Source organism: Aeromonas sp. OTU364, assembly GCF_038440395.1.
GTDB lineage: Bacteria > Pseudomonadota > Gammaproteobacteria > Enterobacterales > Aeromonadaceae > Aeromonas.
In genome coordinates, this window is record NZ_JASATR010000009.1 from 56,029 (window position 1) to 146,775 (window position 90,747).

Genomic DNA, 90,747 nt, shown 5'->3' on the forward strand with positions numbered 1-90,747 from the left:
TCTTGATGGCCGACGCCTCGCCGCCACGGTGCAGGTTGGAGCGAAACTCCCCCGGCTGGGCCTGACGACGCATGGCCGCCACCACTTTGCCACCCACCACCACGCAGCGAATGTCGGCGCCGTTGGCCTCGCGGATGTACTCCTGCACCAGGATGTTGTTGTTGGTCTGGATGAAGGCCTCGATCACGCTCTCGGCCGCCTTCTGGGTCTCGCACAGCACCACGCCTATCCCCTGAGTCCCCTCCAGCAGCTTCACCACCAGGGGCGCCCCGCCGACCATGGTGATGAGGTCGGGCACGTCGTGGGTGCTGTGGGCATAGCCGGTGATGGGCAGGCCTATGCCGTGACGGGAGAGCAGCTGCATGGCGCGCAGCTTGTCCCGGGAGCGGCTGATGGCCACCGAGCTGTTGAGGGCCATGGTATTCATCATCTCGAACTGGCGCAGCACGGCAGTGCCATAGAAGGTGATGCTGGCACCGATGCGCGGGATCACGGCGTCATAGCTCTCCAGTTCCCGTCCTTCGTAGTGGATGGAGGGGCTGTGGGAGGCGATGTTCATGTAGCAGCGCAGGGTGTCGAGCACCTCGACCTGATGCCCGCGCGCCTGCGCCACCTCGACCAGACGGCGGGTGGAGTAGTTGTTGGGCTCGCGGGATAAAATGGCAATATTCATGGAAATGACAGACCTGATAATCGGACTGGAGAGTATAAGGTGCCATGAACGACTGGCAACGCCAATCCTTTCCCCTCACCATTCGGCGTTCTGCAAGAACCGCAGAACCAGATTCAATGCGGACCACGCAGCCCCTGCTGCAGGCTCAGCAGCAGCGCCACCTCCTGCAACCGGCGTGCAGTGGTCCCGGCCCAGCCGCCCACCGGCACAGGAGCCAGCAGGGTTTGGGCTATGCAGTCGCGATAGAGGGGCCCCTCATGTTGCCAGCCCCGCATCCCGTCGGCGTCGTGATGGTGCAGCCACTCCAGATTGCCGCTGCGAAGCAGCTCGATGCGCCGTCCATCCCTGAGATGCAGGCATAGCCCCTTCTTCTCCACCCCGGGACCGGCGTACTTGTCGAGCCAGAGGGTCAGAGGCACACCTGCCGCCTCGCCGCGCAGACAGGCGCGCCCCTCGGCGGTCTCCAGATCCCCGCGCCGGATGGGCTGGCCAAGCCGATCGCAGACCCCGTCCGCGACCAGATGCAGGCTGTCATCCCCGCCGAGGGCCACCAGCAGCTCGCGGATCATCGCCAGCAGATGGGTGCCGATGTCGAGGATCACCCCGTCAGGGTGACGCAGGACCCGCCGATCCGGCTCGCCGGTGGCGAAGTTGAGGGCATAGGGATGTCCCTGCTCGTCGAGGCCGCAGGGCTCCAGCAGGAAGCCCTCCACCGAGGCCACATCGGCCAGGGTGACGGACGAAATGGGGCCAGTCTGCCCGGCTTGCGGCCGCCAGTCATCCCCCAGCCCGCCACTCAGCAGCCGCTGGACGGCGTTGCGGGCCATCCAGTGATCCAGCGCCAGCACCCGGGCGGCGACCTCGGGATCCGCCAGCAGGGCCTGCAGTCGGGCCTGTTGGGCCAGGGTCGCCACCACGGGCTTCTCCACCAGGATCAAGGGGATGGGGCTTGCCAGCGCCTGCTCCAGCACCGGCAGATGCAGCAATGAGGGGGTGGCGATGACCAGCCGATCGAGGGGCTGCGCCAGCAGCGCCTCAAGGGTTGGCAACGAGGTCACCCCCGGCAGGCTGCGGGCGGGGTCGAATCCCCAGATCGCCATCTCTGGCGCCAGGGCCCGCAATGCCGGCAGATAGGCGGTCTCCACCACGGCCCCCAGGCCGACAAATCCAATCTTCATAACGACTTCATCCCCACTGGGCCATAGACCCGTGAATGGGCCAACCGGGTGGCCAGGCCAGGTCACGCCAGCTGGCACAAGCAAGGTGACACGCCCAGAGCAGGCATCACCTTCATATCAATAAAAAGGGGAAGCAGATTCAATGGAGGGGGCCGGCCCCGTTTTGCTCCAGTCGCCAGCGCAGCAATGCCCGATCAAAATCTACCCTTGTCTGAGTGATATATCGCTCCGACCGTTGCAAAAAGCACGCGAGATGATCTCGATGGATCTGCGCCCGCTTCACCACGAACCGTGCCGGCTCGTGGGAGGTGCCGTCCCGCCGCTTGCGTTCACGCCACTCCACCCTGAAGTTCAGCCCGTCACGCAGGGCAACCATTTCCGACGAGTCATAGAAACGATCGCGCTCATGAAAGAAACCGGCCAACGCAGAGGCCGACACGTCCAGCGCCCGGCAGAAGACCTTGAAGTCGATAAACCCCTCGTCATCCGCCTCGGCCAGACAGCGGGCAATCAACACCTCATCCGGCCATATCTCGCCATCTCTTGCCTTGTCCATTTTCCCTCCTAGCCACTTGCACTATGGCATTCCACCTGATCAATGCAGGTTCGGCCCCAGCCAGCGCTCGGCCTCCACCAGCGTCATGCCCTTGCGCTGGGCATAGTCTTCCACCTGATCGGGCTGGATCTGCGCCACCGCGAAGTACTTGCTCTCGGGGTGGGAGAAGTACCAGCCGGACACCGCCGCCCCCGGCCACATGGCGTAGGACTCGGTGAGCTTCATGCCGATGGCCTGCTCCACACCCAGCAACTCCCAGATGCTCCCCTTCTCGGTGTGCTCCGGACAGGCCGGGTAGCCGGGCGCCGGGCGTATGCCGCGATAGTTCTCGCGGATCAGCTCCTCGTTGCTGAGGGCCTCGTCCGGGTCATAGCCCCAGTGCACTTTGCGCACCTGCTCGTGCAGGTACTCGGCAAAGGCCTCGGCGAGACGGTCGCACACCGCCTGGATCAGGATGGCGTTGTAGTCGTCGTGATCCGCCTTGTAGGTTTGCGCTATGGCCTCCTCGCCGATACCGCCGGTCACCGCGAAGGCGCCGATCCAGTCGGGCTTGCCACTCTCCTTGGGGGCCACATAGTCCGCCAGACAGTAGTTGGGGAAGCCCTGCTTCTCGCTCTGCTGGCGCAAATGGTGCAGCACTTTTTTCACTTCGCTGCGCGACTCGTCGGTATAGACCTCTATGCTGTCCCCCACGGCGTTGGCGGGGAACAGGCCTATGATGCCGGCGCAGCGCACGCTCTGATCCTTTTCCAGCCGATCCAGCATGGCGTTGGCATCGGCAAACAGCTTGGTTGCCTCTTCGCCGATGATCTCGTCTTCCAGGATGCGCGGATACTTGCCCGCCAGCTCCCAGCTCAGGAAGAAGGGCGTCCAGTCGATGTAGGGGCGCAGCACCGAGACGGGCACGTTCTCGAAGGTCTGCACGCCCGGCTCCCGGGGGGCTGGGGGCTCATAGCCGACCCAGTCCAGCTGATGGCGGTTGGCGCGGGCATGGGCCAGGGAGACCGGCTTGGAGCGTGGCTGCTTGCGGGCATGCTGATCCCGCGCTATCTCGTACTCCTTGTCGATGCGGGCGACGAAGGCGGGCTTGAGCTCGGGGTTCAGCAGGCTCTGGGCCACCCCGACGGCGCGGGAGGCGTTCGACACATAGACCACGGGTTCGGAGTAGTTCTGCTCTATCTTCACCGCGGTGTGGGCCTTGGAGGTGGTGGCGCCGCCGATCAAGAGCGGCAGCTTGAAACCCTGGCGCTCCATCTCTTTCGCCACGTGCACCATCTCGTCCAGGGACGGGGTGATGAGGCCGGACAGGCCTATGATGTCCGCTCCCACTTCCCGCGCCGTCTTGAGAATGGTCTCGCAGGAGACCATGACCCCGAGGTCGACGATCTCGTAGTTGTTGCACTGCAGCACCACACCGACGATGTTCTTGCCGATGTCGTGCACGTCCCCCTTGACGGTGGCCATCACGATTTTGCCGTTGCTGGAGCCGCCTGACTTCTCCGCCTCTATGTAGGGCTGCAGGTAGGCGACCGCCCGCTTCATCACCCGCGCCGACTTCACCACCTGGGGCAGGAACATCTTGCCGGCGCCGAACAGATCACCCACCACGTTCATGCCGTCCATCAGCGGCCCCTCGATCACGTGCAGCGGCTTCTCGGCCCCGGCCCGCGCCTCCTCGGTGTCCTCCTCGATGAAGTCGGTGATGCCCTTGACCAGGGCATGCTCCAGCCGCTTGCCCACCGGCCAGCTGCGCCACTCCTGATCCCGCGGATCCTCGGCCTGGGCGCCGGCGCCGCGATACTTCTCGGCGATGGCGAGCAGATCCTCGGTGGCGCTGTCATTGAGGTTGAGCACCACGGCCTCGACCTTCGCCTTCAGCTCCGCCGGAATGTCTTCGTAGATGGCGAGCTGACCGGCGTTGACTATCCCCATGTCCATGCCGTTCTGGATGGCGTGGTAGAGGAAGACGGCGTGAATGGCTTCCCGCACCGGCTCGTTGCCACGGAAGGAGAAGGAGACGTTGGAGACGCCGCCGGAGATCATGGCGTGGGGCAGATGGGTCTTGATGTCCTTCACCGCCTCGATGAAGTCCACCGCGTAGTTGTTGTGCTCGTCGATGCCGGTCGCCACCGCGAAGATGTTGGGGTCGAAGATGATGTCTTCCGGCGGGAAGCCGACCCGATCCACCAGGATCCGGTAGGCCCGCTGGCAGATCTCGAACTTGCGGGCACGGGTATCGGCCTGGCCCACCTCGTCGAACGCCATCACGATGACGGCGGCGCCGTAGCGACGCAGCAACTTGGCCTGCTCGATGAACTTGGCCTCCCCCTCCTTCATGGAGATGGAGTTGACCACAGGCTTGCCCTGCACGCACTTGAGGCCGGCCTCCAGCACCTCCCACTTGGAGGAGTCGATCATCACGGGCACCCGGGCGATGTCCGGCTCGCCGGCGATGAGGTTCAAGAAGCGCACCATGGCCGCCTCGGCGTCCAGCATCCCCTCGTCCATGTTGATGTCGATGATCTGGGCGCCGCTCTCCACCTGCTGCTTGGCCACGTCCAGGGCCTCGTCGTAGAGCCCCTCCTTGATGAGGCGCTTGAACTTGGCCGAGCCGGTGACGTTGGTGCGCTCCCCCACGTTCACGAACATGGACTCGGGGGTGATGATGAGGGGCTCGAGGCCGGACAGCCGGCAGGCCACCGGCAGCTCGGGCAGGGCGCGGGGCTTGATGCCCGCCACGGCGTCCGCCATGGCGCGAATATGGGTCGGGGTGGTGCCGCAGCAGCCCCCCACCAGGTTGAGAAAGCCGCTTTGGGCCCACTCGCGGATATGCTCCGCCATCTCGCCCGCGTCCAGATCGTACTCGCCAAAGGCATTGGGCAGACCGGCGTTGGGGTGGGCGCTGACGCAGGATTCGCTGATGCGGGACAACTCCTCCACGTACTGGCGCAGCTCGTCCGGGCCGAGCGCACAGTTGAGGCCGAAGGAGACGGGTTTGACATGGCGAAGCGAATGGTAGAAGGCTTCCGTGGTCTGGCCCGAGAGGGTGCGGCCTGAGGCATCCGTGATGGTGCCGGAGATCATCACCGGCAGGCTGTAGCCCAGCTCATCGAACACCAGATCCACCGCGAAGGCGGCGGCCTTGGCGTTCAGGGTGTCGAAGATGGTCTCGATCAGGATGAGGTCGGCGCCCCCCTCGATGAGGGCGTGGGTCGATTCTGTGTAGGCGGCCACCAGCTCGTCATAGGTGACGTTGCGCTTGCCGGGGTCGTTCACGTCCGGCGAGATGGAGGCGGTGCGGTTGGTGGGGCCCAGGACCCCTGCCACAAAGCGCGGCTTGTGGGGCTCTTTCGCCGTCCATTCGTCCGCCACGGCACGGGCCAGACGGGCCGCCTCCCGGTTGATCTCGGCGGAGAAGGCTTCCATCTCGTAATCGGCCATGGCGATGCGAGTGGCGTTGAAGGTGTTGGTCTCGAGGATGTCGGCCCCGGCGGCACAGTATTGATCGTGGATCTCGCGGATCACCGCCGGCCGGGTCAGCACCAGCAGATCGTTGTTGCCCTTGATGTCGGTATGCCAGTCGGCGAAGCGCTCGCCGCGATAATCCGCTTCACCGAGCCTGTACCCCTGGATCATGGTGCCCATGGCACCGTCGATGATCAGGATCCGCTCCTTGAGACAGGCTTCCAGTTTCTTCGTTATGTCCGACTTCTTGCTCGACTCTATGCTCGACACCGCTTCTACCCCTTACATCCATGCAACTGCGTGAGCTCCATCCTAGCAGCAAAAAAATCAAATGGAAATCTAGCCGTCTATCTGTCCGAAATCTCGAGTATATACTCACAAATGGGTAATGAGTAAGATGTGGCCCGAGAGTACCCTATGCCCGTCCTCAACGGGGATACGTGCTTGCTGTTTACTAAAGAGAAAAATAACTATGAGCGTCTACTACACACTCTGTTTCTTGGCAGCGTTGGCGATCTTCATCGCCTTTGCCAACCAGTATGTCGTGAAGATCCAGACCACCATCGCCATCACCGCAGGATCCATGCTGATCTCCGCCCTGATGGTGCTGTTTGGTAAGTTGGGTTGGTTCAATCTGGAACCTCTGGCCGTCGAGACCATGGAAAGCATCGACTTCCAGAACTTCCTGCTGAAGGGGATCCTCGGATTCCTGCTGTTTGCCGGCGGTCTCGGCATCAATCTGAAGGCATTGCGCAGCCAGAAGTGGGAGATCACCATTCTCTCCATCGCGGCGACCCTGCTCTCCACCTTCCTCATCGGCTACGGCTTCTGGTTCATCGCCAGGCTGCTGGGCTGGGAACTGCCACTGGTCTACTGCATGCTGTTCGGTGCCCTGATCTCCCCCACCGACCCCATTGCCGTGCTCGCCATCGTCAAGAAGATGAAGGCGCCGCCCCAGATCGCCATCCAGATCGAGGGGGAGTCCCTGTTCAACGACGGGGTCGGCCTGGTGATCTTCGCCACCGTGTTTGCCGTGGCCTTTGGCGGCGTCGAGCCCACCTTCGGCAGCGTGGCCGGCCTATTCCTGCATGAGGCCCTGGGCGGCATCCTGTTCGGCGCCGTGCTGGGCCTCATCGCCCACGTGATGATCAGCGCCACGGACGACGGCTCCCTGGAGCTGCTGCTGACCCTGTGCATCCCGACCGCGGGCTTCGCCTTTGCCAACATGATCGGCGTCTCCGGCGCCCTGGCCATGGTGGTCACCGGCATCATGATAGGCAACTGGACCCGCCACTCCGGCTTCTCCGAGCAGAGCCGCCACCACCTGGATCACTTCTGGGAGTTGATGGATCAGTTCCTCAACGCCCTGCTGTTCCTGCTGATCGGCCTGGCCCTGGTGCTGCTGGATCTCGCCTGGCAAGACTGGATCCTGCTGGTCATCGCGGTGCCGCTCTGCCTCGCCGCCCGCTTCATCAGCGTCTCCCTGCCCTATGTGGCCTTCCGCAAGTTCCGCAGCTACAACCGCTTCTCGGTGCGCATCCTCACCTGGGGTGGCCTGCGCGGCGGTCTGGCCATGGCCATGGCACTGGCGCTGCCCTCGGGGGTCATGGTGCTGCCGGAGCACGGCGTCGATCTGCGGGAAGTGATCCTGGTGATGACCTACTCGGTGGTGATGTTCTCCATCGTGGTGCAGGGCATGACCATCACCCCCATGATCACCGCCGCCAAGAAGGCCAGCGGCGACTACTGAGTCAGTCGCAGGCCGTGACTGGCAAAGGCAGAAGGGCTCCCTCGGGAGCCCTTCTCGTTGGCGGCGCGGCAGTGAAAAATACGCCACCGTCGTAACATCGCACAATTAGTGTTTGCTTTTTATTCATTTCGAGGAGAGAATGCGCGCCGGCTAGTTAATCAGCCCTGTTTATGTTCGCAATGCTTCAACGTTAGATGAATCCTGCCAGTACCCACATAACCTTCCTCTGATTTACTCGCCTTGAGAACCGTCAGGCTGTCTGCCTGCGTTGCCCGGCTCTCACGGTGCAGACCCGATCTGCCCACCCAATTTGAACTATGCATCCGCATATTCCTTGATAGTGCAGACGCCCTTATGGGGCTGGGTATTCCTGCGCGGATCTGACCGCGCCCATTGACCTACATTTGCAAATACAAGGAGCAATTATTTAATTTATATAGAGAAATACCATGATGAAAACCGTACAGACACACAAACCCCTGCGTCGCAGCAAACCCATCAACCTGCCCGTGCAAGAGCATGACTATGATGCGTTTCTGATCCAGTTCAGCACCCGCTCCAGCGGTGGCTTCGCCATCTCCTGTGATGGCATCCCTGGCGAGTTCTCCATCGAAGAGCTCAACTGATCCTGCCCACCGGCAGCAACAGATGCAGACAGGCCGCAGCTCACGGCGGCCCCCTTGTCTCCCTCGCCTTCAGCCTTGTGATCCCCGCTTCTGATTGACGGCCCCGCCATCCCTCAGACAGTGCAGGCCTGGGTATCGGCCGCTTCCAGCAACAGACACTCGTCGGCATCCTCGCTCAGCCTGACCAGACGGCTGCGCACCAGACCCAGCTTGCCCAGCAGCGCCACGGATCGCTCGTTGCCCGGAGTGACGATGGCGATGACCCGCTCGATGCCGAGCCGCTCCCGCCCATCCTTGAGCGCCGCCCGCGCCGCCTCTATGCCGTAGCCCTGACCACGAAAGGCGGGCAGGAAGGCGTAGCCGATGTCTTCACAGGGCAGGGTGTCGCGCTTGATGAGCCCGCAGATGCCGATCCTGGCCTCGTCTTCCCGTCGCATCACCAGATAGAGACCGTGCCCGTGTTGGGCATAGCTGACCGCCGGCCCCTGCTGGATGTAGTTTTCGGCGTCGTCCAGGGTGCGGATCCCGCGATCGCCGATGTAGCGATGGAAATCGGGGTCGTTGAGCAGTTCGAGAATGAAGGGGGCGTCGGTCAGGTTGAGCTCGCGCAGGGCGAGGCGCTCGGAGAGGATCATGGCAAGGGCTCGTGTGATGGGAACAACAGCCATCAAGACTGCCCCCACAGCCGGCGCTTGGCAAGATCCCCGGCCAAAAGGAGGCCGTCATGGAGCGCAACCCGGCCGACCACAGCCCCCGGCAGCCGACATTTAGTCCCTGCCACATGAGTCGCGCGGCGGTTCCGGCTATACTGCCCGCCCTATCCCACAGAACAACAAGCAGGACCCCCCCATGACGGACACCACAGAATTTTTTGACGAACAGACGCTGCTGGAGATGGTTGAAAACCAGCTCGCCGACGGCCATCCCCTGCAGGTGAAAGCCACCCTGATGCGGCTGGTGATGAAGGGCACCCCGCGGGACGAGGCGCTGCAATACATCGCCTGCGCCCTGGGTGCCGAGCTGATGGCCATGGAGGCGGATCAGAGCCCCTTCAACCTGACCCGCTACGCCGAGTTTCTCGACAGCCTGCCCGAGATGCCCTGGGCCGAGTGAGATCCCCGCGTTAGGCAAGGCGGACGACCAGCCATTATCATTACTGCCACCACCAATGACGGGAGTAGGCAGATATGCGCTGGCAAGATCGCCGTGAGAGCAGCAACGTGGAAGACAGGCGCCAGGAAGGCGGTGGCAGCGGGGGCGGCGGCCTACCTCTCGGTGGCAAGGGGCGCCTCATCCTGATCGTGGTGGTGATGATCGCCGGTTACTACGGCGTGGATCTCAGCCCATTGCTCGACGAACCGGCCCGGCAGAGCCAGGCACCGCGCCAGAATGTGTCCCAGCCGGCCAGCGATCCCCTGGCCAGATTCACCTCTGTGATGCTCGCCTCCACCGAAGACACCTGGGGCGAGATCTTCTCCCGAAGCGGCAGCCAGTACCGGCCCCCCAGGCTGGTGCTCTATCGCGGCGCCACCCAGACCGGCTGCGGCCAGGGCCAGTCCGTCATGGGCCCCTTCTACTGCCCCGCAGACAGCACAGTCTACATCGATCTCTCCTTCTATCAGGACATGCGCGACAAGCTGGGGGCCGATGGCGACTTCGCCCAAGGCTATGTGGTCGCCCACGAGGTGGGTCACCACGTGCAGCACCTGCTCGGCATCTCGACCAAGGTGCGCCAGCAACAGCAAGGGCTGAGCCAGGCCGCCCAGAACAAGCTGTCGGTCAAACTCGAGCTGCAGGCCGACTGCTTCGCCGGAGTCTGGGGTCACCATATGGAGCGGGAGCAGGTGCTGGAGCACGGGGATCTGGAGGAGGCCCTCAACGCCGCCCAGGCCATAGGTGACGACCGCCTGCAGCAGCGGGGTCAGGGCCGGGTGGTGCCCGACAGCTTCACCCACGGCAGCTCGGCCCAGCGCCTCGCCTGGTTCAAGCGGGGCTTTGACAGCGGCAAGCCCGCCAGCTGCGACACCTTCGCCGCCCGCTGAGCCGGGCCAGACGACAAGGCCCGGTACCCAGGGGTCCGGCCTTGTCGCATCCGGCAGACGGGAGATGGGCCTGCCGTTCTGCCGGGGCACCTGCCCTCAGGGGGTCTCATCCGGCAGCAGATCGGTAAAGACGAAGCCGTCCCGCACCACTGTCTCCCCCACCCGGATCGCCAGGGGCCGCAGGAACATGGGGCCATCAAAGGCCAGGGTGTGGAACTCGCCGTTCTCGCCGCACGGATCCACCCCGGCGGGCAGCGCCGCCAGCAGCGCCTCGTCGAACTCGTGCCCCCCTAGGCTCATATCCAGTTTTTTCGGATCGAGCGTGCTGATCCTGGCCCTCAAGCCGGCGGCCATCATCTCCTGCGCCAGCTCGTCGGTCTTGCTGCCCCAGAGCGGGAACAGCGCCGCGATGCCCGTGCCCGCCAGCTGTTTCTCTCTATAGGCGCGCACATCCTCGAGGAAGAGATCCCCGAATGCCATGTGGCGGATCCCCATGGCCAGCACCTCGGCGATGAAGCCGGTCATGATCCGGCCATAGTCCTCGTTGCTGCAGGGCCAGGGCAGATCGATGCAGTGCAGTGGCAGCCCCACGCACGCGGCCTGCTCCGTCAGCAACTGCTTGCGCACCCCGTGCATGGCCACCCGCTCGAACGCCTGATTCAGGGTGGTGAAGAGCCCCACCACCTCGATCGCCGGATCCTGGCGCAAGCGATGCAGGGCCCAGGCGCTGTCTTTTCCGCTGCTCCAGGAGAGCAGTACCTTTTTCGTCGTCATGACCTCTCCAATCCCTTGCCGCAAGGTGCTGCAAGACAGTGTTGCGAATTGTGCGATTTACTTCCTGGGATACAAAAGCATACCCTCGTGGGTGAGCGTATCCCCGCAGAGCATGGGGGAGAATAACTAAAAAAACGATGGGAAACATAAGGATATGACTACAGTCAGCACACATCATGACCACAATCGCCCCCTCAACCGACAGGATTACAAGACCTTGAGCCTGGCGGCGCTGGGTGGCGCCCTCGAATTCTACGACTTCATCATCTTCGTCTTCTTCGCCGTGGTGATAGGCGAGCTCTTCTTCCCGGCCGACATTCCCGAGTGGCTGCGCCAGTTCCAGACCTTCGGCATCTTCGCCGCCGGTTACCTGGCCCGCCCGCTGGGGGGCATCATCATGGCCCACTTCGGCGATCTCATCGGTCGCAAGCGGATGTTCACCCTCAGCATCATACTGATGGCACTGCCGACCCTGCTGATCGGCCTGCTGCCCACCTATGCCACCCTCGGCATTGCCGCCCCGTTGTTGCTGCTGCTGCTGCGGATCCTGCAAGGGGCCGCCATCGGGGGCGAAGTCCCGGGAGCCTGGGTCTTCGTGGCCGAACACGTGCCCGCCCGCCGGGTCGGCGTCGCCTGCGGCACCCTCACGGCCGGGCTGACCGCCGGCATACTGCTCGGCTCCCTGGTGGCCACCGCCATCAACCGCGGCATGAGCCCGGTGGAGGTGAGCGAGTGGGGCTGGCGTCTGGCCTTCGTGCTCGGCGGTGTGTTCGGCATAGTCGCCATGTACCTGCGCCGCTGGCTGCACGAGACCCCGGTCTTCGCCGAGATGCAGGCCAACAAGGCCCTGGCCGAGGAGCTGCCCCTCAAGACGGTGCTCCGTGAACACAAGGGCAGCGTCATCGTCTCCATGCTGCTGACCTGGCTGCTCTCCGCCGGCATAGTGGTGGTGATCCTGATGACCCCGACCTACCTGCAGAAGGTCCACGGCATCAGCCCCGCCGATGCCCTGACCGCCAACTCCCTGGCCATAGTGGCCCTCACCCTGGGCTGCATCTTCTACGGCCGCCTGATAGACAGCCTCGGCAGCGGCCCCACCTTCGTCCTGGGCTCATTGCTGCTGGCCGGTGCCACCTATGCCTTCTACCACGGCCTGGCGGCAGGCATGGAGCAGCTGGTGCCGCTCTACATGCTGGCGGGCTTCGCGGTGGGGATAGTCGGCGCCGTGCCCTATGTCATGGTCAACGCCTTCCCGCCCGTGGTGCGCTTCTCCGGGCTGTCGTTCTCCTACAACGTGGCCTACGCCATCTTCGGCGGGCTCACTCCCATGCTGGTCACCCTCTGGATGAAGAACGACGTGCTGGCTCCTTCCCACTATGTGGTCAGCCTGGCCGGTCTCGGCCTTGTGCTGGGTCTCTGGCTCTGGCTGCAACAGCGCACTCGGCGTCAGGCAACGCCACAAACCGCCTGACAACTGCGGGCCCCGGACTGTCGGGGCCCCTTCGTTCCGGCTATATTCAGCCTGGCTGCCGTAGAGTAGCCCCCCCTTAGGCCAGACCCCCGTCTGGCCCTGTTGTTTTCCAACCACCCCGAGGTGCAAGATGTTTTTCCAGGTCGTATTCATCGCCTTGCTCGCGCTGCTGCCCATGGTCAATCCCCCCACCACGGCGACCCTGCTGCTGGGATTGAGCAAGGGCATGTCCCGTGAGCACGTACGCCGCCAGATCAACCTGGCCGCCATCTATCTGTTCGCCACCCTCTGCGTCAGCTTCTTCATCGGCTCCTCCATCCTGGATCTGTTCGGGATCTCCATTCCCGGCCTGCGGCTGGCCGGTGGCCTCATCATCGCCTTCATCGGTTTTCGCATGCTGTTCCCCGCCCCCAGCCAGGCCGCCGGGGTCGACATCAACCAGAGCATCGCCTTCGTGCCGCTCACCATGCCCAGCATGTGCGGGCCGGGCACCATGGCCCTGGTGATCAGCGGCGCCGCCCAGATTGCCGAGCTGCCCGACGAGTACAACCGTTTCGTCATCTATGCCGCCATGGTGACCGCCTTCGCCCTGATGAGCCTGCTCAGCTGGGGGGTGCTCAAGCTGGCGGATCCGGTCTGCAAGATCCTCGGTGCCACCGGCATAGACGCCATGACCCGGATCATGGGCTTCCTGCTGGTGTGCATGGGCATGCAGTTCTGCATCAACGGCATCAAGGAGGTGGCGCAGGATCCCGTGTTCCACGGTGCGCCCGCGGTGCAGACGGCCCCGGCGCAGTCACACGCCGCCCTCGAACACCTGCCCGCCGCGCGCCAGCCCTGACTGAAAACGCTGTCATCTCGCTCGGGAATCGTCGCCGAACTTGCGCCTGATCATGTTGCCTGCCCACGGACGGTGTAGTGTGTTTTTTATACAGGCAAGGTTCAGAGGGTCGCTGCTAACGTGACCCGTGCAGACCCAATCACTTGAGGAGACATGCAAATGGAAAAGATGCTGACCGAGATTGGAAGCTACAGCCTGTTCCACGAATATCTGAACGTGGTCGGGGCCGTCAGCCCCGCCCTGACCCGGATCAAGAGCGGGTGGGAATACAAGCGAAGCGATCGGCTGGTCGCCCAGATCAGGATAGATCCACAAGGTCACGCGCGATTCTATATCGACGCCCGTGCCATATCGGCCAACTGAGCCCATCAACCCCCTTCACCCGCCCCGGTCCACTGACCGGGGTTTTTATTGGTGCGCCCCGACAAAAACAAAACCCCGGCTGCGGGCCGGGGTTTGCTTGGGTCTGGTGATGCCGCTGCGCGGCCAAGGCAACCTAGGTGGTGCCACCCACGGTGAGCTGATCCAGCTTGAGAGTGGGCTGACCGACGCCGACCGGCACGCTCTGCCCCTCCTTGCCACAGACCCCGACCCCGCGATCCAGCGCGAGATCGCTGCCCACCATGGAGACCTGACTCATGGCCTCGGGGCCGTTGCCGATGAGCGTGGCACCCTTGATGGGGGCGGTGATCCTGCCATCCTCGATGAGGTAGGCCTCGGAGGCGGAGAAGACGAACTTGCCGGAGGTGATATCCACCTGGCCGCCACCGAAGTTGGGGGCATAGATCCCCTTCTTCACCGAGGCGATGATCTCCGCCGGATCGTGCTGACCCGCCAGCATGTAGGTGTTGGTCATGCGCGGCATCGGCAGGGCGGCGTAGGATTCGCGGCGACCGTTGCCGGTGAGTGGCACCCCCATCAGGCGGGCGTTCTGCTTGTCCTGCAGGTAGCCCTTGAGGATGCCGTTCTCGATCAGCACGTTGTAGCCCCCCGGCGTCCCCTCGTCGTCGATGGAGACGGAGCCGCGCCGACCCACCAGGGTGCCGTCATCGACTATGGTGCAGTGCTTGGAGGCGACCTGCTCGCCGATGCGACCGGCGAAGGCAGACGATCCCTTGCGGTTGAAGTCCCCCTCCAGCCCATGGCCCACCGCCTCGTGCAGCAGCACGCCGGGCCAGCCAGCACCCAGCACCACCGGCATGGTGCCGGCCGGCGCGTCTATGGCCTCCAGGTTCACCAGGGCCTGGCGCACCGCCTCGCGCACATAGCCAAACGCCCGGCTCTCCAGCCCGTCCAGCTCCAGGAAGTAATCGTAACCGAAGCGGCCACCGCCGCCGGCACTGCCGCGCTCCCGGCGATCCCCCTTCTCGGCGATGACGGTCACCGAGAGGCGCACCAGGGGGCGCACGTCGGCGGCCAGGGTGCCATCGGTGGCGGCCACCAGTATCTCTTCATAGACGCCGCTGATGGAGGCCATCACCTGATTGATGGCGGGATCCAGGCTTCTGGCGAACTTGTCCATCTGCTCGAGCAGGGCGATCTTCTGCTGCTTGTCGAGGGTCTGCAGCGGATCCATGGCGGGATAGAGCAGGTTCGCTTCGGTTCTGGCCCAGGCTTTCACCTTGCCCTGGGCACCGGCGGCGGCGATGCCGCGGGCGGCGGTCACCGACTGTTGCAGCGCCAGCAGGCTCAGCTCGTCCGAGTAGGCGAAGCCGGTCTTCTCGCCGCTGACGGCGCGCACACCCACCCCCTGATCGATGTTGTAGCTGCCATCCTTGACGATGCCGTCCTCCAGCATCCAGGACTCGTGCCAGCTACGCTGGAAATAGAGGTCGCCGAACTCCACCTGATGACTCATCAGGCTGCCGAGCAGCTGCTGCAGCCGCCCTTCGTCGAGATCGTTCGGGGCCAACAGGGAGGCACTAACCTGGCTCAATAGACTCAATCTTCTTCTCCACTCTCGTAACGAGATGTTTTAAATCGTCTTGCCGACGGGTTGGCAACAAGCCGCACCATCACAACAAACGGGCATGGGTCAGCACTGGCATGGTGCGTTTCAATTCGTCGACCAGCCCGGGCTCCATCTTCACCAGCACGGTGGCTGTGCCCGAATCCTGGCAGGCCAGCACCCGGCCCCAGGGATCGATCACCATGCTGTGGCCCCAGGTCTGGCGCCCCGTCTCGTGGGTGCCCCCCTGATTGGCGGCCACCACATAGCACTGGTTCTCGATGGCACGGGCCCGCAGCAGCGGCTCCCAGTGCGCCTCTCCGGTCACGGCGGTGAAGGCGGCAGGCACCAGCAGCACCCGGGCGCCAGCCCGGGCCAGCCGGCGGTAGAGCTCGGGGAAGCGCAAATCATAACAGATAGAGAGGCCGAGGGGACCAAAGGGAGAGTCCACCAGCACGCACTCCTGGCCCGGGCTGAAGGTCTCGGACTCCCGGTAGCGGCCGTGGTTGTCCGCAACGTCCACGTCGAACAGGTGGATCTTGTGGTAGTGGCCCTTGAGCTCGCCGCCGGGATCGAACACCAGGGAGCTGGTGTGGATATGGTCGGAACCGGCGATGGTGGTGGGCATGGCCCCGGCCACCAGCCAGATCCCGTACTCCCGCGCCCAGTCGGCCAGCTGGGTCTGGATGGGCCCCTCACCCAGGGCCTCTGCCCCGTCCAGATAGCCCTGGCGCTCGCCGAACAGGGCGAAGTTTTCCGGCAGCAGCACCAGCAGGGGGCGCTCCCTCGGCAACGCCGCCAGCTCGGCGGCAATCTGCTCCCGGTTATCCTGCCAGTGACGGCCCGAGATCAACTGTATGGCGGCTAGCCACATGACGCGCTCCTTGTGATTGGGCAAGCCGCCGGACTCTGCATCCTCGGCTTGCGGGGGCATCCCAGCACTATGCGGGGTTCGGGCCCGGGACGAAAGGATTTTGGCACCGGATGCCGCTCCTCAGCGTCGGGCTGGTTCGCCGGGCTTGGGGGTCAGCAGGAAGGGGGTGACCTCCTCGGCGGGCAGATTCGGCGCCACCGCATCCACCGCCTGTTTCTGCTGCTGGTTGAGCTTGATGCGGGCGCGATCCCGGCCGGCCTCGATCAGCTTGGGATCATCCAGCGGGCCCGAGACCCGGAAGTCGATGCGGGTCACCACATCCACCACGGGCTCCAGCAGCTTGGAGAGGGCCAGCACATAGAGCCCGGTGATCGGGGTCAGGGAGAAGGCCGCCACCACCGGCAGGGTGCCGCCCAGGTTCGGGGAGAAGCTCAGATCGTAATCGAGATGCCAGCGCACCAGATCGGCGATGCCCTCGCCACGCAGGTTGCCCGCCGCCCCCTTCATGTAGAAGTCGTTGTTCTCCACCACCCCCTGCTTGATCCTGGCGGAGGCGGACATGGACTCGAAGTAGAAGCCCTTGTCGAACACGTCGCGAAAATCGAGGCGCAGCTTGCGCATCAGGGAGTCGAGGCTCAGCAGAGAGAGCAGGCGTGCCCCCTTGTCGTTGACCTCCCGCAGGGTGCCCCCCTCCAGCTGGTAATCGGCACTGCCTGCCAGGGTCGGCAGATCCAGTCGGTAGGGCACGTCACGCCAGTTCAGATCCAGCGCCAGCTTGCCCGGCGCGTCGCCTATGGGCGAGGTGAAGCCGAGTCGCTTGAGCAGCAGCTCGCTGTTCTGGGTGCTGAGGTGGGCACGGGCCCGGGTCTGCATCTGGCCGGGCCGCGCCAGCCACTCGGCGCTCCCGCTCAGGGTGCTGCCGGCGAGCCGCATCTCCAACCCCTTGAGATCGAGCCGATTGGCCCCGGGCACCAGTTCCCCTTTGAGCTCCCCGAGCGGCAGGGCACCGAAGCGGCAATCCACGCAACTGAAGGTGAGCCAGGGAATGGCATCCATGATGGCCTTGTCCTGCCTCGCATCGGGCTCGGGGCTGAGGTCGGATCCCTTGCCTGACCAGTGAATACGGGCGAACTTGGCGTCGATAGGCTGCCTGTCCGTCACGGGAATGCGCACCACCCCCATCACCTCTGGGCTGTCGATCATCACCTCGGTGGCCAGGTTCACCGGCCCAACGGTGAAGTGCACCGCCTTGAGGTTGGCGCTGCCGATGTCGGCCCGGGCGAGCAGGCCATCGACCCACCACTCCTGAGGCAGGAAGGCGGGGCCGACCACCGCATTGCCGCTGCTCCCCGTCTCCTTGCCCGGCAACCAGCGCGTGAGCCGTGCCAGCCAGCCGGCCACGTCGGCCCGGGGCTGATTGATGGCGAGCAGCATGGGCTTGTCTTGCAGCACCCTGGCCCCGGGCTGGCCGACGTTGACCCGCACCCGGCTGAGGTAGGCAGCCCCCTCGCCGTACACCAGCCGGCTCTGCATATCCACATCGGCCCCCAGCACGGCGCGAATGTCGGCGCTGCCGTCGCGGCCCCGTGCCGTGACCTTGAGGGGGAGCCGGCTTCCTGGCGCCTTGGCGAGTGGCACCGGCAGATCCAGCCCCATCCCCTGCAGGTTGGAGTCCAGCGCCAGCTGGAAGCTGAAGGCCTTGTTCTCGGGCAGGGTCAGCCCCAGGGTCCCCGTCCAGTTGCTGCGCCCCTTGAGCATCTCGAGGGCGGGAATGTCCTGGCGCTGGCGGCTGCTGTCCCAGAGGCCCTTGAACTTGAGATCCGCCTGATAGCCGTGGGGCAGCTGCTTGCCCCGGTAATCCAGGGTCAGCGGCTGGTTCCAGAGGCTGGCCTTGAGGTTGCTGAAGTGCGTGTGCTCGTTGTCATATTCGAGTCGTCCCTGCACCTTCTCCAGGGGCAGATCCAGGGCGGCGATCCTGACGCTGTTGTCATGGAAGTTCGCCTCTCCGCTGGCCTTGACCTCGCCCTTGCCATCCAGGGGGATGTCCAGCTTGACCGTGCCCTCCATGGGGCCGCGGATCTCGACCTCCCGCAGCGCCTGACCCACGGAGCCCGCGAGGGGAGACTCCTGCAGGTAACCGCTGATGGCCTGCCCCTCCCCCTGGACCTTGGCATCCACATAGAGGTGCGCGCCGGGGGAGAGATCCGGGATCCAGGCATGCACGGCGTCGGATCTGGCCTTGCCGAGCCGGGTGGCGCTGCTGCGCATATCCAGACCCGCGTTCTGGAACAACAGATCGATCTGCAGGTCGGTGAGTGGCTGCCAACCGGGGAAGAACTCGTAGGTGGCCCGCTCCAGCGGCACGGCGACCTGGAAGACCCCCTGGCCCTTGTCGTAGGGGAAGTCACGGAACTCGCCATACCAGAGCAGATCGGCCCCCTTGGCCTTGCCCCCCTTGATGGCGCCGCTCAGGTAGTCCACCAAGCCGTCGCTCATCACGGCCAGCGGATAGTAGCGATCCGCATGGGCCGCATTCTTCACGTCGATGCGGCCGGTCAGGGCGAGGAAGGGGTGTTCGAACAGATCGAGGCGGAAACGGCTGGCGAGGCTCAAGTCCTCGTTATCCAGCGCTATGTCCTGGCCGTAGAGCACCCAGCCTTGGGTCTCCCGCCACCAGTCGAGGCGCGCCGAGAGGCTGCCGACCGGGATCGGCACCTTGAAGTGTCGGGCGGGATCCACCTTGCCCTTGCCCAGGGTCAGGCGGGCACTGCCTCCGGCCGGGGTCAGCCAGAAGTCGCCGTCCAGTTTCTGCAGCCCGGGCACGTCGTGCCAGGCTCTGGTCTCGAAGCCCCTGAGCTGGCCGCTCAGGGAGAGCCCCTGCCAGTCGCCATCGGCCTGCAGCACCAGCTCCTGCACCTTGCCCTTGGGCTGGGTGTGCTTGAGGGTCTTGGTCAGCTCGGGATAGAGGCCCGAGACCAGCTGGCTCAGGTTGGCCATCTGGTTGAGATCGATGGCAGGCACATAGCCCTGGATGCGGGAGCCGACCCGCTCTAGCTGCAACCGGCTCTGCAGCCAGGTCGCCCCGTCGAGCTTGAAGGTCACGTCATGGCTGGCGAGCTGCCACTCCTCACCGTCGCGCCGCAGCTGGATCTTGCCCCCCTGCAGATCGAGCCGGTGCGGCTCCCCCTTGACCTCGTCCTTCCAGATCAGGTGGTTGTTACCAAAGGCCAGCAGGGAGTTGCCGAGCCTCCCCCCCTCGAACTCGCTCCACAGCTGGAAGTCGAGCTGGCCGGTCACCCTGGGTTCGCCGGCATGGATCCGCGCCAGCATGGGGCTGATGTCCAGCTCGCTGGCCCCCAGGTAGAGCTGGCCCTTGAGCCTGTCGAGGCGCACTTGTGGGGCATCCACGTCGATGATGAGATCGATGGCGCTCTCGCCCACCCCGTTGATGAGGTAGGCCTTGCCCACCCCTTGATGGCGCTTGCCGCGATTCTGCCAGCGCAGTTGGGCGATGTTGAGGGCGCGCACCTCTCCGAGCGCCGTGGTCACGCTCAGGCGGCTGTCATGAATGTCGAAGGTGGAGAGCTGGGTCAGCAGGAAGCGCAGCAGGGCCCGCTGCTGATCCGGGCTCTTCTCCCCGGTCGGGGCAGCCGGCTGCGCCAGATCCAGCGCCATGTCGCCGTCGCTCAGCAGCAGCTGGCCGAACACCGGCTTCCAGTCGTTGAGGGAGCGCCAGAAGTCGAGGTGGGCCCACACCTTGCCAAGGCGCAGGGAGAAACGCCCCGAATCGGGGGCGATGGCGAGCCCTTGCAGCTCGAGAGCCGGGCCGCGCTGGGTCCAGCTCAACCCGACATGCTCGACGCTCACCTCCAGCTGGCTGTCGCCGAGCAGGGTGGCGATCAGCGCCTGCCTGTGCTGGTTGAGCAGGGGGCCGCCAAGGCGTACCACGCTGACCAGGATGGCCAGCAGCACGAAGAAGACCCCGAGGGCTAACCAGCCCCGACTCAGCCAGCGGTAGATCAATTACATCATCACCACATCGAATTGTTCCTGCCCACAGAGCGGCTCCGTCACCACCCTGACCTGCTTGCCGATGAAGACCTCCAGCTCGGCCAGACTGTGGGACTCCTCCCCCCGCAGGTAATCGGCCACCGAGGGGGCCGCATAGACGGTGAACTGATCCGCATCGTAGGCGCGGTTGACCCGGATGATCTCCCGCAGGATCTCGAAGCAGACCGACTCCACCGTCTTGACCCGGCCACGCCCCTTGCACTCGGGGCACTCGGAGCAGAGCACGTGCTCCAGGCTCTCCCGGGTGCGCTTGCGGGTCATCTCCACCAGCCCGAGCTGGGAGAAGCCGTTGACGTTGGTCTTGGCCCTGTCTTTGGCCAGCGCTAGCTCCAGGCTGTGGAGCACCCGGCGGCGGTGATCCTCGGACTGCATGTCGATGAAGTCGATGATGATGATGCCGCCCAGGTTGCGCAGCCGCAGGTGGCGGGCGATGGCGGCGGTGGCCTCGACGTTGGTGTTGAAGATGGTCTCTTCCAGGTTGCGATGGCCGACGAAGGCACCTGTGTTGATGTCCACCGTGGTCATGGCTTCGGTCTGGTCGATGATGAGGTAGCCGCCGGATTTCAGCTCCACCTTGCGCTCCAGGGCGCGCTGGATCTCGTTCTCCACGTCGTAGAGATCGAAGATGGGCGACTCGCCGGAGTAGTACTCCAGCTTGTTCGCGAGCTCGGGCACATACTCCCCGGTGAAATGCGAAAGCAGCTCGAAGCTCTGGCGCGAGTCGACGCGGATCTTGTCGAGCTCGGCACCGACGAAGTCGCGCACCACCCGGAAGGCCAGGCTGGGATCCTCGTAGAGGATCTTGCAGGGCGGGTACTTCTGCTTGCGCTCCAGAATCTTGCGCCACAGGCGTTTGAGGAAGGCGGCATCCTGCTCCAGCTCCTGCTCCCCCACCCCTTCGGCGGCGGTGCGGATGATGTAGCCACCCAGCTCGTCCACATAGCCCGCCACCGTGCGCTTGAGGCGCTCGCGCTCCGCTTCGGACTCGATGCGCTGGGAGACGCCCACGTGGGCACTGCCCGGCATGAAGACCAGGTAGCGGGACGGCAGGGTGATGTCGGTGGTGAGACGGGCACCCTTAGTGCCCAGGGGATCTTTCACCACCTGCACCATGATGTCCTGGCCCTGGCGCACCAGCTCGGCGATGTTGCCCGCCTGGAACTGCTCCTTCTCCTTGATCGCCACGCACTCGGTGTGGGGCACTATGTCGGAGGCGTGCAGGAAGGCGGCCTTGTCCATGCCGATGTCGACGAAGGCGGCCTGCATGCCGGGCAGCACCCGGCTGATCTTGCCCTTGTAGATGTTGCCCACTATGCCGCGCTTGGCCTGACGTTCTACATGCACTTCCTGCAGCAGCCCGTTCTCGACCAGGGCGACCCGGGTCTCTGAGGGGGTGACGTTCACCAGCAGTTCTACTGACATAAGTTACCTTGCCTTTCTAGTTTTGAATTCTGGCACGACGAACAACGGGTAACTCAGCAGCGAACTGCTGACGAGGGGATTACCGAGTCTGCTCGAGGTGCTGCTTGATCAACAGATCCGTCTCCAGCAGGGGCAGGCCGACCACGGCGCTGTAGCTCCCCTCGATGCGGCTGACGAACTTGCCGGCTATTCCCTGGATGGCATAGGCACCGGCCTTGTCGCAGGGTTCACCCGTGCGCCAGTAGGCCTCTATCTCGGCCTCGTCCAGCTTGCGGAATGCCACATTGGTGGTGACCAGCCGCACGTCGCAACGCTCCGGAGTAGCCAGGGCCACCGCCGTCATCACCTGGTGGACCTTGCCGGAGAGCGCCTCCAGCATGTCCTTGGCATCGAGCAGGTCGGAGGGTTTCTCCAGCACCCTGTCTCCCAGCACCACTATGGTGTCGGCCCCCAGCACAGGCAATGGGGTCGGGGCCGCGGCCACACCGGCCATCGCCTTGTCACGGGCGAGCCGGCAGACGTAATCCTGGGGCTTTTCGCCCGCCTCCCGCTGCTCGGGCACATCCAGCCTGAGCACCTCGAAACGGTAGCCCAGCTGGGTCAGCAGTTCGTGCCGGCGGGGAGAGCCCGAGGCGAGATAGAGTTGCAGTTCGTTGTGCTTGTTCATATTCACTCAATGAGATGAGACGCAGTTACAATCCGTTGTTTTTGCTCATGTTCACTTGATATTGAAGCGACGGCGTACCTTGCGCAAGACCATAAAAATCCAGGGCCATATTAACATCGTTGTCAACGTCGACCAAAAATAGGCCAGGTTGAGGCTGGCCCGGCTGAACAGGTGCTCGGCCCAGAACACGGTGATCTTGCCCACCAGGGAGAGCAGACCGATGATCAGCGCCTGCTGCCAGAGGGAGAAGTTGCGGATCTTCTGGAACTGGAAGGCCGCCAGATAGGTGGTGATGGCCATGGCCATGGCCCGCACGCCGAGGGTGCTGCCGAGCAGCACGTCCAGCAGCAGGCCCGCCACCCAGGCGGTGCCGACGTTGGTGCGGTGCGGCAACGCCAGCGCCCAGTAGATGAGCACCATGGCGAGCCAGTCCGGCCGGAAGGGTTCGAATTGAAAGGGAAGCGGCAGGATCGAGAGACACAGGGCCAGCAGGATCGAGATCCAGATCCAGATCCTGCCGCTGGCGGGTTGCAGCATCAGCGCGTCGCCTCCGCCGCCGAGGTGGCCGTCGCCGCAGAGGGTGCCGCCACCGGCGCCATGGCCTCGTCGTCATGCACTTCCGGCTTCTTGTCGGTCCACAGCAGCAGCAGGTAACGCAGCCTGTCCAGCGCCACCAGGGGCTTGGCCTCGATCTGGGCGAAGGGCTTGCCCTCCACGTAATCGGATCGGGTCACGGTCGCCACCGGATAGCCTTCCGGGAAGCGGCCGCCGAGGCCAGAGGTAACCAGCAGATCGCCGACCTGGACGTCGGTGTTGCGCGGCAGGTTGCGCAGCTCCAGCTTGTCCAGCTCGCCGCTGCCGGAGGCGATGGCGCGCAGATCGTTGCGCAGCACCCGCACCGGAATGCCGTGGCTGGAGTCGGTGATGAGCAGGACGCGGCTGGTGGTGGAGCCCACGTGGAGCACCTGGCCGACCACCCCCTGATCGTTGATCACCGGCTGGCCGTTGTAGACACCGTCCAGCGCCCCCTTGTTGATCAGCACCTGATGGCTGAAGGGGTCGGAATCCACCGACAGCAGCTCGGCCACCATCTTGCGGGACTCCTTGTGCACAGGCGACCCCAGCAGCTCGCGCAGACGCTGGTTCTCGTGCTCCAGCTGATCCAGCTTGAGCAGGCGGGAGCGCAGGGTGAACAGCTGCTGCTCCTGCTGCTTGGTCTGCTCTATCAGGCTGGATCGGGTCTGCACCTGGGTCGACATGGTGTCGAGCAGGGTGCCTGGCGCGTTGGCGATGTATTGCAGCGGGCTGACGAGGGAACTCAGATAGACGCGGACGTGCGTGAACACACCGAAGCGGGAATCCGCGACGATGGCAGCGACAGAGATGATGACGGCGAGAAACAACCGTAACTGAAGCGAAGGGCCTCTACCAAAGATGGGTTTCATGAGTCGTCAAAAAAGAGCCGGCGCTCGGCCGGCTTTGGGTCTTATTCGTAGTGGAACAGATCGCCACCGTGCATATCGATCAGTTCCAGCGCCTTGCCACCGCCACGGGCGACACAGGTGAGGGGATCTTCAGCCACGACGACCGGGATGCCGGTCTCTTCCATCAGCAGACGGTCGATATCTTTGAGCAGGGCGCCACCACCGGTCAGCACCATGCCGCGCTCGGAGATGTCGGACGCCAGCTCGGGCGGGGACTGCTCCAGCGCCACCATCACGGCGGAGACGATGCCGGACAGCGGCTCTTGCAGCGCCTCCAGGATCTCGTTGGAGTTCAGGGTGAAGCTGCGCGGTACCCCTTCGGCCAGGTTGCGACCACGGACTTCGATCTCGCGCACCTCTTCGCCCGGGTAGGCGGAGCCGATCTCGTGCTTGATGCGCTCGGCGGTGGCTTCCCCGATCAGGCTGCCGTAGTTGCGGCGCACGTAGCTGATGATGGCTTCATCAAACTTGTCGCCACCGATACGTACGGACTGGGAGTAGACCACACCGTTCAGGGAGATGATGGCCACTTCTGTGGTACCACCACCGATGTCCACCACCATGGAACCTGTCGCTTCGGAGACCGGCAGGCCGGCACCGATGGCGGCGGCCATGGGTTCGTCGATCAGGTAGACCTCGCGGGCACCGGCGCCCAGCGCGGATTCCTTGATGGCACGGCGCTCGACCTGGGTGGAGCCGCACGGCACGCACACCAGCACACGGGGGCTGGGGCGGAAATAGTTGTTGTCGTGAACCTGCTTGATGAAGTGCTGCAGCATCTTCTCGGTCACGTAGAAGTCGGCGATCACGCCGTCCTTCATCGGACGAATGGCGGAGATGTTACCCGGGGTACGACCCAGCATCTGCTTGGCGGCATGACCGACGGCAGCGACCGATTTGGCGTTCCCGCGCTCTTGGCGAATGGCGACAACTGAGGGTTCGTTAAGGACGATCCCTTGATCTTTTACGTAGATCAGGGTGTTGGCAGTTCCCAAATCGATCGACAGATCGTTGGAAAAGACGCCTCTGAGCTTTTTGAACATGGCTACGGGAAATCCTAAGAATTTGGAGGTGCAGAAAACCGGCTAACTTTACCAATGCCCACCCCAATGGGCAAGCGCTCAAACTGTCGCCAGTCAATCAAGCGCGACAAAAATGCGAGTCATCACTCACCCGCTCAGGCCGACAAACACTACGAAACAAGGAGATAAGACGCAGGCCCATCCCAAAGCGCCCCTCTCCCTGTCCCCATATCATTTTCAGGGCATCACTTCGCGGCGATAAATAATGCGATCGTTGCCCCGATCCCGACCAAAGATCGCCATCCCCATCAGGTGATCCGAGGTCGCGGGATCCGCCAACCAGGTCGGTGCCAGGGGTTGCAGCGGCTGTTTCTCCAGCACGATCTGATAGGGAATGCGCACTGCTTGATTGGGTGGCGCGAAGTGGAACCGGGTCTCGCCGCCATCAAAACCTGTCTGAGTGCCGCCCGGTGCCACATTGCCGAGGCCAAGACGAATACGGGTGCCGTCTTTTAGGATCAGATCCCCCGTCGCGGCGTCATAGCGTTGATCCGCGTCGGTGAAGACGATGCCGCCACCCGCCAGGGATATCTGACTACAGACATCTTGCTGGTTGGTGCGCCACAGCCCCCCTTCGAAATATTGAACCTGAAGCGGCAGCGCCAGCGGTGCGCTGGCCGCCCCCTGGCGGGTGCTGGCCAGCAGACGGCCATAGTAGGCGCTCATGGTATCGCCCGCGCCCTTCGGAATGGAGAGCTGCCTGGCGGTGCAGTTCACCCCGTTCTGGCAGATGCCGGTCACGGCGGGGTTCATGTTTCGATCGGCAAGGACGCTGGTCTCGGGAGTCTCGCCGTCCACTACCCTGAGCCCCAGTCGCAGGAGCGGCAAGGGCTCTTCCGGTGCGGTCAGGCTCGGAGCCAGCTCACGCAGCCGCATAAACCGGCTCTGGCCGGTAACCTTGCCGGTACCTTCGGACCAGCTGGCGGCCAGCGGCACCAGCCGGTTGGAGCGATCCACCCCGTCTTGGTTGTTGGCGGCCACCAGAGAGAGGGTGCCCCTGGCAAAGGCTCCATCGTAGTTCTTCGTGACGTCCCCCTGTTTGTTGCGCGCAACCACTATCGCATCCACGCCAAACGGCTGACTCATATAGCTGAAGCCACTGCAAGCAGGGGTGACGGTGCCACTCGTCATATTGAAGTCCCAGGGCACGAAGCGCCCTACCGGCACGCTGGCAGCGGGCGGTATGGTGTAGTTGAAATAACCTGCCACCGGCGGGGTCGCCGTCATGCTGAACAACCCGACCTCGTTGACCGATTGGCTGACGGTGTTGAGGTTGCTGCTGCCCTTCTGGTTGGAGTGGTCGTAGCGGGACGTGCCGACCACCGCCTCGACCCCGGGTTTGGGCGCCACCAGAGTGCTGCCCAGCGCAATATTGGCCAAGGCGAAGTTGGGAGTCGCCTGATTACCGCTGCACAGGTCTTTGTCATCGTCGGACTGCCAGGCCACGGCCTGGATATTCAGTGAGAAGGTCTCCCCGGTTTTCTTGAATACCGGGCAGTTGGCGGCGTAGTCAGCGTTGGTCGCATTGGCGCCGCGCATACACTCTCCCTGTGGTGCCTTGATGCAGAGCCCGACCGGGCGGCTGACGAAGGTATCCGAGCCCGTCATCACCAGGCCTGCAGTGTCGCCACTGCCATCGTGGCGGGCATTGAGCCGCATCTGGCCCGCATCCGGGTAACTCACATCCTTCAGCGTGGTTTCGCCCAGCTCATTGAAATAGAGATCCATGGCAGTGGGAGTCCCCGCCGTGGTGGCTATGGCCGTCTTATCAATCCTTATCTGGCTGCCAAAGAGATTGGTGGCAGGCACGTTGTAATCACTCCAGAACGTGATTCTTTTAGTCTGCTTCTGAAAACTCGGCACGCACAGCTGGCTCGTGTTGTCCTTCCTGACCGCCGTCATCACCACTTGCTGGGGTTTGTTGGCCAGGGTATCCAGCACATCGAACACAAAGCCGCTGTCGGCAAAGCTCAAGGTACAGGCGGCGGCGCTCAGGGCACCACTACCCGCCTGGCAAAGCGTCGTGCTAAGTGGCTTGGTGGACGGCGTCGAGCCGCTCACCCCCACCGTCATGGCGCTCGCCAGATTGTTGCGTAGCTGCAATGTGGTGGTGCCACCGCTGAAATTCACCGTGGCGGTGTTGCCGCTGTAGCTCACCTGATTGCCTGCTACCCAGCCGTTGCTGCCGCTCTTGAGGGGCGTCAAGGTGGCACTCACCGGCTCCGTGAACAGCTGGCTGCAACTGGCGTTGGCGCAGGCCCTTATGGTCAGGGTCTCCGGGTTGCAGGTCAGGGCCTGACCGGAGTGATCGAACTCGAAGTGATCGATCTGGGTGCCCACCGGGCTGGAGTTGAGGGCGCAGATCCGGACGTTGTCGATCTGGTGGGCGTTGGTTGCATCCCCGGTCGAGCCGGTCAGCGACAACAGCAGATTCTCGGGAATGGCCGCCTGGCCGCTCTGGGTGGCGGCATTGAAGCTGTCGATCAGGGTGCTGTAGCCCCCCCCCGTGTTGCGCTCCACCTTGACCATGGACTGGCCGCCGATGCGCGAGTCTATGGTCAGTCGATAACGGTGAGGGCGATTGCTGTCCGAGCCGCTGTCCACGGTCGGGGAGAGGCAGTTTCCGCCGGTATTCTCGGCGCCGTTGTTGCAGGTTCCCTTGAGGTAGTTGTAGCCGCTGGTACCCGAACCCGAGCCACGCACCACCACGGACTGCTGGCGCCGCCCCTTGTTGGTCGCCCCGCCTTCACCCGAGAAGTTGCCGTACTCATCTATGCCCACCCCGAGCCAGCCACCGGCAAAGCCGTTGACCCCTGGCTTGAAACCATACCCGAGGGGCCCGCCGAAGGCGCCCGGTTGGGGGGTCACCCTGGCATCCGAGAGCACCACCGCCATGCCGTCCGCCCCGTTGCCGCTGTGGGCATACTGGTCGAATTCTATGGTCACCAGGTTGTTGGCTGCGGGGAAGAGCCGCTGATAGGTGGCCGAGGTGGATTGCCGGGTGCTGGCCTGGGTCATGCCGAGCCGGCCATTGACGATGGCGGGGGTAAAGTTGCCGCTGCTGCGGGCCACCACCCAGTTGTTGCTGAGGGTGCTGGCGGAGAAGTCGTCGCTGAAGCAGGCGAGTGGCACGGGAGGGGCCTTGTCATTGATCGCCGTGGAGCCAGTCATGAACAGGGATCGGCTGGTTGTCCTGCCGTTGATGATGCTGGAGCCATTCATGTTCAGAGTCTTATCCGAATACACCAATCCATTGATAAGACTATTCCCATTCAAATTGATATCTGCATAGCCAAACAGCAGCACTGACCCCAGGTTGTCCGGATTGAGGCGTCCATCGTTCAAAGCGGCTTGCTCATTTACAAAAATGCGCACGGCGCCCTGTGTTTCGATCACCCCTCCCTGGTTGATAGTCAAGCTGCCAATCCAGTAATCCCCGGCAGGCAGAATGACCTTGGCCCCTCCTCCTATGGCAAGGCTCTCAATCCGATATTCATTACGGGCAGAGGAGAATGTCAGGGTACAGGTGCTGTAGAGACTGATCGCACCGAACTGATATTGGCTGGTGCTGCCCATGGTCAACTGTTGCCCCGCATTACAGTACCCTAGGCTACCATCGCCGCCGGAACTGCTCAGGAAGCTGTTATCACCCGACGTAGACATCCCTCGGATGGAGCGGTCGCTGATGGAGCAGAGCCGGCGCGAACCATTGGCGTTGTCACAACCATCCAATGGCATGCCGGAACCCTGGTTCGAGTCGCAGAAGTTCAATGCAGCACCTGCAGTGCCCGTTATTTTCGCCTGGTTGTTCTGGGTCAGCTTGGCAGCATCCTGACCAGTACAGACCGCGTTGTTATTGCCGCGGTGACCCTGAACCACTGCAGGGAAATAGGTGTCAGTGTCGACGGCTTCGAACCCACATGCCATGCCAGACAGCATTGTTAAGACCAGCAACCAGAGTCTCACGGCATCACTCCATCAAAGGCTTCCGCCACCAGGGTGCGGCTGACGGCAAAGCCCGGGTTGGCGCCCGCTGCCTCTGTGCCACAGGTGCCCAGGCTGGTGAGCCGGTAGGTGGTGCTGGTCTCTCCCCCCTGGCTGGCCTGGATCTCATTGCAGCTCACCGAGACCCGGCACCCGCTCAGGCCGGGATCCTTGTCGAATGCCCGGGACGCCGCCACCCTGGTGCAGGCGGCGGGCAACTCGGCGCCACTGCGATTGGGAAACAGCTGATAGAGGGCGATTTCCAGCCCGCTCTGGGCCGCCATCAGGGCACGCACCCCGCGCACCTCCACCGTGTTCTTCTCGCCGCTGTCCACCAGGAAGCGGCCCATGGCCGCCGCCAGCAGGGCCATGATGACGATGACGAAGAGGGCGACCATGATGGCGCTGCCGCGCTGGGGCGCCAGCCTGCGGGGGGGCCTAGGGAACATTGAGCGTCTCCAGCTTGTGGTTGAAGAGGACGCGCTCGCCGCGCTGCTCAAGCTCCATCCGCAGTCCTACCTCGCTCTGGCTGAAGGCGGCAGGCTCACGGTAGAAGTAATAGGACGCAGGGCGAATATGCTCGGCCATCAGGGCCGGCGTGCTCCCGTGAAAGTCAGTGCCTATGGCGGCGCTGGCCCGGGTCAGGGCGGCATTCGTCACGCAGTAACGCACCTGCTGACGGGCAAAATAGATGCGCTGCCCCGGCGACTCCTTGGCGAAGGTGTCATCCATCGTCAGCGGCAAGGCCCCCGAGACCGGACTCCCCACCGAGGTGACCCTGGCCACGCAGTTGCCATGGAGGCACCCCTGCTCCAGGTTGAGAGCCGGATCGGCAAGGGGGTAGACGATGGCCTCGTCCTCTTCCCGGGGCTGCACCTCGGGCTCCACTATGGTGAGCCCGCCGCTGGCCGCGGAGCCCAGATAACGGCTGGCGGTGGCGATGGGCCAGAAGCGCAGGCAGGCCCCCTGATCCAGAGGAGTGCCCGCCTCATCCTCGATACGCACCGAGCCCGGCACCGCATCGCGCAGCTCGCGGTTGAGCCGCTCCAGGGCGAAGCGGGCATCGCTCATCAGCTGCTCCCGGCGGCTGACATCCCCGTAAATCTGGGTGCCGATGCCGATAAACTGGCTGGTAAAGGTGGCCATGACCCCGAGCAGCAAGATCACCATCACCAGTTCCACCAGGGTGAAGCCCCGTGCCCGCCCGGGTCGGACGCGGTAACGGGCTGTGGTAACAGATGCGTCATCGGACGCGGCATAACGGGAATGCGGCTTGCCCATCAGTAGTTCCCCCGGTAGAGGGTGAAAGCCAGCTCGCTCTGGTCCGGCAGCCGCACTGTCAGGGCGACGCGCTTGCCGATGGATTCGGCCCCCAGGCCCGGGCTCCCGAACAGGGTGTCCGGGGTGACGGCGATCCTGACCTGATAGTGGCGATACTCCTGGTCGCTGACCCCCTCGGCGTCCGTCTGGGTAAACTGGTTGGCGTCCACCCAGCTGCCAGCGGTATCGAAATCATCCACGTCGTTGAACTCGTAGGGGCGCGTCTCGCCCCCATCCGGGCCGTAATCGGCGGCCGGGGTGCAGGCGGGATAGGTCACCGCAGGGGTGCCGACGGTCTCAGCGCAGCGAAAACGGCCGCCATTGTGATCCGAGTGTTCATCGAAGGATTTTTGCAGCACCTCGCCGAGGATCCGCTGAGCCAGTTGGGCGCCCCGCACCTGCTGCACCGGATCCACCCCCTGGGGCGCCTGATTGATGAGAAGCCCCAGGATGCCGGTCAGGGCGATGGCCAGCAGCACAATGCCGACCACGAACTCGATCAGGGTGAAGCCGCGACGGGCCTTAGGGGATCGCATGGATATAACCTTCCGGCTCGATGCGCAGCCGGGCGCTCTCCTGCCCGCTGCTCACCACCAGGTTGCAACCATTGACGCAGGTGGACGGTGAGAGCGGACGGCCGCTGCGCTTGTCGAAAGAAAAGCTGCCTTGCGGCAGAGAGATGTCGCCGGAAGCCGTGACGACGCGCCCCCGGCTCCGCTCGTCCGCATTCCAGTTCGAGATGGGCCTGGCCACGCAACTGCCCGTCTGGGTCAGGTGAGCGAAGCGACTCTGCTCCAGCACCAGCTGGGTGCAGCGCGCCTCCCCTTCATGCATGTTCATGGTCTGCACCAGCCGCAGCCGGGTCACCAGCTCGTCACGCAGGGTATGGGTTTCAAAGCCGCCTTTGCCCAGCCACTTGGGCACGGCAAAGGCGGCCAGAATCCCGAGCAACAGGATCACGATCACCAGTTCAATCAGGGTAAAACCTTCGTCCCGTTCAGTCATGATGAGCAACCCTTGAAAGAAATAGAGAGAGGACAGCCTCTCTCTATCTTGTTCATTTATAAGATTTACTTACAAGCAGTGACTGCTGCGGTTGGCTGAGAGCCAGAAGTAATAGCTTGTGTATAGGTGACATAACAGTCGGTGGCAGTACTGGCGGAAACACCAGCCGGGAAGATCTTGATGCTGCTAGATGCAGGAGTACCGAAACTCCAATCATTAGTGCTCAGTTGCAATACTTTCTCCAGATCATCCTTGGTCGCCTTGGGATACCCAAAGGCAATACCGACATTGACACCATTACCGATATCCAGCGTATCGGAAGCTGTAGTGTCTTTACCTGCGATAACAGCCTTGCTGTAAACCATGGCACCGGCAGAATTCAGCGAGCCCTCAACCCCTTTCAGGGTGGAAGTACGCGCATCATCCTGCAGATTCAGGAACTTGGGCGCGGCGGTGACCGCCAGAATGCCCAGGATGATGATCACGATCACCAGTTCGATCAGGGTAAAACCCGCCTGCTTTTTCATTACGTTTTCCTCTGTTTATCAATTGATATTGGTAGTCACCTGGCCGGAGGCCGGGCGGTAACTGAAACTCATGTAGGCATCGGTGCTCCCTTGCGGGTCCTGATAGCGCCCATCACTTCCCTTGCTCAGGCTGTTGACCAGATAGTAACGGCAGACCGAATCCAGTCCATTGTTGCTCACCGTGGCATAGAACTTCAGGTCATTGCCGCTACCGCGCACCTCGTCAAAGTTGGCAGTAGCCTTGGGAGGATTCTGCAACAAGCCCTCCCAAATATTGAGACAGCGGGCCGCCGTCAGATTGGCCGGATCCACATCGGGAGCGCCGCTCGCCGCCGTGTCCATGGGATAACCGGGGGAGAGCTCGCCGTTGCTGACCTGGCTGTCGGTCGGCGTGGTCAGATAGAAACGGGAACCGTCGTACAGCACGGTGTTGAGGCTGTCCTGCTTGGCGCGCCCCTCGGCTTCCCACTGGGCCCGTACCAGGGAGACCCCGGTGGCGAAACCGCCGGACACCCCTTCCACGCTGGCCTTCTTCGCCTCGTCGGTCACGTCGAGAAAACGGGGCAAGGCGGTGACGGCCAGGATCCCCAGAATCACGATGACGATCACCAGCTCGATCAGGGAAAAACCGGCCATCTGACCCGGTCCCTGGCCGGCGCTCACTCTCTTTGCTGCCATGCTGCCTCCGTAATGGTCCGCATTATTTCATGCAGATAGAAAAAAATCATGTTGCTGAAGCACTTGAGAGATCGACTCAAGGCCTCGCCAGTACCCGGCCATCGCTGAAACGGTAGAACAGCCAGTGCCCTTCCCAACCAAACTCGCAGCCGTCCCCATGCGGGCTGGCGAGCGCCTGCCAGGAGGGCAACCCCGGATCCTCGGGGCCAATCAGCGTCAGCCAGAGCTGGCGGCAGTTGGCGGAGGGTGACTGCAGCGGCAGCACCGCCAGCGGCCAGCCCCGCCCATCGAACTGCCAGGCCACCCCTTCTGCATGCAGCACGGCGGGGCGTCGCTCATCGAGCCAGCGCCCGTGCAGTCGCTGGGCCCGCTCGGCAAATTGCTCCCCCAGCAGGCTCAGGCTGACCGCCAGCGCCTCCTCCCTGTGGTTGCGATAGCTCAGGGCCAGAGTGGCAAGGATGACCAGCAGCAGGACGCAGGCGATCAACCGCCTGTAACCCCCCAACCAGCGCTCATCCTGCTCGGACTGTCTGCTCATGCCTCTCCCGCATCTTGTCTACCACAAACAGCATGCATCACTGGCCCCACACCGCTCTCATCATGTCCCACCATCAGGAGGAGTGAAGATGCTGAACCACATCACTGGCCGCGAACCGCTCGCATCATGTCCCACCATCAGGGGAGTGAAGATGCCGCGGCCTATCATTGACCCCGCACTGCTCGCATCATGTCCCACATGGGCGTAAAGATACCCAGCGCCAGCACCAGCACCATGACGGCCACTATGCCGATGAGGATCGGCTCGATGCGGGCGGTGAGGCTCTTGAGGTCATAATCCACCTCCCGCTCGTAATACTCGGCCGCCTCGTGCAGCAGCTCGTCCACCTGGCCCGTCTCTTCCCCCACCGCGATCATCTGCATCACCAGGGGGGTGAACAGGCCGCTGGCCCCTGCGGTGCGCAGCAGGCTCTCGCCCCGCTCTATGCCCGCCCGCATGTCGCGGATCTGCCCCGCCATATAGGCGTTGTCCACCGCATCGGCCACCAGGGTCAGCGCCGTGTTGAGCGGCACCCCGGCCTTGAGCATCATGGAGAAGCTGCGGGCAAAGCGGGCCAGCAGGGAGCGCTCTATGATGGTGCCGACGATGGGCAGTTTGAGCTGCCAGCGGTGCCAGGTCAGCTTGCCCCGGGGACTGGCGACCCAGCGGCGCCAGCCAAACACCATGCCCGCCAGGATGGCCAGCAGCAGCCACCAGTAGTGGACGAAGAAGTGGGAGGTGGCGAGCAAAATGCGGGTCGCGAGCGGCAGCTCCACCCCGAACTTGGCGAACATGCCGGCAAACACCGGGATCACCATGATGTTGAGGATCACCATGGCGATGCCGATGGCGATCATCACGAAGCTGGGGTAGCGCATGGCGGTCTTGATCCGCTTGCGGGTCTCCAGCTCCAGATCGAAATAGTTGGCGAGCTGCAGGAAGGCCTCCTCCAGCTGGCCGGTGTTCTCGCCGACGTGGATGATGGCGACGAACAGGCTGTTGAACACCTTGGGATGGGCCTGCATCGAGCTCGACAGCGGTCGCCCATTGCCGAGATCCTCCCCCAGGGCATGGAGTGCCCGCTTGAGGGGTTTGCCGTGGGCGCTCTCCTCCAGCCCGGCGATGGCGCGCAGTATAGGGATCCCCGCCCGGGTCAGGGCATACATCTGGCGGCTGAACACCACCAGCTCCTCCAGCTTGACGCTCCCCTCCAGCAGCAGCGACCAGTCGATGCCGGCCGCCTTGGCCTTGCCCGCCTTCAGCTCGGTGGGCATCACGCCGCGGCGCATCAGCTGCTCGGCGGCGGCCAGCTCGCTGGCGGCCTCCACCACGCCGCTGACGGCCTGGCCCTGACTGTCGCGCCCCTTGTAGTTGAAGCTGCCCATGGCTTAGCCCAGATCCTCGGCCAGCCTGAGCACCTCGTCCACCGAGGTGATCCCCTCCCGGGCATAGTCGAGCGCCGTCAGGGCCAGGGGCCGGTAGTGCTCGTGCTCGCGCGCCGCCCGGGCAAAGCCCTCCGCATCGTTGCGACGCAGGGCATCCATCATGGGTTGATCCAGCTCCAGCAGCTCGTAAACCCCGATCCGGCCCGAATAACCGGTGAAGTTGCAGCTCTGGCAGCCACGCCCCTTGCGGTAGACGTGCTGGCCGGGTGCCTCGCCGGAGAGCATGGTGAGCCAGGTGGCCTGCCCCTGATCCGGCGCCGTCTCGCAGGCGCAGTGTTCACACAGCCGGCGCACCAGGCGCTGGGCCACCACGGCGCGCAGGGCGCTCGCCACCAGATAGCCGGGCGCCCCCATGTCGATCAGGCGCAACGCACTGGTCACCGCATCGTTGGTGTGCAGCGTGGTCAGCACCAGGTGGCCCGTGATGGCGCCGCGCAAGCCTATCTCCACCGTCTCGTTGTCCCGCATCTCCCCCACCAGCAGGATGTCGGGATCCTGACGCAGGGTGGAGCGCAGCACCTGGGAGAAGGTGAGCCCTATCTTGGGGTTGACCTGCACCTGGTTGACCCGGGGCAGCCGGTATTCCACCGGATCCTCCACCGTGATGATCTTGTGGCTGGCCTGGTTGAGCTCGGAGAGGGCGCCGTAGAGCGTCGTGGTCTTGCCGCTGCCGGTGGGGCCCGTCACCAGTATCATGCCGTGGGGCCGTTTGAGCTGGCGCCGGAAGCGGCTCAGGATGGCCGGCGGCATGCCGGTCTCCGCCAGGGACAGTATGCCGGAGGATTGATCCAGCAGTCGCATCACCACGGACTCCCCGTACTGCACCGGCATGGTGGACATACGCACATCCACGTCCCGGCCGCGCACCTTCATGGCGAAACGGCCATCCTGGGGCAGCCGCTTCTCGGAGATGTCGAGCCCGGCCACCAGCTTGAGGCGCAGCACCAGCGCCTGGGCGATGCGCACCTCGCTCAGTATGTTTTCGTGCAGCACGCCGTCGATGCGCTGGCGAATGCGCAGCACCTTCTCGTCCGGCTCTATGTGAATGTCCGAGGCCCCCACCTGCACCGCGTCCTCGAACAGGGAGCGCAGCAGCTTGGCCACGGTCGCCTCCCCCTCGTCACCGGCCCCGAGATTGCTGGATCCCAGCTCGAAACCGGCATCCTGATACTCTTCGTGCAGCTGTTCGGCGAAGCTCTCTATCTCCCGGGTGCGGCGATAGAGGCGGTCGAAATACTCCAGCAGCTGGCCTTCCCGCGCCACCGCCAACACCAGCTCCCGCGGGCTGAGCAGGGCCGCGATGGCATCCAGGGCGCTCAGGTCGGCGGGATCCGACATGGCCACGGTCACCTTGTCGTCGCTGAGGTTGACCGCCAGCGCACGGTAACGGCGGGCCTGCACCTCGGGCAACAGGGTCACGGCCGAGGCGTCTATGGTGAGGTTGTTGAGATCGAAGAAGGGCACGTCCAGCTGGCGGGCGAGGAACTGCAGCAGCTGCACCTCGCTGATGAAGCCGAGATCGATGAGGGTGGTCCCCAGCTTGCGCCCGGTCTGACGCTGCTGCTGCAGGGCGAGCTGCAACTGATCATCCGAGATGATCTGCTCCTGTACCAGCAGGTCGCCGAGGCGCATTTTCAGTCTGGGTTGTGCCATTGCTACTCCGATTTCCTGATTCTGATTACGCCGATGACAGTGATGAACCGCCACCGCGTCCGATTACGCGCCCCTCATCCCGGGAGCCTGACTCGACCCCGGTCGACTCCCTCTCCCCCTGGGAGAGGGTCAGGGTGAGGGCGTCAGCTGGGCAATCCGCTGTTCCAGCCAGCGGGTCGATGCCTCGCCCAGATCCCCGTGCAGCTGGGCATTACCATAGGCATCCAGCGCCCGCTGGCGGTGGCCCTGACCATCCTCGGCCACCCCCAGCCCCAGCCACCAGCGCCCCTGATCCGGCTGCTGGCGCAACAACTTGACGTAGAGCTCGGACGCCTGGGCTGGCTGGCCCAGCTCCTGGGCGAGTCCCGCCCAGGTGGCGTAGTAGTCCAGATTGGCGGCCAGGTCCGGCTGATAGCCGGTGAGCCAGTCCAGCGCCTTCTGGCGATCGCCGCCGCTGATGGCCACCCGGGCCAGCAGCAGCCGCAGATCGGCCTGCGCCGGATCCAGTCTCAGCCCCTCCTCCAGCACCTGGGCGGCCTCGGTCAGCCGTCCCTCGCCGTAGAGCAGGCCAGCGAGCTGTTCGCGCGCCCCCTGATTGTGCGGATCATGGAGCAGCACCTGGTAATAGTTGTCCTGAGCCTCCCGCATCTCGCCCTTGGCCATGGCGGTGGTCGCCTTGCGCTCGGCCAGGGCCGCCAGCTCGGGCTCGGAGAGATCCACCGTCTCTATCTTCAGCACGCCGGGTTTGCGGGGCGGGGCGGCCACCTCCTGGGGGGCAGCCTCCTGCTCTGCGGCCAGCTCGGCATAGAGATCCGGCTGCAACTCTTCGTCGCTCGGCGTGACCTCATCCTCCGGCGGCGTCTCGGCCAGGGCCTGTGACGCCGGGGCCTCGTCGGCGACCTCCCCGCTCGCCGAGGATCCCGGCTCCGGGTCGGCGGCGTCGCTTGCCCTCGCCACTATGGAGCCATCCACCCCCACCACCCCGGAGGCGGCGGCCCCACTGGGCTCGGGAGACGCGACGGCCACCTCGGTGGCAGAAGAGGCAGGCAGCGACGGCTCGCTCACCGGGGCGAGCCGGGTCGTCAACTGAACCGTCGGCTGCGCCGTGCGCTGGCTCTGCTGCCAGTAGATCCAGGTGCGCCAGCCGAGGATGGCCAGCGCCAGGGTGCACAGCAGGGTCAGCACCAGCATCCACCACCCCTGCTGACGCGCCGGCGCCACATAGACGGCGGCGCCATCGGATCCTGACTGGCGCTGCTCCAGATCTTTGAGCATCTGATTGATCACGCTCATGACCAGACTCCATAGGCCAGGGCTGCGCCCAGCAGCAGCAACAGGGGCCACCAGCGCACGAATGAGCCACCTCGGGCGTCATCGGTATCGCGAATGGCGAGGCGCACCAGGGCGCTGTCGATCCGGCGCGTCCCGCGGCCGTAGGCCAGCATCAGGCACTTCTGGGCCAGCACGTTGATGAGCCGCGGAATGCCGCGGGATGCCCGCCACAGCAGGCGCAGGGCCAGGCCGCCAAACAGGGTCGCCCCGCGATAGCCAGAGACGTGCAGCCTGTGCTCCAGATAGGCCCGGGTTTCATCGCACCGCAGGGGGCGCAGGCAGTAGGAGAAGCCGATGCGCTGGCGCAACTGGCGCAGGTGGGGCCTGGCCAGCCGGACATCCAGCTCGGGTTGGCCGAACAGCACGATTTGCAGCAGCTTGCTGGACTCCGTCTCCAGGTTGCCGAACAGGCGGATGGCCTCCAGGGTCTCGTCCGGCAGCGCCTGCGCCTCGTCGATCAGCACCACCACTCGGCTCCCCTGCTGGTGCAGGGCGATGAGGTGGCGATGGATGCGATCCGTGAGATCCAGCTCGCTCTCCCCCTGCACCGCCAGTCCCAGCTCCAGGGCCAGGGCGGTGCGCAGCTCCCCCGGGCTGAGGTGGGGATTGGGCAGCCAGGCCAGGCGTACCGGGCACGCCTCGGAGCCGAGCTCGCTCAGCAGCTTGCGGCAGAGCAGTGTCTTGCCGGTGCCCACCTCGCCGGTCACCTTGATGAAGCCCTCTCCCTGTGCCAGCGCCCAGTTCAGCACCTGCATGGCCTCCTCGTGGGGAGGCAGGCCGTAGTAGAAGCCGGTGTTCGGGGTCAGGCCGAAGGGCGCCTCCTGCAAGCCGAAGTGACTCAGGTACATGAGGACGCCCCCCCCAGGCAGAGCTCAAAGGCTCGCGGCAGGGAAACACCGGGAATAGACCAATTCAGCATCATGGCTTAGCCCTTGGGCGGATACCATTTGTCGAGCAGCTCGGAGGAGCGTTGCAACTCCTTCTGCCAGGTGTCTTTTTCCACCACTGTCGGCTTGAGCAGGATCACCAGCTCGACCTTCTTGGTGCTCTCCCGGCGGTTGGTAAAGGCTTCGCCGACCCAGGGAATGTCCCCCAGCAGCGGCACCTTGCTTACGATCTCCTGCTTGTCGGTCTTCATCAGGCCGCCGATGACGATGATGTCGCCGTTGTTGGCCTGCACCACGGTATCCGATTCGCGAATGGCGCTCTTGGCGAGCGGCAGTACCAGGGGTTCCGCCGTGCCGACGTTGATGGTCTTGCTCTGCTCCTCGGTGTCGATGACGGAGGGGTGGATGTGCAGCAGCACCTTGCCCTGCTCATCGATCTGCGGGGTCACGTCCAGGGCGATGCCGGAGAAGAAGGGGGTCAGCTCCACGTTCGGCGTGACGATGGGCGCCGAGTTGCCAGAGGTGGTGGTGGTGGTCGAGGCGTTGGTGACGAAGTATTCGTCCGTCCCCACCTTGATCACCGCCTTCTGGTTGTTGGTGGCGGTGACGCGCGGGCTCGAGAGGGTGTTCACGTCCCCCTGGGTCTTGAGCAGGCTGACCGCCACGTTGAAGTTGCCATCGGAGATGGTGAAACCGGCGCCGCCCCCCAGGGCCCTGAAGATCTGGTTCGGGGTCGAGGCGATGGGGCTGTCGAGCAGGGAGCCGCCCCCCGTGATGCCCTTGTTGCCGTCCCAGCTGGCGGAGAGACCGCTCCAGTCCACCCCCTGCTCGTAGCCCTCGTTGAGGGAGACCTCCAGGATCCGCGCCTCCAGCACCACCTGGCGCTTGAGGTGTTCGCCGGACTGATCCAGGAACTCGCGCACCGCTTTCAGCTCCTTCGGATAGGCACGCACGGTGACCAGGCCAGCCTGGGGACTGGTGATGACGGCCCGCCCCTCGCCAGTGCCGATCAGGGTCTGCAGGGCGTCCCGCAGATCGGTCCAGTAGTCGTTGTTGCTGTCCGTCTCGATCCGGGTGCCGTTGCTGTTGTTGCTGTTGCCGTTGTCCCCGTTGGAGGAGCCGAGGTTGTTGTTGCCGTTGTTATTGTTGCCGCTGCTGTCGAAGTTGTTGTTGCCGTTATTGTTGTTGTCGTTGGCCGTCACCCCGCCGGTGCTGACCGAGGTGCGGGAGAGGCCGCGGCGGGCCATCATCAGGTAGTTGACCGGGATGGTCTCGGTGCGCAGACCCGCCGGATAGACGTGAAACACGTTGCCCTTGCGCTGCACGTCGAAGCCGTACATGTCGCCGACCGTGGCCAGCGCCTCCTGCAGGGTCACGTCTTTCAATTCCACCGAGATGGCACCGGCCACCCCGGGATGGACGGCCACGCTGTAGCGGGAGCCCTTGAACAGGGAACCGAAGAACTCCACCGCATCGACGTCATGGGCCGCGATGCGCAGCCGTTTCTCCGGAACCGCCAGGGGTTGCTGGGGACGATTGAGCTGCAGCAGTTCGCTCTGCACCGAGGGAGGCAAAGTGGTCAGCGGCGCGGTCGGGGTCTGCTCCTTCATGGCCTGCTTGAGGGCGTCTTTGGCCTGCACCGGTTCGGGGTGCTGATAGCTGGTACAAGCCGCCACCGCCAATGCGAGGGGAAGCAGACAGAAATGGTGTTTTTTCATGTTATTGGTGCACCTGACTCGCAATGAAACTCGACAAACCTGGCCCGCGGCATCCCGCGCGGAACCGACTTCACATCCGGATCTTGCTGCCAAACAGGGTCAGTGTCTGACGCTTGCCCGCCTTCTCCAGTACCACGGCATCGGCGCTGATGCCCACCAGCAGGAAACCGTCGATCCGCTGGCCCACCCGATAGCTCTGACCATCGAGCACCGCCAGCGCCGGTCCGTTGCCCAGGATGACGCTCTGCAACCTGGGCAGACCGGCCCCCTTGCTCGGGCTCGCCGCCGCGCCGCTACCGGCCAGAGGGGCGGTCGGATCCTGCAACACCTCCGCCTGGGCCAGCGGGCCCAGCAGGCAGCACAACAATGTCAGCCACTTAGCCACGAATGAACTCCTTGCTGGTGCTCAGGGTGTAGATCTCCATCTCCACCGCCGCCTTGGGATGCTCGACCACCCTGTAGTCGAACCCTTTCCAGTAGAAGTGGCGGGGCAGTGCCTCCAGCGCCTTCAGGTACTGGTAGACATCGAAATAGCCCCCCTCCAGCTGGAGCCGGATCCCGTGCTTGAACAGGTTGGCCTTCTGCTCGCCGGCCATCAGCGGCTCGGGCTTGAGGGAGGTGAGCGCCAGCATATGCAGGTTGGCGGAGCGAGACAACAGGGCTTCCAGCACGGCCGGCATCTCGTGGGCCGGGATCAGATCCACCGTCTGGGCCTTGAGCTCGGCGTCCAGCCGACCGAGGGACGCCTCCACGCCGGCCAGCTGCTGGCGCACCTGGGCGTTGGGATCCCGCCCCAGCCGGGCCTGCTTGCCCTGATTCTCCAGGGTCAGGATCTCCAGATCCCGCTGCGCCGCCGTCAGCGCCTGCCGCTCCTGGCTCAACCGGGTGTCGGCGGCATCCAGCCAGCCGTAGATCCCGGCTGCCCCCAGCAAGATGATGCCCGTCAGCAGGATCAAGACCCGCTCCCGCAGGCTGAGGGCGGCCACACTCTGTGCCCAGGCCCGCCACTGTGCCGTCATCTCCATCATGGGGTCTCCCGTGCTATGCCGCTGAGCTGGAAGGCCAGCTGGCCTGCCTTGTCCCGGCTCAGGGTCAGCTCGCCAAACTGCTTGCCCGCCAGGGACGGGGTCTGCTTGAAGCGGTTCACCCAGGCGGGTACATCCTGACTGCGCTCGGCCACCCCGGAGAGGTTGATGCGCCCGTCACTTATCTCGATCCGTTGCAGGGAGAGGCGGGCATCCCGCAGACGGGCCAGATCCGCCATCACGCCAGCGTAGCCCTGGGATTTTTGCAGGGAAAGGCTGCCGAGCTGGCGAATCAGCGCCTGCTTGGCAGCCAGCTCCTCGCGCTTGTCGACCAGCTGCTGTTGCAGCTGACCGTCCGCCTGATGGCGCGCCAGGGCGGCATCGAGCCTTGTTGCCTCGCCGCGCTGCACATCGAGCAGCGCACGCACCTGGGCCAGCTCGCGGTCGACCCCCCGCTGTTGCCAGCCATAGAAAAAGGTGGCCGCAACCAGCAGCAGCAGGCAGCCGCCCCAGACCAGGGCCATCTGATTGAGGCTGGCCCACAGGCGCCTCGGCCTGAATTCGGCGCCATAGAGGTTGATATGGTGTTTCATCCTTCGCTCCTGCCAAGGGCCGCACCATAGGCACAGAGGTATTCAACTCCGGCCAGTACCGCCTTGTTGGCCATGGCGGACACTGGGAAGCCGAACGCCTGCTCCAGGTGGCGCACCAGGGTGCCGATGAAGGGGGAGCCGATGGCGAGCTGCATCTGGCCCGGCTCCGGCAGCTTGAGCTGGCCCGCCAGGTAGTCGAGGGAGCGCTGGATCTCCAGCGCCAGCCCGTCGAGCATCCCCTGATCGGGCTCATGGGCCCCGGTGAGGCTGACAAACCCGCGCAGCGGGCGCGAGAAGCAGAGACCGCCCCGATAAAAGACCAGCAGTTGCAACTCCTGCCCCCTGGGCTGCCAGAGCAGCATGCGCACCGTCTGATCCGCCTCGTAGAGGGCCGTCATGGCCAGCTCGTCGCTGACGATGGCCTCCAGGGTCGCCACGCCGTTGACCGCGTCCGCCAGTTGCTGCACCCGGCTCTTGGGAACGCAGATCACGTTGATCCTTGGTCGACCCGCAGGAGGGGTCGGCAGATCCACATAGTCCATGGCGAGCTGCAACACGGGTTCGTTGACGAAATCCTTGATGGCCCAGGGCAGGGCCCCCGCCATCTCGGCGTCGGGCACGGCGGGCTTGTCGATCTGGATCTGCTGATAAAGGCTGGCGGCCAGGGCCACCCGCACCTTAGACTTGGCCAGGCCATGCTGGGCAAACAGCTCCCCCATGGCCTTGGGCCAGTCGTGGGGACCATGGATGGCGCGGCTGGTAAAGATGGGGACGGGTTCCACACAAGCCAGCAGGATGCGATCGCTGGCCAGCAGGAGTCCCACCTGATGGCTGGGGGGCGAACGTCGGAAAAGTGACTTCATCTAGACCTGGACCTGGCTGCATGAAACGGACTAAACCTTAACATAAACAGGCTATTAGCCTCCATATTTATGACAAACGATGCATTGACCGCCACCCTGGCGTCCTCCGGGGATGCCATCCTGGCCCCCGCTCAGGTCCCCTCGCCCCTGCACCCCGTTCACCACCCCCTGCTGGATGCTCAGGGCGTGCGGCTCTGGTGCAAGCGGGATGATCTGATCCACCCGACCCTCTCCGGCAACAAGTGGCGCAAGCTCAAGTACCATCTGCAACAGGCGCAGGTGCAGGGCAAGACCCACCTGCTGTCGTTTGGGGGAGCCTACTCCAATCACATCCATGCCCTGGCGGCGGCCGGACTCAGGTCCGGGCTGCGCACCACGGGCATCATACGCGGTGAAGCCGACACCGTCAGCAACGCAACCCTGAGTGCGGCCAGAGGCTGGGGCATGGATCTCGTTTTCGTCGACCGCCAGAGCTATCGGCGGCGCCAGGATCCGGACTGGCTGGCCCAGTTCGAGGCACCGGACACCCTGATAGTGCCGGAAGGGGGCAGCAGCCCGCTCGCCATCCCGGGGGTGGCCGAGCTGGTGGCCGAGGTGCCCTTCTCGCCGGATCTCTGGGTGCTGCCCTGCGCCAGCGGCGGCACCCTGGCGGGGCTCATCGCGGGCAAGCGGGAAAGGGAGCAGATCCTCGCCATCGCCGTGCTCAAGGGGGGCGCCTTCCTCCACGATGAGGTGTGCCGGCTCAACCCGGCGGCGGCCACGACCGGCAACTGGCGGATAGCCCTGGATCACCACGACGGCGGTTACGCCAAATTCAGCCCGGCCCTGTGGCAATGGGTGCAGGCCTTCAGCGCCCACACGGGCCTGCCGCTTGAGCCCATCTACAGTGGCAAGGCGATGTGGGGACTGTTTCGGGAGCTGGCCGCGGGCCGGATCCCCCGCGGCAGCCAGGTGGTCTTCATCCACACCGGCGGCCTGCAGGGGCTGGCGGGACTCAGAGAGCAGGGCAGGCTGTAAGCCAGGGCCATTCCCTCGCCCTTGGGGCGGGCTCCGTCATATGGGCATCACCAGCCGCTCTGGTTCGGCGAACCAGGGCCCCTGGCCCGCGTGCACCCCGAGGTGGCGCAGCATCTTCCACTCGTCGCCGCTCTCCACCCCCACCGCGATCACCCGGGTCTGGGTATTGGCACAGCCCCCCACCAGGCTGCGCACCGCCATCTGGTTGACCTGACGCAGGTGGATCTCCCGCACCAGGCTGGGGTGCAGCTTGAGGAAGTGGATCTCGAACTCCTTGATGTACTGGGTGCTCACCACATCCTGACCGGCGTGATCTATGGCCAGTCGGCACCCCAGCATGCGCAGTGCCCGCAGCGGCCGCTTGAGCGCCTCGTAGTGACGGGTCACCTGGGATTCGGACAGTTGCAGGATCAGCCCCTCGTTGATGCTGCGCGGCAGCTGGAACAGCTCGAAGAAGAGCTCCCGCTGGAACTCCCGGTTGAGCAGGTTCTGGGCGCTGAGGGAGAGGCTGACGGGGCAGCTCGACTCCGGTCGCTGGCGCAGCAGGCGCAGGGTCTGGGTGACCACCAGCCGGTCCAGGGGCAGCAGCAGGCCGGCCTTCTCCGCCATGGGCATGAAGACCCCCGCCTGCAGTTCCCGCCCCTGCTCGTCATGGAGGCGGATCAACAGCTCCTGTTGCAGCACCACCTGATCCCGCTCCTGCTGCACCGGCTGCAGATAGAAGGAGATCCCCTGCTCCTCGATGCGGCGGTTGATCAGGGTGCGCCAGCGCACCGTCCCCTTGTTGCTCGCCTCCTCGTCCAGAGACTTCTCGTAGAGGAACCAGCCGCTGTGGCCCTGCAGGCGCGCGCTCTTGAGGGCCAGCTCGGCCTCTTCCTGCACCTTGAGCAGGGAGTCCTCTGCCTGGTAGCAGACGGCTCCGAGGTAAACGGCCGTGTCCAGATTGACCGACTCGGGCCAGTGCAGCCGCTGCAGGCTCTTGAGCAGCTGGCTGGCGCCGTCCACCATCTCGCTCTCGGACATGTTGGGCAACAGCACGGCAAAAACCTGGCCGGCGTAGCGGGCCTGCAGGGCACCGCTGTGCTTGCGCACGAAGGCACCGATGGAGGCGCTCGCCTCCATCAGCAGATCCTGGCTCGGGCGTCCGCTCAGCTCGGGATCCAGCTCCTCCAGGCCGGCCAGCTCGATCAGCAGGACACCGCCGCTGATCACGCTCGCCTCCATGATGGCGTTTTCCAGCCGGTTGTCGAAGAAGAGGCGGTTGCCTATGCCGGTCGTCTTGTCGACGAAGGCGTTGCTGCGGATGAAGTTGTCGAACCGGCTGCGCTCCTTGCGGGCATCGGCCAGCTCGGCCAACAGATGGGTGAGGGCCTGGCTGGCGGAGAGGGGCCATTCGTCGGCGGGATCATGGGCCAGCTTGGTGAGCTTGCCATCCAGGATCAGCTGGGCCCGCTCCGCCAGCAGCTCGGCACCGCGCAACTGCTGGCGCAACCAGCGGATGGAGTACCAGAGGCCGAACACCACGATGAAGACCCCGAGGGAGATGCCGAACATGGCCTGCATGGAGTACTCGAACTCCTTGAAGGGCCTGTCCAGCTTGAACTCGGCCTGCATGCCGGCCTGATTGGGAATGGCCTTGCTATAGGGGATCAGCAGACTCTCGTCCGTCTGCTGCTGCACATCGCGAAACCAGTAGACCCGCTGGCTATCCTGGCGGATCTCCAGCTCGACCACGTGGGAGGCCCGCAGCAGGGAGGGCAGCCAGCGGGCAAGGGCCTGCTGATCGTCGGTCACCCCCAGTTGCTTGTCGATGATCTCCACCAGGGAGTCGACCCGGTTTTGCTGCAGCTCCATCCCCATCTGGCGGAAACTGAAGACCCCGCCGAGCATCACCACGGCCATGGCCGCGATCACGCACAGCGTAATAAAGGAGACGAGTTGAGTGGTCAGTTTCATGTGCCTTTCCGTAGCCGACAGCATCCATAAGGCCTCATGGTATCAGCCTTGGCCAAACCCCGCCTATGGTTGCAGATCCCGCTTCTGCAAATAAGCGTCAGGGCCGCTCATGGCTGGGGGTGACCGCTGGTGAAGGAAGAGACTCGGGGGGAGAAGAAAATCGGGTAGCCGGCTGGGCAGCGGACAGAAAAATGGTCCCACTGCGGGGACCAAAAGAAACACTCATATCAAAACTAACACTCTGTGCTACTGACAAAAATAGATACAGGAGTATTGAACACACGGTGAGTCAAACCGCACCGCTACTCTAGCCATTTCAGATAAGCTGGACAATTGTCATTTATGACAGGTCAGCGATTGAATCTTCACCACTCGTTTTGTCATATTGTTGTTTATCAATGCATTATGAATGTTGTTCCAAGTGTGACCGATACGACTCAAATCGATGCAGCTAATGCTATGATGTTGCCATCCATTTGTATCCCATGCACCCATCAGGCAGGTACCCCTTGCGACGAGCGTCTCCCTTCTGGATCAGTCTGCTGCTGCTCTGCCTGCCCGTGCTGGCGAGCCTGCCCCTCAGCCAGCTGCTGGGCAATCCCCTGGCCCACCATCTGTTGCAGGAGAAGAAGGCGCAGATAGAGGCCGCGCTGGCGGAGCGCCACGATGAGCTGGACCAGAGCATTCGCGCCCAACTGTCCAGCTTCGCCTTCGATTGCGGCCCCGCAGACATGGCCCTGTTGCGGGATCCCCGTTTCTACAGCCGCCACATCCGGCTGCAGGGCCTCATCCTCGCCTCCGGCGGCGGCTGTTCCAGTCTGGGGGAGGATCTTCCCCTCGCCACCGTCTCGCTGCCCCCCTACCCCGAACCGGAGCAGTTTGGCCTCGCGGCCACCCAGGCCCGCTTCAACACAGAGCAGGAGCTGGTCGCCTATTTCAGGCAGGGCGGCAATATCACCTACTGGGTGCTGAACAACAGCTGGAGCCACGATCTGCTGCAATCTCCCTGCCCGGGCTGTTTCTATTTCGAGTTTGGCCAGCAACACCCTGACGGCATCACGCAGCCATTTTCCCGTGGGGACAGCGCCATCAAGAAGGACAAGAGCAGCCAGAGCCTGAGTTTCTTTACGCCAGACACCCACATCCGGCAGATCCTGTGGGCGGGCAAGGCGCTGGAGGAGTATGCGAAGCGGCAGGCCCGCCACTATGGCCTCCTGTATGGCGGCGCACTGGGACTCCTGCTGGTTGCCGCCTACTGGGTGCTGCGCAACTACCGCCGCTCCCTCAAGGGACTGCTGCAGGCAGCCCTGGTGCGGCGCGAGTTCGTCCCCTTCTATCAGCCCATAGTGGACAGCCGCAGCAAGAAGGTGGTCGGTTTCGAGGCACTGCTGCGCTGGCAGCGGGGTCGGGAGCTGGTGCCCCCAGGCACCTTCATCGACTATGCGGAGGAGCAGGGGCTGATCCTGCCCATGACGGAGCAACTGCTGGAGCGGGTCATCGCGGATCTGCCCTGGCTGGAGCCGACCCAGTGGGTCAGCGTCAACATAGTGGCCGCCCACCTGGAGCAACCCCATCTGCGGCCACTGTTGCAGCGCCACGACTGGCCCTCACCGGCCAGGCTCACCTTCGAGCTGACCGAGCGCAAGCCGATCACCGATATCAAGGCGGCCATGGGGGAGATAGCACTGCTGCAGGAGAAGGGGTATCACTTCAAGCTGGATGACTTCGGCACAGGTTATGGCGGCTTCGCCTACCTGCAACGCCTCGGCATCCGCCAGATCAAGATCGACAAGATGTTCGTCGACACCATAGGCACGGACGACCTCAAGCGCAGCGTGCTGGACGCCACCATCGCCTTTGGCCACGAATCAGGCATGGAGATGATCGCCGAGGGGGTCGAGACCCAGGAACAGGTCGACTACCTGCACCGCCATGGTGTCCACCTGATCCAGGGTTATGTCTATGCCAGACCCATGGCTCTGACCAAGCTGAAGATCTGGCTGCTGGCATGGCGGCAGAGCCAGCCCGGCGGGCAATGAGAAAGAAACCTCAGGTTCCCGCCCGGGGATCCTCATCTTTTGCAACAAAATGATCCTCCTCTGACGGGACAACTCCCTTTATCATGAACTGGCGCGCCACCCCGGTGGCGCGACCTGCTGTCTCCCTACCCGTCGGCCACGGCCGCCCCGAGATGAGAACCACTGCCTATGAAGTCATTTATCCGGCAAGAGATTGCCCTGCCCGTCGGCCTGCTGACCCTGCTCTTCTTCAAGACCCTGGGCAGCGACCTGCTGACAGAAGCAACCCCCCTTGCGGTCTACCTGCCGGTGTCACTGGCCCTGCTCGCCATCGTCACCTGGGCCATCTTCTCCGTCGTGCGTCACTCCGACGCCCTGGCCATCAAGCTGGGCGAACCGTTCGGCACCCTGATCCTGACCCTGTCGGTCATCTCCCTGGAAGTGGTGATGATCTCCTCCGTGATGCTGACTGGCGAGCCCAACCCCACCATGGCCCGCGACACCATGTTCGCCGTGGTGATGCTGGTGAGCACCGGGCTGGTTGGCTTCACCCTGCTGTTTGGCGGCTGGCGCTATCACACCCAGAACTTCAATCTGGACGGGGTCAAATCCTATCTGGTGGCCATCATTCCCCTGGCCCTGCTCTGCCTGGTGTTGCCGAACTTCACTCAGGGCGGCACCCTGGGCGGGCTCTCCAAGGCCATGTCATGGATGCTGATCATCATTTCCATCCTGCTCTATGGCGTCTTCCTGCTGATCCAGACCCGCAGCCACAGCCACTTCTTCGTCGACAGCGACCACGAGGATCACGAGGAACACCACGGCCCGCTGCAGAGCAACGTCTATCACACCCTGCTGCTGCTCGCCTACCTGGTGGTGGTGATCCTGCTGGCCAAGACCCTGGCCATCCCCATCAACTACGGGGTCCATGTGATGGAGGCCCCGGCGGCCCTGGGCGGCTTCATCGTGGCCTGTATAGTGCTGGCCCCCGAGGCGGTCGGCGCCATCAAGGCCGCCTTCAACAACCAGTTGCAGCGCGCCATGAACCTCTACTTCGGATCCGTGCTGGCCACCATAGCCCTGACGGTGCCCTCTGTGCTCTTCATCGGCGCCCTGATGGGTCAGGAAGTGCGCCTCGGCCTCTCCCCTGCCGACATGGTGCTGCTCATCACCACTCTCATGGTGTGCAAGGTGACCTTCAGCAGCGGCCGCACCAATGTGCTCCATGGCGCCACCCACCTGGTGCTGTTTGTCGTTTATCTGTTCCTGATGTTTGAACACGAGTAACTGGCGCCAGCACTCACCCCGGTGCTGTTCGTCGTTTATCTGTCCCTGATGTTTGAACACGAGTAGCCGGCGCCAGCACTCACCCCGGTGCTGTTCGTCGTTTATCTGTTCCTGATGTTCGAACACGAGTAGCCGGCGCCAGCACTCACTCCGGTGCTGTTTGTCGTTTATCTGCTCCTGATGTTTGAACACGAATAACCCCGTACCACCAGCAACGAAAAGACCGCCCATTGGGCGGTCTTTTGTTATGGGCGGATAACCGCTTAGAGGCTGGGCAGCACCCCGGCCGGGATCAGATCGTTGTAGCTGGCGGCGCCCAGCAGGGCGGCGGCGGCCTCGATGTCCGGCGAGAAGTACCTGTCCTTGTCGTAGAAGCTGACCTCTTCACGCAGCCGTCCCTTGGCCAGCTCGATGAGCTCGGTGCTGCGCAGGGGCGCGCGGAAGTCCAGACCCTGGGCGGCGGCGAGCAGCTCGACCGCCAGTATGCCGCGGGTGTTCTCCGCCATGTCCGCCAGACGGCGACCGGCGAAGGTGGCCATGGAGACGTGGTCCTCCTGGTTGGCGGAGGTGGGCAGGCTGTCCACCGAGGCCGGGTGCGCCAGGGTCTTGTTCTCGGAGGCCAGTGCCGCCGAGGTGACCTGGGCGATCATGAAGCCGGAGTTGACGCCCCCATTGTTGACCAGGAAGGCGGGCAGGCCGGACATGCGGGAATCGATCAGCAGCGCCATGCGCCGCTCGGACAGCGACCCGATTTCGGCGATGGCCAGGGCCAGGTTGTCGGCGGCGAAGGCCACCGGCTCTGCGTGGAAGTTGCCGCCGGAGAGGATCTCCTCATCCTCGGCGAACACCAGGGGGTTGTCGGAGACCGCATTGGCCTCGCACACCAGCACCTCGGCGGCGTGGCGGATCTGGGCCAGACAGGCCCCCATCACCTGGGGCTGGCAGCGCAACGAGTAGGGATCCTGCACCTTCTCGCAGTTGTGGTGGGACATGCCGATCTCGCTGCCGTCCACCAGCAGGTGGCGATAGCAGGCGGCGGCGTCGATCTGGCCGCGCTGGCCGCGCACCTCATGGATGCGGGCATCGAACGGACGGCGGCTGCCGAGGGCCGCCTCCACGCTCATGGCGCCTATAGTGATGGCGCCGGCGAACAGATCCTCGGCATGGAACAGCCCCTCCAGCGCGAACGCCGTGCTCGCCTGGGTGCCGTTGAGCAGGGCCAGCCCCTCCTTGGGTGCCAGGGCGATGGGCTCCAGGCCCGCAATCTTGAGTGCAGTAGCGGCGTCGATCAGCTCGCCCTTGTGGCGGGCCTTGCCTTCGCCTATCAGCAGGCAGCTCATATGGGCCAGGGGCGCCAGATCGCCGGAGGCGCCGACGGAGCCCTTCTTCGGCACCACCGGATAGACTTCGGTGTTGATGAGGCGCATCAGGGCCTCGAGCACCGTCAGCCGAATGCCTGAAAACCCCCGGGCGAGCGAGTTGACCTTGAGCACCATCATCAGCCGCACGGTGGCGTCATCCATGTACTCGCCGATGCCGGCGGCATGGGAGAGCACGATGGAGCGTTGCAGCTCGTCCAGCTGCTCCACCGGGATCCGGGTGTTGGCCAGCAGGCCAAAGCCGGTGTTGATGCCGTAGACCACGCGGTTTTGCTCTATCACCTTGGTGACCACGGCCGCAGAGGCGTGGATCCCCGCCAGGGCGGCCGGATCCAGGCTGACATGCACAGGCTCGCGGCTGACACGGCGCAGGGTGGCGAGGCAGAGCTTGCCCGGTTGCAGATTGAGTTCGAACATCTTATTTCCCCCCTTTGCCGGTCGCGTCGATCATCGGCAGATCCAGTTTCGCCTCGTGGGCACAGTTGATGGCAATCTCGTAGCCGGCGTCGGCGTGACGCATCACCCCGGTGGCCGGGTCATTGCGCAGCACGCGGCCGACCCGCTTGGCGGCGTCATCGGTGCCGTCACAGACGATCACCACGCCGGAGTGCTGGGAGAAGCCCATGCCGACCCCACCACCGTGGTGCAGGGAGACCCAGGTCGCACCGCCGGCGGTGTTGAGCAGGGCGTTGAGCAGCGGCCAGTCGGAGACGGCGTCGGAGCCGTCCATCATGGATTCGGTCTCGCGGTTCGGGCTCGCCACCGAGCCGGAGTCCAGGTGGTCGCGGCCGATGACGACCGGCGCCTTCAGCTCGCCGTTCTTCACCATCTCGTTGAAGGCGAGGCCCAGGCGCACTCTATCCTTGACCCCGACCCAGCAGATCCGCGCCGGCAGGCCCTGGAAGGCGATGCGCTCGCGGGCCATGTCGAGCCAGTTGTGCAGGTGGGGATCGTCCGGGATCAGCTCCTTCACCTTCTGGTCGGTCTTGTAGATGTCTTCCGGATCACCGGACAGGGCCACCCAGCGGAAGGGGCCAATGCCCTCGCAGAACAGCGGGCGAATGTAGGCCGGGACGAAGCCGGGGAAGTCGAAGGCGTTTTTCACCCCCTCCTCCAGCGCCATCTGGCGGATGTTATTCCCATAATCGAGCGTGGCGGCGCCACGGGATTGCAGGGTCAGCATGGCTTCCACCTGGCGGGCCATGGAGTGACGAGCCGCCTGGTTCACCTCCTGGGGCGCGGATTTTTGCAGCTCGCGCCACTGGGCGACGCTCCACCCTTGCGGCAAGTAGCCATGGATCGGGTCGTGGGCCGAGGTCTGGTCGGTCACCACATCGGGGGTGATGCCGCGGGCCACCAGCTCGGCGAAGACGTCGGCGGCGTTGCCGAGCAGGCCGACGGAGACGGCGGTGCCGCTCTGCTTGGCCTCCTCGACCATGGCCAGCGCCTCATCCAGGCTATGAGCCTTCTTGTCGACGTAGCGGGTCTTCAAGCGAAAATCGATGCGGGTCTCGTCGCACTCCACGGCGATCATGGAGAAGCCGGCCATGGTGGCGGCCAGGGGCTGAGCGCCGCCCATGCCACCCAGACCGCCAGTCAGGATCCAGCGCCCCTTCGGTTCGCCGTTGAAGTGCTGGTTCGCCACCGCGAAGAAGGTCTCGTAGGTGCCCTGCACTATCCCCTGGGTGCCGATGTAGATCCAGGAGCCGGCGGTCATCTGGCCGTACATCATCAAACCCTTCTTATCGAGTTCGTTGAAGTGCTCCCAGTTGGCCCAGTGGGGCACCAGGTTGGAGTTGGCGATCAGCACCCGGGGCGCGTCCTTGTGGGTCTGGAACACCCCGACCGGCTTGCCGGATTGCACCAGCAGGGTCTGGTCGTCCTCGAGGCGAGTCAGCACCTCGACGATCTTGTCGTAGCAGGCCCAGTTGCGGGCGGCGCGGCCGATGCCGCCATAGACCACCAGGGACTGGGGATGCTCGGCCACTTCCGGATCCAGGTTGTTCATCAGCATCCGCAGCGGCGCCTCGGTCAGCCAGCTCTTGGCGGTCAACTCGGTGCCGTGGGGGGCGCGGATGACCCGGTTCGGGTCGTGACGGGGATCCTGGTGTTGCACAGACATAGACACTCCTTGTTTATCAATGCAGCCGCCATGCGGGGGCACAGTGCCCCCTGGCGAGTCGGCCGGCTACTTGGTTAGTTGATGGACCAGCCGGGCGGCCACGCGGGCGCTGCGGTTGTCCAGATCCAGACTCGGGTTGTACTCGGCCAGATCGGCGAGCCTCAGCTTGCCGCTGGCCCGGATATGGGCGATCAGGGGTTCGATGACCGCCAGCTCCACGCCGCGGGCGGCGGGAGCACTCACTCCCGGCATCACCGCCGCCGGCAGCACGTCGAGATCGATGGTGAGGTAGAGGTGGTCGCAACGGGCGATAAAGGCATCCAGCCCGTTCAGAAGCTCGGGCAGTGCGGCCTGGGTCATGGCCTCGTCCAGCACATGCCAGACTCCCAGCGCCTCGGCGCGGGCAAAGAGCGCCGCCGTGTTGGCGGTCTCTGCCACCCCGAGGCAGGCGTAATGAAACGTTGTTCCCTGGGCGGCGCACTGCTCGGCAATCTGGAAGAAGGGGGTGCCGGAGCTTGCCTGCTCCAGCTTCATGCGCAGATCGAAGTGGGCATCGAAGTTGATGATGCCGACCCGGCCCTTGCCACCCAGATGGCGATTGAGGCCACTCCAGCTGCCAAACGCCACCTCGTGGCCGCCCCCCAGCACCAGGGGGAAGTGACCCAGATCCAGCGCACGGGCGACCCGCTCCGCCAGCCGGTCGTGGGCGGCATCGAGATCGCCGTCTTCGCAGGCCAGATCGCCGCCGTCATGGACGGGGGCGCTCAGATGCCAGGCGGTGTTGGCCAGCAGCTTGCGCACCGCCAGCGGGGCCGCGGCGGCGCCGACCCGCCCCTTGTTGCGGCGCACACCCTCGTCACAGGCAAAACCGAGCAGCACCACGCCGGGCTCGCTGTCGGCTTGCCAGGGTTGCACCTTGTCGTGCCAGCGCAGGGCCAGTTCACCATCTTCCGGATCCTGGCGCCCCTGCCAGAGCGACATGTCGGCCATGTTGAACTTATCCATGGAGCGTCTCCTCTCCGTTGAGCACCCGGCTGACCAGCTGATCGACCCCGATCAGGTAGCTGATCTCGGAGGGGTGGGCGCAATTCCAGATCAGAAAATCGGCCTGCATGCCTACTCTCAGCTGTCCCAGACGCTCCTGCTCCCCGAGCGCCCTGGCGGCGTGGCGGGTCACCCCGGCCATGGCCTCCACCGGCGTCAGGCCGAACAGGGTGCAGGCCATGTTCATGGCCATGCGCAGGGAGACGATGGGGGCCGTGCCCGGGTTGATGTCGGAGGAGACCGCCATGGGCACGCCCGCCTTGCGCAGGGCGGCGACCGGCGGCAGCTTGGTCTCCTTCAGGAAATAGAAGGCGGTAGGCAGCAAGGTGGCGACCACGCCACGGTGGGCCAGCGCCTGGATCCCGTCCTGATCCAGATACTCCAGGTGATCCACCGAGAGGGCGCCGAAGTTGGCGGCGAGGGTGCTGCCCCCCAGGTTGGAGAGCTGCTCCATGTGCCCCTTCACCGCGAGATTGTATTGATCCGCCGCCAGATAGACCTGCTCGGTCTGGGCCAGGGAGAAGCCGATGTGCTCGCAGAAGACGTCCACCGCATCCGCCAGACCCGCCTCGGCCGCCGCCGGGATGATCTCCTGGCAGATGGTCTCGACCCAGGAGTCGGGATCGTCGCGGTATTCCGGCGGCACCGCATGGGCCGCCAGCAGGGTGGTCTTGACCCGGATGGGCAGCGCCTCCCCCAGCCGGCGGGCGACCCGCAGCATCTTGAGCTCGTCCGCCAGGGTGAGGCCGTAGCCTGACTTGATCTCTACCGTGGTGACCCCTTCCCGGATCAGGGACTTGATCCTCGGCACCGCCAGCTCATAGAGCTGATCCTCGCTGGCGGCCCGGGTGGCCCGCACGGTGGAGAGGATGCCACCCCCCTTGCGGGCGATGTCGCTGTAGGGCACGCCCTGCTGGCGCAGCTCGAACTCCTCGGCCCGGCTGCCGGCAAAGATGAGGTGGGTGTGACAGTCGATGAGGCCAGGGGTCACCAGCCTGCCCTTCATGTCACGCCAGTGGGCGGGATGGGGCCCCTTGAGATCCTGCATGGGGACCAGGGCGTGGATCCTGCCTTCATGCACGCCGAGGGCATGGGGTTCCAGCAGACCGTAGTCCGCCAGATCGGAGCGCAGGGTGGCGGGTGTCACGTTGAGCCAGACCCGCTCGCAGTTCAACAGTTCCTTGTTCATACCGACCTCTAAATGTATATACAATAATTTATAGCCGATCTCTGACGAGAAAGAAAGGATCAAGTTCACATCTTGATAACAGCGGTTTCATTAGAGTTTAAGCACAAAAAAGCCCACCAAGGGGTGGGCTTTCAAAACAAGATATGTATATACAATTAAGTCAGTCGGGTCTTGGAGCTCAGCTTGTAGCGGGAGCCTGGCGAGAGCAGGCGGGCATAGGAGACCAGAAAGCCATCCGACCAGGTGCGGCGATGCAGCAGCAGGCAGGGGGTATCGACCCTCACCTGCAGCAAGCCCGCTTCGCCTGCGCTCGGCAGCACCGCCTCCACCACGTGCTCCATCTCGGAGAGGGGGCAGACTTCCATCAGGTAGCTGTTCGGCGTCTGCTTCGTGAAGTCCTGCTCGCCATAGCCAGGCAGGCGCTCGGCATCGACGAAACGCTCCTCCAGCTGCAGCGGCTCCCCATCGGCCTGATGGACGATGAGGCTGTGGAAGGTGGGCGCCCCGACCCGCAAACCCAGTCGCACCGCCACCTTCTCGTCGGCGGCCTGGCGCTGCAGACGGATAACCCGGGCGCTGTACTGGCTGCCCCGCTCGGCTATCTCGTCGGCGATGTTGCGAATGGCCAGCAGCGGCGACTCGGCACGCCTGTCCGCCACGAAGCTGCCGGATCCCGCGGTGCGATTGAGCCAGCCCTCGGCCACCAGTTCACGCAGCGCCTTGTTGACCGTCATCCGGCTCACGGCAAACTGCTCGCACAGGGCGGCCTCGGTCGGGATCCTGTCGCCCGCCTGATAGTGGCGCTCGCGGATCCCGTCCAGGATGTGCTGTTTGATCTGCAGATAGAGGGCGGGTGCCACCAATGGGTTCCTCAGCGACGACGGTGAGGCGGACGCATGTCCGGCCAGGCGCGGTAGACGTCCGGGATCTGGTCAGGGCCGCTGATGCAGAGATCGAGATCGTGCAGCAGACCGTCCTTGATGCCGTAGATCCAGCCGTGCACCGCCAGCTCCTGCCCCTTGCGCCAGGCATTCTGGATGATGGTGGTGTGGCAGACGTTGGCGACCTGTTCGGCCACGTTCAGCTCGCACAGGTAGTCGAAGCGCTCGTGCTCATCCTCGATGGCTTCGAGCTCTTCGCCGTACTTGAAATAGACATCCTTGATGTTGCGCAGCCAGTTGTCGATGAGGCCCAGCTCCTGGTTCTGCATCGCCGCCTTGACGCCGCCGCAGCCGTAGTGGCCGCAGACGATGATGTGCTTCACCTTGAGCACCTCCACCGCGTATTGCAGCACGGAGAGGCAGTTGAAATCGGTGTGTACCACCAGGTTGGCGACGTTGCGGTGGACGAAGACATCCCCCGGCAGCAGCCCCATCAGCTGGTTGGCGGGAACCCGGCTGTCGGAGCAGCCGATCCAGAGGTACTCGGGGGCCTGCTGGGCGGAGAGGGTAGCGAAGAAATTGGGATCTTCGGCCTTGATCCGTTCCGCCCACTCGCGGTTATTGGTAAACAGGTCGTTCAACAGTTTCACTTCTGCTCTCCCTAACTGTGGCAGTGGCGGCAACATACCATACACAAGGGTAACCAAGGCAAGGCCGACCAGATCCCGGTGAAACAAAAACAGGGCCATCAGGCCCTGTTTTCCACAAGAGAATGCCCTCAGGCATCCATGGCGTCTTTCAGCTTCTTGAGTGCGTTCTTCTCAGCTGACTCAGCTGACGCAGGCTCGGTGAATGCCCTCAGGCGGCCATCGCATCCTTCAGCTTCTTGAGCGCGTTCTTCTCAAGCTGACGCACACGCTCGGCGGACACACCGTAGTTGTCTGCCAGCTCCTGCAAGGTGGTCTTGCTCTCCTCATCCAGCCAGCGGGCGCGGATGATGTGCTGGCTGCGCTCGTCCAGAGTGGCCATGGCCGCGCTCAGGCGACGGGTGGCGTGGCTGTCCCAGTTGTCGTTCTCTATGGTGGCGGCCAGATCGGAAGACTTGTCTTCCAGATAATGGACGGGGGCGAAGCCGCCTTCATCCTCATCGTCACCGACCAGATCGAAGGCCTGATCGTAGTTGCTCATGCGCGCTTCCATCTCGGTGACGTCGGCGGCAGAGACCCCGAGATCCGCGGCAACGGCCTGCACCTCTTCGTGGTTCAGCCAGCCCAGACGCTTCTTGGACTTGCGCAGGTTGAAGAACAGCTTGCGCTGGGCCTTGGTGGTGGCCACCTTGACCATGCGCCAGTTGCGCAGCACATATTCGTGGATCTCGGCCTTGATCCAGTGCACGGCGAAGGAGACCAGACGCACGCCCACGCTCGGGTCGAAGCGCTTGACGGCTTTCATCAGGCCGATATTGCCTTCCTGCACCAGATCGGCCTGAGGCAGGCCATAGCCGGAGTAGCTCTTGGCCACGTGAACGACAAAACGCAGATGCGACATGACCAGCTGACGGGCAGCCTCGAGATCGCCACCCTGCTGCAAACGCATCGCCAGTTCACGCTCTTCCTCCGCGCTCAGCACGGGGATCGAGTTGACGGCCTGGATATAGCCTTCCAGACTACCTTGCGGAATCAGAGCCATAGTGCGTTGCAATGAAGTTCCCATGTTCTACCTCTTACTTTTCAATCGAATCAGTCTAACACCCTGAGAGGGTCTGTCTACTGACCGGGGGTCATTCTGCGGCCCATATCAAACATCAGTCAAACATCGGCCCCGGCATGAACCCGGCCTATCTTAGGCTGACGGGATGAATCATAAATGAACGGTCAAAAAAAAGGGGTCACAATGAAGGACCCCTGAAAAGTAGCATGCTAAGTCCATTGTTGCGGAGCTCGCAACCTTCACATGCTTGCCAAGTCAGACGAGCAAGGCAGAGGGGCCACACCCGTATACATTCTGTTGCACTAGATAGACTGTTTATAAATCAAAAGGTTCACAGGATCCAAATATGATCCTTGGCGCAGGCATCATTCAGATTACTCTGAGAAAGTGACCCGTGCCAGAAACGGGCCACTCTTTTACTTGATCCAGTTCGCAAAATCCAGCGCTTTAAAATGCTGATAAATTAATCAGGATGGTTCTATGTCACGAATGTGTCTGTGCACCGAGAACCAGGACGCAATCAGCCCCAGCAGCGCGCCGAGCAGTATCAGGTTGAAGCCGTCGAACGCCCCCATCCCCACCAGCCGGAAGTTGCTGTTGTAAAGCCCTGCCAGCTCCTTCACCACTCCCTCGCTCCAGATCACCATCACCTCGGTCAGCCACCAGGCCAGCATGCCGCCGATCACCCCGAACCAGATGCCGGTATAGAGGAAGGGACGGTGGATGAAGGCATCGGTCGCCCCCACCAGCTTGAGCACTTCGATCTCGGATCTCTGGTTGAGGATATTGAGCCTGAGGGTGTTGCCGACGATCAGCAGCACGGCGGAGAGCAGCAGTACCGCTATGCCGGTGATGGTGTGACGCAGCAGGTTCATGATCCCCTGCAGTCGGGTCAGCCACTGCAGATCCAGCTTGCCCTGCTCGATGCCGGGCTCGTTCTCCAGCTTGGCGAGCAGCTCGGCGGCCCCTTCCGGGTTCTGCCAGCGCGGATCCGGGATCACGCTCAACACAGGCGGCAGCGGGTTGCTGTCGAGGTAATCCAGGGCATCGCCGAAACCGGAGATCTCGCGGAACTCCTTGAGCGCCTCGTCCCGGTTCATATAAGTGACGGACTCCACCTCGGGATAGAGCAGGATCCGCTGCTTCATGTCGAGGATGCTCTGCTCCGGCAGATCCTTGCGCAGATAGAGGGAGATCTGGGAGCTGGTCTGCCAGCTCCCTTCCACCACCTCGGCGTTTTTCAGCAGCACGTGGAAGCAGGAGGGTAGCGCCAGACTGACCCCGAGCACCGCCAGCGTCATCAGGGAGGCGAGTGGATTGCGCCACAGCTCCCCCAGGCTGGCAAAGGCCTGACGCACGTGGTCCACACCGTACATCATCAGACGGCGAAGCGGCGGCTGTTTATGACGAACGATGGCCATCAGCTCTCCTCCTGCTCTTGGGAATACATGCGCCCTGCCTTCAGGGTCAGGGTGCGATAGCGCATCCGGGCGATCAGCCCCAGATCGTGAGTGGCAATCAGCACCGAGACCCCGAAGCGGTTGAACTCCTCGAACAGTCGCATGATGTCCATGGAGAGCTGGGGATCCAGGTTGCCGGTCGGCTCATCCGCCAGCAGCAGGGGCGGCTTGTTGACGATGGCCCGGGCGATGCCGACCCGCTGCTGTTCACCACCGGAGAGCATGCGCGGCTGGTAGCGCTCCTTGCCGAGCAGGCCGACCTTGTCCAGCGCCGCCGCCACCCGCTTGTTGATGTCGGCATGGCTGTAGCCATCGATCACCAGGGGCAGGGCCACGTTGTCGAACACGGTTCTGTCCATCAGCAGCCGGTGATCCTGAAAGATCATCCCGATCTGGCGGCGCACATAGGGGATCTGGTTGCGCTGGATATGGCTGACGTCATCGCCATGGAAGAAGACGCGACCATCGGTCGGCCGCTCCATCACGCTGATGAGCTTGAGGAGGGTACTCTTGCCCGCCCCCGAGTGGCCGGTCAGGAAGGCCATCTCCCCCTTGCGCAGGTGGAAGCTGACTTTCTGCAGCGCCTGATGGCCACCGCTGTATACCTTGCTGACCTTGTCAAAACGAATCATAACGGTTCCCTGACAGTGACAAACCCCGACCGGGATCGAGGTGGATCATACCCTGATAGTGACAAGCCCCGACCGGAGTCGGGGCTGGGACACTGCTCATCGCGGCTGAGCTGGCGCATCGCGGCCAGACTCATTCATCGCGACTGAACAACGCCTCGATAAAGTCGTTGGCGACGAAGGGACGCAGATCGTCGATCCCCTCGCCCACCCCGATGTAGCGGATCGGGATCTGGAACTTGTCGGCCACCGCGAAGATGACGCCGCCCTTGGCGGTCCCATCCAGCTTGGTGAGGGTGATGCCGGTCAGGCCCACTGCCTCGCTGAACAGCTTGGCCTGGCTCAGGGCGTTCTGGCCGGTGCCCGCATCCAGGGTCAGCATGATCTCGTGGGGTGCCTCTTCATCCAGCTTCTTCATCACCCGCACCACCTTCTTGAGCTCTTCCATCAGGTTGCTCTTGTTCTGCAGGCGACCGGCGGTATCGGCGATCAGCACATCGGCGCCACGGGAGCGGGCAGCTTCGATGGCGTCATAGATGACGGAGGCGGAGTCGGCACCGGTATGCTGGGCAATAACCGGAATGTTGTTGCGCTGACCCCACACCTGCAGTTGCTCGACCGCGGCGGCACGGAAGGTATCCCCCGCCGCCAGCATGACGCTCTTGCCCTCGGCCTGGAACTGCTTGGCCAGCTTGCCGATGGTGGTGGTCTTGCCGACGCCGTTCACGCCGACCATCAGGATCACATAGGGCTTCTTGCCGGTGTCGATCACCAGCGGCTGCTCGACCTTCGCCAGCATCTCGCCCATGTCCTGCTTGAGCAGGCCATAGAGCGCCTCGGCATCCTTGAGCTGCTTGCGATCCGCGTGCTGCACCAGGCCTTCGATGATGCGGCTGGTGGTATCCACGCCGAGATCGGCGGTCAGCAGCTGGGTCTCCAGCTCCTCGAACAGCTCGTCATCGATCTTCTTGCCACGGAACAGGCCGAAGAAACCGGAGCCGATATTCTCCCTGGTACGCACCAGGCTGCGCTTGAGGCGGGCAAAGAAGCCCTCCCGCTGCGGCTTCTCCTGGGTGTCGTCGTCCACCTTGGCGGCCAGCGGCAGGGCAGCCAGTGCGGCGGCTTCAGCTTCCATCTCGGCTACCAGACGCAGATCTTCCGCTCGCTGGGCCTCTTTGGCGATACGGGCCTCTTCCGCAGCCTGAGCTTCATCGGCGATACGAGCCTCTTCCGCGGCACGGGCTTCGGCAGCAATACGGGCCTCTTCCGCAGTCTGAGCCTCGGCGGCAATACGCGCCTCTTCCGTGGCGCGGGCTTCTGCAGCCATACGGGCCTCTTCCGCAGCCTGAGCTTCAGCGGCGATACGAGCCTCTTCCGCGGCACGGCCTTCGGCAGCGATACGGGCTTCTTCGGCGGCCTGCGCCTCGGCGGCAACACGGGCAGCTTCGGCAGCCTGCGCCTCGGCGGTAACACGGGCAGCTTCGGCAGCTTGCGCCTCAGCAGCAACACGGGCGGCTTCCGCAGCTTGCGCCTCGACGGCAACACGGGCGGCTTCCGCAGCTTGTGCTTCAGCGGCAATGCGTGCAGCTTCGGCGGCTTCCGCAGCTTGTGCCTCGGCGGCAACGCGAGCGGCTTCCGCAGCCTGCGCCTCGGCGGCAACACGGGCAGCTTCGGCGGCTTGCGCCTCGGCGGCAACGCGGGCAGCGTCGGCGGCCTCTGCCTCGGCGGTGATCAGCGCCTCATTGACGATGACGGGCTCGAGTTCGGAGGCAGGTTCCTCCACCACCAGGGGGCCTTCATCAGGGGTCGCCAGGGGCGCCTCGTGCAATACAGCAGGGGCCTCGGTCAGGGAAACATCAGCGACGGGAGCGGGGGCAACGGTGGCCTCGGACTCGGCGACAGCCGGGGTGGCGTCAGGGGCCTGTGATTGGACGGCCTCAGCCTCTTCTTTCTTGCGGCCGAAACCCAGCCAGGAAAACAAACCTTTTGCCATCTAAAAATACTCACATCAAAGGCTGACTGCTAAGATAGCCGTCCCTCGGCGGGTCGGCATAAAAATGAACCGCCTTATACTACCACTTTATTTTCTGACGACGAAACGCGATGCCCAGAGTGAAATCCAGCCGTAACAGCCCGAGCAAGAGCCCAGCCCCCCAGGGGCGAGCGGGCGTGGTAAGAATCATCAGCGGCCAGTGGAAGGGCCGAAAACTGCCGGTCAGGGATGTGGACGGACTCAGACCCACCACGGATCGCGTCAAGGAGACCATCTTCAACTGGCTGGCTCCCCATGTCCGCGGTGCCCGCTGCCTCGATCTGTTTGCCGGCAGCGGCGGCCTGGGGCTGGAGGCGCTGTCGCGCTACGCCGAGCAGGTGACCCTGGTCGAGATGGACAAGGGCGCCGCCGATCAGCTCAAGAAAAACCTGCTCACCCTGGGTTCAAGCCAGGGACAGGTGATCCAGGCCGATGCGGTAAGCTGGCTGCAAGGCCCGGCCACCCCCTTCGATCTGGTGTTCCTGGATCCGCCGTTTCGCCGTGAACTGCTGCCCCAGGTGTGCGAGTTGCTGGAGCAGCGTGGCTGGCTGGCACCGGACGCCCTCATCTATCTTGAACGGGAAAAGGAGATGAGCGATCTCCCCCTGCCTGCCAGCTGGCAACAGCTCAAGGACAAACAAGCGGGTCAGGTCTGCTACCAGCTCTATCTGCGGGACAGCAAGGATGACGCTGCGGTTTAAATGCCGGGTAGGTGCGGGAGCTGGGCGCTATGCCCCTCCCCGTCAACTTGGGCAACGACTCAAGGACAAGCAGGCCGGTCGGGTCTGCTATCAACTCTATGTACGGGAGATAAGCGATGAAGCGGGTGTTTAATCTATTGGCGATGGGCGTGCTGTTGTTCTTCTGGCTCGGCGTGGTGCTCGCCCTGCTGGGCACACTGCCGGGCAAACTGAACGGTTTTCTGCCGGTCTGCGGCGTCATAGTGATACTGATGCACTGGGTGCAGGCCAGCATGATCAAGGCCGCCTGCAAGCCCTACTTTGCCATCACCCGCCTCGAGTTCACCCAGGTGCTGATCTTCGGGGTGTTCGGCATGATGGAGATCCGCGCCAAGCTGCAGGCCATCATAGACGCCAGGCAGAGGGGAGAGAACCCGCCCCGGGCCGATTGACCCGGGACCGCCAGAGTGAATCTGAAGGAGTGACATGTCACTCCTTCACTTTTTTCCCCAGGCTGATGCCGAGCTTGATGGAGAGCACGGCGAGCAGCAGCAGCATGGCGATCAGGGAGAAGAAGTTGCTGCCAAGCTCGGGGTACTGCACCTTGAGCAGGGCCGTGTGCCCGAACGCCCCGATGAAGAAGCAGAGCAGGATGCAGCTGGGGGTATTGCCGACTATGGGCTCGTGGCGATAGTGCTGATAGAGCTGGTAGGCCGCCAGCAGCAGGGCGATCAGGGGGAAGAAGGAGAAGGGCACGACCGACTCGGTCAACACCGACAGGAAGGCATCACCGCAGATGCCGATGAGCAGGGCCAGCAACAGGGGCTTCTTCGGGATCGCGTTCGATTCATGCATGGGACTGTCCATCCTTGACTTAAGAGAGAGATTCGCGGCGCTTGCGGTTCTGCACCTCGGCGCCCATGGCGATCATCCGTAGCTGGCTGATGGTGCGCTCCGACAGGGCCCGGCACTCTTCGGGGGTCATGTCGAGGGCATCGGCACCGGCGCTGAAGACGATGGTGACCATGGCTTCGGCCTGGATGTAGGCCTCTTCCCGTGGCGCCTGCGTGGTCGCCTCCAGATAATCGGTCAGCTCGGCGATGAAGTGCTGGATCTCGCGGGCCACCGCCTGACGGAAGGCCGCCGAGGTGCCGGAACGCTCGCGCAGCAGCAGCCGGAAGATGTTCGGGTTGTTTTCGACGAATTCCATGAAGGTCTGCACCGAGGTGCTGATGACGCTGCCGCCACCGGCGATGCGCTGGCGCGCCTGGCGCATCAACTGGCGCAGGGTCAGGCCGCCCTCGTCCACCAGGGTCAGTCCCAGCTCTTCCATGTCGCGAAAATGGCGGTAGAAGGAGGTCGGCGCTATGCCCGCCTCCCTGGCCACTTCCCGCAGACTGAGGTTGGAGAAGCTGCGGTTGGCACAGAGTTGACTGAACGCCGCCTCGATCAGCGTACGCCGGGTCTTTTCTTTTTGTTGCGCGCGAATACCCACGAAAACAGTCACCTTGAGATTAGCGAGGCCAGATGATAACCCGAAGGCGGGGCCTGGATCAGGTTTGTCTCCGACTTTTTTACCATTGACCCGCATTCCGGCTCAATGGAGAATAGTGGACAGCTGTTCGCTGAATGGAGCCGAGTGAAATGGACCGCCCCCCGATCATCATGACCAACACCCTGCTGTTCGCCCTCTCCGGGCTGACGGCACTGATTGCGGTACCCTGGTACGGCCTGACCCACGGCTATGACCTCTGGCAGTGGGGCTGCTTCCTGCTGCTGTTCTGCTACTGCGGCATCTCCATCACCGCCGGTTATCACCGACTCTGGTCCCACAAGGCCTACAAGGCACACCCCGCCCTGCAATGGATCTTCGCCCTAGGCGGTGCCCTCGCCCTGCAGAACTCGGCCCTGCACTGGTCGTCCGATCACCGCCGCCACCACCGCCACGTGGATGACAATCAGAAGGATCCCTACAGCGCGGGCCGCGGCTTCTGGTACTCCCACATCGGCTGGATGCTGCGGGAATACCAGCGCGAGATCTACCACGACTACAGCAATGTGCGGGATCTGCAGAACAATGCCATCGTCGCCTTCCAGCACAGGCACTATCTGGCATTGACCCTGGCCACCAACATCGGCATCCCGCTGCTGCTCGGTCTGATCCATGGGGATCTGCTCGGCATGCTGCTGCTCGCCGGGGTGCTGCGCATGGTGATGACCCATCACACCACCTTCTTCATCAACTCCCTTGCCCATATCTGGGGCAGCCAGCCCTTCACCGATCGCAACAGCGCCCGGGACAACGGCATCCTGGCCTTCTTCACCTTCGGCGAGGGGTATCACAACTTCCACCACCTGTTCGAGAACGACTACCGCAACGGCATCCGCTGGTGGCAGTTCGATCCCACCAAGTGGCTGATCCGCACCGCCGCCTGGTGCGGGCTGGCCCGGGATCTCAGATCCTGTCCTGAGGAGCGGATCGAGCAGGCCAGGCTGGAGATGCAGCTCAAGCGAGCCCAGGCCAGACTGCACAAGCAGGATGACAGGGAGCTGTGGCAGGCGCTGCTGCAGGAGGAGTACGACAAGCTGAGCCTGCAGATCCAGCACTACTACGCCAGCCGCAAGCAGTTGCTGGAGCAGCGCAAGCGCAAGGCGCTGGCGCGCTACGACAGGCTCAAGCTGCAGCTGGAGTATCGCAACCTGCGGGATGGCTTCCTCGTTGCCAAGCGCAACTGGAGTCGCCTGCTGGCCGGTATCGCCTGAGAGACCGATCGCCAACCCCACTGCCCAAGACCGCCCGCTGGCGGTCTTTTCATGGGTGCCTGGCGATCCCCTGGCATAAAAAATGGGGCGACATTCGCATGTCACCCCCTCGCAAATAGCATGTTCCATATTGGGATCCGGCAATAACGGTGCTGATGCGCGTCACGGGTTTCCGCTCCCGATCCGCACTGCCGGCCAGAACACGCTGACCGACCCACTCCCTTGCTGCCTTCACCCACACGGCAGACCAGCCGCCGTGTTTGTCCTTGCAACCGAAATACTACGCAGTTAAATAAAATAAAAAACCGTTATATGCGGCCCCGTATGCAAGCCAGGGTGCTGTATCAGGCTGCGCCTGTCGACATAAAGTGATTAAAAACAATACGATAAAATCTCAATCCGGCTTTGGATGGCAAACGTTATCCTCTAAGGCGCACAAGGCTTTGCGAGATCTCGCACAAGCCGTGCTCCACTCACAGCCAGGGGCGCAGCGGCAGCCAGTCGCTCAGTCGCGCCAGCAGACGCCGCAGCGTCGAGGGCGCAACCACAGGATAGACCGCCGCCCGTTGCCAGCCGCAGAGCCAGTGCCGCAGCTCGGCACAGAGCGCCGGACAGCTCAGATGCAGCATCAGCTCGGTGTTGAGCATCAGGGAGCGGGGATCCAGATTGAAGCTGCCGAGCAGCGCCTCCTCCTCCCCCATCAGGATAAGCTTGGCGTGCAGGCTGTGCGCCTCATCCGACAGTTCGGCCAGCACTATGCCCTGCCGCTCCAGCCAGGGGCGGTGGCGCAGATAGGCGCCATACACCAGGGGCACATCTGTGCTGGCCAGGGAGTTGGTCAGGATCTCGATACCGACCCCCGCCTGGCGCTGCCGCTTGAGATGGCGGCGCAGGCTTCGGGTCAGGATCAGGTAAGGACTCACCAACCGCAGCGCCCCCCGGTTGCCCGCCAGCTTGCGTCCCAGCCGGGGCGCAGTGGTCGGTCGGGAGATAAGCCCCTTGCCGGGCCTGTCAAACCAGCACTCTCCGACCCCAGAATGCCAACGCAGGGGGAGAGGTGTTTCATCAAACAGGCTGGCGGGCAGATCGTAGACCATGGCCACTGCCGGGTCGGTCAGGGTCAGCAGGAAGTCGCTCACCGCGCGGATCTCGGCGGGCAGCAGGGGGCGCCGCAGCAGACGCCGGATGGGGTGGCTCCAGCGGCTGCGCCAGAACAGTTCGAAGCCCTGCTCGGCCTGGCGGCAGAGGGGGCCCCGGCAGATCAGATCCAGATCGACGAAGTGAGGGGGCGCACCCAGCCCGAAGTAAGGATCGCCGATGTTGCGACCCCCGATCACCGCCTCGTGGCCATCCACCAGCAGCAGCTTGTTGTGCATGCGGTGGTTGATGCGGCGAAAGCTGAGCAGGCCTTCCAGCAGCAGGGTCAGAGGACGCCAGCCCCTGAGCCAGAAGGGGTTGAACAGCCGTACCTCGATGCCGGGCTCTGCCGCCACCACCTCCAGGAATCGGTTGTCGCCGGCATAGAGATCGTCGATGAGCAGCTGGACCCGGACCCCGCGCCGCGCCGCATGGAGCAATTCGGACAGCAGCAGCTTGCCGCTGCTGTCCTCCTCCCAGCTGTAATACTGGGCCTGGATCCGGCTGCGGGCGCCGCGGATCAGCTGGCAGCGGGCCTTGAGGGCGGCACCGGGATCGTCGAGCAGGGCAAAGTCGGCGGGGATCAAGGTCATCTCCTTGTCATGAGACGGTGGCATAACCCAGACAACAGCCCCGATTGCGACGTGTCAAGGAGCCGATGATGGAAGTGCGCGACCACCCCTGTCTCAGCCAGAGACCCCAGGCCAGTCCGCCGGCCCCCACTCCCGCCAGACTGCTGACCCCCTGGTATCAGCAGCACAGGGATCAGGGCTGGGAAGCCTTCCCCTTTACCCCAGAGGATGGCCTGCCCGACCGGCACTGAGCACTCAGGGCTGCGCCGCCTCCATGGCCTCTGTCTTGCCCTCAAGCTGGGGCAGGCTGAAGCGGTAGGCCACGTAGTATTTGTAGATGGTGCCGACGTAGTTGATGGGGCCCTGGCCGACCTCGTTGGCCACCAGCTGCTCCACGTTGCCAAACCAGACGTTCGGATCCAGCCCCCTCTCCCTGGCCTTGGCCTGCAGCGCCTGCACCCGGTTCGGGCCCGCGTTGTAGGCCGCCAGGGCGAACAGGTGACGATTGACCCTGTCCATCCCGGGATCGTTGAAGTAGGTATCGAGAATGAGCCGCATGTAACGGCAGGCCGCCTCCACACTGCCCTCCAGGCTGGTGAGCCTGGCGCCGCGGATCCCCACCTCGCCCCCCGTGCTCGGCAGCAGTTGCATGATGCCGACGGCCCCGCGGTTGGAGCGGACATTGGGATTGAGTCCCGACTCCTTGTAGGCCAGCGCCGCCAGCATCAGCCAGTCGAGATCATATTTCTCGGCCTGGGTTTCCAGTACCTTGCGGATGGTCGACAGCCGCCCCAGGGGATCCGGCGCCAGTATGTTGCTCATCTTGTCACTCTGGGCCAGCAGGCGACGCAGTGTCATGTCGCTGTAGAGGGTGCGTTTGCTCGACTCGGAGATATAGGCGTTCACCGCCTTGAGCAGCTCGGGGCTGTTGTTGCGCAGTGCCCAGGCGCTGCGCCCCTTGTCCCGCAGCGGGATCAGCTTGTGGGCCTTGAGGCCCCCTATCATGTCGAGCCAGATCCGCCCCTTGAAGCTGTCGGTGACGGTCAGCGGTATGATGCCGGCCGCCACCATCTCCAGCAGATCCCCGTCCTGCAGGTACTCGGGCACTGTCTCTATGTAGACAGGGGGCAGCCCCAGCTCGCGGAACAGCCAGTTGAGCTGGTGCAGGCTCTCGTAATAGCTGGAGCTGGCCCGCACCCAGATCCGCCGGCCGGAGAGCTGGGTGATGCGGTTGAAACCCGTCAGCTCCCGCTGGCTCACCACCCACTCCTCGATGGGCGAGATGAGCGGCTGGGAGAAGGTAACCTGCTCGCGCCGGGTCGGCGTCACCGTCAGGTTGGCCGCCACCAGATCCCCCCGCCCCTCGGCGAGATAGTCCAGCAGCTTGTCCTGACGCACCGGGATATAGATGATCTTGAGCTTGAGCTTCTCCTTGGGGAGATAGGTCTGGTTAAGCCAGCGCTCGAAGCCTTGCAGCTGATTGACCAGGATGCCGTACTGGGCCCCCTTGTCGAAGAAGAAGAAGCCCCGTTCGTAGACCACCAGGGCCCTGAGCTCCTTCTGTTGCAGTATGTGTTCGAGATCCCCTGGTTGGGGCAGGAGCTTGGGCTTGACGTCCGCGGCACGCGAAGGGGCATCGCCAGGCGGGGAACCGGGATCCGCCGCCAGCAGGGGGAGAGAACAGAGGACCAGCAGGGCCCAAATCCATCGCATCATGAGGTAGCCACCTTCTGTTGGTCGACTCGCGCCTTGAGATTCTCGGCAGGACAAGGCCCGACACACGGGACTCATGACGGGGTGCCATCACTGCATCATGGCACTCTCCTGCCACGGAGCCACAGGTGCCGGACTGGCACGGGATAGTCCGCAGGATAACTCACTATACAACGGGTATGGCCGCCGGAGGGGCAATACGGCAGGCAAGCCTGCCGTCTCATCGGGGGCTCAGATAGAGCGGGCACGCATCTCGAAAATCAGCTTCTCGGCGGTGCAGGTGAATTGCAGGCGGGCCTTCAGGATCACGCCGTCGGCGCCCTGGGTCAGTTCGCTGTCGATCACGGCCTCGGCAGTCACCTGCTTGGCCAGCGCCTCATAGGCTGCGAGCTTGGCGCGAGCGTCGGCTTCTGCCGCAGCCTCGATCACCAGCTCCATCACATCGTCCCCTTCACCTATGATGGTGCCGATCTCGGCGAAACAGCCGCAGCTGTCGCAGGTTTCATTCAATTCCACTTTTTCGTCTACAGACATACTTCCACTCCTACTCATTTCGGATGTACTTCATCGTCACGCAAGGCTTTACGAAAATCCCTGATGGCGGTGCCCAGATCCTCACCGGCGCCGGCCAGGCGTTTGCTGCCAAACACCACGACGACGACCACCAGCAGGATCAACAGATGCCAGATATGAATTCCACCAAGTCCCATAGGGCGACTCCTGACAGATAGATACCCGTTGTTTGTATCAAAAGAAGGCGCAACGATTGTTGGGCAAAATCAAGGCAGGCGCAAGTTGGCAGGAAAATCGTCAAAAAACATAAAAAGATACGGCGACCCTTTGCCGCCGTATGAGTCGGTGCTACTTGTCCCCTCAACCGCTACATCCTGTACCAGTCGCCATGAAGGCGAGAGACAGGTCGAGCATAGGGTCGCCAAGATATGAAAACAAATGGTATAAATTCATCTAAGAATTGAAGAGGATTCATATCATGTTGCTGGAACAGCTCGGGCGCATAGATCTTAATTTGTTGATTATCCTGCAAGTCTTGCTGGAAGAGCGCAATGGCAGCCGGGCCGCCCGCCGTCTGCATCTGAGCCAGTCTGCCGTCAGCAAGGCCCTGGGTCGCCTACGGGAAACCTTCGACGATCCCCTGTTCGTCCGCTCCGCCTACGGGCTGGATCCCACCCCGCGCGCCCTCGATCTGCAGCAGCAGTTGCAACCCATACTGCTCTCCCTGGACAACCTGATCCAGCCCCCCGCCTTCGATCCCGCCAGCACAGAGCGGGAGTTCGTCATCGCCAGCATGGACAGCGCCTTCACCCTGTTCGCGCCGCTCTACCTGAGCGAGCTCAAGCGCCAGGCACCGGGGATCCGGCTGCGTTACGAGGAGTGGACAGAGCACAGCCTGACCGAGATGAGCCAGGGTCAGGTGGACATCGCCTTCACGGTGCGGGAGAACTGCATCAACTCGGATTTCAGGCTGGATACCCTGCCCAACGCCATCTGCCAGCGACTGCTCGCCATCGATGACCTCACCTGCCTGGTGCAGCGGGATCACCCGGCCCTGCGCGAACCCGAGTGGGATCTCCCCCGCTACCTGGCCTATCCCCATGTGCAGACCTATTGCGAGGGACGGGATCGCTGGATGCTGGATCACAAGCTGGCGGAGCAGGATCTCTACCGCCGTATCGAGGCGACCGTGCCCTCCTTCGAGGCGGCGCTGCGCATGGGCATGCACTCGGACATGATAGTGACCCTGTCACGGCTCTATGCCCGCCACGCCACCCAGGTCTATCCGCTGGTGCCGCTGCCGCTGCCCATCGCCCTGGACAGCATCTCCCACCTGCTCATCTGGCATCAGCGCCACGAGGAGGATCCGGGCCACCGCTGGCTGCGGGAGACCCTGCTCACCCTCATCATGGGCAAGCTGGAGACCCCAGGCGACCCGTCCCGCCAGGACGAGGCGCTGGCCGTCATGGACGCACAATAAGAAAGGGGCTGCCTGGCAGCCCCTTTCTTCTTACCCCTGGCCCGTCACCGCCAGATAGTGGTGCACCCCATCCAGCAGCATCTGCACCGAGATCATCACCAGCAGCATGCCCATCAGCCGCTCCACGGCGGTGAGTCCTCGCTCACCCAGCAGCTTGTTGAACAGCTCGTAGAACATCAGGATCACGGCGCTGGCGCCCCAGGCCATCAGCAGGGCCAGGGACCAGTCCGCCATCCGGGTCGGCTCCTGGTTCGCCAAAAGCAGCAGGGAGGCCAGTATGGAGGGGCCCGCTATCATGGGGATGGCCATGGGCACCAGGAAGGGCTCCTCCCCCGCCGCCAGCCCGGTCACGCCGCCGGGACTCGGGAAGATCATCTTGATGGCGATGAGGAACAAGATGATGCCCCCGGCGATGCTGACCGCCTCCTGGCGCAGGTTCAGGAAGCTCAGGATCTGCTGACCGGCAAACAGGAAGCCCAGCATGATGGCCAGGGAGAACAGCAGCTCGCGGATCATCACCTTGCGCCGCCGCTTGGGATCGACATGGCGCAGGATGGAGAGGAAGACCGGCAGGTTGCCCAGCGGATCCATGATCAGAAACAACATGACGGCAGCGGAGAAAGTATCCATACAGATTCCGGGCGTTGCCCAGGCCAAGCCTTTAACAGAGGAGGGAGAGGGCGAAATATAACAAAGGAGGCGGGATTCGGCGAGCGCCCTGGCGCGCTCGCCGCGGGATCAGCCGTGGTTGCAGATCTTGTCGGCCCGGGTCTGGAAGCCCTGCTCGGACTCGATGAACTTGCCGCGTCTGGCCAGCAAGTCGATCAGCTCCTCTGCATCCATCTCGCTCGCGCTGCAGGTATGGAAGCGGGCGTCGGCGCCAAAGCGCGCCTCAATCGCCTCCCTGAGGCTGGCCCGGGTAAAATGGCCCCCCTCTTCCAGCATCATCTCCATCACTTCGTGACCGTGTATCGACTGGGACATCTCAAGCCTCTTTAATCATCATGTCAGATGTCCATTAGAGCCTGAACCCAGGTCCCCGATCTTGATATAAGCCAACAAAACGCCTTTTTTAGCTCCCCCGGGCTGGCCGTGAGCCTCGCTTTGTCGATAATGTGGCAACCTGATCGGGGGATGGCTACACTAGCGCCCCCTTTGCCATCGCAGACAGAAAATAAGGACATTGGCGTCATGCTGTTCCATGGATTGGTCTTCAAGCCCTGGCGGATCTGGACCCGCCGCCCGCTCTGGTTGAAGACACTGCTCGGCATGCTGACCGGGATAGGTCTGGGGCTCTGCTTCAGCGAGCAGGCACTGCTGCTCAAGCCCATCGGCGTCCTGTTCGTGAACACCATACAGATGCTGATGGTGCCCCTCATCTTCTGCTCCGTCATCGCCGGCCTCACCGCCCTGCTCAAGGGCAAGACCCTGGACAGGATCGGCAGCAAGGCCATAGGTCTCTACCTCTGCTCCACCGCCGTCGCCATCTGCATCGGCCTGGTGATGGGCTGGCTGCTGGAGCCCGGCATGGGCGCCAACATGGGGCCCTACGAACGGACCGGGGTGATGGTGCAGCCGACCCTGGCCAGCGTGCTGAGCCATCTGGTGCCCCACAACCCGGTACAGGCCATGGTGGATGGCAAGATACTGCAGGTGATCGTCTTTGCGGTGGCCCTCGCCCTGGCCCTCAACGCCACCGGCCGGCGCGGCCGCCCCGCCATCCTGTTCTTCACCTCCCTGGCGGAGGGGATGTTCAAGCTGACCCAGATGGTGATGGCGCTGGCCCCCTATGGCGTCTGCGCCCTGATGGCCTGGATGACGGGCAAATACGGGGTGAGCCTGTTGCTCCCCCTGCTCAAGGTGATAGGCGCCGTCTACCTCGGCTGCCTGCTGCACGTGCTCGGGGTCTACAGCAGCCTGCTGATCCTGCTGGCCCGCCTCAATCCGCTGCACTACTTCAAGAGCATCGTCGACGCCCAGGCGGTGGCCTTCACCAGCAGCTCAAGCAGCAGCACCCTGCCCATCAGCCTGGCCTGCGCCGAGCGCAGGCTGGGGGTCTCCCCCGCCATCACCGCCAAGGTGCTGCCCATAGGCGCCACCATCAACATGGATGGCACCGCCCTCTATCAGGGGGTGACGGCGCTGTTCGTGGCCCAGGCATTCGGGGTGGATCTGCACGTGGTGGATTACCTGACCATCATCAGCATCGCCACCCTGGCCAGCATAGGCACGGCCGGAACGCCGGGCACCGGGCTGATGCTGCTGACCCTGACCCTGACCGCAGTGGGATTGCCGCTGGAAGGGGTGGCGCTCATCGCCGGAATAGACAGGATCCTCGACATGGCCCGTACCACGGTCAACGTCTCCGGCGACATCCTGGTGTCAGTGCTGATCGCCCGCAGCGAGAAGGAGCTGGATCTGGCGATCTATCACGATGCCAGTGCGGGTGAGGACATCGACTTCACCCTGCGCTGAGGGGCGGGAGAAGGGGGAGATCTCAGTGATCCTGGGGATCGTGATGGCAGCGCCAGCAGATATCGAAGTTGGCGCCGTTCTCCTCTCCGCACTGGCCGCACAGCCAGCCATTGCCCTGGCGCTGCTGGTAGCGCTCTATGATCCGGCCTGCCCGCTGACGATCCTGCTCGCTCACCATCAGGGTGACCTGCAGCAGATCCACGGACAACTCCCCCAGCGCCCCCGAGAGCCCCTCCCCGCTTAGCCGCACCCGCACCCCTTCGACTTCCAGTGCCCCTTTCAAGGCATGCGCCTCCAGCGAATGAGAGGCTCGATACAAATTAATCCACTGCTCCATAAATCCTCACCTCGCAACCCCTTGTCGATGCCCCGACGGCGCCAGCCACCGGACCATCACTCTCTATGGCCGCTTGCCGCTCACAGCAGGTTGTCGATGCCGTAAGCCGGGCCGTTGGCCACCAGAAAATCGATAAACACCCGCAACTTGCGCGGCATCAGCCGCCGCTCGGGAAACAACAGATAGATGGGCACCTTGGGCTGCTGCCAGTCCGGCAGCAGGGCCACCAGAGAGCCGTCGGCCAGCTCATCATGGCACAACATGGCGGGCAGGGAGGCGAGCCCCAGCCCGGCCTTCGCCGCCTCTCTGGCACAGGTGATGTTGTTGACCTGGAAGCGGGACGGCGGATCCACCAGCACCTCCCGGCCATCCCGTTCGAAACACCAGTGGGAGGCGAGAAAACCGCTGCTCACCGCGACCCGTTCATGGCGCACCAGATCCTCGGGCCGGGTGATGGCCGGGCTGCGCGCCAGATAATCCGGGCTGGCGCAGAGCAGGCGCCCCGTGCTCCACAGGCGCCGTGCCGCCAGGTTGGAGTCGCTCATGTCGCCGATCCGCACTATGGCATCCAGCCCCTCGCTGATGGGATCCACTATGCGGTTGGTCAGCTCCAGATCCACCCGCAGCCCCGGATAGGCTTGCAGAAAGTGGGCCGCCAGCCGGCCCACCACCAGCTGTCCCGTCTCGATGGGGACCGCCAGCTTGAGGGTGCCTGTCACCTCCTGCTGGCTGGCACTCAGCATCAGCTCGGCCTGGGCCAGCTCCTCCACCGCCTTGCTGCAGCGCAGGTAATACTGCTCCCCGGCTTCGGTCAGGGTGAGCTGGCGGGTGGAGCGATAGAGCAGCCGCACGCCGAGGTGCTGCTCCAGCTCGGCGATGCGGCGGCTCACCGTCGCCTTGGTCATGCCCAGCTCCTGGGCGGCGGCGGTGAAGGAGCCCTTGTCGACGATGCGCACCAGAATCAAGGCTGCGTTCAGGTCCATTGTCTCACCAGTGAAACTGTATATCTCATGAATGGATACTAATCGAAACAGTTACACGATGTTAGCCTGCCCGCCACAGTTCAGGAAAAACCCATATCATGAGTCAACACAAGAAGATCCCCCTGCTGGCAGCCCTGCTGCTGGCCCTGTTCGGCCTGCTGTTTGCCGCCTACTGGTATCTGCACGGCCGCCATTTCGAGAGCACCGACAACGCCTATCTGCAGAGCGAGGTGACCGGCATCGGCTCCAAGCTGCCTGGCTACATCAGCGAGGTGCTGGTGACCGACAACCAGGAGGTCAAGGCCGGCCAGCTCATCGCCAGACTGGACGACAGGGAGTACAGAACCCGGGTGCTCGAGGCCGAGGCCGATCTGCACCTCAATCAGGCGACCGCGGAGAACCTGGCCGCCACCCGTACCCAGCAGTTGAGCCTGATCCGTCAGGCCGAGGCCAGGGTCGCCTCGGCCAATGCCGAGCAGGTGAGGGCCCAGCAGCAGGTGCGCCGGGTCAGCCAGCTCAATCAGCGCAACTACAGCTCCCAGGACAGCCTGGACGAGGTGCGCGCCGGTCTGCAGGTCAATCAGGCCCAGGAGCAGGAGGCCAGAGCCGCCCTGCAGGCCGCTCGCGAGCGCCTGCTGGTGCTGGACGCCGAAGCCAAGCAGAACCAGGCCAGACTGGCACTGAGTGAAGCCCAGCTCGAACAGGCCAGGCTGGAACTCGGCTACACCGAGCTGCGGGCCCCGGCGGACGGCATCATAGGCAAGCGCAGCCTGCGGGAAGGGCTCTATGTGCAGTCCGGCATGCAGGTGGCCAGCCTGGTGCCGCTGCAACAGGTGTGGGTCGAGGCGAACTTCAAGGAGACCCAGTTGCAGCACATGCAACCGGGTCAGCGCGTGGAGGTGATCCTGGATGCCTATCCGGATCAGCCGGTCGAGGGGATCATCGACAGCCTGGCCCCCGCCACCGGCGCCAAGTTCGCCCTGCTGCCACCGGAGAACGCCACCGGCAACTTCACCAAGATAGTGCAGCGGGTGCCGGTCAAGATCCGCATCCCAGAGCCGGGCGCACTGGCGGGCAAGCTTCGTCCTGGTCTCTCCAGCGAGGTGATAGTGGACACCCGCACCCCTGATCCCGTGGTCGCCGCCAACTGATGGAACCCATTCCACGTCGCAACTGGATCGCGGTCATGGGGGGCCTCATCGGCGCCTTCATGGCCATACTCGACATCCAGATCACCAACGCCTCCCTGAAGGACATTCAGGGCGCCCTCTCGGCCACCCTGAGCGAGAGCTCCTGGATCTCCACCTCCTACCTGGTGGCGGAGATGATCGCCATCCCCCTGAGCGGCTGGCTGAGCCGGGGGCTGAGCGTGCGCCGCTACCTGCTGTGGACCACGGGAGCCTTCATCGTCGCCTCCGTGCTCTGCTCGTTCAGCTGGAACCTCACCAGCATGATCGTCTTCCGGGCGCTGCAGGGCTTCACCGGCGGGGCGCTGATCCCCATGGCCTTCTCCCTCATTGTCAGCCTGCTGCCGCTGCACAAGCGGGCCACCGGCATGGCGCTGTTCGGCCTGTGCGCCACCTTCGCCCCCGCCATAGGCCCGACGCTGGGGGGCTGGCTGACGGAGCAGCTCTCCTGGCACTACATCTTCTACCTGAACGTGCCCCCCGGCCTGCTGGTGATGGCCATGCTGGCCCACGGACTGGACAGGAAGCCGGTGGACTGGGAGGTGATCAAGCGGGTGGATCTCATCGGCATAGTCACCATGGCGATGGGGCTGGGTCTGCTGGAGGTGGTGCTGGAGGAGGGCAATCGGGAAGACTGGTTCGGCTCCAGCTTCATAGTGCGGCTCACCGTCATCTCGGTGGTGGCCCTGGTGTTCTTCGTCATCAGCCAGCTGCTGCGCCGCCATCCCCTGGTCAATCTGCGGCTGCTGCACAGCCCGCGCTTCGCCCTGGCCTGCTTCGCCTACCTGGTGCTCGGCATGGCGTTGATGGGCTCCATCTATGTGCTGCCGCTCTATATGGCGCAGATCCACAACTACAACGCCCTGGAGATAGGGGAAGTGCTGATGTGGATGGGCCTGCCACAGCTGCTGGTGCTGCCCCTGGTACCCAGGCTGGTCACCCGGATAGATCCGCGCTACCTGGTGAGCTTCGGCTTCCTGGTGTTCGCCATCAGCTGCTTCATGAACGTCAACATGAGCGCCGACTACGCCGGCCCCCAGCTGATCCAGTCGCTGATAGTGCGGGCCCTGGGCCAGCCCTTCATCATGGTGCCCCTCTCCCTGGTGGCGACCGCCAGTCTGACCCCGGAGGAGATCCCCTCCTCCTCCACCCTGCTCAACGTGCTGCGCAACCTCGGGGGAGCCTTCGGCATCGCAATCATAGCCACCCTGATCGACAACGACACCCGCATCCACGCCAGCCAGATAGGCAGCACCCTGGCCGCCACCAGCATAGCGGGGCAGGCCTACCTGCTGCAGCTGGCCCAGACCATGATGGCCCAGGGCTCGGATCCCGCACTCGCCCAGCAGCAGGCCAGAGCCATGCTGTCCAATACCATCAACCGGGAGGCCGCCATCATGGCCTACAACCAGGTGTTCTACGTGATGGGCATCTTCCTGCTCATCGCCAGCGCCCTGATGCTGCTGCTCAGGCAGCCGGCCCCCAGGGCCGCGGATGCCGAACCGCTGGAGGCGTGACACCGGCATGACAAAACGGGCCCCATGGCCCGTTTTTTTGTATGGGAGTGCGTGCCCCGTTCCCCCTCTGCACAGGGCCCCGAGGCGCTCAGCCTGCCAGGGAGGCGGCGATCAGGAACTGGGCGGCGAAGTAGCTGCTCATGATCCAGGCCGTGGCATGGGGGAAGGGGCGGCGGAAGCGGTCCAGCGCCAGCATGCTGTCGGAGAAGAGGAACATCAGCGCCCCCACCAGGGCCGCAGCAGAACCGGCGGTAAGAGAGGCGTGCCAGGCGCCGGCGGCAACCCAGGCCATGCCGATGATCACCAGCATGTAGCAGAAGACGGGGATCTTCATCTCCCCGAGCTTGCCCCACAGCAGGCCGAACACCATGCCAGCCACCAGCAACAGCAGCAGGCCATCCACCAGCTTGAGCACAAGGGGGCCCTGGGCGAAGCCGACTATGTAGCAGAGGTGCGCGACAAAAAATGCCGCCAGTCCCTGGATGAAGCGATCCCGTGGCAGCATCAGCAGCACGTCACCGGCCAGCGACAGGCAGAGGCCGAGCAGGATCCAGGCGTGGGAACCGTTGTGGTCATCGCTCTGGTAGCCAAAGGCCAGGGCGATGATGAACAGCATGGTCAGGGGTTTGCTGATGTAGAACTGACGGGAGTCTGAGCCATAAGCCGCGCGGATGTGCCACCAGCCAGATGCGATGATCAAGAAACTCAATAACATGCCCTGCTCCTCACCGATTGCTCGCGGTCACACGGCAACCTCTTTAGTGCCCGCAAGAGTAGCAAATTCCCCCGCCCAGTGGCAGGGGGGTGAAGCAGATGGCACCCTACACCTAAAGTCTAATTGCCCCCTGCTCGCGGCTCGGGCATAAGAGACAGCTCTGGAAGATCACCATGGAAGACGCAATGACCAACTACCTGCCCGCCATCGACATCATGATGTGCCACCTGGGGATCAGCTTCGAACAAGCCTGTGAACAGCTTGGTCTGAGCCCGCAGGAACAACAGACCCTGGATCAGCTGCAAAAGCAGAAGCAGACCCAGTCAAACTAGCCTGCCCGGTATTGAAAACGGCGCCATCGAGGCGCCGTTTTTATTGGTGGTGTCTATGAGCGGGTGGCCCGTCGCCGTTGCAGCCAGATCACCAGCGCAAACAGCAGGAAGCCCGGGATCCACATCAGCTCCTTGTGCCAGCGCTCGGTAGGCGCCTTGACGGAGAGGATCTCCTGATCAAACTCCATGCCGGCCGCGGCCGCCGGACTGCCGAAGGTGACGTTGTCGATCAGGGTCTTGCCATCCTGCTCGTACAGGGTCAGCCCCAGGCCGGCCAATCGCTCTTCGCCATCGGCACCGGCCGGTACCGCCAGCAGCACAGTGGATTGACGCAGCTTGCCCACCGCATCCTCCCCCTGGATCCGCAGTCGCAGTGTGCTCTCCGCTTCCACCTCGCCCAGGGTCTGGGCCAGCAGGGCGGGAGGCGTCTCACGATAGGGATCATGCACCATGTCCATCCAGAAACCGGGACGGAACAGGGTGAAGGCCACCAGCAGCAGCAGCACGTTCTCGTACCAGCGACTCTTCACCAGGAACCAGCCCTGGGTGGCGGCGGCGAAGATCAGCATGGCGACCGTGGCCACCACGAAGATCAGCACCCCGTGGGCGAAGTCCACGTCGATCAGCAGCAGATCCGTGTTGAAGATGAACAGGAACGGCAGCGCCGCGGTGCGCAGGCTGTAGTAGAAGGCGGTGATCCCGGTCTTGATGGGATCCCCCTTGGAGACGGCAGCCGCCGCGAACGAGGCCAGCCCCACCGGCGGGGTCACGTCCGCCATGATACCGAAGTAGAACACGAACAGGTGCACGGCGATGAGCGGCACTATGAGGCCGTTCTGCTGCCCCAGCGTCACCACCACAGGGGCCAGCAGGCTGGAGACCACTATGTAGTTCGCTGTGGTGGGCAGCCCCATGCCGAGAATAAGGCTCAGCAGGGCGGTGAGGATCAGCATCAGCAGCAGGTTGCCCATGGAGAGCATCTCCACCAGATCCGCCAGCACCAGGCCGACCCCGGTCTGGGAGACGGCACCGACTATGATCCCCGCCGTGGCGGTGGCGATGCCGATGCCGATCATGTTGCGGGCACCGGCCACCAGGCCCTCCTTCAAGTCCACCAGACCATCGCGGGCCGAGCCGTAGTCATGCTTGCCGTCGGTACGCAGCCAGTTGAGCAGCGGCCGCTGGGTCAGCAGGATGATCACCAGCATGACGGTACCCCAGAAGGCCGACAGCCCAGGGGAGAGGCGCTCCACCATCAGGCACCACACCAGCACCACCACAGGCAGCAGGAAGTGCAGGCCGGAGAGCAGCACGGCGCGGGTGTTCGGCAGCTCGGTGAGGGGCTGATCCGGATCCTCGGCGGGCAGCGGCGCATTGCTGGCCGCTATCTTCAGCAGACCCAGATAGACGGCCGCCAGCAACAGGGCGATCCCCGGCAGGGCATAGTCCCCCAGCGCCGGCTTGAGCCAGCCCAGACCATGGTAGACCGCCATCGACAGGCCGCTGATGAGGGTGGCACCGAAGGCGAAGCCGGTCAGGCGACGCAGCCAGGGCTTGGGTTGATGGCCGCCGATGGGCTGCATGCCGAGCTTGAGCGCTTCCAGGTGGACTATGTAGAGCAGCGCTATGTAGGAGATGGCCGCCGGCAGGAAGGCGTGCTTGATGATCTCCACGTAGGGAATGCCCACGTACTCCACCATCAGGAAGGCCGCCGCCCCCATCACGGGGGGCATGATCTGGCCGTTGACCGAGGAGGCCACCTCGACCGCCCCCGCCTTCTCCTTGGAGAAGCCGACCCGCTTCATCATGGGGATGGTGAAGGTGCCCGTGGTCACCACGTTGGCGATGGAGGAGCCGGAGATGACCCCGGTCAGGGCCGAGGCCACCACGGCCGCCTTGGCCGGGCCGCCGCGCAGGTGGCCGAGCAGGCTGAAGGCGAGCTGGATGAAGTAGTGACCGGCACCGGCCCGCTCCAGCAGGGCGCCGAACAGCACGAACAGGAACACGAAGCTGGTGGAGACCCCGAGGGCGATGCCGAACACCCCCTCCGTGGTGATCCACTGGTGGTTCGCCAGGGCGGTGAAGCTCACCCCGCGGTGCGCCAGCAGCCCTGGCATCCAGGGGCCGGCCAGGCTGTAGGCGAGAAACACCAGGGCGATCACCGCCAGGGCCGGGCCCAGGGCACGGCGGGCGGCTTCCAGCAACAGCGGAATGCCGATGCAGGCGGTGATCAGATCGGCCGTGGTGAGGTTGCCGGGGCGCTGGGCCAGGGCCTCATACATGACGAACAGATAGGCGGCCGCACCGGCGGCGATCAGACCGAGGGCGATGTCGCCGAGGGGCACCCTGTCTCTGGGGGAGCGCCGGAAGGCCGGGAACACCAGATAGGCCAGCAGCAGGGCGAAGGTCAGGTGAATGGCGCGGGTTTCGGTGTCATTGAGTACGCCGACCCCGAAAATGAAGGGGAGCGGCGAGGCGATCCAGAGCTGGAACAGGGACCAGGCTAGCGCCAGCCCGGTGATCAGCCAGCCCATGAGGCCGAGGGGCAGCCGGGCGCCCACGTCCTGGGCGATCAGTTCCTCGGTAGAGAGTTGTTTTTCTTGCATAGGGTTAACTTTTGCCTGCGAGTACAACGACACGACACCCGCTGCCGGTGTGGCGGGCGGGTGTCGAAGAGAACGATGGAAGGCCGGCAGGCCTTCAATCAGAGCCAGCCACGCTCTTTGTAGTAACGTGCGGCGCCTTCATGCAGGGGCGCGGAGAGACCCACCTTGATCATGTCGGCCTCTTTCAGATCGGCGAAGGCCGGGTGCAGACGCTTGAAGCGATCCAGGTTGTCGAACACCGACTTGACCAGCTGGTAGACCACTTCAGGATCGGCCTTGGCACTGGTGGAGAGCACCGCCTTGCCACCGATGGACGGGGTCGGCTTGTCGCTGCCCTTGTAGAGACCACCCGGGATCTCGGCCTTGGTGTAGTAGCTCTTCTCGGCCAGCAGCTTGTCGATGTCGGCGCCGGTCACCGGCACCAGCACGGCGTCCGTGGTAGTGGAGGCTTCCTGGATGGCACCGTTCGGGTGACCGACGAAGTAGCTCATGGCGTCGATGTTGTTGTCACCCAGGGCGGAGGCCTGCTCCGCCGGCTTCAGTTCGGAGACCAGGCCGAAGTCGCTCTTCTTCCAGCCCTTGACCGCCATGATCTCTTCCATGGTGTCGCGCTGGCCGGAACCCGGGTTGCCGATGTTGACGCGCTTGCCCTTCAGATCGTCGAAGCCGGCGATCTTGGCGTCGCGGCGGGCGAGAATGGTGAACACTTCGCTCTGCAGGGAGAAGACGGCGCGCATGTCATCCATGGCCCCCTCGGCCTGGAAGGGGGGCAGCCCCTTCATCGCCTTGTACTGGTGGTCGGACTGCATGATGCCGAAGTTGAACTCACCGCTGCGGATGCCGTTGACGTTGGCCACGCCACCGCCACTGGCCGGCGCATTGCACTTGATCTGGTGATCGGCGGCGCCGCGATTGAGGAAACGACAGATGGACTGGCCAGCCACGTAGTAGACGCCGGTCTGACCGCCGGTGCCTATGGTCACGAAGCGCTCCTGCGCCTGTACCGGACCACCAAACGACACACCGACCAGGGCCGCCGACAGGGCGCACGCCAAGGATAATCCTTTCATGTTCTTCATCCTTTTCATTGATTTATCTCACCCGATTCCCGGGTGAATATGAGACGGACCCGCACCAAGACTGGGTCCGCCTATATGACCTCATATGAGGAAAGGGTCGAGCGCCAACGGCTCTTCCCAAAGCCACCATCATCCTGCGGTGAGATAATCAGCGTCATGCCGACTGAGGGTGATTCGACCACAAAAGAGCCGGATCAAAAGTTGTAACCCCTTGATTAGGCACAGAGCGCCAACATAAATCAAACAAAATGGCAAAGCGGCGGATTTAAATAGCGAGAAATTTGAACTGGATCATCAATTCATCGGTCGTGGATTAATTGGTTTTCTGTGCGCAGGCAGAGGGGAAATGGAGGGGGCGGATTCCTTTGTAACCCTTTACTGACAAGGGCTGCCATCTGGCTGAGGGCGCCCCGAGACAGGATCAGGCTAGGGTGCAAGACACAGGCCGGCGGGGTTGCCCTCGCCGGCCTGATCTCATCTGCGCATCGGCGCCATCTCTGGCGCCCGGATCGCGGTTCAGCAACAAGCGGTTAACCCAGCCTCATGCCTTCGGCCTGGCCAGCTCCAGAATAAAGGCAAATTCCAGGGCGATGTCCTCGTAAGCCTTGAAGCGACCCGACTTGCCGCCGTGACCGGCATCCATGTCGGTGCTGAGCAACAGCTGGTTGTCGTCCGTCTTCAGCTCCCGCAGCTTGGCGACCCACTTGGCGGGCTCCCAATACTGCACCTGGGAGTCGTGCAGACCCGTGGTGACCAGCAGGTTGGGGTAGGCCTGCGCCTTGACCTGATCGTAGGGGCTGTAGCTCTTCATGTAGTCGTAGTAGCGCTTTTGGTTCGGGTTGCCCCACTCGTCGTACTCCCCTGTGGTGAGGGGAATGGACTCGTCCAGCATGGTGGTGACCACGTCGACGAAGGGCACCTGGGCGACTACGCCGCGATAGAGCTGGGGCGCCTGGTTGATGACGGCCCCCATCAGCAGGCCGCCGGCGCTGCCGCCCATGGCGTAGACCTGGTCTCTCGCCCCATAGCCCTGGGCCACCAGCGCCTCGGTCACGTCGATGAAGTCGTGGAAGGTATTCTGTTTTTTCAGCAGCTTGCCGTCTTCATACCAGGGGCGCCCCAGCTCTTCACCGCCCCGGACATGGGCGATGGCGTAGACGAAGCCGCGGTCCAGCAGGCTCAGGCGCGAGCTGCTGAAGTCGGGATCCATGCTGGCGCCGTAGGAGCCGTAGCCATAGACCAGCAGAGGGTTCTTGCCCTCCTTCTTGAACAGATCCTTGCGATAGACCAGGGAGACAGGCACCGCCACCCCGTCGCGGGCGGTCACCCAGACCCGCTCGCTGGCGTACTGGTCGGCCTTGAAGCCCGCCACCGGCTGCTGCTTGAGCAGGGTGCGTTTGCCGCTGTCCAGATTCAGCTCATAGGTGGAGGACGGCGTGGTCATGGAGGAGTAGCCATAGCGCAGGGCGCTGGTCTCCGGCTCCGGGTTGTAGGCGAGCCAGGTGACATAGGCGGGATCGTCGAAGGCGATCTCTTTCTGCTCCCCGCTCTGCCAGTTGATCTGGCGCAGCCGGGTCAGCCCCTTGCTGCGCTCCTCCAGCACCAGCCAGTCCCTGAACAGGGCATAGCTCTCCAGCAGCACGTCCGGATTGGGGGCTATCACCGCCTTCCAGCGATCCACCGGGCTCTCCCTGGTCTCGTAGAGGCCGAAGTTCTTGCCATCCTTGTTGGAGCGCACATAGAAGCGGCCGCGGTAGTGATCCAGGCTGTATTCGTGATCCACCTGGCGGGGCAGGAACAGGCGCGGCGCCTGAACCGGCGTGTTGGCGTCGATGAGGCGCGCCTCGCTGGTGGTGGTGCTGGAGAGGGCGATGACGATGAAGTCTTCCGAGGTGGTGGCATAGAGGCTGACGTAGAAGCTGTCATCCTTCTCCTCGTAGACCAGCTTGTCCTTGGCGGGATCGCTGCCCAGCTCGTGGCGATAGACCTGATAGGGCAGCAGTGTCTTGGGGTGCTTGCGCACATAGAACACCGTCTTGCTGTCGTTGGCCCACACCAGGTTGCCCGAGGTGTTCTCCAGCTTGTCGGCGGCCCAGGTGCCGCTCTCCAGATCGAGGAACTGGATCTGGTACTGACGGCGAGAGAGGAAGTCTTCCGCCACCGCCAGCCAGCGGTTGTTGCGACTCACCTCGAGCGCCCCCAGCGAATAGAACTCGTGACCCTCGGCGCGCTGGTTGCTGTCCAGCATCAGGCTGGCGTCCTTCTCCCCCACCTTGCTGCGGGAGTAGATGGCGTACTCCTTGCCCGGCTCATAGCGGGTCTGGTAGCGGTAGCCGTTCTTCACATAGGGCACGGACTCGTCCTGCTGGGGGATGCGGGCCACCATCTCCTTGTAGAGCTGGTCACGCAGCGGCTTGACCGGCTTGAGCATGGCCTCGGTGTAGGCATTTTCGGCCTTGAGATAGTCCAGCACCTCGGGCTTTTGCCGATCGTCGTCACGCAACCAGTAGTAGTTGTCGATCCGGACGTCCCCGTGCTTTTTCAGGGTATGGGGGTGCTTGGGGGCCACAGGAGGCAGGATGGGGGTTTCGCTTGTCGGCATGACGGGCTCTTCATTGGCATGGGTACAGGGCACGGCGACCAGACAAGCCAGCAGCAGCAACCCTCGGGGAAAGATGAACATGTCGCATCCTTTGCGCTGTAACAGGGCAGGCAGGCTCGCGGGGAGCGCCATGAATTGACGATCAGGCCGCCGCCGCTCACTCCGCCGGTGCGGAAACAAGGCTGGCAAACCGGAACATCGCCCCTGAGAAAATAAATTGGCGATCAATCTGCCCCTTGTCGCCCTGGGTTGCAAGTGATCCCCGGACATTCGGCCCCAAACCATGAAAAAGGGCCACCCTCTCACAAGGGTGGCCCTCCTGCTCTGGCCATGAGCGGCACGGATTCGCTCAGGTGTGCCTCACATGATGGAGTGGTGCCGGCTCATGACCAGTGTTCGTCAGCCGGGGTAGCTCGACCAGACTCTGGTCGCGCCCTCCTCGCTGATGCTCAGCACCTGGTAGGGCTGACCCGGAATATCCATGCCAGGCGCACTCTGGGGCATGCCCGGAATGGTCAGGCCGCGGATCGCCGGCTTTTCCTTGAGCAGCTTCTGCACGTCGGCGGCGGGCACATGCCCCTCCACCACATAGCCGTTCACCACCCCGGTGTGACAGGAGGCCAGCTGAGGGGTGATGCCGTACTGTTGCTTGATGGGTTCAAGCTGCTCGGTTTCGACGACCTTGACCGCAAAGCCGTTCTCTTCCATGTGCTTGATCCAGGTCTTGCAGCAGCCGCAATACTGGGACTTGTAGACTGTCATCTGCTCGGTTGCCAGAGCAGAAAAACTGACGGTACCGGCCAGCACGGCCAGTAACAGGGACTTGTACATGACTCACCTCGGATAAGAAGAAATACCCAATACAGGGGAAAAATCGACTCAACCGGGTTGACGAGGGGGACGCTCCAGCCGCGCCTTGGGAGCATCCGGCACAAACAGGGAGGGAGAGAGGAAATCCGGCGCATCGGGTTCCAGTACGGCGACCGTCAGGCTGTTGTCCATCAGCGCCGTCATGGCGAGGGCAGAGGTGAAGCTGCCACAGGGCATGGCTTTCTCCAGGGTGCGCTCGCTCTGGCTGCAATGGGTGGTCAGGGTACAGAGGTCCGTCGCAGCCCGGCTGCCAAACGACATCAACACCAGCAGCAGACTCCACAGGGGGAGCCAGCGACGGGCGCGAGCGAGTTGGCGACGGGTCAGGACCATGGGATGACTCAGTGATCGAAGAGGGCCTATGGTAACCCTTGGCCCAGGGGGAGGGTCAAGCCCTCCCCCTGCGGGAGATCAAAAGAGGCTGGAATAGGGGCGAGGGTCATCCCCCGTCAGACACTGCCACAACCAGCGGCCACGAGAGTCCAATACAGGCGTCATTCACGTCCGCCACTGGCGAGCCGGGGTGCTTCTTGATAACGTCGCAGCTCACCGCCCTTTTTTATCGGCACCAGGCCCCTCTTCAGGCTAGGACCTCATGAAACGCATTCTGATCATCTTCTCGCACCCGGCCCTGCAGAGCTCCAGGGCCAACAGGCAGTTGCTGCAGGCACTCGACGGTCTGGAGGGCATCACCCTGCACGACCTCTACCACCACTACCCGGACATGTTCATCGACGTGAAGCGGGAGCAGGCCCTGCTGTCTGAGCACGACATCATCGTCTTCCAGCACCCCTTCTACTGGTACTCCTGCCCGGCCATCATGAAGGAGTGGCTGGATCTGGTGCTGGAGTATGGCTACGCCTACGGCCCCGAGGCCCATGCCCTCAGTGGCAAGCAGTGGCTCTCCGCCATCACCACGGGGGGCGCTCCGGAGTCATATTGCAGCGAGGGCTACAACCAGCGCCCGCTGCTCGACTTCCTGCTGCCGTTCCAGCAGACGGCGCAGCTGTGCGGCATGCAGTGGCTGCCCCCCTTCGTGCTGCACTCCTTCCACAAGCTGAAAGACCCGGAGGCGCTGCGCCGCTGTGGCCAGGATTACCGCCAGCTGATCTGCGCCCTGCGCGATGAGCGGCTGACCCCGGCCCAGCTCGCTGGCAGCCCCTATCTGCGGGATCTGCTGGGGGAGTTGTCATGACGACAGGTTGGATTTTCATCGGGCTTGCGCTGCCGGCCCTGAGGAACAGAGACGAACGGAGGGCCGGCTGATGGGGCACGGATTGTTGTTTGACGCCTTGATCTATCTCTCGGCGGCGGTGATAGCGGTGCCGCTGGCCAAACGCTGGGGGCTGGGTTCCGTGCTCGGCTACCTGCTGGCGGGCATCATCATAGGTCCCTTCCTGCTGGGACTGGTGGGGGAGCAGAAGGATGTGATGCACTTCGCCGAGTTCGGGGTGGTGCTGATGCTGTTTCTGGTCGGGCTGGAGCTGCGCCCTGCCCTGCTGTGGCAGCTGAAGGGACCCATACTCGGCACCGGCGGCCTGCAGGTGCTGCTCACCACGGGGGCCCTGACCGGGGTCGCTCATCTCATCGGCCTGCCCTGGCAGCAGGGGCTCGCCATCGGTCTCATCCTGGCGCTCTCCTCCACCGCCATCGTGCTGCAGAGCCTGCAGGAGCGCAAACTGATGCAGAGCGAGAGCGGGCGATCCGCCTTCGCTGTGCTGCTGTTCCAGGACATCGCCGTCATTCCCATCCTGGCCATACTGCCGCTCCTCGCCATCGCGCCTGTGGCCAGCAACGGCAATCCGGATCTGGCGGGCTGGCAGCACGGCCTGCTGGTGGTCGCCGCCATCGCCGGCATAGTGCTGGGCGGCCACTACCTGATGCGGCCGGTGTTCCGTGCCATCGCCCAGTCCCACATGCGGGAGATCTTCGTCGCCGCCGCCCTGCTGCTGGTGATCGCCATCGCAGTGCTGATGGAGTCGGTGGGCCTCTCGCCTGCGCTGGGCTCCTTCCTCGCCGGCGTGGTGCTGGCGGACAGCGAGTATCGCCACGAGCTGGAGGCGGACATAGAGCCGTTCAAGGGGCTGCTGCTCGGCCTCTTCTTCATGTCGGTGGGCGCCGGCATCGACTTTGGTCTGTTTGCCGCCCATCCCCTGCTCATTCCATCTCTGGTGATAGGGCTGATGCTCCTGAAATGGGGAGTGCTGATGGTGCTCGGCCTGATCATTCGCATCTCGCCGAGCCAACGCTGGACCTTCGCCCTGGCGCTGGCACAAGGAGGGGAGTTCGCCTTCGTGCTGTTCTCGTTCGCCGCCCAGAACAAGGTGCTGCCCGGTGACACCATCTCGCTGCTGACCCTGGTGGTGGCGCTCTCCATGGCGCTGACGCCGCTCTTGCTGATCCTCAACGATCGGGTGATCCAGCCCTGGTTCGACTACCGCAACCAGAGCGATGCCCCCGAGCACGAGCAGCCGGAACTGGTCGAGCACCCTGTCATCATCGCCGGCTTCGGCCGCTTCGGTCAGATAGTGGGGCGTCTGCTGCACGGTCACGGCATAGGCACCACCATACTGGAGCAGGACGCCAGCCAGATAGAGATGCTGCGCAAGTACGGCTATCAGGTATTCTACGGCGATGCCAGCCGGCTCGACCTGCTCCATGCCGCCGGGGCCCACAAGGCCAGGCTGCTGGTGCTCTCCATCAACGATCCGGCTACCTCCCTCGAGGTGATCGAGATGGTGAAGAAACACTTCCCGCACCTCAAGATCCTGGCCCGCGCCCAGGACAGGCCCCATGCCCACGAGATCCTTCGACACGGCGTCGACAGCGTGCACCGGGAAACCCTGGGATCGGCCGTGGATCTGGGGGTAGAGGCACTGACCCAGCTCGGATTCCGGGCCAACCAGGCCTGGCGTGCGGGTCAGGTGTTCAAGCAGTATGACAACCGGCTGCTGCGGGAACAGGTCAATTACCTGGATGACGAGCACACCTATATCAACAAGAGCCTGCAATACCGCGAGATCCTCTCCGATCTGCTGCAAGACGATCAGGAAGGACAGGAGCGTACCCACGCGCACAACTGGAACAGCGGTCTGCCCGACAACGACAAGGAAGCAATATGATTGCCTATTACCCCATGTTCAAACACCTGCACATGACCCTGGCCATGGTCAGCCTGCTGCTGTTCATCTACCGCTGGAGCCTGGCGCTGGCTGGCAGCGGGCGCTTGCAGCAGAAGTGGATCAAGGTGTTGCCCCACATCAACGACACCTTGCTGCTGCTGTTTGGCGTGCTGCTGGCGGTCACCCTGCAGATGAGCCCAGGCCAGCAGCCCTGGCTGATGGCCAAGCTGATCGCCCTGGTGCTCTACATAGGGCTCGGCGTCATGGCGCTCAAGCGCCCTGCGCGCGGCCAGAAGCTGATCGCCGGGGTCGCCGCCCTCGCGGTATTTGGCTACATGATTGGCGCCGCCATCACCAAGTCAGCCTGGTCCTGGCTGGCCTGAACGACCTCTTTGTCGGTGAGGGCCCAGTCCCTCACCTCTCTCCCCCTGCCGAATACCCTCCTCCCCCCTGGCTCCCTATACATTTCTCCCTTGTCGTGACAACCGGGCAAATCTGGAGAACGCTTTATTTTGGCAAAAAACAGCGCCAAACAACCCCCGTCACGCTTTGATTGTCGATTATTATCAATTAGTTAGCTCGTTATGTATGAAAATGGCGACAGTTGTCGCAGCAAAACTTGCGACATAGACTGTCGCATGCCATGGCTAGGATACACTCAACGCTAAACCAGTGAAGGCATGCACCATGAGTAAGAAGCTGTTACGACAACTGACCTTGGCGCGTTGCATCCCGCACCGCCCTTACAAGCTGACCGCCAGCCAACTCCAGGTAAAACTGGAAGAGGAAGGCATTCACGTCAGTCTGCGTACCGTGCAACGGGACCTGGAAGAGATGTCCGGTATGGGACTGTTCGACCTCACCTCGGATGAGCGCAGCAAACCACACGGCTGGTGCTTCGAGCGCCACGGTCTCAACGACTTTGCCAACATCATGCCGCTCTCCCTGGCGGTGGCCCTGAAAACCTGGAGTGATCAGGCGAGCCAACTGCTACCGGCGAGTGTATTGACCGAATTGAACCCCTTGGTCGACAAGGCCAGCCAGGTGATCCGTGACAGCCAGAGCGAACTGGCGGAGCGCTGGCTCGAGAGCGTGCATCAGTCGCCGCGTCCATTTGCCGGCAACCCGGAGATCCGCCGCAGCACCCTGATCCGCGACGCCCTCTGGCGTGGTCGCAAGTTCAGCGCCGAGATCCAGCGTGTCATCAAGGAACGCACCGTGTGGCTCTGCTATGACCGCATCAATCCGCTCGGGATCCTGAACCAGCCCGATGGCCCCATCCTGCTCTGCACCCTGTCCGAGCTGGATCCCAAGGTCTATGGTATCCCGTTCGATCACATCAAGAACGTGGAACTGACCAACTTCAGCGCCACCCAACCGAAGGACTTCAACGTCCAGAAGCTGATCCGCGACCAGGGCTATCAGGACGTCAGTGGCCCGATCCGCTTCGTCGGACGCATCGATGCCAACTGCCCCACCCTGATCGATGGGCAGATCCCGGGACACAACCCGCGCATGACCCGCTACGACAAGCGCAGCGTGGTGGTGGAGACCGAGGTCCAGGATACGCCCGAGTTCCGCTCCTGGTTGAACAACATGAGTGGCAATCTGGAAGTATTGGCACCGGAGTCCCTGCGCAAGGCATATCCGACACCGGGCACCCGGGTCAGCTGAGCACAATCGGATGAATGATGAAAAGCCGAGCATGAGCTCGGCTTTTGTCTGTTTTTCACACATAATTATTCAATTAATTTTTAACTCTTACACCCCTGATTGAGCCTTCTGTACCATCGTTTTCCTCCCGGTTTTTGGTTGTGAGAGATCCGCCATTCCTCCTGTAAGACCCCTCAGTGTTGAGCCGTACGTGAAACCATCCCGAGAGCCCCATGCTTTCCTGAGAAACTAAATAACACACTGATAAAAAAGACAAATTCAGATTCATGACAGATATTCATTCATCATCTGGCGTTATCTGATGACCTTCCATGCCTTGTTCCTGCCCACGATTGCCTTAGTATGGGTCTCACAAGGACGGCTGGTCCGGCAGGATGCAGGAACAGCGCATAAATAGGAAAAGCCACAGGACGTGGCAGGACACCTCAGGATGAGGTTGATAACCCGGATGGTTATCACAAGGAATGACAGGACAACCGCAGGATGCGGTCGCAGGACACCTCGGGATGAGGCCGAGTGGCACGGATAGTCACTCTTCAGGATGACGCAAGGAACACCACGGGATGTGGTAATGGACACCTCCAGGACGGAGACGGTGAAGCAATCAGGAGTGATTGCCAGGCTAGGATGGCCACAGGACACCCCAATGGACTGGGAAGGGGAAATTCCAAAGGAAAGGATAGAGTCAAGGATTGCAGGGAGCATGGCAGTTCAGGGACTGGACGAGATGACTTGAGGGGACGGCAGACGCCGTCCCCTTTTCTTTATATGCATTCCAGCGAATCAACCCACCCTGGGGGCGCACTTACCCCATGTTCCGGAGCTGTTGCCTGAATCACCTCACCCGCAGGCATAAGAAGCATCGCATGCATCTCGTGGACAACCCCTGACCACAGTTATCGAAACCAATATCCATTGCCCTGGGCAGAAAAGCGGGACGCCTTGGCCCCCCCCCAGAGGCGCTACTTCATCACTTCTTTATTCATAGAGCAGCCAAGTCTGTTGAGTGGACGATTTGTCTCTCCCTCTGCTTCATATGCACCAGAGCAAAAATTAGTGGCGGAGCGCCAATGGGAGCCGAGTGAAACCCGGTGACAAGCAGAGAGCATGTGGCAACTCGCCGGTATGTCGAGCCTTTAGTAGTGGCGGTAGTGTTTCAGGGGGGTTGAAACGC

The 90,747-nt window shown here is 63.5% G+C and carries 81 protein-coding genes (1 of these 81 only partly in view); 23 read left to right on the forward strand and 58 right to left on the reverse strand.

The features are described from left to right. The 4 genes from rimK to metH all read right to left on the reverse strand — a co-directional run. Positions 1 to 673, reverse strand: partial view of a 30S ribosomal protein S6--L-glutamate ligase gene (rimK, locus tag AAHB08_RS10980; RefSeq protein WP_025325466.1) — the 5' portion only. The gene continues 224 nt to the left of window position 1, outside the view; the window shows 673 of its 897 coding nt (coding positions 1-673); it begins with the start codon at positions 671 to 673; the stop codon falls past the left edge of the window. Between the two features lie 113 nt (positions 674 to 786). Further along, positions 787 to 1,851 (reverse strand): Gfo/Idh/MocA family oxidoreductase, encoded by a 1,065-nt coding sequence (locus AAHB08_RS10985; protein ID WP_342058941.1) that lies wholly within the window; start codon positions 1,849 to 1,851, stop codon positions 787 to 789. 139 nt (positions 1,852 to 1,990) lie between these two features. Continuing rightward, on the reverse strand, positions 1,991 to 2,407 hold the full coding sequence (locus AAHB08_RS10990) for a hypothetical protein (RefSeq protein WP_342058942.1): 417 nt from the start codon (positions 2,405 to 2,407) through the stop codon (positions 1,991 to 1,993). A gap of 39 nt (positions 2,408 to 2,446) precedes the next feature. Beyond that, positions 2,447 to 6,142, reverse strand: a complete 3,696-nt coding sequence (metH, locus tag AAHB08_RS10995) for a methionine synthase (RefSeq protein ID WP_342058943.1) — start codon at positions 6,140 to 6,142, stop codon at positions 2,447 to 2,449. A 202-nt stretch (positions 6,143 to 6,344) separates the two neighbouring features. Between metH and AAHB08_RS11000 the strand changes: the two genes are divergently transcribed. After that, positions 6,345 to 7,622: a cation:proton antiporter gene (locus AAHB08_RS11000; RefSeq protein ID WP_139439217.1), complete on the forward strand. Its 1,278-nt coding sequence runs from the start codon at positions 6,345 to 6,347 to the stop codon at positions 7,620 to 7,622. 449 nt (positions 7,623 to 8,071) lie between these two features. Further along, positions 8,072 to 8,248 (forward strand): hypothetical protein, encoded by a 177-nt coding sequence (locus AAHB08_RS11005; protein WP_139439218.1) that lies wholly within the window; start codon positions 8,072 to 8,074, stop codon positions 8,246 to 8,248. A 113-nt stretch (positions 8,249 to 8,361) separates the two neighbouring features. Here AAHB08_RS11005 and AAHB08_RS11010 read toward each other — a convergent pair whose 3' ends face one another. Continuing rightward, on the reverse strand, positions 8,362 to 8,883 hold the full coding sequence (locus tag AAHB08_RS11010; RefSeq protein WP_202047748.1) for a GNAT family N-acetyltransferase: 522 nt from the start codon (positions 8,881 to 8,883) through the stop codon (positions 8,362 to 8,364). A gap of 214 nt (positions 8,884 to 9,097) precedes the next feature. On the opposite strand from AAHB08_RS11010, the gene AAHB08_RS11015 reads away from it, so the two are divergent. Beyond that, positions 9,098 to 9,361: a hypothetical protein gene (locus AAHB08_RS11015; protein WP_342058944.1), complete on the forward strand. Its 264-nt coding sequence runs from the start codon at positions 9,098 to 9,100 to the stop codon at positions 9,359 to 9,361. A 74-nt stretch (positions 9,362 to 9,435) separates the two neighbouring features. Next, on the forward strand, positions 9,436 to 10,290 hold the full coding sequence (gene ypfJ / locus AAHB08_RS11020) for a KPN_02809 family neutral zinc metallopeptidase (RefSeq protein WP_139439220.1): 855 nt from the start codon (positions 9,436 to 9,438) through the stop codon (positions 10,288 to 10,290). Positions 10,291 to 10,386: 96 nt separating this feature from the next. Here the strand turns inward: ypfJ and AAHB08_RS11025 are convergent, their stop codons facing one another. Continuing rightward, entirely contained in the window at positions 10,387 to 11,064 is a 678-nt protein-coding gene (locus AAHB08_RS11025; protein ID WP_342058945.1) for a Dph6-related ATP pyrophosphatase, read from the reverse strand. 154 nt (positions 11,065 to 11,218) lie between these two features. Here AAHB08_RS11025 and AAHB08_RS11030 point away from each other — a divergent pair, with 154 nt between their 5' ends. From AAHB08_RS11030 to AAHB08_RS11040, 3 genes are all read left to right on the forward strand, one after another. Next, positions 11,219 to 12,535, forward strand: a complete 1,317-nt coding sequence (locus tag AAHB08_RS11030; protein WP_139439222.1) for an MFS transporter — start codon at positions 11,219 to 11,221, stop codon at positions 12,533 to 12,535. Between the two features lie 130 nt (positions 12,536 to 12,665). Further along, on the forward strand, positions 12,666 to 13,376 hold the full coding sequence (locus AAHB08_RS11035) for a MarC family NAAT transporter (RefSeq protein WP_342058946.1): 711 nt from the start codon (positions 12,666 to 12,668) through the stop codon (positions 13,374 to 13,376). A gap of 159 nt (positions 13,377 to 13,535) precedes the next feature. Continuing rightward, positions 13,536 to 13,739, forward strand: coding sequence for a hypothetical protein (locus AAHB08_RS11040; RefSeq protein WP_247627392.1), 204 nt, complete (start codon positions 13,536 to 13,538; stop codon positions 13,737 to 13,739). A 133-nt stretch (positions 13,740 to 13,872) separates the two neighbouring features. Here the strand turns inward: AAHB08_RS11040 and tldD are convergent, their stop codons facing one another. From tldD to AAHB08_RS11165, 25 genes are all read right to left on the reverse strand, one after another. After that, complete coding sequence (gene tldD, locus AAHB08_RS11045) at positions 13,873 to 15,321, reverse strand: metalloprotease TldD (RefSeq protein WP_342058947.1); 1,449 nt, start codon at positions 15,319 to 15,321, stop codon at positions 13,873 to 13,875. A gap of 70 nt (positions 15,322 to 15,391) precedes the next feature. Then, the gene (locus AAHB08_RS11050) at positions 15,392 to 16,198 is read right to left on the reverse strand and encodes a carbon-nitrogen hydrolase family protein (RefSeq protein ID WP_342058948.1); all 807 of its coding nucleotides are present in this window, start codon (positions 16,196 to 16,198) and stop codon (positions 15,392 to 15,394) included. Positions 16,199 to 16,318: 120 nt separating this feature from the next. Next, positions 16,319 to 20,221, reverse strand: a complete 3,903-nt coding sequence (locus AAHB08_RS11055) for a YhdP family protein (RefSeq protein WP_342058949.1) — start codon at positions 20,219 to 20,221, stop codon at positions 16,319 to 16,321. After that, a complete protein-coding gene (gene rng, locus AAHB08_RS11060) occupies positions 20,222 to 21,691 on the reverse strand; it encodes a ribonuclease G (protein WP_025325452.1) in 1,470 nt (489 codons plus the stop codon). 79 nt (positions 21,692 to 21,770) lie between these two features. After that, positions 21,771 to 22,358 (reverse strand): Maf family protein, encoded by a 588-nt coding sequence (locus AAHB08_RS11065; RefSeq protein ID WP_139439228.1) that lies wholly within the window; start codon positions 22,356 to 22,358, stop codon positions 21,771 to 21,773. 51 nt (positions 22,359 to 22,409) lie between these two features. Further along, positions 22,410 to 22,895, reverse strand: a complete 486-nt coding sequence (gene mreD / locus AAHB08_RS11070) for a rod shape-determining protein MreD (RefSeq protein ID WP_025325450.1) — start codon at positions 22,893 to 22,895, stop codon at positions 22,410 to 22,412. Beyond that, positions 22,895 to 23,803: a rod shape-determining protein MreC gene (mreC, locus tag AAHB08_RS11075; protein ID WP_139439229.1), complete on the reverse strand. Its 909-nt coding sequence runs from the start codon at positions 23,801 to 23,803 to the stop codon at positions 22,895 to 22,897. The genes mreD and mreC overlap by 1 nt, the downstream gene beginning before the upstream one ends. 41 nt (positions 23,804 to 23,844) lie before the next feature. Then, positions 23,845 to 24,885, reverse strand: coding sequence for a rod shape-determining protein (locus AAHB08_RS11080; RefSeq protein ID WP_005308111.1), 1,041 nt, complete (start codon positions 24,883 to 24,885; stop codon positions 23,845 to 23,847). A gap of 216 nt (positions 24,886 to 25,101) precedes the next feature. Next, positions 25,102 to 28,863 carry a DUF6701 domain-containing protein gene (locus tag AAHB08_RS11085; protein WP_342058977.1) on the reverse strand — a complete coding sequence of 1,254 codons (3,762 nt, stop codon included), beginning with the start codon at positions 28,861 to 28,863 and terminating at the stop codon, positions 25,102 to 25,104. A gap of 23 nt (positions 28,864 to 28,886) precedes the next feature. Continuing rightward, the gene (locus AAHB08_RS11090; protein WP_241672824.1) at positions 28,887 to 29,357 is read right to left on the reverse strand and encodes an MSHA biogenesis protein MshP; all 471 of its coding nucleotides are present in this window, start codon (positions 29,355 to 29,357) and stop codon (positions 28,887 to 28,889) included. Continuing rightward, the gene (locus AAHB08_RS11095; RefSeq protein ID WP_342058950.1) at positions 29,347 to 30,189 is read right to left on the reverse strand and encodes a PilW family protein; all 843 of its coding nucleotides are present in this window, start codon (positions 30,187 to 30,189) and stop codon (positions 29,347 to 29,349) included. Before AAHB08_RS11095 ends, AAHB08_RS11090 begins: the two co-directional genes overlap by 11 nt. Beyond that, complete coding sequence (locus AAHB08_RS11100) at positions 30,189 to 30,764, reverse strand: prepilin-type N-terminal cleavage/methylation domain-containing protein (protein WP_342058951.1); 576 nt, start codon at positions 30,762 to 30,764, stop codon at positions 30,189 to 30,191. Before AAHB08_RS11100 ends, AAHB08_RS11095 begins: the two co-directional genes overlap by 1 nt. Then, entirely contained in the window at positions 30,751 to 31,233 is a 483-nt protein-coding gene (locus tag AAHB08_RS11105) for a pilus assembly FimT family protein (RefSeq protein WP_342058952.1), read from the reverse strand. The genes AAHB08_RS11100 and AAHB08_RS11105 overlap by 14 nt, the downstream gene beginning before the upstream one ends. Before the next feature lie 65 nt (positions 31,234 to 31,298). Continuing rightward, positions 31,299 to 31,760 (reverse strand): prepilin-type N-terminal cleavage/methylation domain-containing protein, encoded by a 462-nt coding sequence (locus AAHB08_RS11110; RefSeq protein ID WP_342058953.1) that lies wholly within the window; start codon positions 31,758 to 31,760, stop codon positions 31,299 to 31,301. 18 nt (positions 31,761 to 31,778) lie between these two features. Next, complete coding sequence (locus AAHB08_RS11115; protein ID WP_247627400.1) at positions 31,779 to 32,438, reverse strand: prepilin-type N-terminal cleavage/methylation domain-containing protein; 660 nt, start codon at positions 32,436 to 32,438, stop codon at positions 31,779 to 31,781. A 76-nt stretch (positions 32,439 to 32,514) separates the two neighbouring features. Next, the gene (locus AAHB08_RS11120; protein WP_342058954.1) at positions 32,515 to 32,976 is read right to left on the reverse strand and encodes a hypothetical protein; all 462 of its coding nucleotides are present in this window, start codon (positions 32,974 to 32,976) and stop codon (positions 32,515 to 32,517) included. Between the two features lie 164 nt (positions 32,977 to 33,140). Further along, a complete protein-coding gene (locus tag AAHB08_RS11125) occupies positions 33,141 to 34,361 on the reverse strand; it encodes a type II secretion system F family protein (RefSeq protein WP_202047766.1) in 1,221 nt (406 codons plus the stop codon). Positions 34,362 to 34,364: 3 nt separating this feature from the next. Continuing rightward, complete coding sequence (gene mshE / locus AAHB08_RS11130) at positions 34,365 to 36,074, reverse strand: MSHA fimbrial ATPase MshE (RefSeq protein WP_319912321.1); 1,710 nt, start codon at positions 36,072 to 36,074, stop codon at positions 34,365 to 34,367. Positions 36,075 to 36,203: 129 nt separating this feature from the next. Beyond that, on the reverse strand, positions 36,204 to 37,367 hold the full coding sequence (locus AAHB08_RS11135) for a tetratricopeptide repeat protein (RefSeq protein WP_342058955.1): 1,164 nt from the start codon (positions 37,365 to 37,367) through the stop codon (positions 36,204 to 36,206). Next, positions 37,364 to 38,254, reverse strand: coding sequence for an ExeA family protein (locus AAHB08_RS11140; RefSeq protein ID WP_139439239.1), 891 nt, complete (start codon positions 38,252 to 38,254; stop codon positions 37,364 to 37,366). The genes AAHB08_RS11135 and AAHB08_RS11140 overlap by 4 nt, the downstream gene beginning before the upstream one ends. Positions 38,255 to 38,331: 77 nt before the next feature. Continuing rightward, complete coding sequence (gene mshL, locus AAHB08_RS11145) at positions 38,332 to 40,011, reverse strand: pilus (MSHA type) biogenesis protein MshL (protein WP_342058956.1); 1,680 nt, start codon at positions 40,009 to 40,011, stop codon at positions 38,332 to 38,334. A gap of 70 nt (positions 40,012 to 40,081) precedes the next feature. Further along, positions 40,082 to 40,396, reverse strand: coding sequence for a SctD/MshK family protein (locus tag AAHB08_RS11150; RefSeq protein ID WP_202047770.1), 315 nt, complete (start codon positions 40,394 to 40,396; stop codon positions 40,082 to 40,084). After that, on the reverse strand, positions 40,389 to 41,036 hold the full coding sequence (locus tag AAHB08_RS11155; RefSeq protein WP_139439267.1) for an MSHA biogenesis protein MshJ: 648 nt from the start codon (positions 41,034 to 41,036) through the stop codon (positions 40,389 to 40,391). The genes AAHB08_RS11150 and AAHB08_RS11155 overlap by 8 nt, the downstream gene beginning before the upstream one ends. After that, on the reverse strand, positions 41,036 to 41,629 hold the full coding sequence (locus AAHB08_RS11160; RefSeq protein WP_139439242.1) for a PilN domain-containing protein: 594 nt from the start codon (positions 41,627 to 41,629) through the stop codon (positions 41,036 to 41,038). Before AAHB08_RS11160 ends, AAHB08_RS11155 begins: the two co-directional genes overlap by 1 nt. Continuing rightward, positions 41,626 to 42,492 (reverse strand): MSHA biogenesis protein MshI, encoded by an 867-nt coding sequence (locus tag AAHB08_RS11165; RefSeq protein ID WP_342058957.1) that lies wholly within the window; start codon positions 42,490 to 42,492, stop codon positions 41,626 to 41,628. The genes AAHB08_RS11160 and AAHB08_RS11165 overlap by 4 nt, the downstream gene beginning before the upstream one ends. 69 nt (positions 42,493 to 42,561) lie before the next feature. Here AAHB08_RS11165 and AAHB08_RS11170 point away from each other — a divergent pair, with 69 nt between their 5' ends. Continuing rightward, positions 42,562 to 43,509 (forward strand): 1-aminocyclopropane-1-carboxylate deaminase/D-cysteine desulfhydrase, encoded by a 948-nt coding sequence (locus tag AAHB08_RS11170; RefSeq protein ID WP_342058958.1) that lies wholly within the window; start codon positions 42,562 to 42,564, stop codon positions 43,507 to 43,509. A 36-nt stretch (positions 43,510 to 43,545) separates the two neighbouring features. Here AAHB08_RS11170 and AAHB08_RS11175 read toward each other — a convergent pair whose 3' ends face one another. Then, positions 43,546 to 45,465, reverse strand: coding sequence for an EAL domain-containing protein (locus tag AAHB08_RS11175; RefSeq protein ID WP_202047773.1), 1,920 nt, complete (start codon positions 45,463 to 45,465; stop codon positions 43,546 to 43,548). Between the two features lie 509 nt (positions 45,466 to 45,974). On the opposite strand from AAHB08_RS11175, the gene AAHB08_RS11180 reads away from it, so the two are divergent. Next, the gene (locus AAHB08_RS11180; protein WP_342058959.1) at positions 45,975 to 47,504 is read left to right on the forward strand and encodes an EAL domain-containing protein; all 1,530 of its coding nucleotides are present in this window, start codon (positions 45,975 to 45,977) and stop codon (positions 47,502 to 47,504) included. Positions 47,505 to 47,672: 168 nt separating this feature from the next. After that, the gene (locus AAHB08_RS11185) at positions 47,673 to 48,770 is read left to right on the forward strand and encodes a calcium:proton antiporter (RefSeq protein ID WP_139439246.1); all 1,098 of its coding nucleotides are present in this window, start codon (positions 47,673 to 47,675) and stop codon (positions 48,768 to 48,770) included. 263 nt (positions 48,771 to 49,033) lie between these two features. On the opposite strand, the gene hutH is transcribed toward AAHB08_RS11185, so the two are convergent. From hutH to ftsY, 10 genes are all read right to left on the reverse strand, one after another. Continuing rightward, positions 49,034 to 50,566, reverse strand: a complete 1,533-nt coding sequence (gene hutH, locus AAHB08_RS11190; protein ID WP_043131319.1) for a histidine ammonia-lyase — start codon at positions 50,564 to 50,566, stop codon at positions 49,034 to 49,036. Position 50,567: 1 nt separating this feature from the next. Next, positions 50,568 to 52,271, reverse strand: coding sequence for a urocanate hydratase (gene hutU, locus AAHB08_RS11195; RefSeq protein ID WP_342058960.1), 1,704 nt, complete (start codon positions 52,269 to 52,271; stop codon positions 50,568 to 50,570). A 66-nt stretch (positions 52,272 to 52,337) separates the two neighbouring features. Next, the gene (gene hutG / locus AAHB08_RS11200) at positions 52,338 to 53,276 is read right to left on the reverse strand and encodes a formimidoylglutamase (protein WP_342058961.1); all 939 of its coding nucleotides are present in this window, start codon (positions 53,274 to 53,276) and stop codon (positions 52,338 to 52,340) included. Further along, positions 53,269 to 54,504, reverse strand: coding sequence for an imidazolonepropionase (gene hutI / locus AAHB08_RS11205; RefSeq protein ID WP_247627414.1), 1,236 nt, complete (start codon positions 54,502 to 54,504; stop codon positions 53,269 to 53,271). The genes hutG and hutI overlap by 8 nt, the downstream gene beginning before the upstream one ends. Positions 54,505 to 54,659: 155 nt before the next feature. Continuing rightward, entirely contained in the window at positions 54,660 to 55,364 is a 705-nt protein-coding gene (hutC, locus tag AAHB08_RS11210) for a histidine utilization repressor (RefSeq protein WP_106887812.1), read from the reverse strand. An 11-nt stretch (positions 55,365 to 55,375) separates the two neighbouring features. Next, positions 55,376 to 56,035: a carbonate dehydratase gene (gene can / locus AAHB08_RS11215; RefSeq protein ID WP_042076162.1), complete on the reverse strand. Its 660-nt coding sequence runs from the start codon at positions 56,033 to 56,035 to the stop codon at positions 55,376 to 55,378. Between the two features lie 208 nt (positions 56,036 to 56,243). After that, positions 56,244 to 57,098: an RNA polymerase sigma factor RpoH gene (gene rpoH / locus AAHB08_RS11220; protein ID WP_025325421.1), complete on the reverse strand. Its 855-nt coding sequence runs from the start codon at positions 57,096 to 57,098 to the stop codon at positions 56,244 to 56,246. A 464-nt stretch (positions 57,099 to 57,562) separates the two neighbouring features. Then, entirely contained in the window at positions 57,563 to 58,516 is a 954-nt protein-coding gene (ftsX, locus tag AAHB08_RS11225; RefSeq protein WP_005323432.1) for a permease-like cell division protein FtsX, read from the reverse strand. Continuing rightward, entirely contained in the window at positions 58,516 to 59,187 is a 672-nt protein-coding gene (gene ftsE, locus AAHB08_RS11230) for a cell division ATP-binding protein FtsE (RefSeq protein ID WP_342058962.1), read from the reverse strand. The genes ftsX and ftsE overlap by 1 nt, the downstream gene beginning before the upstream one ends. 130 nt (positions 59,188 to 59,317) lie before the next feature. Next, on the reverse strand, positions 59,318 to 61,177 hold the full coding sequence (gene ftsY / locus AAHB08_RS11235) for a signal recognition particle-docking protein FtsY (RefSeq protein ID WP_342058963.1): 1,860 nt from the start codon (positions 61,175 to 61,177) through the stop codon (positions 59,318 to 59,320). A gap of 110 nt (positions 61,178 to 61,287) precedes the next feature. Between ftsY and rsmD the strand changes: the two genes are divergently transcribed. Together rsmD and AAHB08_RS11245 are read left to right on the forward strand one after the other, a co-directional pair. Then, the gene (gene rsmD / locus AAHB08_RS11240) at positions 61,288 to 61,917 is read left to right on the forward strand and encodes a 16S rRNA (guanine(966)-N(2))-methyltransferase RsmD (RefSeq protein ID WP_202047781.1); all 630 of its coding nucleotides are present in this window, start codon (positions 61,288 to 61,290) and stop codon (positions 61,915 to 61,917) included. Positions 61,918 to 62,033: 116 nt separating this feature from the next. Next, positions 62,034 to 62,348: a DUF1145 domain-containing protein gene (locus AAHB08_RS11245; protein WP_202047782.1), complete on the forward strand. Its 315-nt coding sequence runs from the start codon at positions 62,034 to 62,036 to the stop codon at positions 62,346 to 62,348. 37 nt (positions 62,349 to 62,385) lie between these two features. Here the strand turns inward: AAHB08_RS11245 and AAHB08_RS11250 are convergent, their stop codons facing one another. Both AAHB08_RS11250 and fabR read right to left on the reverse strand, forming a co-directional pair. Continuing rightward, positions 62,386 to 62,751: a YijD family membrane protein gene (locus AAHB08_RS11250; RefSeq protein ID WP_111910783.1), complete on the reverse strand. Its 366-nt coding sequence runs from the start codon at positions 62,749 to 62,751 to the stop codon at positions 62,386 to 62,388. A 19-nt stretch (positions 62,752 to 62,770) separates the two neighbouring features. Then, entirely contained in the window at positions 62,771 to 63,391 is a 621-nt protein-coding gene (fabR, locus tag AAHB08_RS11255; protein ID WP_025325415.1) for an HTH-type transcriptional repressor FabR, read from the reverse strand. A 149-nt stretch (positions 63,392 to 63,540) separates the two neighbouring features. On the opposite strand from fabR, the gene AAHB08_RS11260 reads away from it, so the two are divergent. After that, positions 63,541 to 64,659: a fatty acid desaturase gene (locus tag AAHB08_RS11260; RefSeq protein WP_342058964.1), complete on the forward strand. Its 1,119-nt coding sequence runs from the start codon at positions 63,541 to 63,543 to the stop codon at positions 64,657 to 64,659. 473 nt (positions 64,660 to 65,132) lie between these two features. Here AAHB08_RS11260 and AAHB08_RS11265 read toward each other — a convergent pair whose 3' ends face one another. Then, complete coding sequence (locus AAHB08_RS11265) at positions 65,133 to 66,383, reverse strand: phospholipase D family protein (protein WP_342058978.1); 1,251 nt, start codon at positions 66,381 to 66,383, stop codon at positions 65,133 to 65,135. A 74-nt stretch (positions 66,384 to 66,457) separates the two neighbouring features. Between AAHB08_RS11265 and AAHB08_RS11270 the strand changes: the two genes are divergently transcribed. Beyond that, entirely contained in the window at positions 66,458 to 66,619 is a 162-nt protein-coding gene (locus AAHB08_RS11270) for a hypothetical protein (RefSeq protein WP_342058965.1), read from the forward strand. A gap of 4 nt (positions 66,620 to 66,623) precedes the next feature. On the opposite strand, the gene AAHB08_RS11275 is transcribed toward AAHB08_RS11270, so the two are convergent. The 3 genes from AAHB08_RS11275 to tatA all read right to left on the reverse strand — a co-directional run bounded on the left by AAHB08_RS11275 (position 66,624) and on the right by tatA (position 68,791). Beyond that, on the reverse strand, positions 66,624 to 68,084 hold the full coding sequence (locus AAHB08_RS11275; RefSeq protein ID WP_202047785.1) for a transglycosylase SLT domain-containing protein: 1,461 nt from the start codon (positions 68,082 to 68,084) through the stop codon (positions 66,624 to 66,626). A gap of 228 nt (positions 68,085 to 68,312) precedes the next feature. Beyond that, positions 68,313 to 68,615, reverse strand: a complete 303-nt coding sequence (locus AAHB08_RS11280) for a YfcZ/YiiS family protein (RefSeq protein WP_042650556.1) — start codon at positions 68,613 to 68,615, stop codon at positions 68,313 to 68,315. Positions 68,616 to 68,629: 14 nt separating this feature from the next. Then, the gene (tatA, locus tag AAHB08_RS11285; protein ID WP_005323446.1) at positions 68,630 to 68,791 is read right to left on the reverse strand and encodes a twin-arginine translocase TatA/TatE family subunit; all 162 of its coding nucleotides are present in this window, start codon (positions 68,789 to 68,791) and stop codon (positions 68,630 to 68,632) included. 281 nt (positions 68,792 to 69,072) lie between these two features. Here tatA and AAHB08_RS11290 point away from each other — a divergent pair, with 281 nt between their 5' ends. Then, on the forward strand, positions 69,073 to 70,074 hold the full coding sequence (locus AAHB08_RS11290) for a LysR substrate-binding domain-containing protein (RefSeq protein WP_139439258.1): 1,002 nt from the start codon (positions 69,073 to 69,075) through the stop codon (positions 70,072 to 70,074). A 30-nt stretch (positions 70,075 to 70,104) separates the two neighbouring features. Here the strand turns inward: AAHB08_RS11290 and AAHB08_RS11295 are convergent, their stop codons facing one another. Next, complete coding sequence (locus AAHB08_RS11295; RefSeq protein WP_139439259.1) at positions 70,105 to 70,704, reverse strand: YhgN family NAAT transporter; 600 nt, start codon at positions 70,702 to 70,704, stop codon at positions 70,105 to 70,107. A 108-nt stretch (positions 70,705 to 70,812) separates the two neighbouring features. After that, positions 70,813 to 71,058 (reverse strand): YecH family metal-binding protein, encoded by a 246-nt coding sequence (locus tag AAHB08_RS11300; protein ID WP_342058966.1) that lies wholly within the window; start codon positions 71,056 to 71,058, stop codon positions 70,813 to 70,815. 207 nt (positions 71,059 to 71,265) lie between these two features. Here AAHB08_RS11300 and AAHB08_RS11305 point away from each other — a divergent pair, with 207 nt between their 5' ends. Next, positions 71,266 to 72,549: a dicarboxylate/amino acid:cation symporter gene (locus AAHB08_RS11305; RefSeq protein ID WP_162519302.1), complete on the forward strand. Its 1,284-nt coding sequence runs from the start codon at positions 71,266 to 71,268 to the stop codon at positions 72,547 to 72,549. A 22-nt stretch (positions 72,550 to 72,571) separates the two neighbouring features. On the opposite strand, the gene AAHB08_RS11310 is transcribed toward AAHB08_RS11305, so the two are convergent. Both AAHB08_RS11310 and AAHB08_RS11315 read right to left on the reverse strand, forming a co-directional pair. Further along, complete coding sequence (locus AAHB08_RS11310; RefSeq protein ID WP_342058967.1) at positions 72,572 to 72,886, reverse strand: putative signal transducing protein; 315 nt, start codon at positions 72,884 to 72,886, stop codon at positions 72,572 to 72,574. Between the two features lie 80 nt (positions 72,887 to 72,966). Beyond that, positions 72,967 to 73,869 (reverse strand): LysR family transcriptional regulator, encoded by a 903-nt coding sequence (locus AAHB08_RS11315; protein WP_342058968.1) that lies wholly within the window; start codon positions 73,867 to 73,869, stop codon positions 72,967 to 72,969. Positions 73,870 to 73,967: 98 nt separating this feature from the next. On the opposite strand from AAHB08_RS11315, the gene AAHB08_RS11320 reads away from it, so the two are divergent. Both AAHB08_RS11320 and AAHB08_RS11325 read left to right on the forward strand, forming a co-directional pair. Next, positions 73,968 to 75,020, forward strand: coding sequence for an HlyD family secretion protein (locus AAHB08_RS11320; RefSeq protein WP_247627424.1), 1,053 nt, complete (start codon positions 73,968 to 73,970; stop codon positions 75,018 to 75,020). Continuing rightward, a complete protein-coding gene (locus tag AAHB08_RS11325) occupies positions 75,020 to 76,573 on the forward strand; it encodes a DHA2 family efflux MFS transporter permease subunit (protein WP_342058969.1) in 1,554 nt (517 codons plus the stop codon). The genes AAHB08_RS11320 and AAHB08_RS11325 overlap by 1 nt, the downstream gene beginning before the upstream one ends. An 88-nt stretch (positions 76,574 to 76,661) precedes the next feature. On the opposite strand, the gene AAHB08_RS11330 is transcribed toward AAHB08_RS11325, so the two are convergent. Continuing rightward, positions 76,662 to 77,288, reverse strand: coding sequence for a lysoplasmalogenase (locus AAHB08_RS11330; RefSeq protein ID WP_202047793.1), 627 nt, complete (start codon positions 77,286 to 77,288; stop codon positions 76,662 to 76,664). A gap of 173 nt (positions 77,289 to 77,461) precedes the next feature. Here AAHB08_RS11330 and AAHB08_RS11335 point away from each other — a divergent pair, with 173 nt between their 5' ends. Then, positions 77,462 to 77,620 carry a hypothetical protein gene (locus AAHB08_RS11335; RefSeq protein WP_005332188.1) on the forward strand — a complete coding sequence of 53 codons (159 nt, stop codon included), beginning with the start codon at positions 77,462 to 77,464 and terminating at the stop codon, positions 77,618 to 77,620. A gap of 53 nt (positions 77,621 to 77,673) precedes the next feature. On the opposite strand, the gene AAHB08_RS11340 is transcribed toward AAHB08_RS11335, so the two are convergent. The 5 genes from AAHB08_RS11340 to AAHB08_RS11360 form a co-directional block, all read right to left on the reverse strand. Then, complete coding sequence (locus AAHB08_RS11340; RefSeq protein ID WP_342058970.1) at positions 77,674 to 80,226, reverse strand: TRAP transporter permease; 2,553 nt, start codon at positions 80,224 to 80,226, stop codon at positions 77,674 to 77,676. Between the two features lie 98 nt (positions 80,227 to 80,324). Next, positions 80,325 to 81,296, reverse strand: coding sequence for a TAXI family TRAP transporter solute-binding subunit (locus AAHB08_RS11345; protein WP_202047795.1), 972 nt, complete (start codon positions 81,294 to 81,296; stop codon positions 80,325 to 80,327). A 550-nt stretch (positions 81,297 to 81,846) separates the two neighbouring features. Then, entirely contained in the window at positions 81,847 to 83,988 is a 2,142-nt protein-coding gene (locus AAHB08_RS11350; RefSeq protein ID WP_247627427.1) for a S9 family peptidase, read from the reverse strand. 318 nt (positions 83,989 to 84,306) lie between these two features. After that, positions 84,307 to 84,738, reverse strand: coding sequence for a DUF411 domain-containing protein (locus tag AAHB08_RS11355; protein WP_342058971.1), 432 nt, complete (start codon positions 84,736 to 84,738; stop codon positions 84,307 to 84,309). Between the two features lie 48 nt (positions 84,739 to 84,786). Next, positions 84,787 to 85,110, reverse strand: a complete 324-nt coding sequence (locus AAHB08_RS11360; RefSeq protein WP_342058972.1) for a hypothetical protein — start codon at positions 85,108 to 85,110, stop codon at positions 84,787 to 84,789. A gap of 262 nt (positions 85,111 to 85,372) precedes the next feature. Between AAHB08_RS11360 and kefF the strand changes: the two genes are divergently transcribed. The 4 genes from kefF to AAHB08_RS11380 all read left to right on the forward strand — a co-directional run bounded on the left by kefF (position 85,373) and on the right by AAHB08_RS11380 (position 89,573). Beyond that, positions 85,373 to 85,972: a glutathione-regulated potassium-efflux system oxidoreductase KefF gene (gene kefF, locus AAHB08_RS11365; protein WP_202047798.1), complete on the forward strand. Its 600-nt coding sequence runs from the start codon at positions 85,373 to 85,375 to the stop codon at positions 85,970 to 85,972. Between the two features lie 70 nt (positions 85,973 to 86,042). Beyond that, positions 86,043 to 87,899 (forward strand): glutathione-regulated potassium-efflux system protein KefC, encoded by a 1,857-nt coding sequence (gene kefC / locus AAHB08_RS11370; protein ID WP_247627430.1) that lies wholly within the window; start codon positions 86,043 to 86,045, stop codon positions 87,897 to 87,899. Next, positions 87,896 to 88,282: a SirB2 family protein gene (locus tag AAHB08_RS11375; RefSeq protein ID WP_342058973.1), complete on the forward strand. Its 387-nt coding sequence runs from the start codon at positions 87,896 to 87,898 to the stop codon at positions 88,280 to 88,282. Before kefC ends, AAHB08_RS11375 begins: the two co-directional genes overlap by 4 nt. 304 nt (positions 88,283 to 88,586) lie before the next feature. After that, positions 88,587 to 89,573, forward strand: a complete 987-nt coding sequence (locus tag AAHB08_RS11380) for a helix-turn-helix transcriptional regulator (RefSeq protein ID WP_025325391.1) — start codon at positions 88,587 to 88,589, stop codon at positions 89,571 to 89,573. Positions 89,574 to 90,747: the final 1,174 nt, after the last annotated feature.

Excerpts from the sequence above, each read along its gene's own strand:
- AAHB08_RS10985 (WP_342058941.1), bottom strand. The coding sequence starts at position 1,851 with ATGAAGATTGGATTTGTCGGCCTGGGGGCCGTGGTGGAGACCGCCTAT.
- AAHB08_RS10990 (WP_342058942.1), bottom strand. The coding sequence starts at position 2,407 with ATGGACAAGGCAAGAGATGGCGAGATATGGCCGGATGAGGTGTTGATT.
- AAHB08_RS11000 (WP_139439217.1), top strand. The coding sequence starts at position 6,345 with ATGAGCGTCTACTACACACTCTGTTTCTTGGCAGCGTTGGCGATCTTC.
- AAHB08_RS11005 (WP_139439218.1), top strand. The coding sequence starts at position 8,072 with ATGATGAAAACCGTACAGACACACAAACCCCTGCGTCGCAGCAAACCC.
- AAHB08_RS11010 (WP_202047748.1), bottom strand. The coding sequence starts at position 8,883 with ATGATCCTCTCCGAGCGCCTCGCCCTGCGCGAGCTCAACCTGACCGAC.
- AAHB08_RS11015 (WP_342058944.1), top strand. The coding sequence starts at position 9,098 with ATGACGGACACCACAGAATTTTTTGACGAACAGACGCTGCTGGAGATG.
- ypfJ (WP_139439220.1), top strand. The coding sequence starts at position 9,436 with ATGCGCTGGCAAGATCGCCGTGAGAGCAGCAACGTGGAAGACAGGCGC.
- AAHB08_RS11025 (WP_342058945.1), bottom strand. The coding sequence starts at position 11,064 with ATGACGACGAAAAAGGTACTGCTCTCCTGGAGCAGCGGAAAAGACAGC.
- AAHB08_RS11030 (WP_139439222.1), top strand. The coding sequence starts at position 11,219 with ATGACTACAGTCAGCACACATCATGACCACAATCGCCCCCTCAACCGA.
- AAHB08_RS11035 (WP_342058946.1), top strand. The coding sequence starts at position 12,666 with ATGTTTTTCCAGGTCGTATTCATCGCCTTGCTCGCGCTGCTGCCCATG.
- AAHB08_RS11040 (WP_247627392.1), top strand. The coding sequence starts at position 13,536 with ATGGAAAAGATGCTGACCGAGATTGGAAGCTACAGCCTGTTCCACGAA.
- AAHB08_RS11050 (WP_342058948.1), bottom strand. The coding sequence starts at position 16,198 with ATGTGGCTAGCCGCCATACAGTTGATCTCGGGCCGTCACTGGCAGGAT.
- rng (WP_025325452.1), bottom strand. The coding sequence starts at position 21,691 with ATGTCAGTAGAACTGCTGGTGAACGTCACCCCCTCAGAGACCCGGGTC.
- AAHB08_RS11065 (WP_139439228.1), bottom strand. The coding sequence starts at position 22,358 with ATGAACAAGCACAACGAACTGCAACTCTATCTCGCCTCGGGCTCTCCC.
- mreD (WP_025325450.1), bottom strand. The coding sequence starts at position 22,895 with ATGCTGCAACCCGCCAGCGGCAGGATCTGGATCTGGATCTCGATCCTG.
- mreC (WP_139439229.1), bottom strand. The coding sequence starts at position 23,803 with ATGAAACCCATCTTTGGTAGAGGCCCTTCGCTTCAGTTACGGTTGTTT.
- AAHB08_RS11080 (WP_005308111.1), bottom strand. The coding sequence starts at position 24,885 with ATGTTCAAAAAGCTCAGAGGCGTCTTTTCCAACGATCTGTCGATCGAT.
- AAHB08_RS11085 (WP_342058977.1), bottom strand. The coding sequence starts at position 28,863 with ATGCTGTCTGGCATGGCATGTGGGTTCGAAGCCGTCGACACTGACACC.
- AAHB08_RS11090 (WP_241672824.1), bottom strand. The coding sequence starts at position 29,357 with ATGTTCCCTAGGCCCCCCCGCAGGCTGGCGCCCCAGCGCGGCAGCGCC.
- AAHB08_RS11095 (WP_342058950.1), bottom strand. The coding sequence starts at position 30,189 with ATGGGCAAGCCGCATTCCCGTTATGCCGCGTCCGATGACGCATCTGTT.
- AAHB08_RS11100 (WP_342058951.1), bottom strand. The coding sequence starts at position 30,764 with ATGCGATCCCCTAAGGCCCGTCGCGGCTTCACCCTGATCGAGTTCGTG.
- AAHB08_RS11105 (WP_342058952.1), bottom strand. The coding sequence starts at position 31,233 with ATGACTGAACGGGACGAAGGTTTTACCCTGATTGAACTGGTGATCGTG.
- AAHB08_RS11110 (WP_342058953.1), bottom strand. The coding sequence starts at position 31,760 with ATGAAAAAGCAGGCGGGTTTTACCCTGATCGAACTGGTGATCGTGATC.
- AAHB08_RS11115 (WP_247627400.1), bottom strand. The coding sequence starts at position 32,438 with ATGGCAGCAAAGAGAGTGAGCGCCGGCCAGGGACCGGGTCAGATGGCC.
- AAHB08_RS11120 (WP_342058954.1), bottom strand. The coding sequence starts at position 32,976 with ATGAGCAGACAGTCCGAGCAGGATGAGCGCTGGTTGGGGGGTTACAGG.
- AAHB08_RS11125 (WP_202047766.1), bottom strand. The coding sequence starts at position 34,361 with ATGGGCAGCTTCAACTACAAGGGGCGCGACAGTCAGGGCCAGGCCGTC.
- mshE (WP_319912321.1), bottom strand. The coding sequence starts at position 36,074 with ATGGCACAACCCAGACTGAAAATGCGCCTCGGCGACCTGCTGGTACAG.
- AAHB08_RS11135 (WP_342058955.1), bottom strand. The coding sequence starts at position 37,367 with ATGAGCGTGATCAATCAGATGCTCAAAGATCTGGAGCAGCGCCAGTCA.
- AAHB08_RS11140 (WP_139439239.1), bottom strand. The coding sequence starts at position 38,254 with ATGTACCTGAGTCACTTCGGCTTGCAGGAGGCGCCCTTCGGCCTGACC.
- mshL (WP_342058956.1), bottom strand. The coding sequence starts at position 40,011 with ATGAAAAAACACCATTTCTGTCTGCTTCCCCTCGCATTGGCGGTGGCG.
- AAHB08_RS11155 (WP_139439267.1), bottom strand. The coding sequence starts at position 41,036 with ATGGAGATGACGGCACAGTGGCGGGCCTGGGCACAGAGTGTGGCCGCC.
- AAHB08_RS11160 (WP_139439242.1), bottom strand. The coding sequence starts at position 41,629 with ATGAAACACCATATCAACCTCTATGGCGCCGAATTCAGGCCGAGGCGC.
- AAHB08_RS11165 (WP_342058957.1), bottom strand. The coding sequence starts at position 42,492 with ATGAAGTCACTTTTCCGACGTTCGCCCCCCAGCCATCAGGTGGGACTC.
- AAHB08_RS11170 (WP_342058958.1), top strand. The coding sequence starts at position 42,562 with ATGACAAACGATGCATTGACCGCCACCCTGGCGTCCTCCGGGGATGCC.
- AAHB08_RS11175 (WP_202047773.1), bottom strand. The coding sequence starts at position 45,465 with ATGAAACTGACCACTCAACTCGTCTCCTTTATTACGCTGTGCGTGATC.
- AAHB08_RS11185 (WP_139439246.1), top strand. The coding sequence starts at position 47,673 with ATGAAGTCATTTATCCGGCAAGAGATTGCCCTGCCCGTCGGCCTGCTG.
- hutH (WP_043131319.1), bottom strand. The coding sequence starts at position 50,566 with ATGTTCGAACTCAATCTGCAACCGGGCAAGCTCTGCCTCGCCACCCTG.
- hutU (WP_342058960.1), bottom strand. The coding sequence starts at position 52,271 with ATGTCTGTGCAACACCAGGATCCCCGTCACGACCCGAACCGGGTCATC.
- hutG (WP_342058961.1), bottom strand. The coding sequence starts at position 53,276 with ATGGATAAGTTCAACATGGCCGACATGTCGCTCTGGCAGGGGCGCCAG.
- hutI (WP_247627414.1), bottom strand. The coding sequence starts at position 54,504 with ATGAACAAGGAACTGTTGAACTGCGAGCGGGTCTGGCTCAACGTGACA.
- rpoH (WP_025325421.1), bottom strand. The coding sequence starts at position 57,098 with ATGGGAACTTCATTGCAACGCACTATGGCTCTGATTCCGCAAGGTAGT.
- ftsX (WP_005323432.1), bottom strand. The coding sequence starts at position 58,516 with ATGGCCATCGTTCGTCATAAACAGCCGCCGCTTCGCCGTCTGATGATG.
- ftsE (WP_342058962.1), bottom strand. The coding sequence starts at position 59,187 with ATGATTCGTTTTGACAAGGTCAGCAAGGTATACAGCGGTGGCCATCAG.
- ftsY (WP_342058963.1), bottom strand. The coding sequence starts at position 61,177 with ATGGCAAAAGGTTTGTTTTCCTGGCTGGGTTTCGGCCGCAAGAAAGAA.
- rsmD (WP_202047781.1), top strand. The coding sequence starts at position 61,288 with ATGCCCAGAGTGAAATCCAGCCGTAACAGCCCGAGCAAGAGCCCAGCC.
- AAHB08_RS11245 (WP_202047782.1), top strand. The coding sequence starts at position 62,034 with ATGAAGCGGGTGTTTAATCTATTGGCGATGGGCGTGCTGTTGTTCTTC.
- AAHB08_RS11250 (WP_111910783.1), bottom strand. The coding sequence starts at position 62,751 with ATGCATGAATCGAACGCGATCCCGAAGAAGCCCCTGTTGCTGGCCCTG.
- AAHB08_RS11260 (WP_342058964.1), top strand. The coding sequence starts at position 63,541 with ATGGACCGCCCCCCGATCATCATGACCAACACCCTGCTGTTCGCCCTC.
- AAHB08_RS11270 (WP_342058965.1), top strand. The coding sequence starts at position 66,458 with ATGGAAGTGCGCGACCACCCCTGTCTCAGCCAGAGACCCCAGGCCAGT.
- AAHB08_RS11275 (WP_202047785.1), bottom strand. The coding sequence starts at position 68,084 with ATGATGCGATGGATTTGGGCCCTGCTGGTCCTCTGTTCTCTCCCCCTG.
- AAHB08_RS11280 (WP_042650556.1), bottom strand. The coding sequence starts at position 68,615 with ATGTCTGTAGACGAAAAAGTGGAATTGAATGAAACCTGCGACAGCTGC.
- tatA (WP_005323446.1), bottom strand. The coding sequence starts at position 68,791 with ATGGGACTTGGTGGAATTCATATCTGGCATCTGTTGATCCTGCTGGTG.
- AAHB08_RS11290 (WP_139439258.1), top strand. The coding sequence starts at position 69,073 with ATGTTGCTGGAACAGCTCGGGCGCATAGATCTTAATTTGTTGATTATC.
- AAHB08_RS11295 (WP_139439259.1), bottom strand. The coding sequence starts at position 70,704 with ATGGATACTTTCTCCGCTGCCGTCATGTTGTTTCTGATCATGGATCCG.
- AAHB08_RS11300 (WP_342058966.1), bottom strand. The coding sequence starts at position 71,058 with ATGTCCCAGTCGATACACGGTCACGAAGTGATGGAGATGATGCTGGAA.
- AAHB08_RS11305 (WP_162519302.1), top strand. The coding sequence starts at position 71,266 with ATGCTGTTCCATGGATTGGTCTTCAAGCCCTGGCGGATCTGGACCCGC.
- AAHB08_RS11310 (WP_342058967.1), bottom strand. The coding sequence starts at position 72,886 with ATGGAGCAGTGGATTAATTTGTATCGAGCCTCTCATTCGCTGGAGGCG.
- AAHB08_RS11315 (WP_342058968.1), bottom strand. The coding sequence starts at position 73,869 with ATGGACCTGAACGCAGCCTTGATTCTGGTGCGCATCGTCGACAAGGGC.
- AAHB08_RS11320 (WP_247627424.1), top strand. The coding sequence starts at position 73,968 with ATGAGTCAACACAAGAAGATCCCCCTGCTGGCAGCCCTGCTGCTGGCC.
- AAHB08_RS11325 (WP_342058969.1), top strand. The coding sequence starts at position 75,020 with ATGGAACCCATTCCACGTCGCAACTGGATCGCGGTCATGGGGGGCCTC.
- AAHB08_RS11330 (WP_202047793.1), bottom strand. The coding sequence starts at position 77,288 with ATGTTATTGAGTTTCTTGATCATCGCATCTGGCTGGTGGCACATCCGC.
- AAHB08_RS11335 (WP_005332188.1), top strand. The coding sequence starts at position 77,462 with ATGGAAGACGCAATGACCAACTACCTGCCCGCCATCGACATCATGATG.
- AAHB08_RS11340 (WP_342058970.1), bottom strand. The coding sequence starts at position 80,226 with ATGCAAGAAAAACAACTCTCTACCGAGGAACTGATCGCCCAGGACGTG.
- AAHB08_RS11345 (WP_202047795.1), bottom strand. The coding sequence starts at position 81,296 with ATGAAAGGATTATCCTTGGCGTGCGCCCTGTCGGCGGCCCTGGTCGGT.
- AAHB08_RS11350 (WP_247627427.1), bottom strand. The coding sequence starts at position 83,988 with ATGTTCATCTTTCCCCGAGGGTTGCTGCTGCTGGCTTGTCTGGTCGCC.
- AAHB08_RS11355 (WP_342058971.1), bottom strand. The coding sequence starts at position 84,738 with ATGTACAAGTCCCTGTTACTGGCCGTGCTGGCCGGTACCGTCAGTTTT.
- AAHB08_RS11360 (WP_342058972.1), bottom strand. The coding sequence starts at position 85,110 with ATGGTCCTGACCCGTCGCCAACTCGCTCGCGCCCGTCGCTGGCTCCCC.
- kefF (WP_202047798.1), top strand. The coding sequence starts at position 85,373 with ATGAAACGCATTCTGATCATCTTCTCGCACCCGGCCCTGCAGAGCTCC.
- kefC (WP_247627430.1), top strand. The coding sequence starts at position 86,043 with ATGGGGCACGGATTGTTGTTTGACGCCTTGATCTATCTCTCGGCGGCG.
- AAHB08_RS11375 (WP_342058973.1), top strand. The coding sequence starts at position 87,896 with ATGATTGCCTATTACCCCATGTTCAAACACCTGCACATGACCCTGGCC.
- AAHB08_RS11380 (WP_025325391.1), top strand. The coding sequence starts at position 88,587 with ATGAGTAAGAAGCTGTTACGACAACTGACCTTGGCGCGTTGCATCCCG.